The following is a 115,343-nucleotide window of genomic DNA, read 5'->3' on the forward strand; positions in this document are numbered from 1 at the left end:
AGTTTAATAGCGTGTTTGGTGCAGACGGTGCAGCAGCCGGTGATGCCGGCACGGTGTACAGCTTGGCGCTTAGCGGTGCCAATGTACCGAGTGGTTTGTTTGCGGTGGACGCGAGCGCGCCGCTGGGTAAAGGCGAGCAGATCGTCCTGAATCAAGTGGGCAACGTGGTCACTGGCAGCGCCGGTGGCGTTGCGTATTTCACCCTGACCATCAACCCGGTTACCGGCGCGGTGACCCTGGGACTGCTGGACAATATCTGGCACGCGGACACCAGCAATGCGGATGACAGCCAGTTGCTGAGCTTGGCTGAGGGCGCACTGCTGCTGACCCAGACCGTCACCGACGGTGATGGCGACAGCGACAGTGTCTCGATTGACCTGGGCGCCGCCGGTGCCTTTAGCTTTGAAGATGATGGCCCAACCGGCGGCAGTGTTGTTGCTGCGGTCGTTCTGGATGATGAAGGCCTTGCCGGCGGCATTAATGGCGGCCCAGGCGATGTCGCGGGTGCTGCGACCAGCACCAGTGGGAATTTGGCATTTAATGCCGGTGCTGATGGTCTCAAATCCATCGCGCTTAGCGGTCCGCTGAGTCTGGGGTCGGAGGCCGTGACATCCAACTGGGATGCATCAACCAATACCCTGACCATCAGTTCTGTCCGCGGTGCATTGCTGACGGTGGTGCTCACTGATCCAGCCTCTGGCGCCTACACCATCAATCTGTTGCAACCGCTGATGCATCCGGTCAGTGGCACCGAAGACGATATCACGCTGAACATCGGCTACACGGTGACTGACGGGGATAACGACTCGGCCACGGGCTCGTTGGTCGTGACGATTGATGACGATACCCCGACCATTCAGGCCGGGAATATTGGAGTGACCTCCTTTGTCACCTTCCAGGGCTCCGATGCTGGCTTCAGCAACTCCTATGGCTATTACAACAAGGCGCCAGATGGCTCACCAATAGACGGCAAAGTGATTTGGGCCAATGTGCATGCTCAATCTGTTGGCGATGTGGGTGATCTCAGTGGCCTAGACCCAGCTAATACGGGCTTCTTTATCATCCCTAACGGCGGGGCCAATGCCGGCCTGGCTAATGGCTCTGTCGTGACCTTCGAGCTTGTCGCGGGTCAGTGGCAGGCCAAGCTGGGTGGTGTGCCGTTGGTGGGGGCTGATGGCGCCAATGTGCTGTTCAGTGATGCCAGCTTGAACCCTGGTGGCTCGCACCTGCAGGACACCGGTAGCGCGGGTAATCAGAACTGGGAAGACAAAACTCTCACCTCGGACTACGACTACAACGATGTCAGCGCCAATGTCACCTGGGGTTCAGCGCTGCAGGTTGATGAGTCGGCCTTCCATATTGATGCAACGGCTAACTTCAGTGGTGTGTTCAATGTGCAACCGGGTGCCGATGGTCTGCAAAGCTTGACCTACAACCTGAGTGTGCAGAACGCCAACTCGGGCCTGGTCGATACCGAAACCAACCAGGCGGTGATCCTCAGCTTCAATGCGGGGGTTATTGAAGGCCGCACCTCTGGCACAAACCAATTGGTATTTACCCTGAGCGTCGATGCAGCAGGCACCGTTACTCTCGATCAGATTCGCTCCATCGTTCACCCTACCGGCGACCCAGACGAAGCCAAGTTCTTGGGCGCGGGGCATATCAGCTTGAATGCCGTCGTGACCGATGGGGATGGTGATCAGGCCAGCGCCAGCCTTGATATCGGTACAGTCATCAGTTTCAAAGATGACGGCCCAAGTGTGCTACCGAATGCCCTGGTGCAACTGGACGACGATGCTCTGGCCAACGGCATTCCGGGGGGCGTGGGTGACGATGCGGATTCGATCAACGCCAGCGGCACGCTGGGCCACAGCTTCGGTGCGGATGGTGCGGGTAGCCTGCAGTGGCTGACCACTGGTGCTCCAGCCGGCTTCACCTATCAAACTTCAGGCAGCTCACTGCTGGTCAAGCAGGGAGCCACCCTCGTTTTGACTGTGACGCTTAATCAATCGACCGGCGCATACACAGTTACCCAAAATGCGCCTATCCAACATGCCACGGCTGATCAGGAGAACAACCAAGCCTTTACCCTGAGCTATCAGGTGACTGATAAGGATGGAGACAGCGCCACTGGCACCTTATCGCTCAATATTGACGATGACACCCCGCAAGCCCAAGACGACACTGCCACAGTACAAGCCTCGCAAGGTAAGGACTTCAATGTAGCCTTTGTGCTGGATTTCAGTGGCAGCATTGATAACACCGAGCTGAACACCATGCTGCAGGCCGTACGTGCTGCCGGGCAGGCATTGTTCAATGGCACCACAGGCGATGTGACGATCAAGGTCGTGGCCTTCTCCGGCACGGCGACTTCCTACGCCGCTGTTACCGACTATGCCGCTTTCTCGACTCTGATTGGCAGCCTCAACCCGGCTGAGACTGGAACTCGTCCGTTCAATGGGCAAACGGACTTTACTGCAGCGATTCAGGAAACCATGGGGGCCTACACCCCGGTAGCAGGGGCAAGCAACCAGGTGTTCTTTATCAGTGACGGTAACCCCAATGAGCAAACTGGCTCGGGTGGCAACTCGCTGAGCGATGCAACGGCTACAGCTTGGAGTGCCTTCGTTAATGGCTCTGTGGGTGTGAGCGTCACCGCTATCGGTGTAGGCAATGGCATCAATACCGCTCGCTTGCAGGATGTGGATCTGGATGGCGTTGGTGCGCCTATTCTGGTTGGCGACTTCAATGGGCTGGTCGACACCCTGTTGGGCCAGATTGGCGCTCTGGTTAGCGGCAATGTGCTGCTGGGCAGTGACGGCGTTGCTGGTGGCGGTGATGACGATGCCTTTGGCGCGGACGGCCCTGGTTATATCCAGTCCATCGTGATCAACGGCATTACCTATGTATGGGATGGCGCGGGCACTATCGATCCGAGCTCCGGGCCGAATATTGCCGGTAGCCAGCTGAGCAATATCACCACAGCTGAAGGCGGTAAGCTGAGCTTCAACTTCAGTACCGGGGCGTGGACCTATCAAGCGCCCTCAAATGTCGTCGGTGATAAAACCGAGACCTTCACCTACACCATCGTCGACAAAGATGGCGATCCATCCAGCGCTAACCTAACGGTATATGTTGAAGACACCAGTCCGATCATTGCGATGGTTGATGAGGATGAGTTGCCTGGTGGTATCACTGACAACGATTCGGTTAATACCGTAGCAACTGGCAGCCTCAGTAACTTGATCGTTGGCCCAGCAGTCTCTGCGCAGTTCAGTTTGTCTGCCGACACCAGCGGGTTGAGCGGTGCGTCTTCCGGCGGTGCTCCGTTGGTGTATAGCGTGGTCGGTAATCTGCTGACAGCGAAAGCCGGTGCTGCTGGTCCTGTTGTGTTCACGCTAGAGGTGCAAAGCAATGGTGACTATACCTTCACCTTGCTAAAAGCTCTGGATCACCCGCTGGGCAATGGCGATGACAATGAACTGCTGGTCATGGACTTTGCCAGCATCATTTTGGCCAGCAACGGCAGTAACCCTCTGCCTTTGGCTGGACAGTTCTTGGTTCAAATCGAGGACGATGTTCCTACCACGGGCGTCAATGCACCTGTGCAATTGGACGACGATGCGCTGGCCAATGGCATTCCTGGAGGAGTAGGTGACGACGCAGACTCGATAAACGCCAGCGGTATCCTGAGTCACAACTTCGGTGCCGATGGTGCAGGAAGCGTGCAATGGCTAACCACAGGTGCTCCGGGCGGCTTCACTTACGAGGCGGGTCCTGGTGGCTCGCTGCTGGTCAAGCAGGGTGGCGTAACTGTACTGACGGTGTCTCTCAACAGCGCTACTGGAGCCTATGGAGTTGTCCAGAATGCGCCGATTCAACACGCCACCGGTAATCAGGAGAACAATCAGGCCTTTACCCTGAGTTATCAGGTCACTGACAAAGATGGCGACAAGGCCACAGGCACCTTATCAATCAATGTCGACGACGATACGCCGCTGGCCAAGGACGATACCGCCGATGTGGTGGAAGGCCGCGGACAGGACTTCAACGTAGCCTTTGTACTGGACTCCAGCGGCAGCATCAGTAACAGCGAGTTCAGCACCATGATGAGTGCCGTGAAAGCGGCAGGACAGGCGTTGTACGCCGGTACTGATGGTGATGTGAAAGTAACGGTCGTGGCGTTCTCGTCGACTTCGCTGGCCTATCCATCGGTCACTACGTTGGCGTCTTTCAACGCCCTGATTGACAGCATCATTGCCAGTCGGCCGTTCAGCGGGCAGACCGATTTCACGGATGCGATCGAAGAAACCATGGCGGTTTACAGTCCGATACTTGGTTGGAGCAATCAGGTATTTTTCATCAGTGACGGTAATCCAAATCAGCAAACCGGCCCAGGTGGCACCTCGCTGACCACAGCCACTGCCACGGCCTGGAACAGCTTTGTCGACAATAACGGTATCAATGTCACCACCATTGGCGTTGGTGACGGCATTAATGCAGCTCGGCTGCAGGATGTTGATGTTGATGGCAGTGGTTCCCCCATCCTGATCAGCAACTTCAATGGGTTGATTGATACCCTGCTTAGCCAGTTGGTCGGTGGCCGTGTCAGCGGCAACGTGTTGTTGGGTAGCGATAATGCAGTCGGCGGCGGTGACGACGATAGCTTCGGGGCGGATGGCCCAGGGTATATCCAATCTATTGTCATCAATGGGGCGACTTACACTTGGAATGGAGTCGGAACTATCAGCGTGAGTGCCGGCGGCACTATCGTCGGTAGCCAGCTGACGGACGTAGCCACAGGCCTGGGCGGCAAGCTGAGTTTTAATTTCGCTACTGGCGCTTGGAATTATGTGGCGCCGTCGAGTGTGGCAGCCGACACGAGCGAGAGTTTTGGCTACACCATCGTCGACAAGGATGGCGACCCTTCCAGTGCTTCTCTGACCATCAATATTGAGGATGCCTCTCCGGTTATCGGTCGGGTGGACGAGGACGAGCTACCTGGCGGCATCACCGATGGTGACAGCGTGAATACTGTTGCCACTGGCAGTCTGGTTGATTTGCTGGTGGGGACCAACAGCGGGCAGTTCAGCCTGAATACCTCGCCCGCTATCATGCCGACAATAACCTCAGGCGGTGTCGCGGTCACTTATAGCTTCTCCGGTGACACCATGACCGCCAAGGCTGGTAGTACTGATGTGTTCACCCTCAAAGTGCTGAGCGATGGTACTTATACCTTCACGCTGCTGGGGCCACTGGATCACCCTAACGCTGGCACTAACGACAACGAAATTCTCACACTGAATCTGACCAATGCAATCAAGGCCAGCAATGGTGTGAATCCGTTACCGATTGCCGGCGATCTGCTGATCCAGGTTGAGGACGATGTACCTATCGCCTTTACCCCTGTGACTGCATTGCTGGTGGATCAGGTCAGTGAAATCCGTTCCATTACTGCGGATCTGCGCTTTGAAGCTTCGGCGGGTGCGGATGGCCCGGATCAGGTTAATTTCTCCATCGTGCAAGGCGCTGCTGCGCGGGATGCCAGTGGTAATCTGCTGAGCCTCAACGGTCAACAGCTGTACCTGTTCTATGGCAGCGATCAGTCGATTATCGAAGCCAAGACCAGTGCCAGTGGAACCCTCGGTTATCGCATCGATATGGATGCATCGACCGATAGCTACACGCTGACCACCTATGGTCCGATTGCCAATGGCACAGAAGTATCTGCCACCAATCTGACCGGTGTCGGTGGCGGTAACAGCGCCTTTAAAGGATTGATTGACATGGGGGGCACAACATTTGATGCCCTGCTGTCGAGCACTGCAGGACAGAGCATCAATACCAACAGTACTGAAATCGGGATTAGTGATGGCAACAGCATCAAGAATGGCGAGCAGCTGCGTATCGATCTGGTCAACGGCCTGGCCACGGGAGGTGCCAATGGCACCGGTTTCACCTACACCAGCCACAACACCACCAATCGCTTTGCGCAGAAAGTTGCCTGGGTCAGCCCGAGCGGTGCAGGTACCGCAACCTTCGTGATCGCGGTGCTGTTGGCCGACAATGACTACAGCTTTATTGGCGATGCTTCAGGTGAAACGACTCGTAACCTGGCTACCAGCAATATCCGCATTTACGCCATTGAAGGTGGCTTAGAAGTGGACAAAACCAGTCAGGTTACCCTCACTGATCTGGGCAACTCGATTCGTGTGACGGGTATGCAGGAAGGGTGGTGGTACGAAGTCAGCTCTGCCAGTAACTTCAGTGCTGTGCAGGTTGATGGCGGTAACGGGCAAACCTTCAAGTTGGGCCTCTTCGAATATGACCAGGCAAGCACCGGGCAACCCATTAGTCTTTCTCACAACATCGTAGGTATTGATGGGGACGGAGACAGCGTAAGCAGTGTGCTGAGCGCCATGTTGATTCCTGGCTCGCTGTCGGTGGATGGTACTGCCGGTGTGGATAACCTGGTTGGTACCGCTGGCGTCGACTACCTCTTCGGCTTGGGTGGTGACGACACGCTCAGTGGTTTGGCTGGCAACGATGTGCTGTCCGGTGGCGATGGCAATGACATCCTTATCGGTGGGCTAGGGAACGATATTCTCTCTGGTGGGGCGGGTGCGGATATCTTCCGCTGGTTATCAACCGATACTACAGGTGCTGATAAAGTGCTCGACTTCAAACCCAGTGAGGGTGACAAGTTGGATCTCACTCAGTTGCTGATTGGCGAGTCGTACAATGCCGGATCGCTAGATGACTTCCTTAGCTTCTCGGTAGTTGATAACAGCACCATTATTGCGGTTAGCCCTACAGCAGGCGGCGTTGCATCCACAACCATTGAGTTGACTGGGTTTAATGTGGCTGTTGAGTATGGTGTGACTCCGGGCGGTGGCGGCATCATTTCTGGAGGTGCTGATACAGCCAGTGTCATCAATGGGCTGTTGGGAGACAACGCCTTGCAGGTCGTGTGATGCCAGATTAGAAGGCACACTAAAGCCCGCAATCCTAATCAGATTGCGGGCTTTTTCTTACTCAGCTTCTTGGAGGCTTATTCGGATGGCGGCTATGTCGCGATTACAGCTGTTGCAGATACCCCACCACATCCGGCGCACCCGCCAGGCGTAGCCCTTCGCCCAGGGCCGTGGCTTCACTGGAGTGTTTGGGCAGCAGCAGAAACTCCGGTGAGCCTGGAGCCCCCATTAAAGAGAGGCGCGAGTAGGGCAGGCCGTTATCCAGCAGCAGCGCCATAAAAGCAGGGTCACTCCAAGCAGCATTGGGCATGCCCAGTACGTGATAGTGCTGCTGCAGGTTGCTGAGGCCTTGCTCGCTCAGGCGGTAGCTGCTGAGTTCAGCCGGTAGATTGACTTCAAGCTCACGTCGACGGGCATAAGCAATGGCGCAGGCGAAAGCCTCGCTATGGTGCTCGCCGGCCCAGAACACCCGATCACCACGCCAGCTGGCTTGACGCAGGGTAATGCGTTCACCTGCGAGAAAGCGCGGTAAGGCTTGGCTAATGGATTTAACGAAGTCTTTGTAGCTGATGATGCGTACCTGGCGGCACGGCTCGCTGGCGGCGAAAGCCTCGAAGCTGGCGTGGTTGGCTTGCAGAGGGTTACAGGTCGATAGGCCATCGATCATGCGCAGGTCGAACGATGCGAGTTGTTGTTCGTGCGCCTCAATAACGCCCACGAGCATGGCATGTGCCTGCGCTTTGTCTTCTTGAACTGGGCCGGAGAGTGCGCTGCGAGGTAAGTCTATAAGACGGTGTAGCTGTGGGCCGTCTTGCCAGCAGATGCTTGCACGCAAGTGTGGCAGCGGGTTGAACGGCAGGCGAAGCTGGCTGGCGCGTTCGAGTATCTGGCGTTGCCCACGGCCAATAAGGCCTAGCCGTTGCGCTAGGGCACCGATGCGTGAGCTGAGGGTAGAGGGCTGCTCAGACAGACTCATGGCCAGGTACGAACTCCGAAATCACCATTGCCAGTTTGGCAGAGCCTGTTGGGCGCTGCACAGGCTTTATCGGCCGTATCGACAGGTTTTTTATGGCCTGTCATCCATGTCTGGCCACTCTCTGAGTCAGCACGACAGACGTTTAAAATGGCTGCTGCCCATTTTTTACCGGGCACGTGTGCGGTATATGGCAAGATTGATGCAGTCAGTTGCAAAGGTGCCTCCATGCCCAGTTTGGTGTTTGATATCGCGTTACCGGCCGAGCGTTTACATGTCGTTTATCAGGGGCGCGCTAACCGGATATTAGTGCAAAGTCGCGATGGGCGGAGTGTCAGTGTGCCGGCCCACCATTTTCGGCCATTTCTGACCCATGAAGGTGTTTATGGTTCCTTCGCGCTCGAGTTCAGCACAACTGGCGAATTACTCAGCTTGCGTCGCTTGGACTGATACCGTCACGCGCCTCGCCTATCAGGTGCGCAGCCGGCTATAATCGCGGCCTTTGTAACTTTATCGAGCTAAGCCTGCCCATGTATACCCTGGCCCGCGAGCTGCTGTTCAAACTTTCCCCTGAAGCCTCCCATGAACTGTCCATCGACCTGATCGGTGCCGGCGGTCGTTTGGGGCTTAACGGTTTACTGACTAAGAGCCCGTCTTCATTGCCAGTCAAGGTGATGGGGCTAGATTTCCCCAATCCGGTCGGGTTGGCTGCTGGGCTGGATAAGAACGGCGATGCTATCGATGGCTTTGCTCAATTGGGCTTTGGCTTTGTCGAGATTGGCACCGTGACGCCGCGTCCGCAGCCGGGTAACCCCAAGCCGCGTTTGTTCCGTCTGCCTGAGGCTGAGGCGATCATCAATCGCATGGGCTTTAACAACCACGGCGTTGATCACCTGCTGGCTCGCGTACAAGCCGCCAAATACAAGGGCGTGCTGGGTATCAACATCGGCAAAAACTTCGATACCCCGGTCGAGAATGCAGTGGATGATTATCTGCTGTGCCTGGACAAGGTCTATCAACACGCCAGCTATGTGACGGTCAACGTCAGCTCGCCAAATACTCCAGGGCTGCGCAGCCTGCAGTTTGGGGACTCGCTCAAGCAATTGCTTGAAGCCCTGCGCCAGCGTCAAGAAGACTTGGCTGCGCAGCATGGCAAGCGTGTACCGCTGGCGATCAAAATTGCGCCGGACATGAGCGATGAAGAAACCATCGAAGTCGCCAATGCGCTGGTTGAAGCCGGCATGGATGCGGTGATCGCCACCAACACCACGCTGAGCCGTGAAGGTGTGCATGGTCTGGAGTGTGCCGATGAAGCCGGTGGGTTGTCTGGCGCGCCGGTGCGTGACAAAAGCAGCCATATTGTCCAGGTACTGGCCAGCGAGCTGAAAGGCCGTTTGCCGATTATTGCGGTGGGCGGGATTACCGAAGGCAAGCATGCGGCCGAGAAGGTCGCGGCCGGTGCCAGCTTGGTGCAGATTTATTCGGGGTTTATTTACAAAGGGCCGGCGTTGATTCGCGAAGCGGTCGATGCCATCGCCGCGTTACCGCATAAAGTGCAGAGATAAAAAGGGCTCCCTGAAGGAGCCCCTGGGCTCGCGCCCGCCGCTCGGATGGAGCGTGCTTGGTGAAGTCGGTAGGTTCCTGAATCAGCCGACAGCGTGAAGTTCGTTGAGTCGATGGATACCGGCGGTGCCGGTCATGCCGTCCCAGTTGTCACCGCGTCCTTCGCGCCAGCCGTTCAACCAGGCTTGGCGGACTGAGGGGAGGGTAAATGGACAAAGCTCGCGGGATTTACCACTGATGCCGTATTGATAGCCGCGCAAAAAAGCTCTTTCTAATGGATCACGCTTAAGTCTTCTCATAGGGTGAAGCCCTCAATGTTGACTGTTATGTCCCTTAGACCTTGTCGCAAGGTCAGGCAGAAATGGTCTGCCTTGTGGAGTCCGCTGCCGGCGTCGCGAGCCTCCTTGCCAGCACCGTTGCAGTGATGGCCTGAGGTGATTTCTAACCAATGCGCGGGTGGCTGTGAATGACCGTTTTGTCATAAGCCCGTAACCTTTTTGCGGGTCAGGCCATAAGGGCCTTGGTAACCACTCAGGTTTCTTGCTGTAGCGCCTATGCTGTGGGCGTATGTACTGGGTGTGCTGGTGTTTTGCTATCGCGAATGAATTGCGATTGAGACTGTTGTTTATTCCGACGAAGGGTCGCGTTACGAGGCTTCGTCACTTATTTTGGCTGTGCGGATTTATCCATGCGGCGCTTTTTGCCTTAGGCACTGGAAACTCTCATGTCGGATCGTTACGAACTCTTCCTTACTTGTCCCAAGGGCCTGGAAGGCTTGCTGCTTGAAGAAGCCAGCAACCTCGGCCTTGAAGAGGCGCGTGAACACACCTCGGCCATTCGTGGCATGGCCGACATGGAAACTGCCTATCGCCTGTGCCTGTGGTCGCGCCTGGCCAACCGTGTGCTTTTAGTGCTCAAACGCTACAGCGTGCAGGACGCCCAGAGCCTCTACGAAGGCGTGCTGGAGGTTGACTGGTTCGAACACCTGGAATCCAACGGCAGCCTGGCCGTGGAATTCAGCGGCAACGGTTCTGGCATCGACAACACACACTTCGGCGCCTTGAAGGTCAAGGATGGCATCGTCGACAAGTTGCGTCTGAAAGACGGCACACGCCCTTCGGTCGACAAGCTCAATCCGGACATGCGCGTGCATCTGCGTCTGGATCGCGGTGAAGCAATTCTTTCCCTCGATTTGTCTGGGCACAGCTTGCACCAGCGCGGTTATCGCCTGCAGCAGGGTGCGGCGCCGCTCAAGGAAAACCTCGCAGCAGCCGTGCTGATTCGCGCGGGTTGGCCGCGCATTGCCGCTGAAGGCGGCGCGCTGGCTGACCCGATGTGCGGTGTGGGTACCTTCCTGGTAGAAGCGGCGATGATCGCCGCCGATGTGGCGCCGAACCTGACCCGCGAGCAGTGGGGTTTCAGCAAGTGGCTGGGCCATGTGCCGGCCTTATGGAACAAGCTCCAAGCTGAAGCCCAGCAGCGCGCCGAAATTGGCATGGCCAAGCCGCCGCTGTGGATTCGCGGTTACGAGGCCGATCCACGGCTGATCCAACCGGCGCGCAATAACATCGACCGTGCGGGTTTGAGTCACTGGATCAAGGTGTATCAGGGCGAAGTGGCGACCTTTGAGCCGCGCCCGGATCAGAACCAGAAGGGTTTGGTGATTTGTAACCCGCCGTACGGCGAGCGTTTGGGTGATGAAGCCAGCCTGTTGTATCTCTACCAAAACCTCGGCGAGCGTTTGCGCCAGGCGTGCATGGGCTGGGAGGCCGCGGTGTTTACCGGCGCGCCCGATCTGGGCAAACGCATGGGTATTCGCAGCCACAAGCAGTACGCCTTCTGGAACGGCGCATTGCCGTGCAAGCTGTTGCTGATCAAGGTGCAGCCCGAGCAGTTTGTCACCGGCGAGCGCCGCACCCCCGAGCAGCGTGAACGCGAGCGTGAGCAAGTAGAAGCCGACAAGGCACCACTTGAGCCGCTAGAGCGTCAGTACAACAAGAACGGCAACCCGATCAAACCAGCGCCGCCTCCAGCACCTGTTGTCGAGCTGGCACGCTTGAGCGAAGGCGGGCAGATGTTTGCCAATCGTCTGCAAAAAAATCTTAAACAGCTGGGCAAATGGGCGCGTCGTGAAGATGTGCAGTGCTACCGCCTGTATGACGCCGACATGCCGGAATATTCCATGGCGGTGGATGTGTATGGTGATTGGGTGCATGTGCAGGAATATGCCGCGCCCAAGTCAATTGATCCTGAGAAAGCCAAATCCCGCATGTTTGACGCCATCGCCGCGATTCCACAAACGCTGGGTGTCGACAAGAACAAAGTGGTACTCAAGCGCCGCGAGCGTCAGAGCGGCACTAAGCAGTACCAGCGTCAGGCAACTCAGGGTGAGTTTCTGGAAGTCAGCGAGGGCGGCGTGAAGCTGCTGGTTAACCTCACCGACTACCTGGATACCGGGCTGTTCCTCGATCACCGTCCGTTGCGACTGCGCATCCAGAAAGAGGCGGCCGGTAAACGTTTCCTCAACCTGTTCTGCTACACAGCTACAGCTACCGTGCATGCGGCCAAGGGCGGCGCTCGTACCACCACCAGTGTTGACCTGTCCAAGACCTACCTGGATTGGGCGCGGCGCAACCTATCGCTCAATGGTTATTCAGACAAAAACAAGCTGGAACAGGGCGATGTGATGACCTGGCTGGCCGATGATCGCGGTGAATACGAGTTGATCTTTATCGATCCGCCGACTTTCTCCAACTCCAAGCGTATGGAAGGTATCTTCGACATCCAGCGCGACCACGTGCAGATGCTCGACCTGGCTATGGCGCGTTTGGCTAAAGACGGTGTGCTGTACTTCTCCAACAACTTCCGCAAGTTCGTGCTCGATGAGAGCCTGGCCACGCGCTATCAGGTTGAGGACATCAGCGAGTCAACCCTCGACCCGGACTTTGCCCGTAACCAGAAAATCCACCGCGCTTGGCGCATCAGCCTGCGCGGCTAACAACGCAGTGGCTGTTGGCGCGCCTGTTCTCAGGCGCGCACGCGATGCGATGCAGTGTTAGGCCTTGTTGCGGATTAGCGTGCGCAAGGCGAAGCGGTTGGGGTGGCAGGCGTGCGCCACGTCGGCCGCGACGGGCAGCGGCTCGTCGTTGAGCCAGGCGGCGATCAACTCACCGGACAATGGTGCGGTGATCAGCCCGCGGGAGCCATGCCCGCTGTTGATGTACAAGCCTTCCAGCCAGGGGCAGGGTGTGTCTGGCACCTGGCGAGCGTCTTTGCTCAGCACCGCATAGGCTTCGGCAAAAGCGTCGCTATCGGCCAGTGGCCCGACAATCGGCAGGTAATCCGGGCTGGTGCTGCGGAACGCGGCGCGGCCTTGTAGTTGCTCGGGCTCGAGTGTCGCAGCATTAAGTGCGCAGGAAAGCTCAGGCGATATCTCGTCCAATAACAGCAAATTGCTTAGGTGGTCGGCGCCGTTCAGCGCTAGGTCGTCGCTGTTGAAGTCAAAACTCGCTCCCAGCGTGTGTTCATCCAGGCGCGCCGGGGCAACATAGCCTTCAGCGCACACCACGGTGCTTAACGCGCGGCTGGCCTCGGTGGCTGGCAGGCAACTGATCTGGCCGCGGATTCGTTTCAGGGGCAGGTCTGCACTCTGGCTGAAGTCCTTGATCCCGGCAGCGCCGGCCAAGATCACCACGCTCGCGCTGGCCAGCAGTTGCTCGCCATTCCAAGCTTGCCAGTGGTCGCCTTCACGGCGCAGTTGCAAGGCTTCCTGATGCAGTTGTAGGTGGATATTGGGCTGTTGGCTCAGTAGCTCACACAGCGCTGGCGGATGCACCCAGCCCGCCTCTGGATAGAACAAGCCACCCGCAGGCAGGGGGATGCCGGCTTTGGCTGCGGCGGCGCTTCTGTCCAAATTCGTCAGCAGATCGGCCGGGAAGGCCGCCGCAAGCTGCGTCTGGCGCTGTGCTTCTTTTGCATCGAAAGCCAGCTGCAACACGCCGCAGTTATCCCAGTCAGTCCCCCTACGCAGGCGCTCCAGCAGCCTACGCGTATGCCCAAAACCACTGACGATCAGGCGCGACAGCGTGGTGTGGTGGGCCGACAGTTTAAGGTAGAGCACGCCTTGTGGGTTGCCGGACGCTTCCTGGGCAATGGCGTGATGGCGCTCCAATAGGGTGACCTGCCAGCCGCGCTGAGCCAGGCTGGCTGCAGTCGCGCAACCGGCCAGGCCTGCGCCCACGACGAGGGCGTGGCGGGTGCCAGCAGGCTGTGGTGGCCGAATAAACCAAGGTTTTACAGTCGCTGTGGTGCTGCCGAGATACACGCCTTTAAGCACTTCCCATTTTTTCCCAAGGCCCGGCACACGCTTCATCTTGAAGCCGGCTTCGTTCAGGCGGCGACGGACATAACCGGTACTGGTAAAGGTACCCAGGGTGGTGCTGGCATGGGACAGTCTGGCCAGCTCAGTAAAGAGTTCGGGGGTCCACATATCCGGGTTTTTTGCCGGCGCGAAACCATCAAGAAACCAGGCGTCTACCTTAGCGTCCAGTTGCCCCAGTAGCTCCAGCGCATCGCCAATCAACAGGGTGAGGATGATGCGACCATTGGCAAAAACTAAGCGTTGAAAGCCTGGGTGCAGCGCCACGTATTGCGCCAGCAGCTGCTCGGCGTAAGGCTCAAGCTCTGGCCACAAGGCCAACGCACGGCGTAAGTCGGTCTGGTTTAGCGGGTATTTTTCCACGCTGACAAAGTGCAGGCGCGCGCCAGGCGCGGCGTGTTGTTCGAACAGCTGCCAGGCGCAGAGGAAGTTCAAACCGGTGCCGAAGCCGGTTTCGCCGATCACCAGCTGCTGGTCTGCCGTCAGTGCGGCGAAGCGCTCCGGTAGCTGGTTGTTGGCGAGAAACACATAACGGGTTTCGGCCAGGCCATTTTCGTTGGAGAAATACACGTCAGCGAATTGGCTGGACAGGGGTTGACCCTGTTCATCCCACTCAAGGCGGGCTTGCTGGTGTGGTGCGTCTGTGGCTGCGGGCATGTGCGGCTCGGTCACGGGTAGTCGATGGCGACGATGTACCAGGTCTTCTCGCCGGTGGGCGTGTGTACGCGTACTTCGGCGTCCAGGCTTTTGCCGATCAAGGCGCGGGCCAGAGGGGAGTCAATGCTGATCAGGTTAAGTTTCAGGTCCAGTTCATCCGGGCCGATGATGCGGTAGCGCGCCTCGACGCCGTCTTCATCTTCCACGGTCACCCAGGCGCCGAAGTAGACCTTGTCCGGATCGCTAGGGCGGGTGCTGACGACTTTGAGGCTTTCCAGGCGCTTGGTTAAAAAACGTACACGACTGTCGATCTCGCGCAGCATTTTCTTGCCGTAGGTGTATTCGGCGTTCTCCGAGCGGTCGCCCTGTGCGGCAGCCTCGCTAACCGACTGAGTGACTTGCGGGCGGCGCACATGCCAGAGCTCATGCAGCTCGGCGCGCATGCGAGCCTCACCTTCGGGGGTGATCAAGGGTGTGCCGGCGGAGCGGGGTGGGCGGTAGCGACTCATAAGAACCTGTTCAACGTCTGCTATGCGACGGCCTTACTGCGTTAGCAGCAGGCTTGGGAAGCTGCTTGCTGCTAACAGTCTCTCAGACCGCTGAGAAAAATGAGGCGCGAGTCTATCAGCCCTCGCGCAGCACCGTCAGCGGGCTGATATTCAAGGCGCGACGGGTGCCGAGTACGCCTGCCGTGCCCACCAGCAGCGCGCCGATCAAGGGCAGCAAGAGCAACCAGGGATGCGGCTGCCAGGCGAGATCGAAGGCGAAACGGTACAGCAGAAAACTTATTAGCTCACAGCCAACCGCGGCCAATAGCCCGCTTGACGCACCGAGCAAGCCAAACTCAGCGCGGCGTGCTGTGATCAAAAGTCTGCGTTCGGCCCCCAGGGCACGCAGCAGAGCACCTTGACGGATGCGTTCATCCAAAGTGGATTGCAATCCGGCGAACAGCACAGCAAGACCGGCGGCCAGGACGAACAGCAGGACGAACTCGATGGCCAGGGTAACCTGGGCAAGGATGCTGCGCAGTTGTGCGAGCAGCGCTTCGACCTGCAGCAAGGTTACGGCCGGGAAGGCGCGCGACAGTTCGACCAGTTGTTTTTCGTGCTGCGGCGGCAGGTAGAAACTGGTCAGGTAGGTCACCGGCAGGTCCTGCAGGGTGCCAGGCTGGAAGATCATGTAGAAGTTGGGCTGGAAGTTGTTCCAGTCGACTTCACGCAAGCTGCTGACCACGGCGTCGCGGTTGAGACCGCCGACGCTGAAGCTCAAACGGTCGCCCAGTTTCAGTTGCAGGCTTTCGGCCAGTTCGGATTCCACCGACACGCCCGGTAATTCGCGGGTGTTAGCGTCCGTCCACCAGCTACCGGCAACGAGGGTGTTGTCGGCGGGTAAGTCGGCTGCCCAGGTTAGGCTCAGGTCGCGGCGAATCGCACGTTCACCTTGCGACTCCTTACTGACGATCTGCCGCACGGGCTCGCCATTGATCATCACCAGGCGTCCGGGCACCACGGGGAACAGCGGCGCGGGGCGCGGTGACAGCTCGCTTAGGCGAGCGCTGAAGGCATCCTTGTCCGCCGGTAGAATATTCAAGGCGAAGTGGTTGGGCGCCTGTTCGGGCAGCTGATCTTGCCAGGTGTCGAGCAGTTCGCCGCGCAGCAATGCGATCAGCGCCATGGCCAGGATGATCAGACCAAAGGCCAGGGATTGGCCGGCAGCGGCCAGCGGGTGACGCAGCAGCTGACCCAGCCCCAGCCGCCAGGGCAGGGAGGCCCCGGCCAGTAAGCGGCGTAGGCTCTGCAGGCCGAGTAACAGCAGGCCGCCCAATAGCAAAGCGGTTACCAGGCCGCCGCCGAGCAGTGCAAGGGTCAGCGGCAGATCAAGGCTTAAGCGCCACATGATCAGGCCAAGGGCCAGCAGGGCTGCGCCATACACCAGCCAGGAACTGGCTGGCACTGGCAGTAGATCACGGCGCAGTACCCGTAGCGGCGGCACGCGACCCAGTGCGGCCAGTGGCGGCAAGGCGAAACCGGCAAGGGCAACCAGCCCGGTGGCCATGCCCGCCAGGGCTGGCCATAGACCGCCCGGTGGGATTTGCGCCGGCAACAGCTCTTGCAGCAGGTTGAACAGGGCGAGCTGCGCCAACCAGCCCAGTAGCGCGCCGGTCAGGCTGGCCGTGATGCCCAGTAGGGCCAGTTGCAAGCTAAATAAGCCCAGTGCCTGCCGGCGTGACAGGCCCAGGCAGCGCAGCAGGGCGCTGGCGTCAAAACGTTTGGCCGCGAAACGTGCGGCTGAGAGGGCTACGGCAACCCCGGCCAACAGGACGGCTGCCAGGCTGGCGAGGTTCAGGTAGCGCTCGGCCCGGCCTAAGGCGTTGCCGACCTGACGATTGCCATCTTTGGCATCCTCTAGGCGCTGGTTGGGGGCGAGGCTTGGGGTGATGTTCTGGCGGTACTGCGCCAAGGCATCACTGTTGCCACGCCACAGCTCCTGATAGCGCACGCGGCTGCCGGGCTGCACCACACCGGTGGCGGGCAAATCATCCAGATGCATCAACAGGTGAGGCGTCAGGCTGTAGAAGTCCCCAGCCTCATCCGGCAGAAAGGTCAGTACGCGGGTCAGGCGCAGGATTTTCGCCCCGACTTCGATTTCATCACCCGGCTTGAGGTCGAGTGCGACGAACAAGCGAGCTTCGGCCCAGGCTTCACCAGGCTGAGGCCCAGGGCCGGTTGTTTCTGTGTCGTACAGTGCGGCGGCGCTCTTCAATTCGCCGCGCAGAGGATAGGCACTGTCCGCCGCTTTAACACTGGCCAGCTGGATGCCGGCATCGCTGGCCACCACGCTGGAGAACTCGACCAGCTGCGCGTGTTGCAGGCCCAGCTGCTTACCCTGCTTGATCTGTTCTGGGGTATTGGGCGAGCTGCCAGTCAAGCGCAAGTCAGCGGCGAGAAATTCGGTGGCGCGTAGCAGCATGCCGTCGTTCAGGCGTGCGCTGAAATAACCAATAGCGGTGCTGGCGGCTACCGCGATCAGCAAGGCGAAGAACAGCACGCGCAATTCGCCGGCGCGCGCGTCGCGTAATAATTGGCGGCTGGCCAGTGACAGCAAGCGGGCAAACGGCAGATGGTTCATCAGGGTTCCACATGGTCGACCAGGTGGCCGCCTTCCAAACGGATCAAGCGATGGCAGCGGTGCGCGAGGCGCTCGTCATGGGTGACCAATACCAAGGTTGTGCCGCGCTCTTTGTTCAGCTCGAACAACAGGTCGCTGATGCGCTCACCGGTGTGGCTGTCGAGGTTGCCGGTGGGTTCGTCGGCAAACAGCACGGCAGGCTCGGCGGCAAAGGCGCGGGCAATGGCAACGCGTTGCTGTTCGCCGCCCGAGAGTTGGCGCGGGTAATGGGTTAGGCGTTGGCCCAGGCCGACACGCTCCAGCAGGGTGCGGGCGCGCTGGCGGGCATCAGCATGGCCTTCAAGTTCTAAAGGCAACATGACGTTTTCCAGGGCGTTCAAGCTGTCGAGCAGTTGGAATGATTGGAAGACGAAGCCGACGTGCTCGGCACGCACTCTGGCGCGTTGATCTTCGTCGAGAGCAGCCAGATCATTACCGGCTAACACCACGCTGCCGCTGCTGGGTAGGTCGAGCCCTGCAAGCAGGCCAAGTAAGGTGGACTTACCCGAGCCGGAGCGGCCGACGATTGCCAAGCTGTCACCGCAAACAAGCTCCAGCGACAGATCATGCAGTATGGTTAGCTCACCTTCCGTGCTGGGCACCACTTTGCTAAGGTTTCGCGCGGTGAGAATACTTGAGCTCATGGAGAATCCAATGCGTACGTGGTTGATCGGTACTGCCCTGAGCCTGCTGCTGTGGGGGCCGGCGGCGTTTGCGGGTACCGTACTGGTAGTCGGCGATAGTATCAGCGCGGCTTTTGGCCTGGATACCCGCCAGGGGTGGGTCGCCTTGCTGGAAAAACGCATGGTTGAGCAGGGTTTTGACCAGCAAGTGGTCAATGCCTCAATCAGTGGTGATACCAGCGCAGGCGGTGCCGCGCGGCTGCCTGCGCTACTTACAGAGCATCAACCGGAGCTGGTGATTATCGAGTTGGGCGGCAACGATGGCCTGCGTGGTCAGCCGCCTATGCAATTGCAACAAAACCTTGCGGCCATGGTGCAAGCATCGCAGCAAAAGGGTGCCAAGGTGCTGATTCTCGGTATGCAGTTACCGCCTAACTACGGTGTGCGTTACACCACGGCGTTCGCTGCTGTGTTTCCTCAGGTGGCGCAGGAGCATGATGCTGCCCTGGTGCCATTCGTGCTGGAAGGCATAGGCGGCGTGCCTTCCATGATGCAGCGTGATGGAATTCACCCCACAGCCCAGGCGCAACCCAAGCTGCTGGATAACGTCTGGCCGACCCTAAAACCTTTGCTCTGATAGGCTTTTCTGTAACGAGCCTTTCGGCTAATGTGGCGCCCCCGCACTGGAGCCCTCAATGCCGCGTCCTGCCTGGTCCTTACACGCTTATCAACTGATCGAACCCGACGAGCAGCTTGACCTGTTCGCCTGCCGTGAAGTGCGTGTGCACCTGTTAGCTCGCCAGCTTGAGTTGGGGCAGTTTGCCGATCGCACATTGTGCGGTGGTTTGTTGCCTGCGCAGCCGGTGTGGCGCGACTTGGACAAGATGATGCTGCGTGACAAGCGTTTGTGCCCGGCTTGCCGGGCGACGCTTGAGGCGCAAAAGCACGGTGAGCGGCCAGCATTGCCGGGCCGTTGAGCTTTCCAAGCGACTGATCAATCGGTGTACAATCGCCCGTACTCTTATACCAACCATTTTTGTCAGGAATTTCCGGATGTTGTCGCGTGCCTTTGCCGTCACCCGCTGCCTGCCACTGGCTGCTGTTTTCGCAGTAGCTTCTGCCAGCGCGCTTGAGTTCCCCTTGCCGCCGCCAGGTGAAGATATTGTGGGCGAGGTGCAGGTGATCCAAGCCAAGTATGAAGACACCTTTGCTGACCTTGGGGTGGCCAATGATCTGGGTTACCTGGAGATGGTGGTGGCCAATCCAGGTGTTGATCCTTGGTTGCCGGGTGCTGGTAACGAGATCATTCTGCCGACGCGTTACATCCTGCCAGCGGGGCCGCGCGAAGGCATTGTGATCAACCTTGCTGAGTACCGTCTCTACTATTACCCCAAAGGCCGGAACGTGGTTTACACCTACCCGCTGGGTATTGGCCGTGAGGGCTGGAGTTCGCCGGTTGCCAATGCGCGCATTACCGCCAAAACGCCTAATCCGGGCTGGACGCCACCCGAATCGATTCGTGCAGAGCATGCGGCTGACGGTGATCCACTGCCGGCCTATGTGCCGCCAGGTCCGGACAACCCATTGGGGCCTTACAAGCTTGGCTTGTCAGTGCCGGGTTACCTGATACACGGCTCGAACAAGAAATTCGGTATTGGTATGCGTGTGAGCCATGGTTGTTTCCGCATGCTTAACCACAATGTCTTGAAACTGGCTTCGATGGTTGCGGTGGGTACACCCGTGCGCATCATCAATGAGCCCTACAAGTTTGGTCGCAGCGGCGGCAAGGTCTATTTGGAGGCGCATGCGCCGTTAGACGATACCGGCGATGCGTCGGTCGTCGACAAGCACACCGCGGTGATCAATGCCTTGCTGAATAATGATGAGTTTGCTGATCTGCGTTTGGATTGGGAAATGCTGCGTGAGGTCGTCGCCGCCGAAGATGGCTTGCCGATTGAAATCGCTCAACCTGATCAGGCTATGGTGGTTAACGAGCCTGCTGCTATCTGAGTTGAGTTGTATTTAATAAGCCCGTTATGCGTAACCGCTGACGGGCTTTTTAGTGCCTGCCGAACACTCATGCCCACGTTTTTTAGGCAATAAAAAAGCCGACCCAGAAACTGGGTCGGCTTTCCATAGCCTTGTGAGCTATTACTTGCGGCTGGCTTTTTCCAGCATACGCAGAGCGCGCTCATTGGCTTCGTCAGCAGTTTGCTGAGCCTTCTGAGCAGCAGCCATAGCGTCATCAGCCTTACGGTAGGCTTCGTCGGCACGGGCTTGAGCGCGAGCTGCTGCATCTTCAGTTGCAGTCAGACGGGCTTCAGTTTCTTTGGACATGCTGCTGCAACCGGTAGCCAGAACTGCGGCCAATGCCAGAGCAGAGAATTTCAGAACGTTGTTCATCGTGTTCCCCTTGAGGTGGAGGTTTTCCATAAGAGCAATCTCCTGAATATAGGAAATTAGCCGGCGTACATACTACCTGTAACTTGTAGTAAGTAAACGCAGGCAAGGCAAGGCGCACAGGTTTTTTTCTGTTTATTGTGTTGTTGACCATCTATTGGTCAGTTTTTGGTTAAAAAACAATCAGTTCGAGATAGGTGGGCCGTTCTTTGCGCAGCTCTTATGCCGGTGCGAACGTTACCGTGATTGTTGCAAGTGGTGCCCCTTCGCTCGGCCTTCTTATGTGTTTGTGCCGTTTACGTGATCGGGTTCTAATCGTGCAACCGGTAGATACCGTGGTGAGGATGTGGCGGTGTTGAAATGCTCCTGTGTGTGATCTAAGTCATTGATTCACGTGACCTCGTAGGTTTTGGCCTGATAAGCTCGCGATTATTGCCTACAACTTAATAGGTACGAGCAGCTGCAATCCGACTTGCGCAGAAGCTAAAGCGGGTTGCACGCGTTAACAGAGGAATTGTAATGAGCGAGGCGTTGTCCATTCACCATGACCTGGTAGGCCATCAATTCGAGACCACAGTGGATGGTGATCGGGCCTACTTGGCTTATATGGATCTTGGCAAGCAAACCTTGGATATCTACCGTACCTTTGTGCCCAACTCGTTGCGCGGTCGCGGCATTGCCGCCGCTCTGACTGAGCATGCGCTGCAGTATGCCGAGAGCCTGGGCTATACGGTGATCCCATCGTGCTCCTATGTAGAGCGCTATATGGTCCGGCGTCAGCGGCAGCCAGATAAAAGCTGAGTGATGTGGGTAATAAAAAAGGCCAGTCGACGACTGGCCTTTTTTATAGCTGTCTTTACGTTTTTGCGATCAGGCCTTGGTAATCAAATTGCCGGCGTGTAGCCCGCATTCTTTTTGCGTGGCCTCTTCCCACCACCAGCGGCCCTCACGCTCGTGCTGGTTAGGCAGTACCGGTCGCGTGCAGGGCTCACAGCCGATGCTGATAAAGCCGCGTTCATGCAGGCTGTTGTAGGGCAGCTCCAGCATGCGGATATAGGCCCAGATGTCTTCGCTGCTCATTTGTGCCAGCGGATTAAATTTGTACAGGGCGTTATCTGCGGTGGAGAAGGCCGTGTCGAGTTCAACGACCGCAACCTGGCTGCGTGTGCCGGGGCTCTGGTCGCGGCGCTGGCCGGTGGCCCAGGCCTTGACGGTGGCGAGCTTACGACGCAGCGGAGCGGTTTTGCGGATGCCGCAGCATTCGCCGTGACCATCTTTGTAGAAGCTGTACAGGCCCTTTGCTTTGACGAAGGGTTCCAGTGCGGCTGCATCAGGGGAGAGTAGGTCGATGCTGATGCCGTAGTGCTCGCGCACTTGATCGATAAATCGATAGGTTTCTGGGTGCAAGCGGCCAGTGTCGAGGCTGAACACCTTGACGTTTTTGTTGAGCTTCCATGCCATGTCGACCAGCACAACATCTTCCGCGCCGCTGAAGGACAGCCACAATTCATCGCCAAAGTGTTCGAAGGCGAGTTTGAGGATGTCTTGTGGCGACTTGTTGGCATAGCTCGCCGCCAGTTCGGCTGCGTCGAAGGGGTGGCTCATCGGGCTGAATTCCTAGTTATGGTGACGTCGTGCGCCTTGTGCAGCGATGGTAGCAAAAGCAGCTTATGCGGCTAAATAACGAAGTACCGCAGTTGGCCTTTGTTTTGGGTATAAGTCTTGCGTTGCGCAGCCTGGGACGAGTCGCTAGAGTGCCGCCTTCTCACATAAATCCAAGCTAGGAGTGTCCTGTGGAAATCGCGTGTCTCGACCTGGAAGGCGTGTTGGTCCCGGAAATCTGGATCGCCTTCGCGGAAAAAACTGGCATCGAATCGCTGAAAGCGACCACCCGGGATATTCCGGACTATGACGTGCTGATGAAACAGCGCCTGCGTATTCTCGATGAGCACGGCCTGAAACTGGCCGACATCCAAGAAGTGATTGCTACCCTCAAGCCGCTGGAGGGGGCGGTGGAGTTTGTGAACTGGTTGCGCGAGCGCTTTCAGGTTGTCATTTTGTCCGACACTTTCTATGAGTTCTCTCAGCCGCTGATGCGTCAGCTGGGTTTCCCCACGCTGTTGTGCCACAAACTCATCACCGATGAGAATGATCGCGTTGTGGACTACCAGTTGCGCCAGAAAGACCCTAAGCGTCAGTCGGTTCTCGCCTTCAAGAGTCTGTACTACCGGGTTATTGCGGCGGGCGACTCTTATAACGATACGACCATGCTCAGCGAAGCCCATGCGGGCATCCTGTTCCATGCGCCGGATAATGTGATCCGTGAGTTTCCGCAGTTTCCGGCGGTACACACCTTTGATGCGCTCAAGCGCGAATTCATCAAGGCGTCTAACCGTGAGCTGAGTCTGTAATCAGCTCGCAGTGAAAAAGCCCGCATTTGCGGGCTTTTTTGTCAGTCGCAGAATTGCTCCAAGGTGTCGAGCAGGACTTTGACCTTGGTGATTGACTCTTGATACTCGGCCTCTGCGTTTGAGTCGGCCACGATGCCGCCGCCGCCCCAGCAGCTGATTTGCCCCTCTTTGGCCAGTAAACTGCGAATGGCGATCGAACTGTCCATTTCTCCGCGTACATCCAAATACAACAGCGAGCCGCAATACAGCGCCCGGCGAGTCGGTTCCAGTTCGTCGATGATCTGCATGGCGCGAATTTTCGGGGCGCCGGTAATTGAGCCACCGGGGAAGCTGCCGGCAAGCAAATCCAGCGCATCTTTATCAGCAGAAAGTTCGCCGGTTACTGCACTGACCAAGTGATGCACGTTGGGGTAGCTCTCCAGGGCAAACAGCTCAGGGACCTTAACCGAGCCCACGCGGCAGCTGCGGCCGAGGTCATTGCGCAGCAGATCAACAATCATCAGGTTTTCTGCGCGGTCCTTGTTGCTCTCAAGCAGGGCGTTGGCCTGGGCTTGATCTTGTTCGGGATCGGCATGGCGCGGGCGGGTGCCCTTGATCGGGCGGGTCTCCACTTGGCCTTTGCTGATGCGCAAGAAGCGCTCGGGTGACAGGCTGATGATCGCACCGCCACCTGGCAATGTTTGATAACCCGAGAACGGCGTTGGGCAGGCGGCGCGCAACGCCTGGTAAGCGGTCCAGGGTGAGCCCTGATAGCGCGCGCGAAAGCGCTGGGCAAAGTTCACCTGGTAGCAGTCGCCTGCCTGGATGTAGGCCTGAATACGTGCAAAACCGCGTTGGTAGTCGGCTTGCGTAATATCAGCGTGAAATCGCCCCAGTAGTTTGAACGGTTGCGTTACAGGCACCTCTGCCGCGGTGAACAGCGCGGCCAAACGTTGGCGTTCGGCAAGGGCCAGGCTGGGGTGAAATATCAGCTGGCTGCATTGTTGCTGGTGATCGGTGATCAGCGCCCAGGCGTATAGGCCAAAGTGAGCGTCGGCCAGATTAAGGTCATCAATGGCTTGAGCTGGAAGCTTTTCTAGCCTGCGGCCAAAGTCGTAACCCAGGTAGCCAATCAGCCCACCGACGAACGGAAGCGGATTTTCGCCGGGTGCTTCAGCTTCACCCAGGGCGCTGAGGCTCTGGCGCAGGCGTTGCAGGAAAGCGTTGGCCGTTTCGTCAGGCGTCGGTGACAGCTCTGCCAATGGCCACGCGCTCAGAAGGTCATAGCGTCCACGCTGTGCGGTCGGTCGCCCTGCATCCAGCAGGACTGCGCCAGGTGCATGCACCACACGGCTGAAATAACGTGAAGGGTCTGCATGGTAGGGCAGGGCCAGTACAAGGCAAGTAGACATATGACCGGTTCAAGGTGCGCGGATGCCGATTGTAGAACGTCGCCAACATTCATCCTAGAGCTTGCGCACGGGTTTACTCGGGATGCGTGGGCTCATTAGTATGAGCCGCTACCCGGATGTTCGATTTGACTCATAAAACAATAATTATTACGGGATCAAGGCCATGGATGAAGTAATGAATCCTGCCGCAGGAAGCCTTTTGCGTGCCAAGCGAATGCCACCCCAGGCCTCTATGGATTACCTGGTCAGGCCGCAGCTTGAAGCGGCCCTGTGCGCCAATCCCCATGCACGGGTGCTGCTGTTGGCCGCGCCTGCAGGCTTTGGCAAAACCAGTGCGCTGGTCGCCCTGGCCCAGGCGCGCGAGCAGGGTGGTCAGGCTGTGGCCTGGCTATCGCTGGGGCTGGGTGATGACGAGCCTTCGCGCTTTCTGTTGCAGCTGGTCGACGCCCTTTCTAACGTGTTGCCGGGGTTTGGTACGGAAGCCCTGGCCTATTTGCAGAACACCATGCGGGTGCCGGTTTCCGCCGTGATGGAAAGCCTACTGGTGGACCTGGCGCAGCTGGATAGCCCTTTATTGTTGGTGCTTGATGACGTGCACCTGATTCAGGACGCCGAGTTGATTAGCGCGCTGAACCGCCTAATCAAATTCGCCCCTGAAGCCTTCACCTTGGCGATTGGCAGTCGTTCGCAACCGGCGCTGAACCTCGCCACCTTGCGCGCCAAAGACCTGCTGGTTGAGATCGGTGAGCAGGAGTTGCGCTTGAGCAAAGCCGAAACCCGCGATTATCTGCAGCGCTATGGTTTGCAACTGGATGCCGTGGCGTTTTCCGCGCTGTACAGCCAGACAGAAGGCTGGATGGTCGGCGTGCACTTGGCCAGTTTGTGGTTACGCCATCAACCCCAGGCGGCAGCGCAAATTGCCGACATGGGCACCGATCAGGCGGCCGTAGGGGCCTACTTGCTGCGTAGCGTGTTCGAACAGTTACCGGCCGACAAGCAGGAGTTACTGCTGGCACTGGCTGTGGCTCAGCAGTTAAGTGGTGACTTGGCCAGTGCCCTGACTGGACGGCAAGACGGCCAGTTGCTGCTCGAAGAGCTTGAAGCCATGCAGCTGTTCCTTCTGCCATTGGATAGTGAGCGTCAGTGGTATCGCTTTCATAACCTGTTTGCCGAATTCCTGCGCTGCCGGCTGAAAGAGCGGGACCCGGAGCGTTTCAAACAGCTGCATTTCAATGCCAGCCTGTGGTTCACCAACCATCACATGCAAAACCTGGCCATTGAGCATGCCTGTTTGGCTGAGGACCCGGAAATGCTCGCCGCCTTGGTTGATGGCTGCGGCCTGATGTTGATCAACCGGGGTCAGCTCAACCTGATCTACAAATGGCGCCAGCATGTGCCAGACGAGATTGCTGAGCGCTTTCCCATGCTGGTGCTGGCCGATGTGTGGACCCGTGCTGCCGAGCTGGGCCTGGTGGAAGCCAACCGCATGCTCGATGAGCAGCTCGAACGCTGGGGTGAAACTAAGGTTAGCGGGGCGCTGAGTGACAAGCTGCTGGCGACCTTGGCGATCAAATCGGTTATCGCCTTGCAGAAGGACGATTTACAGACCTGCATCGCCCTGGCGCGGCGGGTCGAGGTGCAGTTGGGCCAGCACACCGCCTTTCTTGAGGTGGCGATGCTGATCATTGGGGCACTGGCCAATGTGATGATCGGCCAACCAGACCAAGCCAAACGGTTATTGGCGTTGGCGCAGCAACGTAATCACTTCCTCGAAGGGCGTTACCTGGATATGCAGTTGTCCAACGTCGAAGTACTGCTGAGCTTGGAGCAAGGGCAGATTCGCCAAGCCGAGTTGTTATTCGCGCAACTGCGTGCGCGAGTGATCCCCTGGTTTTCCGACAGGTCGCGCGCGCTGGCATTGCCGACCATCACCGAGGCATTGATCGCCTATAACCAAGGGCGGCTGGAGGGTATCGAGGAGCGGTTGCGCTGGGCCCTGGCGACTGTCGATGTGATCAACCCGATCGATCTATATGCCCAAGGCATGCTGTGCATGGCGCATGTGCAGCGTATGCAGGACAACGGCAAAGATGCCTATGCCAGTTTGGTGCTGATGCAGAACCTGGCGGCCCGCAACCAGTCCTGGCGGTTTTATGCCCAGGCGGTGGCCGATGAGGTGGCGCAGATTCTTCAAGACCCGGCAGCGGACCGACTGAAGCGAGCTGAGCAGCGTCTTAAGACCGTTGACTGGAACAAGCTGGCGGAGCATTACCAGCACATGCGCTTCAACCCGGTGCTGTGGGTGCGCGGCCTGACGCGTATTCGCTTGCAGCAGGCGCGGGGTCATTACAGTGAAGCGCTGCATGAAATTACCCAGCTGCGCGGCCTGTTATTGGACAACTGGCATGGCTTGCAGCGTTTGCGCCTGGACCTGCTGGCCGCCCTCAGTTATCAGCGCCTGGGTTATCAGGAGCGTGCACAAAGCCTTTTAGTGCAGTGCTTGATCGGTGCTGAGCGCGAAGGCGTGCGCAGCCTGTTTGTTGAAGAAGGCGAGGCCGTTCGCCTGCTGCTGCAACAGCTTGAGGCCGCCGAACGCCAGCCGGCCTTGCAAGGGTTTATCCGCAGCTTGCTGGCGATTTGGCCCGGCAACAGTGCGCGGCAATCGCTTGAGGTGCTTGAAGAGGGGTTGACCGAACGCGAGCGCGAAGTGGTCTGCCTAGCAGCGCAGGGCATGTCGAATGCGGATATCGGCCAACAACTGTCACTGGCGCTGGGTACCGTCAAATGGCACCTGCACAACATTTACGAAAAACTCAAGGTGCGTAACCGCACGCAAGCCATACGGCGCGCCCGCGAACTGAGTCTTCTAGACCTATGAATAACCAATCATTACCCCGCTTGGGCAAGTTGCCGTTATTGCGTACCAAGCTGTTTCCCGCCGAATCGGCAGGTCGACCTTTGCTGGCGCGCTCAGCCCTGCTTGATCGCTTGTTCAATGCTCGTCAACAGCGCCTGATACTGCTCAGTGCGCCGGCCGGCTTTGGCAAAAGCACGGTGCTTAGCCAGTTTCGCTTACGCTTACTGGACACCGGAGCGCAGGTGGCCTGGCTGTCTTGCGATGAAGCCGACAGCGAACCACAGCGTTTGCTGCACTACTTAATCGCGGCAATAGAGGCGCAGCTGCCGGGCTTTGGTGCCAGCACCGCGCGCCTGCTGCGCGATGACTTGAGCGTACCCAATGAAGTGTTGCTGGACTCGTTTATTGCTGATCTGAAGAAGGTTCAGGGCGACCTTTTCCTGATTTTCGATGACTTTCACCGCGTGCGGCATGCCGATCTGGGGCCACTGGTAAATTATTTTGTCAAACAGGTGCCCGCCAATGTGCGGATGATTGGCAGCACGCGGCACCAGCCACGCTTTTTGGATGATGCACTCGGCAGTTCGCCATGGGCGCTCTGGGTTAAGGCGGATGAGCTGCGCTTGACCCGTGCCGAAACCGAACTCTATTTTCGCGAACTCAAGCAGCTGCAGCTGGGCACCGCTGAGTTGGATTTACTGCATCGGCGCACCGAGGGCTGGGTGACGGCATTGCACCTGGTAGCCCTGGCGCTTGCCCGGCACCCCGAGCGCAGTACCTTCCTGAGCAAGCTGTCCGGAACGGAGCGCAATATTGCCGATTACCTGGCCGAGGATGTGCTGGATCATTTACCACAGGAGCAGCAGCTGTTTCTGGATCAGACCTCGGTACTTGATGAGTTCAACGCCGAGCTGTGCAATGCCCTGACGGGTCGCAGCGATGGCGCGCAGATGCTGCAGCGGTTGCAGGCTTCACAGCTGTTCATCATCGCGCTGGATGAGCAGGGCGAATGGTTTCGCTACCATCATTTGTTCGCCGAGTTTTTACAGGGACGTTTGAGCCGTAGCGGTGATCCGACCCACCTGCTGCATGCCGCTGCACGCTGGTGTGAAAGCCATGATATGGCGGATAAATCGGTGAAATATGCGTTGCGTGCGCGTGATTACGCATTCGCCGCCGAACTCCTGGAGCGTCAGGGCGCCAGTTTGATTGCCAGCAACCAGGTGTACGGCATTCTCGCGGTGCTCAAGGATGTGCCGGCCGAGGTGATTTGCGAACACCCGGTGTTCCAGATTTTCTATGCCTGGCAGTTGGCGTTTGAGCAGAAATACGCCGAAGCCGAAGCACTCATTGAGGAAGTCAGCACGCGGTTGATGCAAGGGCGTGGCAAGCCGCTGCATTTTGCCCTGGCGATGTTGTTGGCCGTTGCCCAGGTCCTCAAGGCGCTGGTGTTGCTGTATCAGGACAAGCTCGAAGCGGCCCTGAAAGTGGCGCGTCATTGGCTGGCCTTAGTGCCTGATAACCAGCCGATTTTCCGCGCGAGCATGTCCTGCATTCAAGCGGCGGCTTATTCGCTATTGGGTGAGTTTGGTGATGCGGGAAAAGCCATTGCCGTGGCGCGCGACAACCTGCAACAGGCCGATAGTGAATACCTGCATGCAGTGGTCAGCCTGATTGAAGCCTTGATCTGCAAAGAAATAGGCCAGCCCGAGCGCGGTCGCGTACTGGCGGAAAGCGCACGGGCGCGGGTCGAGCAGGTATTCGGCCGGCGTAGCCGGGTCGGTGGGCCGCTGGCGCTGGCGTATGCGGACCTGCTGTATGAGCAGGATCGGCATGCGGCCATTCTTACAGAATTACCACTGGCCACCACGTGGCGTGATGTGGCGACGCCGATTGAGCTGATTAGCCGCGGCAAGCTGGTGATGGCCAAGGCGCGTTTTTTTGCCGGGGAGGGCGAATCTGCCCTGGCGGAGCTGGATGAGTGGCTGGCTGGTCTGCATGGGCCCGGCTATGAACGGGTTTACGCCTTGGGTATGAGTTGCAAGGTGCAGTTTCTTCTGTGGCTGCGTAAACCCAATGAGGCTGAACGTACGTGCCTGCAGTTGCAGCGCCACCTGGCGGTGCTACCACCAGGGCGCTATGCCGATGCGGAAACTGCCCAGGCGCTCTGCGAGGCGCGATTAGCCTTGACCGAGCGGCGCGCGGATAAGGCGCAGGCGGTGCTTGAGGCCAGCCTGGCCAAACAAACGGCGCAGCACCAACGTGACCGGCGCTTGCGCCTGGCCTTGTTACTTTCTGTGGCGTATTGGCGCAAAGGTAACAGCGACAAAGCCTTCACATTGTTCAAGGAAACCCTGGAAGACGCTTGGGGCAGCGGCTACCGGCGTATTTTTCTGGACGATGCGCTTTGGCTGCTACCGCTCTGGGATGCCTGGTACGCCGCTGAAGCCAAGCGTGCTGGCGCCTGGCAGGGTCTGGCTGAACAGCTGCGCGAGCAATGCCGGCGGCTGTCCGTAGATATTGATAATTTTGATGAAAATCAAGATGTTAGCCATAGAGAGCGAGAGATTTTACGGTTTGTAGCGGCGGGGTTGTCGAATCGCGATATCGCCCAGGCCGTGCATCTGTCGGAGGCCACCATTAAGTGGCACCTGCATAACCTGTTCGCCAAGTTGGGGGTGCGCAGCCGTACCCAGGCTGTGCTCAAGGGCAAGAGCCTGGGTTTGCTAAGTGAGGCCTAATACGTTGAGGGTTGTTTATTGATGCTCCATCCCTTGGATGGGCTGGCAGGCAGGGCATGCGCCAGTAGTTTTAGCGTCAGGACGAGAAGCATGTTGCTTCACGATTCCAAGCCTGGCGCGATTAGGAAAGCAGCGTCAGACCTGGTAAGCGGCGAGAGCCGCTGTAGCTGAGACGGACAGGAGTCCAGAGCAGCCTACCGGGACAACCCATACGTGAACTGTGGAGACAATAACAATGAAAATGTTCAAGCAACTGGCTCTGGCCACCGCTGTTCTGGCTGTTCCTTTCATGGCCCAGGCTGAACTCAAGGCCATGGACGACACCGCTCTGGCCACCGTAACCGGTCAGGACGGCATCAGCATCTCCGGTAGCTTCAACGGCACCATCGGCAGCTTGGTTTACACCGACAACGACAGCAACGGTGGTTCGCTGCGCATGGAAACTGTTGCTTTCACCGGTTTTAACATCGATGACAACGCCCCGGTCATGGTTGACGTGGTCACCAATGGCAGCGGCACTCAGCAACTGCAAATCAGCCTGCCGACCATCACCGGTCAGCTGAGCGTAGGTGCCATCAAAGTGGGCGACACCAGCGCTGCCAGCATTGGCTCGTTGGCCATCAACGACATGAACATGGCCGGCACCACGGTAAAAATCTGGGGCCACTAAGTTCGCTTAGTCATTGCATGTGCTGAAAAGTCTTACCGGTTTAACCGGTAAGACTTTTCTCTTGATGGGCAGGGGTGCAGTTGGCCGATGATCGAGATTTTGTTAGGCAGCCTTATCGGGGTGTGGGGCTTTACCGAAGCGGTGGATACCAAGCCGCCAGCACCGGGTACCGTGTATATCAATCAACATCTATTACCCAACGGTCCTCTGCGCGAGACGGTGACGCTTGAACCGATGAGTCAATTGCAGTTTCGCAATGTGATTCGCCAAGCGTATGACTACAGCTGCGGCTCGGCGGCATTGACCTCGTTATTGGATTATTTCCTGGGACGCAACCTGCAGGAACGCCAAGTAATGGAGGGTTTGCTGCAGTTTGGTGAGGCCGACAAGATCGTTGAACGCCGCGGTTTTTCCTTGCTTGATATGAAGCGCTTTGTCACGGCGCTGGGTTACAAAAGCGGCGGTTTTCGGGCCGGTTTTGCGGACCTCGACGCGCTGGAGCACCCGGCCATCGTGCCCATTGAATATGCGGGCTTCAAACACTTCGTGGTGGTTCGTGATGTCTACAACGACCATGTGTTTGTGGCTGATCCAGCCTTAGGCAATATCAGTTTTACCCGCACACGCTTTGAGGAAATCTGGGATCAGAACGTGCTGTTCGTGATTTTCCCCAGCGGTAATGAGCCTCCTAATGCCTTGGCGTTGAGTGAGCAAGACTTGCGCATCATTGATGACCGCACCATCAGCCTGCTGGCATTTCGTGAGTTTCCACAAATGACTCCGTTCACCGAGAAGCAAGCCACAGAGCTTGGGTCCGGGGGCGATATTCGCTATATCCGCCGCAAATAAAACGCCCGGCATAACAATAAATATTTGGGGGCTGCGCCATGAGAGTTTTGCATTATGTATGGCTGGCCATACTGGCAGGTGCTGCCAGTTCAGCGGTTTATGCCGATCCGACATCCGTCGATCAGGCACGTGACGCACTGAGTAAGCAGGACGACGATGCCGACAGCGCCAAGGCGCTGGAGGAAGTGTTTCAGGCGGCAGAGAAAAGCTACACCCTGCTGAAAAAAGGCGAGCGAACCCTGACCTACGGTTTCGATTACGCCTTGCTGCGCGATACGGTGGTTGAAACGGTGCGCACGGGCAACAACGTGTTCAGCGTGATCGCTCAGGGCGAGGCGCAGCATACCTTCACCAACTCGTTCACCTTTGATTATGGTGTGTGGGACAACCTGACGTTCAGCATGCGCCTGCCGTTGGTTGCCAAATACGACACCGAGCGCGACCTGGATGCCTACAGTCTGGGCGATATCTCCGCCAGTTTGCGTTGGCAGCCGTGGACCTCCTTGCGCGGTAAGCCGGTCACCACCCTCTATGCCACCCTGGGTTTGCCAACAGGCAACAGCCCTTATGACATCAATGCCCAGAGTGACCTGTCCACGGGTAGCGGCGCTTATAGCCTGGGTGTTGGCGCTAATCTGTCGTATGTCATTGACCCTGTGGTGCTGTTTGGCTCTGTTGGTTACACCTACAACATGCCCATCACCAACATTAGCCAGGTACGCGGCGGCCGATTGCTCGAAGAAGTCGATCCAGGCTCGTCCTTCTCCCTGAGCATGGGCTTTGCCTACGCGTTGTCTTATGACGTATCGCTGGCGACCTCCTATCAGATGTCGCACTCATTGAAACCGACCTTCACCTTCGCCGATGGCGAGGTTGAGGGCCGTGGGCAGACTAGCGCGGTGATGAACTTCTCGCTGGGCCTGCGTACCTCACCGGACCGCATCGTCAACGTTAACGCCGGTTTCGGCATGACCGAGGACTCGCCAGATGTGCTGTTAGGCATCTCCATGCCTTTGGATATCAAAGGCCTGAAGGCCCAATAGACGCGAGCGATCCTTCCTATGAACACGCGAATTTCGCTGCTGACGCAGACGATTTTTTGGACGCTCTCGCTCTGCTCTGGGGTTGTCCAAGCACAACTGGCGCAAAACCTGACCATCGGCAGCCCAAAAGCCATGGCCCTTGGCAATGCGGTCACCGCTGACTCCACCGGCATTGATGGGGTGCATTACAACCCAGCCACCTTGAGTAAGCTCAAAGGCCGGCAGACGACGGTCAAGTTCATCACCGGGATGATGGACATTCGTGCCGACTTTGATGCCCCGCAAGACTACGGCAACAACTTTATGGGGCTGGACACTGACTCCGTGGCCAATTCATCCAGCCGCTCAAGCGCCGCGATGATGTACTTGCCTGGGGTGGGGGGCGCAACTGAGTTACCGATGCTGTTTGCGCCTCTGGCTGGGTTGTCGATCACTCCGCCGGGCTCAAAATTTACCTTTGCCACCAATATGTACACGCCCCAGGCGCTTGGCTTTGCCCGTGACGATGACGATCCAGGGCGCTATCAAGGCAAAGAGTTGGTGATTCAGCGGTTGACGTATTTTTCGCCCTCATTGGCTTATCAGGTCAATGATGAGTTCTCCGTCGGCCTGTCGATTGGTTTTTCGCACCAGGCCATGGCGCTTAACCAGGACTTCCGCGCGCCCGGCATTCTTACCGGTTTTGTTGGCGTGGCTCAGGATGCGTTATGCCTGGTCGACAACAATCCGTTTGAGGTTTTCCTCAACATCTGCGGCGGCGAGCTGGGGCCGTTTACCGATATCGCCAATATCGATATTGATATGCAGCAGACCCTTTCACCTACCTGGAACGTGGGTTTTCTTTGGGAGCCCAATGACTGGTTTGCGCTGGGTGCGGTTTATCAGAGCGAAGCCAAGATGCGCCTAAAAGGGCAGTACGTGGTCGATTACTCGGAAAACTGGCAAGGCTTTTGGCAGGGACTGGACAGCTCGTTTATTGGCGCGGTGTTCAATACGCTGACACCCGATGGGGCGTTCAGTGAAGAGCGTGGCAACGTGTCAATGAATATGACCTACCCTGCGCACTTCGCCACGGGTATCAAGTTAAAGCCCCATGACCGCTGGCAGATCAACCTGGATGTGAAGTGGACCGATTACGCCGCCTGGGACAAGTTCGAGCTGGAGTTCGACCGGCAGCTGGATATTCTGACCATTGCCAGCCTGTTCTCACCGGAGAACGCCACCTCGACCAGTATCATTCTGGATCGTGGCTATGAGTCGGTCTGGAGTTGGGCCATCGGTGTCGAGTATCAGGTCAACGATCGGCTGAGTTTGCGCATGGGCTATGAACCACGGCCATCGGCGATTCCCGGTAATAAAGCTGACGTACTGGCGCCGTTGGGTGATGCCAAGTTGTATGGTCTGGGCCTGGGCTATCAGTGGGATAAAGACACAGTGATCGACCTTGGCTTCAACTACCTGGTGAGTAAGCAAGACATCCCTGCGCGTTCTAGTTGCAACCTCAATTGCTCATCAATCGACAGCATGGTGTACAACCCCTATGCCGACCTTGATGTGAAAACCAGTGTTAAGGCCTATGTCCTGGCCCTGACGTATCGCACCGCTTTCTAGGTTTTTGACATGCCTGCTTTGTGGATACTGTTTGGACTGTTGCTAAGCCTGCATGCAGGCGCGAATGGTCGCTACCTGACCTGGGTTGATGATCAGGGTCGGGTGCATAACACCTTTGTCGATGATCGTTATAACGCCCACCAGCGGGCAGCAGCGAATACGATCCAGCGCAGCGATCAAGCGCGTATGCATGAGGGTGAGTCGGCGAACTGGCCGGGCAGCAAGAACAGTGGCGAAAGCAAGCGGCGCTATTTCACCTGGGTAGATGCCCGCGGCAATCTGCAGAACAGCTTTTATGCCGGCCAGCAGGTGCAGGCCGGTGGCCATGAAACGCTATTGGGTACTGGGGAGCGTTCCAGCGTCTATATCAACTCGGATGTACTCGAAGGGCGTGATTTTGCCCAGGATGAGCAGGATGGGCGTTATTTCACCTGGGTCGATGAGCAAGGCCGCATGCGTAACTCCAACGTGCCAGCCAAAGGAGCCAAACCCCCAGTCGCGCCGTTGCAGAGCGCTGCGCTGACCCAGGGGCGGGAAATTACTTTTGAGGCAAAGCCTCAGGCATTGCCCGGTCTGAACGGACAGCCCACTGCAGCCATGCAAGCGTTATTGGCCGGTACAGAAGCGAAGACTGGTGGGCGTTATCAGGAATTGCTTGAGCGTTGTTGTGGGCAATTGAGCGAAGATGATTTCACCTCGCTCAGTGCCGATGAGCCGCGCTATGAAGAGCTCAATCGGTTTTCTCCCAGCCTGGATTTCCCCATGGGCAAAAGCTATTACGCCGCCCTGAAGTTACCTCGCTCGCAGCATGACTTCGGTTTGCGTATTCGCAGTTTTGCCAACAAGCAGGTGGCTTATCCTTCGCTGCTTTTTCTGGATAGGCTTAAGCAGCCGACTCGTTTGGTCAGTGATGCGGTCTATCAGCTGCATGCGGAAACCTGGTACCGCTATGCCTTTATCGAAGGTACCGTGCCGGTAAGAGCGGCAGCGGGCGAGCACTATGTGTTGCTGCTGACAACCGATGAAGACCGTAGCCTACAAACCCTGGACAACAAACCATACAAGCGCCCATTGCAGGCATTGGCGTTGGATGAGGCGGGTATGCAAGCGCATGCTCACAGTGATGAGGGCGCTTTCGAGTTGGCAATCGTGCGCTGATTGACGGTTGTGCAGGCATAAAAAAGCCCGGGTAACCCCGGGCTTCTTCTGTGCGCTCAGTTAGTCCTGAGCGCTGGGCACATGACCGAACAAGCCCTGTGAGAAGCGCATACGCTCTTCGGCGGTTTCGACAATGCCTTGCTTGGTCAGCTCGGCGATGCGCGCCTCAACAGCATGAGCACGGTGGGTAAGGCCGCAGTCATTGGCGATCTGAATATTCAGGCCAGGGCGCGCGTTGAGTTCGAGAATCAGCGGGCCTTTTTCCTGATCTAGCACCATGTCCACGCCGATATAGCCCAAGCCGCACAGCTCATAACAGCCGGCGGCGAGCTTCATAAAGCCATCCCAGTTCGGCAGTTGTACGCCGTCTACCGCGTTGGTGGTGTCCGGGTGTTTGCTGATCTTGTTGTTCAGCCAGGTACCGCGCAGGGTTACCCCGGTCGCCAAATCCACACCCACACCGATAGCGCCCTGGTGCAGGTTTGCCTTACCACCGGATTGGCGGGTAGGCAGGCGCAGCATGGCCATCACTGGGTAGCCCATCAGCACAATGATGCGGATGTCTGGCACGCCTTCGTAGCTGATGCTTTTGAAGATCTGATCCGGGGTCACACGGTATTCGATCAGTGCGCGATCTCGGTGGCCGCCGAGGGAGTAGAGACCAGTCAGAATGCTGGAAATCTGATGCTCGATTTCTTCATGACTGATGATCTTGCCCGAGACCGTTCGATATTTGTCCTCGAAGCGATCAGCGATTACCAGAATGCCGTCACCGCCGGCACCTTGCGCCGGCTTGACCACGAAGTCTGGGCGGTCGCCGATGATTTCGCGCAGTTTATCGATGCCTTTTTCAGTATCGATTACGCCATACATTTCTGGCACATCGATGCCCGCTTCGATCGCGCGCAGCTTGGTGATGATCTTGTCATCGACGATCGGGTACAGGTGCCGTTTGTTGTACTTCAGCACGTAGTCCGCGTTGCGTCGGTTGATGCCCATGATGCCTTTGGCTTCAAGGGCTTTCCACGTCTTGATCAGACCGAACATGGCATTAGTCCTTGAGGAAGGCTTTAAAGCGGAACAACTCGGTCAGGCGGTAACCGCGGTAGCGACCCATCGCCAACATAAAGCCGACCATGATCATCAGCACCGCAGGGAAGGTGAAGATGAAGTAGTTGAGTTCCTGCACGCTCATCAGCAAGTGCGCCAGGGTGGCGGCGAACAGCGTGCCGATGGCTACTTTAAAGGCATGGCCACCACCACGTTCTTCCCAGGTGATGGACAGACGTTCGATGGTCATGGTCAGAATCACCATTGGGAACAGCGCTACCGATAGACCGCGCTCAAGTCCGAGTTTGTGGCTGAACAGGCTGATGGCCGCGATCAGCACCACAACGAAGGTCAGTACCACGGACAGGCGCGGTAGCATCTGCAGTTTCAAGTGCTCAAGGTAGGAGCGCAGCGATAAACCTAGTGCTGTGATGATGGTGAAGAACACAATCCCGTAGCCCAGCTGCATCTCGCGGAAGGCGAGGGCAATCAGAACTGGGGTAAAGGTCCCCAGTGTTTGCAGGCCGCCGAGGTTACGCAGAATCAGGATGACCAGCACGCCGATCGGGATCATCACCATGATCATGAAGGTTTGCTGGGTCTGCAGCGGCAGGCCATACAGGGTGTATTCGAGGAAGTCGGCGTCGGTGTTTTCGTCGGTCAATTTGGCCAAACGAATGGCGTTCATTTCGCTGTTGTCCAGGCTGAAGCTAACTTGCGCCTGTTTACCGCCTTCAAGGCTGACCAGCTCGTCATCACCAGTCCACCACACTAAGCGATCAGCCGGCAGGCCTTGCTCGCCGGTTTCCGGGCTGAAGTACAGCCAGTTTTCACCGTTGAAACTGCGCAGCCAGAGTTCCGGGCTTTGCTGGATGTCGGCGGCCAGGCGGATGGTGTGCACGCGCTGCATAGGGACGTGGGCAATCGACAAGAGCAGCTCGATGACCTTGGCTTTTTTCGACGTTGATGCATCGCCGCCGAGCAGTAATTTGACGTTGTCGTCATTGCGGTTATTAACCCGCTTAATGGTCTCGCTGATAAACGTCTCAACATCCGCCGAGTGCTGACGAATCGGCGCCAATAGCGCTTCTGCGGCAATCTTCTCAGCCCCTTCAACCGGGATGCTGTCGCGGAAGATAGGGCCCTTGGCCTTGGCTTGCTCGCCGCTGTAGCGCTTGGTCAACACCAGGCGGTAATACAGTGTTTGCTTGCCATTGGCGCGCCGCGCAGACCAGGTCACTTTGCGGTTGCCGTCGGCGCGGTTGATGCTCACACCGTAATTGTTGGAGATAAAACTCTCATTAAGGCTGACAAAATCTTGTGCCAGCGGGGGCACAAACATTTGCAGCTTGACCGGCTCGCGTGGGCTGGCCAGGAACTCGACTTTGGCGTCGATATTCCACAGGTCATCAGTCTCGTCTTCGGTCATAGGGATGCCGAGAATAAAGATCTGATAAGCCGTAATCAGAATGCCCAGGCTCACAAGGAGTATGACCAGGACTTTCAGATGGAGGGTAAGAGAGCGCATGGGAATTACTCGCCAGGGTTTGCGTCAGGGGTGCAGGCAGGTTTGCCTGCGGCGTATTTAAGACTTGGGTCGACCAGGGCCGAAAAACGCTTGAGCGCCTCGGAGCCTATCAACAACGGGTATTGGAAAGCACTACGGTCAGTCAAGTTCACTTCAATTGTGCGCAGGGCTTGGCCCATACAAATATCCATTTCAATCACTGGGCGTGCTGTGTAGGTTTTTTCTTCCTCTGGATCATAGTCGCCTGCGCGGCGTTTGATCTTGCTGATACGCGCTAAAGGTCGTTCGATCGGGCTGCTGTGCGCCTCGTCGATTGCCAAGTAGAAGCGTACCCAGGTTTCGCCATCGCGCTTGAAGCGTTTGATGTCGCGCGCACTGAGTGATGCAGTTTTAGCCCCGGTGTCGAGTTTGGCGGCTAATTTCAGGTCGAGGTCGAATAAGCGGACGTATTCATTAAGCCCATAGACTGTCTTCTCCGCGGCGAGACTCAGGCCGGGAGTAAGTAGCAGGCATAGCAGCAAGAGGAAGGGCTTTAGTGTCATAAGTCCTGGGGCATGGTGTTAAGGGTGAGCCGAGCACATGACGGATAGCGCGTGTTGCAGTTGGCGTACCCGGGGTTGGAGTCTAGCAGGCAGCCTGGAAATCCTTTGCAAACGATAAGCAGGCGGCATTCTACCATGGGCTTTTTCAGTCAGGACAGGCGCTTATGCGCGTTTATGCAAGTAAGGTCGCGGTTGGAGCTGGGTAGTGCGGCTTGCATACTGTCAACAATATGGTCTGCGTGTTTGACATTTATAGCCTCTAAGCGTAGTTTTTCAGTCACATATTTTAACTAGTGTCGACAATATGCTTGATGCGATTGAGCTGCCTGAACCCGGTCAAGAAGACCCTGAAACCCTTTCTGAGCAGGTTTTTAGGCGTATACAGGCCGCCATCGTCAAGGGCGATATTGCTCCCGGTAGCAAGATTTCCGAGCCGGAGCTGGCGCGCACCTATGGTATTAGCCGTGGTCCGCTGCGTGAGGCCATTCACCGCCTGGAAGGCCAGCGTTTGCTGGTGCGCATACCGCACATCGGGGCGCGGGTCGTCTCGCTCAGTCACGCCGAGCTGATTGAACTCTATGAGATTCGTGAGTCGTTGGAAGGCATGGCCTGTCGCCTGGCGGCGGAGCGCATGACTGCCGCAGAAATCGACGAGCTGCGTGCGGTGCTTGATCTGCATGAGCAGGATGCGGCGTTCAAGGCTGGCGTTGGTTACTACCAACAGGAAGGCGACTTTGATTTTCATTACCGAATTATTCAGGGCAGTGGCAATAAAACCCTGACCCAGATGCTCTGCGGCGAGCTGTATCAGCTAGTGCGCATGTATCGCCTGCAGTTTTCTGCCACGCCAAACCGGCCGCGCCAAGCATTCGCTGAGCATCACCGCATTCTTGATGCCATCGCCGAGCGTGACGGCGAGCTGGCCGAATTATTGATGCGCCGGCATATCGGCGCCTCCAAACGCAATATTGAGCGTCACTTCGCCATCAGTATGGGGCAGGGCGCATCCAGCAAAACAGCCAAAACCCGAGGTGAGTCATGAGCGTGAAAAGTCCTGGCCAGCGTTTCCGTGATGCGGTTGCCGAAGAGCACCCGTTGCAAGTTATCGGCGCGATTAACGCCAACCATGCGCTGCTGGCCAAGCGCGCCGGTTTCAAGGCTATTTATCTGTCCGGTGGCGGTGTGGCGGCGGGTTCGCTCGGCTTGCCAGATTTGGGTATTACCGGCCTGGATGACGTACTCACCGATGTGCGCCGCATCACCGATGTCTGCGACTTGCCGCTGCTGGTGGATGTCGACACCGGGTTTGGCAGCTCGGCCTTTAACGTTGCGCGCACGGTCAAGTCGATGATCAAGTTCGGTGCGGCGGCGATTCATATTGAAGATCAGGTGGGGGCCAAGCGCTGCGGCCATCGCCCGAACAAAGAGATCGTTTCCCAGCAGGAGATGGTTGACCGCATCAAGGCCGCCGTTGACGCCCGAACCGATGACAGCTTCGTGATCATGGCGCGCACCGATGCCTTGGCGGTTGAAGGTTTGAATTCAGCCTTGGATCGCGCCGCAGCTTGTGTCGAGGCGGGTGCTGACATGATCTTCCCCGAGGCGATCACCGAACTGGCGATGTACAAAACCTTCGCCGATCGCGTCAAAGCGCCGATTCTGGCCAATATCACCGAATTCGGTGCGACGCCGCTGTACACCACTGAAGAGCTGGCCTCGGTGGATGTCGGCCTTGTGCTGTACCCGCTGTCGGCCTTCCGCGCCATGAACAAGGCCGCTGAAAACGTCTACATGGCCGTGCGCCGCGACGGTACGCAGAAGAATGTCATCGACACCATGCAAACCCGTATGGAGTTGTATGAGCGCATCAATTATCACGCCTTTGAGCAGAGCCTCGACGCGCTGTTTGCCGCCAAAAAATAACCGGAGCGCGGGTCTTAGCCGCCTGCGCATAACAAGAACAGCCCGACCGGATCGGATCAGGAGAGTTGAGTCATGAGTGCGACCCCAGAAACCACCACCCCAGGCTTTAAGCCAAAAAAATCCGTGGCCCTGAGCGGCACCGCCGCCGGCAACACCGCCCTGTGCACCGTCGGCCGAACCGGTAACGACCTGCACTACCGTGGCTATGACGTGCTCGATTTCGCCAATCGCTGCGAGTTCGAGGAAATTGCTCACCTGCTGGTCCACGGTAAGCTGCCGAATGTTGCCGAGTTGGCGGGTTATAAAGCCAAGCTCAAGGCTCTGCGTGGCCTGCCGGCGAGTCTCAAGGTCAGCCTTGAGCAGCTGCCGCCGTCGGCGCATCCGATGGACGTGATGCGTACTGCCGTGTCCGTATTGGGTTGTGTGTCGCCGGAGAAGGGCGATCACAACCATCCGGGCGCCCGTGATATCGCCGACAAGCTGATGGCGTCCCTGGGCGGCGCACTGCTGTACTGGTACCACTTCAGCCACAACGGCAAGCGCATTGAGGTGCAAACCGACGATGATTCCATTGGCGGTCACTTTCTCCATCTGCTGCACGGCGAAAAGCCACGCGAGTCGTGGGTACGTGCCATGCACACCTCGCTCAACCTGTACGCCGAGCACGAATTCAACGCCTCCACCTTCACCTCGCGGGTCATCGCCGGCACCGGTTCGGACATGTACTCCTGCATCGCCGGCGGTATTGGTGCGTTGCGCGGGCCAAAGCACGGCGGCGCCAACGAAGTGGCCTTCGAGATTCAGAAGCGCTACGACAATCCGGACGAAGCCGAGGCTGATATCCGCGCCCGCGTTGAGCGCAAAGAAGTGGTGATTGGTTTCGGCCACCCGGTCTATACCGTCAGCGATCCGCGCAACAAGGTGATCAAGGACGTTGCGCGCGAGCTCTCTGCCGAGCAGGGCAATATGAAGATGTACGACATTGCCGAGCGCCTGGAGTCGACCATGTGGGAGATCAAGAAGATGTTCCCCAACCTCGATTGGTTCAGCGCCGTCAGCTACCACATGATGGGCATACCGACGGCCATGTTTACCCCGTTGTTCGTGATGGCGCGTACCTCGGGTTGGTCCAGCCACGTGATCGAGCAACGTATCGACGGCAAGATCATTCGCCCAAGCGCTAATTACGTTGGCCCGGAAGACGTCAAGTTCGTGCCGCTCCAGGAGCGTCCATAACCATGACCATTACCCTGAACAGCCAATACCGCAAACCGCTGCCCGGCACCGTGCTGGATTACTTCGACACCCGTGAGGCGGTTGATGCCATCGCCCCGGGAGCGTACGCCAAGCTGCCTTACGTCTCCCGCGTGCTGGCCGAGCAGTTGGTGCGTCGCTGTGACCCTGCGTTGCTCACCGATGTGCTGAAGCAGCTGATCGAGCGCAAGCGTGACTTGGATTTCCCCTGGTACCCGGCTCGCGTGGTCTGCCATGACATTCTCGGCCAGACCGCGCTGGTCGACCTGGCCGGTTTGCGCGATGCGATTGCCGAGCAAGGCGGCGACCCGTCCAAGGTCAACCCTGTGGTGCCGACCCAGCTGATTGTCGACCACTCGCTGGCTGTTGAGGCCGCAGGTTTCGATCCAGACGCCTTCGAGAAGAACCGCGCCATCGAGGACCGCCGTAACGAAGATCGCTTCCACTTTATCGAGTGGACCAAGACCGCATTCAAGAACGTCGATGTGATCCCGGCCGGCAACGGCATCATGCACCAGATCAACCTGGAGAAAATGAGCCCGGTTATCCAGGCGCGTGGCGGCGTAGCTTTTCCGGATACCTGCGTCGGCACTGACAGCCACACCCCGCACGTTGATGCCTTGGGCGTTATTGCCGTAGGCGTCGGCGGCCTGGAAGCCGAAACCGTGATGCTGGGCCGCGCCTCGATGATGCGCCTGCCCGATATCGTCGGCGTCGAGCTGACCGGCAAGCGCCAGCCGGGTATCACCGCCACGGATATCGTCCTGGCCATCACCGAGTTTCTGCGTGCCGAGCGGGTGGTCGGTGCTTGGGTTGAGTTCTTCGGTGAGGGCGCCAACAGCCTGACCATCGGCGATCGTGCAACCATCTCCAACATGTGTCCGGAATACGGTGCCACGGCCTCGATGTTCTACATCGACCAGCAAACCATCGACTACCTCAAACTCACCGGCCGCGAGCCAGAGCAAGTGGCGCTGGTCGAGCATTACGCTAAGACCACTGGTCTGTGGGCCGATGCGCTGGTCACCGCCGAATACGAGCGGGTGCTGAGCTTCGACCTATCTACCGTAGTGCGCAACATGGCCGGGCCGAGCAATCCGCATCGCCGCCTGCCGACCTCTGCTTTGAATGAGCGCGGCATTGCCGATGGAGCCAAGCTGGCATCCGGCAAGGCTGAAGAGGCTGGCGGTTTGATGCCCGATGGTGCGGTGATCATCGCCGCTATTACCAGCTGCACCAACACCTCCAACCCGCGCAACGTGGTAGCCGCTGCTCTGGTGGCGAAGAAGGCCAACGCCCTCGGCCTGCAGCGCAAGCCGTGGGTGAAGACCTCGTTCGCGCCAGGCTCCAAGGTCGCCAAGTTGTACCTGGAAGATGCCGGGCTGCTGACCGAGTTGGAGCAGCTGGGGTTCGGCATTGTGGGCTACGCCTGCACCACTTGTAACGGCATGTCCGGCGCGCTGGACCCACTGATCCAGCAGGAAATTATCGACCGCGACCTGTATGCCACTGCTGTGTTGAGCGGTAACCGCAACTTCGACGGACGTATTCATCCTTACGCCAAGCAGGCTTTCCTCGCCTCGCCACCGTTAGTGGTGGCCTATGCCATCGCCGGCACCATTCGCTTTGATATTGAGCAAGACGTGCTGGGCCATGACCAGCAGGGCAATCCGGTGACGCTGAAAGACCTGTGGCCGAGCGATGAGGAAATCGACGCCATCGTCGCCTCTAGCGTTAAGCCCGAGCAGTTCCATCAGGTGTACATCCCCATGTTCGACCTTGGCGCTGTGACTGAAGCCGAAAGCCCGCTGTATGACTGGCGTCCGATGTCTACCTACATCCGTCGTCCGCCTTACTGGGAAGGCGCGCTCGCCGGCGAGCGGACGCTCAAGGGCATGTTGCCGCTGGCGGTGCTGCCGGACAACATCACCACCGACCACCTGTCGCCGTCCAATGCGATTTTGCTTAATTCGGCTGCAGGCGAGTACCTGCACAAAATGGGTTTGCCGGAGGAGGACTTCAACTCCTACGCCACCCACCGTGGTGACCACTTGACCGCGCAGCGCGCCACCTTCGCCAACCCGCAGCTGGTTAACGAGATGGCCGTGGTTGATGGACAGGTGAAGAAAGGTTCGCTGGCCCGCATCGAGCCTGAAGGCAAGGTCGTGCGTATGTGGGAAGCCATCGAAACCTACATGGGGCGCAAGCAGAACCTGATCATCATCGCCGGCGCCGACTACGGCCAGGGCAGCTCGCGTGACTGGGCCGCAAAGGGGCCTCGTCTGGCCGGTGTTGAGGTGATTGCGGCCGAAGGCTTCGAGCGTATCCACCGTACCAACCTGATCGGCATGGGCGTGCTGCCGCTGGAGTTCAAACCCGGCACCACGCGTCTGACCTTAGGTATCGACGGTACTGAAAGCTATGACGTGATCGGTGAGCGCACCCCGCGTGCAACGATGACCCTGGTGATCAATCGCCGTAATGGCGAGCGCGTTGAAGTCCCCATGACCTGCCGACTGGACAGCGATGAAGAGGTGCTGGTGTACGAAGCCGGTGGTGTGCTGCAGCGCTTCGCCCAGGACTTCCTTGAGGCGACCAAGGGCTGACCCGTAACCGGGGCGACAATGCCCCGGTTTTTCGTAGGGTGGGTCACGCTGTATCGATCCACCCTGACCGCATGTGCGGTGGATGGAAAAACGCCATCCACCCTACGGTTTCAAAGGCCAGGTAATCACCATGTCTCAGTTACCCCAAATCAAGATTCCCGCTACCTACATGCGTGGCGGTACCAGCAAGGGCGTGTTTTTTCGCCTGAACGACCTGCCGCAAAACTGCCAAGTACCGGGCGCGGCCCGCGACCAGCTGTTTATGCGGGTGATTGGTAGTCCCGACCCTTACGCCGCACAGATCGATGGCATGGGCGGTGCTACGTCCAGTACCAGCAAATGCGTGATTCTGTCGAAAAGCAGCCAGCCGGACCACGATGTCGACTACCTCTACGGTCAAGTGTCGATCGACAAGGCGTTTGTCGATTGGAGTGGTAATTGCGGCAACCTGTCCACCGGCGCCGGCGCTTTTGCCATCCATGCTGGGCTGGTTGATTCCTCACGCATCCCGCAGAACGGAACCTGCGTGGTGCGTATCTGGCAGGCCAATATCCAGAAAACCATCATTGCCCATGTGCCGATCGCTAATGGCCAGGTACAAGAAACCGGCGACTTCGAGTTAGATGGGGTGACCTTTCCAGCAGCCGAGATCGTGTTGGAATTTCTCGATCCGTCCGATGACGGCGAGGAGGGTGGGTCGATGTTCCCCACCGGCAATCTGATCGACGATCTCGAAGTGCCGGGTATCGGCACGCTCAAAGCAACCATGATCACTGCCGGTATCCCAACGATCTTCGTCAACGCCGAGGACATCGGCTACAGCGGCACCGAGCTGCGCGAGCAAATCAATGGCGACCCTGAGCAGCTGGCACGCTTCGAGAAAATTCGCGTGGCTGGTGCGTTGCGCATGGGCTTGATCAAGACGCAGGAAGAGGCGCTTACCCGGCAGCACACGCCGAAAATCGCCTTTGTGGCCAAACCCAAGGATTACCTGACCTCCAGTGGTAAAACGGTGCCGGCAGGCGAGATCGATTTGCTGGTACGTGCGTTGTCCATGGGCAAGCTGCACCACGCCATGATGGGCACTTGTGCAGTCGCCATCGGTACGGCAGCGGCGATTCCTGGCACCCTGGTCAATCTGGCCGCCGGCGGCAGTCCGCGTGAAACGGTGTGTTTTGGTCACCCTTCCGGCACGTTGCGGGTTGGCGCTCAGGCGGCTCTGGTTGACGGTCAGTGGACGGTCACCAAGGCAATTATGTCGCGCAGTGCGCGGATTCTGATGGAAGGCTGGGTGCGTGTACCGGGTGACACGGTTTAGTTACTTGATAATGAGAAAAGGCTCGAAGTGTTCGAGCCTTTTCTTTTTAAATCAGTGGCTTGCTTGGGTTATTTAAAGCGTCGCTCAACACCTTTCTCCACCAAAATCTTGGCGGAAATCTCTTCCACCGAGAAATGCGTGGAGTTGATGTAGGCGATGTTTTCGCGACGGAACAGATTTTCCACCTCGCGCACTTCAAACTCGCACTGGGCATAGCTGGCGTAGCGGCTGTTGGGCTTGCGCTCGTTGCGAATGGCGGTGAGGCGATCCGGGTCGATGGTCAGGCCGAACAGCTTGTCTTTGTATTGTTTGAGGGCTGGCGGGAGCTGCAAGCGCTCCATATCGTCTTCGGTCAGGGGGTAGTTGGCCGCGCGAATGCCGTATTGCATGGCCATATACAGGCAGGTCGGGGTTTTGCCGCAACGTGACACGCCAACCAGAATCAGGTCGGCTTTGTCGTAGTAATGGGTGCGCGCACCGTCATCGTTGTCCAAGGCAAAGTTGACCGCCTCAATTCGCTCCATGTAGTTGGAGTTGTGACCGATGGAGTGGGACTTACCGACAGAATAGGAGGAGTGAGAGGTCAGTTCCTGCTCCAGTGGCGCGAGGAAGGACGAGAAGATATCGATCATAAAACCTTCGGATGTCGCCAGAATGTCACGAATATCCTGGTTGACGATGGTGTCGAAGATGATCGGCCTAGAGCCGTCTTTCTCGGCGGCGCTGTTGATTTGTTGTACCATTGCGCGCGCTTTTTCCACACTGTCGATGTACGGCCGCGTGAGTTTGGTGAAGTCGATGGTTTCAAACTGAGCCAGCAGACTTTGGCCCAAGGTTTCGGCAGTTATGCCGGTGCCATCCGAGATGAAAAAAGCGGTTCGTTTCATTTGCGCCATGGGCCTTAAGCTGAGGACGAATTTTGGCTATGATAGGCCCGCTTGCGCAGGGCCAATCAGGCCGGCATTGTTACTTATTTTGCAGGGCCAGGCCACAATCGTGCGGGTATCACCGCCGCCGAACTTCCTCAGCCCCTAGAGAGTCTGTTTAGGGGCTTGCGAGCAGACCCTTGAACAGGATCTGAGCTTTTCCAACAATTTAGTGGAGAGATCACCTTGGTAGAGTACGTAGTTTCCCTCGATAAGCTCGGCAATCACGATGTTGAGCACGTAGGGGGCAAGAACGCCTCCCTGGGCGAGATGATCAGTAACCTGGCCGGTGCCGGCGTATCGGTTCCCGGTGGTTTCGCCACTACTGCCCAGGCCTACCGGGACTTTCTCGAGCTGAGCGGCCTGAATGATCAGATCCATGCCGCACTGGATGCCCTTGATGTCGATGACGTCAACGCCCTGGCCAAGACCGGTGCGCAGATTCGCCAGTGGGTGATGGACGCGTCTTTCCCTGAAGAGTTGAACGCGCAAATCCGCACCGCCTTCGCTGAAATGGCCGGTGGTAATGACAACATGGCGGTTGCCGTTCGTTCTTCGGCCACCGCCGAAGACCTGCCGGATGCCTCGTTTGCTGGCCAGCAAGAGACCTTCCTGAATATCCGTGGCGTGGAAAACGTGATTCGCGCGGCCAAAGAGGTATTCGCTTCACTGTTCAACGACCGCGCTATTGCCTACCGCGTGCACCAGGGCTTCGACCATAAGCTGGTCGCCCTGTCTGCCGGCGTACAGCGCATGGTGCGTTCGGAAACCGGCACTGCGGGCGTGATGTTCACCCTCGATACCGAGTCGGGCTTTCGTGACGTGGTGTTTATCACTGGCGCCTATGGTCTCGGCGAAACCGTGGTGCAGGGTGCGGTCAACCCTGACGAATTCTATGTGCACAAGCAGACGCTGGAAGCCGGTCGCCCGGCGATTTTGCGCCGCAACCTGGGCAGCAAAGCGATCAAGATGATCTACGGCGACGAAGCCAAGGCCGGTAAGTCGGTCAAAGTCGTCGATGTAGATCGCGCCGAACGTGCGCGCTTCTGCTTGAGCGATGCTGAGGTCAGCGAGCTGGCCAAGCAGGCCATGATCATCGAGAAGCACTACGGTCGTCCGATGGACATCGAATGGGCCAAAGACGGCGATGACGGCAAGTTGTATATCGTTCAGGCGCGTCCTGAAACGGTGAAAAGCCGCACCAATGTCAATGTGATGGAGCGCTATCTGCTCAAGGAAACCGGCACCGTGCTGGTTGAAGGTCGCGCTATCGGTCAGAAGATCGGTGCGGGCCGCGTACGCGTCATCCAGGACGTTTCTGAGATGGACAAAGTCCAGCCCGGCGACGTACTGGTCTCCGACATGACCGACCCAGATTGGGAGCCGGTGATGAAGCGCGCCAGCGCCATCGTCACCAACCGTGGTGGGCGTACCTGCCACGCCGCGATCATCGCTCGTGAGCTGGGTATTCCGGCGGTAGTCGGCTGCGGCAACGCCACCCAGGTGCTGAAAGACGGCATGGGCGTGACGGTTTCCTGCGCCGAAGGCGATACCGGCTTTATTTTTGAAGGCGAGCTGGGTTTTGACATCCGCAAGAATTCGGTCGATGCCATGCCCGATCTGCCGTTCAAAATCATGATGAACGTTGGTAACCCCGATCGCGCCTTCGACTTCGCTCAGCTGCCTAATGAAGGTGTTGGTCTGGCGCGTCTGGAGTTCATCATCAACCGCATGATCGGTGTGCATCCCAAGGCGCTGCTGAACTTTGCCGGCCTGCCGCCGGATATCAAAGACAGCGTCGAGAAGCGCATCGCCGGTTACGACGATCCGGTTAATTTCTATGTCGAGAAGTTGGTCGAGGGCATCAGCACCCTGGCAGCAGCCTTCTGGCCGAAGAAAGTCATCGTGCGTTTGTCGGACTTTAAGTCCAACGAATACGCCAACCTGATCGGCGGCAAGCTGTATGAGCCGGAAGAAGAGAACCCGATGCTCGGTTTCCGTGGCGCTTCGCGTTACATCAGCGAATCGTTCCGCGATTGCTTCGAGCTGGAGTGCCGCGCGCTGAAGAAAGTGCGCAACGAGATGGGCCTGACCAACGTCGAGATCATGGTGCCGTTCGTGCGTACCCTGGGTGAAGCCAGTCAGGTAGTTGACCTGCTGGCCGCTAACGGTCTGGCCCGCGGTCAGGATGGCCTCAAGGTCATCATGATGTGCGAGCTGCCGTCCAACGCGATTCTGGCTGAAGAATTCCTCGAGTTTTTCGACGGTTTCTCCATCGGCTCCAACGACCTGACCCAGCTGACGTTGGGCCTGGATCGGGACTCCGGCATTGTCGCCCACCTGTTCGATGAGCGTAATCCGGCGGTGAAGAAGCTGCTGAGCAACGCCATCCAGGCCTGTAACAAGGCTGGCAAATACATCGGCATTTGCGGTCAGGGTCCTTCGGATCACCCAGACCTGGCGCGCTGGTTGATGGAGCAGGGCATCGAAAGCGTGTCGCTGAACCCGGACTCGGTGCTCGATACCTGGTTCTTCCTGGCCGAGGCTCAGCCGCCGGCTTGATAGCTGCCCGCGTTCTATTGAGGGCGGATTATCCGCCCTTTTTATGGTCTGCCCTACGTGGCGACCGCCCTTCGGGCCGCGTTAGGCGACGTGAAACATTGCACCCGGCACTTGGTTGTACCAGAGCGAAGATAGATGCAAAGCAGCAGTGAGTTTTTCCCCGTGGCCTTGATCAGCGCGGAGCTTCGTGGCGATTTGAGCGAGGATATTTATCGTCTCAAGCCCGGCAACAGTCCGGATAGCAGTGTTGAGTTGGCCCTGACGCGCCTGGGGCGGGCCGGGCATGAGCAAGATCGCGGCGTGCCCGTTATTTTGATTCCTGGCAGTTTCTCCAACCGGCGCTTCTGGTATTCCCCCAAATGCATTGGGTTAGGGCCTTACTTGGCGCGGGCGGGTTTTGATGTGTGGGTCGCGGAGATGCGCGGTCATGGTTTGTCTCCGCGCAACCGCGACTATACACGCAACACGGTCAGCGATTACGTGCGCTATGACCTGCCGTCGATAGCAGACTTTGTTCATGAGTTGAACCCACAGAAGGCCCATTGGCTGGGGCATTCGCTCGGCGGGATCATTCTTGCCGGCGCGCTGGGTGGGCGTTATCTGGATGAGTCGCGGGTCGCTTCCACTGTGCTGTTTGGCAGCCAGGTCAGCCGCGTTTACTGGCCGCTGAAGGTGCCGCCGCTGGAGTGGGGCAGCCGCTTTCTACTCAAGCGTTTCTCGGTGATTTCCGGCTCACGTCTCAAGCGTGGCCCTGAGGATGAGCCGATTGGTCTCGCGGTCGAGAGCTTACGCTGGCATGGGTTGTTTGGCCGTTTCGGCGATGCCGAGCGGGACTGGTGGGTGGGGCTGGCCGAGGTGCGGGTGCCGGTCATGGCCGTTGCAGCGCTTGGTGATCTGCAGGACCCGGCCTGGGCCTGCGAGAAGCTGCTGAAACAGTTCGGCTCGAGCTTGAGCGAGTTCCTCTGCCTGGGCAAGAAACAGGGTTTCAGCAGCGATTTTGGCCATGTCGAAATGCTTGTCAGCAAAGAGGCGCAGCGCGAGGTGTGGCCCCTGGTGGAGCAATGGCTACGTAAGAGCCCAGAAGTGGCTGCCGAGCTTGAAAACAGCGAGATAGATGGCAATAAAACCCTTCCCGCTAAGTAGGCTAATATCGCCCAGGGCATCACGTTGGCCGTTGCCGCGTAGGCGAAAGTTGAGGCTGCTTGGCAGTTGTGTCGCCTTTTAGTTGCAGGCCCAGTAAACGGCCTATCGATGTGAGCGGGTTAGAGTCGACCTGTCAGCAGACTTACTACATCCAAGGAGTTTTGCCATGCACTACATCACCCCAGATCTTTGTGACGCCTACCCTGAGCTGGTTCAGGTGGTTGAGCCAATGTTTAGCAACTTTGGTGGCCGCGATTCCTTTGGCGGTGAGATCGTCACCATCAAGTGCTTCGAGGACAACTCGTTGGTCAAGGAGCAGGTTGATCAGCCGGGTAAGGGCAAGGTGATGGTGGTCGACGGTGGTGCTTCCATGCGCCGCGCGCTGTTGGGCGATATGCTCGCTGAGAAAGCAGCCAAGAATGGCTGGGAAGGCATTGTGGTTTACGGTTGCGTGCGTGATGTCGATGTATTGGCGCAGACCGACCTGGGTATCCAAGCGTTGGCCAGTCACCCAATGAAAACCGATAAGCGCGGTATTGGCGACCTCAATGTCGCCGTGACATTCGGTGGTGTGACGTTCCGCCCGGGTGAATTCATTTATGCCGATAACAACGGCGTAATCATTTCACCCTCTGCGCTGCAGATGCCGGAGTAGGGCGCTTGCAAGAAACTGTCATGCACGAAAGTGATAATGCGCAGTGGGGCCTGGTGCACGCGTTTGTGCTCAATGGTCAAGGCGGTGCGCGCAGTATTGCCCGCCAGGACCTGCAAGGGCTCGCGCTGAGTGAACACGAGAGCCTTTGGCTGCATTGGGATCGTAGTCACCCGCAGACGCACACCTGGTTGCGGACAGGCAGCGGTCTGAGCGCTTTTGCCTGTGATCTGCTGCTGGAGGAAAACACCCGGCCACGCCTGTTGGCTTTGCCTGAGCAGCAGTTGCTGCTGTTCCTGCGTGGCTTGAACCTCAATCCAGGAGCTGAGCCCGAAGACATGGTCTCGGTGCGTATCTTTGCGGATGCTCAGCGGGCTATATCCCTGCGTTTGCGGCCTTTGCATGCGACTGAAGCCTTGGTTGAAGATCTGTTGGCTGGCCGAGGACCGAAAACCTCAGCCGAGCTGATTTTGCGGCTGGCACATTATCTGACGGACAAGATTGAGCACCTGGTCGGTGAGTTGGCCGAGCAAGTCGACGATCAAGAAGAGCGGGCCGATGCGCTGGAGAGTCAGGCTCCTGACCATTCAACGCTGCTGCAAATCCGCCGGCGTGCCGCCAGCTTGCGGCGTTTTCTGTCTCCGCAGCGCGATATCTATGGGCAGTTAACGGCCAGTGCTCAGGCCTGGCTTGTCGGTGCGGATAGCAGCTATTGGAACGAGCTGAATAACCGGTTGACGCGCTACCTCGAAGAATTGGAGTTGAGCCGTGAGCGCGTCAATCTTCTGCTGGAAGCAGAAAATAGGCGCATGGATGAACGCATGAACCACACCATGTACCGGTTCGGCATCATCACCGGCATTTTCCTGCCCATGAGCTTTCTCACAGGTTTGCTCGGCATCAACGTTGGCGGTATTCCTGGTTCAGAAAGCCCCCATGGGTTTCTTTTGGCCTGCTCGCTGATGGCTGTTGTGGCCCTGGTGCAGTGGTTATTGTTTCGGCGCTTGCGCTGGATCTGATGTGACTTGCAGCGAATTCACCTCGTCTAGCCGTCACATCCTGTGAGGTGCGCCATGCACGATCCCTTTGAAGAGTCACTGCGCGACTTGCTCAAGTCGCCCACCTCAAGTCACGACGATGACGCGTGCTTGCATCGCGTGTTGAAAACCGCAAACCGCCAGGTGGGTGCGGGTGATTTATTTGCACTGATGGGGCATTGGGCGGGTGCGTTGATGATTGCCCTGAACAATGGCTCGGCGCATGTGGCGCCGGTCTCGCGTCGTAAAACCACCGATTCAACTGCTAATAAGGCTGACTGAGCATGGAATTTACTCAAGTTCTGGTCGACGCAATGGCCAGCGTATGGACCCCGATTGCTGCATTTATCCCGCGTCTGTTTGGCGCCATGGTGGTGGTGCTGCTGGGTTTCGTGGTGGCTAAATTTCTCGATACGCTGTTGTCCAAACTGCTCGGTAAAATCGGTCTGGATCGTTTGATGGCGGGTACTGGGCTGACCAAGATCCTAAGCCGTGCAGGCATTCAGGTCCCGGTATCGACCTTGATAGGCAAGATCGTCTACTGGTTTGTGTTGTTAATCTTCCTGGTTACTGCGGCCGAGTCCTTGGGGTTGGAGCGCGTTTCGGCGACCCTTGATGTGTTGGCCTTGTATCTGCCTAAAGTCTTTGGCGCCGCCTTGGTGTTGCTGGCTGGTGTGTTGCTGGCGCAATTGGTCAGTGGCCTGGTGCGTGGCGCGGCTGAAGGCGTAGGTCTCGATTATGCCAATGGGCTGGGACGAATTGCTCAGGGCCTGGTGATCATCATCAGTATTTCGGTGGCCATCGGGCAGCTTGAGGTCAAGACCGATCTGCTCAATAACGTGATTGCCATTGTGCTGATCTCGGTTGGTCTGGCCGTTGCTTTGGCGCTCGGCCTGGGCAGTCGCGATATCGCCAGCCAGATTCTGGCCGGCATTTATGTGCGTGAGTTGTATGAGGTTGGGCAACAAGTACAGGTTGGCGCGGTCGAAGGGCAGATCGAGGAGATCGGTACGGTCAAAACCACGCTGCTGACGGAAGCCGGCGAGCTTGTCTCAGTGGCCAACCGTACCTTGCTCGAGCAGCAGGTAAGCAGCCGCTAAAGCCAATCCCTGTTATTGTATGCGGCCAATCCGCAGCCTGATTTGCAGGCTGCGCTGGCTTTTGTCCTGACTGTCGGCCCGACTCGTTTTGAATAAAGCCCACTCTGCCTCTCTGCGTTACGACCCCCGCGAACTCTCGGACGAAGAGTTGGTGGCGCGCGCCCACGCTGAGCTATTCCACATAACCCGCGCCTATGAAGAGCTGATGCGTCGTTATCAGCGCACATTGTTCAACGTGTGCGCGCGTTATTTGGGCAACGACCGTGATGCCGACGATGTTTGTCAGGAGGTCATGCTTAAGGTTTTGTACGGTTTGAAGAACTTTGAGGGCAAATCAAAGTTCAAAACCTGGCTGTACAGCATTACTTACAACGAATGTATTACTCAATACCGAAAAGAACGGCGTAAGCGTCGTCTTATTGACGCCTTAAGTTTGGACCCGCTTGAGGAAGCATCGGAAGAAAAGACGCCAAAGCCTGAGGATAAAGCCGGGCTTGATCGTTGGTTGGTGCACGTTAATCCAATTGATCGGGAAATTCTGGTGCTACGTTTTGTCGCAGAGCTGGAGTTCCAAGAGATCGCTGACATCATGCATATGGGGCTGAGCGCCACGAAAATGCGCTATAAGCGTGCGCTTGATCGTTTGCGCGATAAATTTGCTGACAATACTGAAACTTACTTGGAATAAAGCCGTCATAGCTAACGGTTAATTCTGGTAGAATTGCCGGCTGAGTTGTCTTGTGTTTGTCAGACAACTTACTGACCATCATGAGATAGGGAACATTAGTAATGAAATTGAAAAACACTTTAGGCGTAGTCATTGGCTCGTTGTTGGCCACATCCTCCCTCAGTGCTTTGGCTCAGGGTCAAGGCGCTGTCGAAGTGGAGGGTTTTGCCAAGAAGGAAATGTTTGACAGCGCCCGTGACTTTAAAAACAACGGCAACCTGTTCGGCGGCAGCATTGGCTACTACCTGACTGATGACGTTGAACTGCGTCTGGCCTATGACGAAGTGCACAACGCCCGTGGCGAAGATGGCCGCAACATCAAAGGCTCGAACACCGCCCTGGATGCTCTGTACCACTTCAACAACGCTGGCGACGCACTGCGTCCTTACGTTTCTGCCGGTTTCTCCGATCAGAGCATCGGCCAGTCCGGTCGTAACGGTCGTAACGGTTCTACCTTCGCTAACATCGGCGGTGGTGCTAAGTACTACTTCACTGACAACTTCTATGCCCGTGCTGGCGTTGAAGCTCAGTACAACATCGACCAAGGCGACACCGAGTGGGCGCCAAGCGTCGGTATCGGTATGAACTTTGGTGGCGGCAGCGCACCTGCGCCAGTTGTAGCCGCTGTTGAGCCGACTCCTGAGCCGGTAGCAGCCGAAGAGCCGATGGAACTGGTTCGTGTTGAGCTGGACGTTAAGTTCGACTTCGACAAATCCAGCGTTAAAGAAGAAAGCTACGGCGACATCAAGAACCTGGCTGACTTCATGAAGCAGTACCCACAGACCACCACCGTGGTTGAAGGTCACACTGACTCCAAGGGCAGCGACGCTTACAACCAGAAACTGTCCGAGAACCGTGCTAACGCTGTTCGTGACGTTCTGGTCAACCAGTACGGTGTAGACGCTAACCGCGTTAATGCTGCTGGTTACGGTGAAGCTCGTCCGGTTGCTGACAACGCCACTGATTCCGGTCGCGCTGTTAACCGTCGTGTAGAAGCTGAAGTAGAAGCTCAGATCCAGCAGTAATCGATCTGGCTGTATAGAAAACCCGGCTTCGGCCGGGTTTTTTTATGCCTTATGGTTTCTGATGACCCACCGCGAGCACGTGCCGCGGAGTTAAATGTATCCAGCGTAAATTCCTCATGTCTGCAGATTTTCAAGGGCGAAAAAAAGCCCGCTTGTGGCGGGCAAGGGGAACTTCGCGGAGCGCGAAGCGGTTAGGCACTGATAGCAGCGAGCTGCATGTTGGGTTGAGCGGCGACTTCGCCAATTACTAAGATGGCTGGGCTCTTCAATTGAAAATTCTGTGCCGCTTGTTGCATGGCCCCGAGGCTGCTGCGACATTCGCGCTGATGCGGCAGCGAGGCGTTTTCGATCATGGCCACTGGCATGTCGGCGCGCATGCCGCCGGCCAACAGGCTTTCACGAATTTCGGGCAGCTTGGCCACGCCCATATACACCACCAATGTTGTGCCACTCTGCGCCAGTGCCTGCCAGTTCAGGCTGCTGTCGTCTTGAGTGTGCGCGGTGACCAGGGTTACCCCGCGTGCCACGCCGCGTAAAGTCAGAGGAATGCCGCAAGTGGTTGCTCCAGCCAGGCCTGCAGTGATGCCGTTGACCATTTCCACCGCGATACCGTGTTCGCTTAGCCAGTCGGCTTCTTCACTGCCACGGCCGAAGATGCAAGGGTCGCCACCTTTCAGGCGTACCACACACTTACCCTGGCGCGCATAGCGCAGCATCAGACGATGAATAAACGCCTGCGGCGTGGAGCGGCAGCCGCCACGTTTGCCCACTGGCATGATCCGCGCGCTGGGGCAGTGTTCCAGCACGGCCGGGTTGACTAAGTCATCAATCATCACGATATCCGCCTGATTCAGGGCTTTTACCGCCTTGAGGGTCAGCAGCTCCGGATCACCTGGGCCGGCACCTACCAGCCAGACTTTTGCGCTCATATTGATCTCCTCAGGCAATGTGCATCGCAGCAGTGATTTGATTTCGCTATGCAATAGCCGTGTTGCAGCATTTATTTAAGTTGCGGAGGTTTTGCTGAAAACTCACGCAAAACAAAAAAGGCGTCCCGCTAGTCACCTAGCGAGGACGCCTTTGTCCAAGTCCCGTTCTATCGGGAAGAGCGGTCTTCTTCGTTGAGACCGCGCTTTATTCAAGTTGCAATTAACAATGCAGAGCCTGTGCCAACTTGCTTGGGTGTCGATTTACAGGGTTTAGCAGTGGTTTGCAGGTGTTTGCTGAGAGGTTCTTGCACCTTTAGGTGGCGCTCTGCGCGGCATTGGTGCGCAGGGGGCATGGTGTTATCGCAGCAATACGATCAGCAACGCCAGATTTAACAACAACGAAAACAATGCCACGCTGCGCCACACCAGCAGCGGTTCACGCTCCAGTAGCGGGCGTGGTCGACTGCTGAGCGATTTACGTTCCGCCTGCTCAAGATTGAGCAGCCATTCTTCGGCGGTCTCATAGCGTTGTTTGGGCTCGGCGCTTAGGGCGCGGTTGAGGCTTTCGTCGACCCAGTTTGGCAAGTCGGGACGGTAGCGGCTGGCTGGGGTCGGTTGGCCAAAACGCGGGTGTTGAAAGGCCTCAATCTCGCCATAGGGATAGTGCCCCGTGAGCAGAAAATACAGCGCAACGCCTGCACTATAAAGATCCTGCTGCGGACTGGGAGCGACACCGGAAAACGCCTCAGGGGCTATATAGCTAGGTGTTCCGGGCAGCTCGCATGCTTCGTCCCGACTCAGGCCGGGGCAGTAGGCCAGGCCGAAATCCAGCACGCGCAATTCGCCGTCATCACCCCACAGTAGATTTTCCGGCTTGATGTCGCGGTGCAGGATATTGCGCCGATGCAGCATGCCCAGTGCTTTGATCAGGCGTGGGGCAATATCCAGCCATTCCGGCAGGCCGAGTGGGCCGCTTAGGCGAATGTGCTCGGCCAACGTCTGTCCGGCGTATTCGCGTTGTACGTAATACAGGTGTTGACGCTGCGGCAGCGGGTGAGCATCGGCGAAAAAACGCCCGGCCACACGGCGCAGAAACCATTCTTCGAGCAGCAGAGCGGAGCCGGCTTGCGGTTCGTCGCTGCGCCCGCGCGGTAGGGTTTTCAGCAACCAACGCCGCGCTTGAGCATCACGAACCCGGTAGACCAACGATTGGCGTGATTCGGCCAGCAAACGTTCTACCTGCCAACCTTCGAAGTGTTGCCCTTCGCGCAATTTGGGCGGCAAGGGCCAATGTTCGAGTTGCGCCAAGGTGTCGGCCAGGTCGCTTTCTGGGAGCGATTCAACGCGTAGCAACAAGGCGCTGGCGTTGTCTTGGCTACCGGCCAGGTGTGCGGCACTGACCAGTGCTCGACTGGCCGCGGGCAGATCCTGTTCATCGTGGAGGATGCGCTGAATACCCGCATCGCCGAGGGTGGCCCAGATGCCGTCGCTGACCAGCACAAAGCATTCATCCTGGCGTAGCTCGCCATCCAGATAATCCATCACCAGATGCTGATCCAGGCCCATGGCGCGCTTGAGCACATGCTGCATGCCGGGTTGCTCCCACACATGGTCTTCGCTTAAGCGTTCAAGCGTGCCGTTCAGCCAGCGATAGGCCCGGCAATCGCCGACATGCGCCAAGGTGAAGCGTCGACCGCGCAGGATCAGGGCGCTCAGTGTGGTGAGCAAGGGTTGCCCGCCACCATTGGCCTGCAACCAGCGGTTATGGGCCACCAGTACGCGGTCCAGCGATTGCGTGACGGCCCAGGTTTCCGGGGTGGAGTAATAATCCAGGGCCAGAGCTTGCAGGGTGGCACGTGCCGCCAGGCCACCGTCGGCGCATTGGCTGACACCATCAGCGAGGGCAAACAGGTAGCCCTTGCTCGCAGCCAGCGCCGGGGCCGGGGTGACCACACGGATAGCGTCCTGATTTTCACTGCGCGGGCCGGTGGCGCTGGCTTCACCAAAGGTCAGTTGCAAGGCCATGCAGAGGTTCCTGGATCTGTGACAGAAGAAGCACTGAGGCAAAGGCGAGGCTGGTGAGGCAACCGAGGAGGGCCGCTGCCGACGTCTCCCGCTTTTCCTGACCAGTGCAATAAGCGCTGCCAGTCAGCCCCGCCTTTGCCTCAGTGCTCCAAGGGGTTGGCGTAGGGTGGATCGCGCTTTACCGATCCACCGTTGCTTTGTGGTGGATGAATAAAGCGTCATCCACCCTACATTCGGAAGTTACACGCGGGCTGCGGTGACTGCTGCGCTGCCCCACGTGGTGCGCCAGCGCAGCTTAACCCCATACAGGCCGAACCAGGCCAGCACCCCAAGACTGGCGAACAGCCACAGACCTAGCTGGTAGTCGCCCGTTTGCTGCTTGATGGTCCCCAGGCCTGCGGCCAAAAGAAAGCCACCAATGCCACCGGCCATGCCGACCAGCCCGGTCATTACGCCAATTTCCTTGCGAAAGCGCTGTGGCACCAGCTGGAACACGGCGCCGTTACCGGCGCCGAGGCCGAGCATGGCGGTGACGAATAACGTCAGTGCGGCGGCCGAGCTTTGCAGGTTGAAACCCACCGCGGCAATGCTCAGTGACGCCAAGGTGTACATCATCAGCAGCGTACGGATGCCGCCGATCCGGTCGGCCAATGCGCCGCCTAAGGGGCGCATTAGGCTGCCGGCGCAGACGCAGGCAGCGGTGTAGTAGCCGGCGGTCACTGGGCTGAGACCATATTGGTCGTTGAAATAACCGGGCAAGGCGCTGGCCAAGCCAATGAAACCGCCGAAGGTCACGCTGTAGAAAAACATAAACCACCAGCTGTCACGGTCGCCCAAGGCCTTCAAATAGTCGGCCATGGCTTTTGGCTTGGGCCGCTCAGGTGCGTTCTTGGCCATCAGGGCGAAGATCAGCAGGGTTGCCAGCAGTGGAATCAATGCCCAGCCGAAGACGTTCTGCCAGCCAAATGCGGCCGCCAAAACGGGGGCGAACAGGGCGGCCAGCACCGTGCCGGAGTTACCGGCGCCAGCTATGCCCATGGCCTTGCCTTGATGCTGCGGCGGGTACCACTGTGAAGCCAGCGGCAGTGCCACGGCGAAAGCGGCCCCGGCAACGCCAAGGAACAGACCGAGCAGTAATGCCTGCTCATAGCTGTTGATGCCAATCTTCCAGGCGCAGAACAGCGCCACAATCACGATTACCTGGCCAATTATGCCGGCGGTCTTGGGTGATAGGCGATCTGCTACCAAGCCCATGACAATACGCAGTACGGCGCCTGCAAGAATCGGTGTGGCGACCATCAAACCGCGCTGCTGGGCAGTCAGATCAAGCGCTGTGGCGATCTGCACGGCCAGCGGGCCGAGTACGTACCAGACCATAAAACTCAGGTCGAAATACAGAAATGCGGCGAATAAGGTGGGGGTATGGCCGGATTTCCAGAAGCTTGTATTCATCGAATACCTCATTCAGCAATAAAGGGTCCCGGCGGGTTGCGGTACGCCATGGTCGTGGACATGGCGGCCACAACCCATCGGGGAGGTGCCGTACTTGTGGTGCGACACCCTGGGGCCGAAGCCACAGCTGGGTTGAGAGAATTACCAGTGCCGGCTCTGGATCACAAAGCGGGCACCGGCCCCACACACTGGGGCTAAAACGCAAAACGCCGCATATCCCGTGTGCTTTTGAGCGTGGGGTATGCGACGTCTTTGTCGTTTGTCGAGCAGCCGCCTTTGGCTACCTGTATCTGTGTATTAGCAAGAGCTGCGCCAACAGGAGGATTCAGCGAGATAACTAGGTTGGAAGGGCTTTAGGCGTGGCGCACTCGCTACAAAAAGAGGCGCTGGATGATTTTGCGCACTTGGATGGGGCGCTAAGGGGCTGCCTGCTCCAGCAAGCCAGGGTGCATGTCATGCAGGCATGCTTAGCTATGTGGCCCGTACTTCAACTGACGTTGCTGCAACGCAGTTCGCCCGCCTGGCTTACCGGCGTGCTTAGTACTTTGGCCTGGGTGGGAATAGGTAGGGTGAGTAACGCTAGAGCGAGTAGGTTGCTCAAAAGCCCCGCGTGGCGGACATGGCTGCGCGTGGTTGGCATAGCAATTCCCCTGCTTTTGTTGTTATGCCTAAGGCGTAGCAGAGGATCAGCCTGCTGTCACGGTCGCGACTGGAGAATTGAGCAATTTATGTTCAATTGGGCGATTTGGCTGCTGTCAGGCATGCTGTTCACGAAAATAATGAGCACCGTGACAGTCATTATGATTACTGACTTAGCCAGTTAACCCGGCTGAATTTGTCACTGAAAATGGTTGGCATCCCGACAACCTTGCCCAGTTTGTAGTTGAAGAATACAAAACCAGACTTGGCCATGGCCACCCGTGCGCCATCGGCGGGGCGGCTGATGCGGAAGGTGATATCGCCGCCATAGCGGTTGAAGTCCATCACGCCGACCTCGAACAGCAACTGGTCGCGGGCATGGGCCTCGGCGCGGTAGGTGGTGGCCAGATCGGTGACGATGATGCCGGTGCCGTCTTCCTGGGTTTCTTCAATGCCGAACTCAAACAGAAAGCGGGCGCGCGCCTCGGAAATCATCGAGATCATCGAGTCATTGCCCAGGTGGTTGGCGGCGTTAATGTCGGTAACACGCACGGTCAGATGGGTGCTGTAGCAGAACTGGTCTTCTGGGAATTCAAGGTTCAGGCGGGCCATGCTGAGTCTCGTTTGAACGGGGAAGGGCGCATCTGCGGCGTGTCATTGTACGTGGGCACACCGCCATGGGCTGCTATCTAACGAATGAGTAATGACCCGCTATTAGTTTTGAATGCTCAACGGTGCAGGGTATTGAGCCAGTAAAAGGTCACTCGACCCCCTTCATGGGTGGAGCCGTAGTTATCTTGGATGTAGGCGCCGGCTTTGAAGTAGAGCAGTTGCGTGCTCCAGTAGCCGCTCAGTTGTTGATAGAACGAGCCGTTATCACCATGGCTGCTGGTGACTTTGACCCCGAGTTTGCCGCTGGGGGTAACACGCAACTCGTAGCTGAAGCGCTGGTTCAACTGGATATTTTCTGCCAGCAGGATGTTTTGCACTTCGCTGTCACCAGGGCGCTTGCGCAACAGCAGTTCGAGACGGCCGACACCGCGTAGGTAGTGGTATTGCAGCTTGAGCAGAGGGTCATTATTGCTGCCGGGTTGGTCCTTACTGTGTATCTGGGCGATCACGATCTTGTTCTTGCTGGGCACCTGATTGACCGTAAGCACCGCGCTCAGGTAATTGTCGGCACTGGCGTGATACCAGTTGCTCAGGCTGCCGTCGGCCTGGGTTTCGCGCAGTTCGCTGCGCGGGTAACGGGCATCCTCGGTGTGTGAACCATTGACCGGCACCCAGAACGTGACGCTGTGGTCGGCGTTACGGCGGAAATACTGAGTGCTATAGCCATTGTTTAGGCGGGCAGTGCTGATAGTGGCAGGGGTTGGCTCGATGGGAACAGAGAGGTTCCAGGTGGTCAGGTCAAGCACGGCGGATCCTTAGGTTGTTCTATGGGTTGCTCGAGGTTGGCGCTCCTGTTCGGTGATGATGGGTACGCTTAGTTCAGTTGGACTGACCAATGGGGCGATGCGTTGTCAGCGGCGGAACAACCAGGTCTGCACCTGGCTGTTCAGCGCCGCCGTGAACTCAGGCCGCGGGGCGCACCTGCTTCTGGTAGAGAAACTCCAGTACCGCCGCGCGGTACTCGTGGTAGCGCGCGTCATGGGCCATGGCGATGCGCTCGCGCGGTCGTTCCAGCTTGACCTCAAGAATCTCGCCAACGCTGGCGGCCGGACCGTTGCTCATCATCACGATGCGGTCCGACAGCAGCACAGCTTCGTCGACATCGTGGGTGATCATGATCACCGTGTTGCCGAGGTCGGCGTGAATCTCCATCAGCGAGTCCTGCAAGTGCGCGCGGGTCAACGCGTCGAGGGCGCCGAAGGGCTCATCCATCAGCAGTACTTTGGGCTGCATGGCCAGGGCACGGGCAATGCCGATGCGCTGCTTCATGCCGCCGGATATCTCGCTGGGGCGTTTGTCGCGGGCGTGGGTCATGTGCACCAGAGAGAGGTTGTGTTCGATCCAGTCGCGCATTTCGCTGCGGTTTTTTTCGCCTTTGAACACCTGGCGTACCGCCAGCTCAATGTTCTCGTAGCAGGATAACCAGGGCAGCAGGCTGTGGTTCTGGAATACCACGGCGCGTTCCGGTCCGGGCGAGTTGACCTCGCGGCCGTCGAGAATAACCCCGCCGGTGGTGGCTTGATAAAGCCCGGCGACGATGTTCAGGACGGTGGATTTACCGCAGCCGGAGTGGCCGATCAAGGAGACGAATTCGCCCTTGTCGATCTTCAAGTTGACGTTCTGCAGCGCGCAATACAGGCCCTTGTCGGTGGGGAAATCGATACCGACGCCGGACAGTTCGAGGTGTGGACGGTTCATGTGAGGCTCCTCAATTCTTCGATGCGCTTAGCGCAGGTCGGCGTTTTTGTCCCAGCTGACGCGGCGTTGCAGCGCGAGCATCAGGCGGTCGAGGGCGAAACCGATCAGGCCGATAACCACTACCGCTACCATGATCCGCCCCAGGGAGTTGGAGCTGCCGTTCTGGAATTCATCCCAGATGAACTTGCCCAGGCCGGGGTTCTGCGCGAGCATTTCGGCAGCAATCAGCACCATCCAGCCGGTGGCCAGCGACAGGCGCAGGCCGGTGAAAATCATCGGGATGGCGGCCGGCAGAACGATTCGGCGCACGTGGCTGAGCGGCGACAGGCTGAGCACGCGGCTGACGTTTTGCAGGTCCTTGTCCAGGTTGGCCACGCCCACAGTGGTGTTGATCACGGTGGGCCACAGGCAGCACAGCGCCACTGTCATCGCGGAGGTGACGAAGGATTTGGCGAACAGCGGGTCACTGCTGGTGTATACGGCGCTGACCACCATGGTTACCAGGGGCAGCCAGGCCAGCGGCGACACCGGTTTGAAAATCTGGATCAACGGGTTGATCGCGGTGTAGATGGGTTTGCTCAGGCCGCAGACGATGCCCAGCGGAATGGCAATGATCGAGGCGATCAGAAAGCCAGTCATCACCGTGTACAGGCTGGTGAGGATCTGTTTGAAGAAGGTCGGTTTGCCGGTGTACGGACGAATGCTGACCTTGGCGTCGGGGTTCTTGGCCAGCTTCTCGGCATTACGCACCTCTTGACGTTCGAAGAAGGCATCGGCCTTTTTCTGTTCGCGCAGGTGTTCATTGACCAGCGCGCCGAACTGAGTGGCCACCTGGGTTGGGGCTGGGAATTTGCCGAGGCTGGTGTCAATGGTGCCGGCGACTAACTGCCAGAACAGCAGAAACGCCAGGGCGCCGATGGTCGGCATCAACAGGTTCGGCAGCCAGCGCTTGAATGCAGCTGCGCGGGCGGTTTTCAGGGTTTCTTGAATAGTCTGGGCGACGGCTGGATTACTCATCGTCATATCCTCTGGTAACGATGGGGGCGGCTGTAGCGGCCCCCGGGCGGCGTATGGCTTAGAGTGCGGAATCGGCTTTCAGACCAATTTTGAATTGTTCGATATAGGCGTTGGGCTTGCGCCCGTCGTAGCTCAGGCCATCGATAAACTCATTGGTTGGCGCACGGAAGCCTTCTTCGCTGGCCGGCGGAAAGTCCTCAGCCTTGGCCTTGCCTTCGACAATCAGCTCGTCGGCAGCGCTGCGGTACACCGCCGGCAGGTACACCTGCTTGGCAATGTCGAAGTACCAGCTATCGGGCTTGGCATCGCTGACTTGGCCCCAGCGGCGCATTTGCGTCAGGTACCAGATGGCGTCGGAGTAGTAGGGGTAGGTGGCGTTGTAGCGGAAGAACACGTTGAAGTCGGGTACGGCGCGTTTATCGCCTTTCTCGTACTCGAAGGTGCCGGTCATCGAGTTGGCGATCACCTTGGCATCGGCGCCCACGTATTCAGGGCGCGCCAGGATTTCCACGGCTTCGGCGCGGTTGGCGTTGTTGTTTTCATCCAGCCACATGCCAGCGCGGATCAGTGCCTTGACCAGGCGCTTGTGGGTTTCCGGGTTGGCATCGGCCCATTCCTTGGAGACGCCGAGAACTTTCTCCGGGTTGTTCTTCCAGATTTCGTAGTCGGTTATCACCGGTACGCCAATGCCTTTGAACACGGCGGCCTGGTTCCACGGCTCACCGACGCTGTAGCCGCTGATGGTGCCGGCTTCCAGGGTGGCGGGCATTTGCGGCGGCGGGGTGACCGAGAGTAGGGCGTCAGCGTTCAAGGTGCCGGTGATGTCACCCTTGGCTGGGGCGTAATAGCCCGGGTTGATGCCACCCGCGGCGAGCCAATAGCGCAGTTCGTAGTTATGGGTGGAGACCGGGAACACCATGCCCAGGTTGAACGGCTTGCCCTTGGCTTTGTATTGCTCAATGACCGGCTTGAGTGCATCAGCCTTGATTGGGTGCACCGGCTTGCCATTTTCCATCGGCACGTGCTTTTTCATTTCCTCCCACACGGCATTGGACATGGTGATGCCGTTGCCGTTGAGGTCCATGGAAAATGCGGTGACGATATCGGCCTTGGTGCCAAAGCCGATGGTGGCGCCCAGGGGCTGGCCAGCGAGCATGTGCGCGCCGTCGAGCTCGCCAGTGATGACCCGGTCCAGCAGCACCTTCCAGTTGGCTTGCGCTTCCAGGGTGACGTAAAGCCCTTCGTCTTCGAAGAAGCCTTTCTCGTAAGCGATAGCCAGCGGGGCCATGTCGGTGAGCTTGATAAAGCCGAGTTTGAGTTCGTCCTTTTCCAGCTCGGCAGCCAGGCTGATTTGTAGGCTTAGCGGGTTAAGCAACAGGGCAGCGACGCAGCCGAAGCCAGTCAGGGTTTTTTTCAGCAGCGAACGGCGAGTGTTGAAATGACGCATGGTGAATCCTCAAGTCTCAGAAACGAAAAAAGACGTCAACGATCAACACCGCCCAGCGAGGGCAGGTTGCCTTTGACGTCTTTGTCTATTCGTCCCGATCACCGCCGTTGGCGATCTGAAGACGGGTGTAGGTCTTGAGGAGGTTATTGCAAAGGCCTTGCCAGCTTTGTTGATGTCGGCACCTGCTTTTGCCTGCAAGAGCAGCAGAGGGCGTTCTTGCAACCCTCAAGTGGTAAGTAAAAATACTTTGAATACATGAACCTAGAGTGATGATCTAACTGAGTTTGGAGCTGCTGATGCCATGCACTAACAGGTCAGCGGTGCCTGTCTCAACGTTCTTCCAGGCACCGTTCTGAGCCATAGCCGTGCAACTATCCGTGTGGTTGAGCGCTTTTGGTTCGCTCAAGGCCTGTTTGCGCCATCGGCGTTGCATCCGCATCAATAGACGCCTGTCAGCCTAGCGTCGCCTTATCGCATCAATGTGCAATGGGGCGACGCTGGGCTTCTTCTGTGAACTCCCTGAGCCAGCGCAGCACCTCCACAGCCGCCCAGCGCGATGGATCGAACATGGCATAGGCCAACCCTTGGTAGCCGACTACATCCAATTGGCGGTGGTAGCCCGCACGCTGTAGCAAGGCTTCGATTTCGGCAAAACAGGTGTTGAAGTGCACCCGGGAAAACGGTGTTTTGCCCTCAGTGACGATGCCTTCAAGCTGTAATTCATTGACGGTGGCCCGGACTTTTTCCAAGGGCATGCGGTTTACGCTGTGTTTCAGCTGCAGTACGTCGAGCATCTGGATACTCCTGTTAACGCCTATGGTCCCGCTTGCGGGGCTGCACGGTTGGTTGGGTGGCGTGGTTAAGGGTAATCGAAAAATACTGTACAAATAAACAGTATTCGATAATAGTAAGTCCAAGTCCCTAGCCGGCACCCACTCGATCACTCCCGTCACCTGCCCTTAAAGCGAGTGGCGACAGGCACTGCAGAGGAGTCACTGACAATGCAACAGATGCTGATGACAATTGTGTTGTTGGGATTGCTGACCGGTTGTGCGCAACCGCAGCGTGATCAACCCCGCGCTAATGGCACTTATCTGGTTATTGAGAACAGCCAGGCTTGGGCTGTGCTGGTGTTCGACGGCAAGCGCATTGAGGAGCGCGGCACGGTGGTGGATGTCATCAGGCTGCCTAACGAGGGCTCTGCAGTGGCGGCGAGTTATGTAATTGAAACGGCTAACTGCGGCCGAGTGCAGTGGCTGAGCGAGCGCTCGGATGCTGCCGATGGCATGACCAACCTGATGTTGTTGCACAGCAACAACCAGCTGGAGCAGAACGGTTGCGTTATTACCGATGGCCTCAGCAGGGTCTGGACGGTACTGGATTATTCGAGCTGAAACGCTAGAGGGCACCCTAAGGTGCCCTCTAGCGTATTACTCGCTGTCGACCGTGGTCTTGTTGGCATGCAGACCATCGGCGCGGAACATCGACTTGATGCCACGAATGGCCTGACGGATTCGGTCCTGATTTTCGATCAGGGCAAAGCGCACGTGGTCATCGCCGTAATCACCGAAGCCGATGCCAGGGGAAACGCAAACCTTAGCCTCCAATAGCAGCTTTTTGGCAAATTCCAGCGAGCCAAGATGGGCGTATTGTGCAGGGATCTTGGCCCAGACATACATCGAGGCCTTCGGGTTCTCCACCATCCAGCCCAGCTCATGCAGGCCCTTGACCAGCAAGTTACGGCGTTGGCGGTATTGCTCGGCAATGTCGCGCACGCATTGCTGGTCGCCTTCCAGCGCCGCGATGGCGGCTACCTGCAGCGGGGTGAAGGTGCCGTAGTCGTGGTAGCTCTTGATCCGCGCCAGCGCGTTGACCAGTTCCTTGTTGCCGACCATAAAGCCAATGCGCCAACCGGCCATGTTGTAGCTTTTGGACAGGGTGAAGAACTCCACGGCAATATCTTTGGCGCCTGGCACCTGCATGATCGACGGGGCTTTCCAGCCGTCGTAGACGATATCGGCGTAGGCCAGGTCGTGAATCACCAGCACGTCATATTGCTTGGCCAGGGCCACCACGCGCTCGAAGAAGTCCAGCTCCACGCATTGTGCGGTGGGGTTGGAGGGGAAGCCGAGGATCATCATTTTTGGCTTGGGGATCGACTCGCGGATCGCCCGCTCCAGCTCGGCAAAGAAGTCCACGCCTGGAATCAGCGGCACCGAGCGCACTTGGGCGCCGGCAATCACCGCGCCGTAGATATGGATGGGGTAGCTGGGGTTGGGCACAAGCACGGTGTCGCCATGGTCCAGGGTGGCCAGCATCAGGTGTGCCAGGCCTTCTTTGGAGCCGATGGTGACAATGGCTTCGTTTTCCGGATCGATCTCGACTTCGTAGCGGTCTTTGTACCAGCGCGAAATAGCCCTGCGCAGGCGCGGAATGCCGCGCGACGTTGAGTAACCGTGAGTGTCTTCACGCTGGGCGACTTGCACCAGTTTTTCGACAATATGCGGCGGCGTGGGGCCATCCGGGTTACCCATGCTGAAGTCGATGATGTCTTCACCGCGGCGACGCGCGGCCATCTTCAGCTCGGCAGTAATGTTGAAAACATAAGGGGGGAGTCGATCGATGCGCGCAAAGCGGCGCGGCGGACGTGAGTCAGTCATGTCTATCTCGCAAACGTAAGCGCCCGGAACCGTCCGAGCGACGTTGGCCAGTGTGCTGGCCAGGCGGCGAAGATAAGACGGCCGGGGTGCGGCTGTCCAGAGCAGTTGCCGTCAAACTCAGAGGTACAGCCATAGAAGCGGTTGGCGCAGCGCCAAAGCGGCAGGGTGCTGTATTGCACCGCTTTAGCTGCCCATAGGGTGAGGGAGATGGATGTCCTTCACGATACCCATCGTGGTTAATCAAGATTTATCGACGCTACGCGCCTTATCCCATCCTGCGCAAATTACCCCTTTAACCGCCGAGCATGTCGTGCATGGCGATGATTTGCTCAGCCACTTGCGAGAGCTTTTGCTGGCGGCTCATGGCTTGGCGGCGCATTAGGGTGTAGGCCTGCTCCTCGTCGCAGCTTTTCATCTTCATCAGCAGTCCCTTGGCCAGCTCGATGCGTTTGCGTTCGGCTAACTGAGCATCGCGTGCCTGTAGCTGCGCGCGGAGCGCCTGATCGCTCTCAAAGCGCGCCATGGCGACATCAAGGATCGGCTGTAGGCGCTGGGCATGGATGCCCTCAACGATGTACGCGCTGACGCCGCTTTGGATCGCCTGACGCATGACGCCAGGGTCGTGTTCGTCGGTGAACATGACGATAGGTCGCGGTTGGTCGCGGCTGACCAGTACCACCTGCTCCATCACATCGCGGCTGGGCGACTCGGTGTCGATCAGAATCACGTCAGGGCGAACCGCTTCGACGCGCTCGGGCAAGTCGATAGTCAGGCCGGACTCATCAATCACCTCAAAGCCGGCCTCAATCAGTGCCGCTTTGAGGCGTCCAACTTTTTTGGGTGTGTCATTGATCAGCAGAATGCGCAGCATATTAGCGACTCTCCTGCTGGGCGCTGATCGGGCCATCAGCCAGCGCGTGCAGGGCAAAGCTGCGGGCATAGCCGGCCGGGTCGTTGCCGTCCCATACCTGGCCATCGAGCAATTGGCTGCTGCGCATCTCGCTTGGTACGTCGATGCCGAGAGCCTCGGCAGCCTGTCGATAAAGCTCGAGTTGTTGCACTTGGCGGGCAACGGCCAGGTAGTCCGGGTCGTCGCGCAGCAAGCCCCAGCGGCGAAACTGGGTCATAAACCACATGCCGTCGGACAGATAGGGTTGGTTAACCGCTCCACCTGCGTGAAAACGTAATGGATGGACGTCTTGCCAGGCATGACCGAGGCCGTCCTGGTACTGGCCGAGAAAGCGCGGCTGGATGGCCGAGAGTGGGGCGTCGACATACTCGCTGCCACTGAGCAGTTGCGCGGTGCTACGTTGGTTCTCTTCACTCTCATCAATAAACCGACTGGCTTCCAGTACGGCCATGATCAGTGCGCGGGCGCTGTTAGGGTGCTGTGCGGCAAATTCGCGGGTGCAGCCCAAGACTTTTTCCGGATGATCCGGCCAGATCGCTTGGCTGGTGGTTAGGGTGCAGCCCATCTGTTCATCCACCGCCTGAGCACTCCAGGGCTCGCCCACACAAAAACCATCGATGCGCCGAGCCTTGAGGTGAGCGAGCATCTGCGGTGGCGGTACGACGACGCTGTCGACATCGGTAAGCGGGTGAATGCCCTGACTGGCCAACCAGTAGTTCAACCACATGGCATGGGTGCCGGTGGGGAAGGTTTGGGCGAAGGTTAATTTTGCACCTGATTGGTGCGCGCGCTGCGCCAGTGCGCTGCCAGTGTTCACGCCAGCGGTTTGTAGCGCGGGCGAGAGGTTGATGCTCTGGCCATTCTGGTTAAGGCCCATGAGTACGGCCATATCCGTGCTGGGCGCACCACCGAGTCCCAGTTGCACACCATAGATCAGTCCGTAGAGGCTATGAGCTGCATCCAGCTCACCGCTCAGCAATTTGTCACGCAAGGTGGCCCAGGAGGCCTGACGCTGCAGGTTGAGGGTCAGGCCATGCTTTTCAGCGAAGCCCTGGGTGGCGGCTACGATAACGGAGGCAGCGTCGGTGAGGGCCATAAAGCCGATATTCAGTACCGGTTTTTCCGGGGCAGTGCTGCGGCTGATGTCGTGCTCATTCATGGTGCTTTACCTGTGGCCACACAAAAAGGTGCCGTACCGCTCGCGGCTACTGTTTGCGAGTGATACGACACCGTTGTCTAGTTGAACCGTTTCCGCCGTTGGAAAGGCTTTGAGCTAAACAAAGCAATGCATGTGCCAGCGCAGATGGCAGGCCTCAGATACAACGAACCCCGCAGTGGCGGGGTTCGTTGTAGGGCTGGGCAGGCTTAGCGTTCTAGCATCTGCTTGACCGAACTTTGTGGGATTTGTTGTTTACGGCCCTCGCTGTCGGTGAACTCGATCATGCCAGTGCCTTTGTCCAGTTTCGGCTTGCCATCACTGGTCAGTAACTGCCCGTCGGTGGTGCTGATGATGTATTCACTGCTGCAGCCGGCCAGGCTGAATACGCAGAGTGCGGCAATAATCCAGTGCTTCATGAGTCTTTCCTGATGGTCTTTGCTGTGTTGCTGCGCCCATATAAACGGGAACTCTTGGCCTTTATGCGCGACAAGCCAGGCACAAAGAAAAGCCCCGCACGAGGCGGGGCTTTCTTTATACATGCAGCGTGATGCGTTGTTTCGTTAGGCTTGAACGACCGGGATGTTGGCGTTCGCAGCGGCTTCACGGAACTCGGCGATCTGATCGAAGCTCAGGTAGCGGTAAACGTCCGCTGCCATGGTGTCGATTTCCTTCGCGTAGACCATGTATTCCTCAACGGTCGGCAGCTTGCCAGTAATGGCTGCTACCGAAGCCAACTCGGCCGAAGCCAGGTAGACGTTGGCACCATCGCCCAGACGGTTAGGGAAGTTACGGGTCGAGGTCGATACCACAGTGGAGTTGGCCTCAACGCGCGCCTGGTTACCCATGCACAGCGAGCAACCTGGCATTTCCAAACGTGCGCCAGCTTTGCCGTAGATGCCGTAGTAGCCTTCCTCGGTCAGCTGATGCTGGTCCATTTTGGTCGGCGGCGACAGCCACAGGCGAGTCGGCAGGGAGCCTTCGACTTTTTCCAACAGCTTACCGGCAGCGCGGAAGTGACCGATGTTGGTCATGCACGAACCGATAAACACTTCGTCGATCTTCTCTCCGGCAACGCTCGACAGCAGACGCGCATCGTCTGGGTCGTTCGGTGCGCAGAGGACCGGCTCGTTGATGTCGGCCAGATCGATTTCGATGATCTCGGCGTACTCAGCGTCCTTGTCAGCTTCCATCAGCTTAGGATCAGCCAACCAGGCTTCCATCGCTTGGGCGCGACGTTCCATGGTGCGTGCATCGCCGTAGCCTTCGCTGATCATCCAGCGCAGCAGGGTGATGTTCGAACGCAGGTACTCGGCGATGGCTTTTTCCGGCAGCTTGATGGTGCAACCAGCAGCCGAGCGCTCGGCCGAGGCGTCGGACAACTCGAACGCTTGCTCGACAGTCAGCTCGTCCAGGCCTTCGATCTCAAGGATGCGACCCGAGAAGGCGTTGATCTTGCCTTTCTTCTCGACAGTCAGCAGGCCTTTCTGAATGGCCACATAAGGGATGGCATGCACCAGGTCACGCAGGGTGATGCCGGGCTGCAGCGTGCCTTTGAAGCGCACCAGGATGGACTCTGGCATGTCCAGTGGCATAACACCGGTAGCCGCAGCGAACGCGACCAGGCCGGAGCCGGCTGGGAAGGAGATGCCCATCGGGAAGCGGGTGTGCGAGTCACCACCGGTACCGACGGTGTCCGGCAGCAGCATACGGTTCAGCCAGCTGTGGATGATGCCGTCGCCTGGACGCAGGGATACGCCACCACGGGTGCGGATGAAATCCGGCAGGGTGTGGTGAGTGGTCACGTCGATTGGCTTTGGATACGCCGCGGTGTGGCAGAACGACTGCATGACCAGGTCGGCGGAGAAGCCCAGGCAAGCCAGGTCTTTCAGCTCATCACGGGTCATCGGGCCAGTAGTGTCCTGGGAGCCGACGGTGGTCATCTTCGGTTCGCAGTAAGTGCCAGGGCGTACGCCTTGACCTTCAGCCAGACCGCACGCCTTGCCGACCATCTTCTGCGCCAGGGTGAAACCCTTGGTGCTGGTGGCTGGTGGCTCAGGCAGCTTGAACAGGTTGGTTGGGCCCAGGCCCAGCTCGGCACGGGCTTTCTCGGTCAAACCGCGGCCGATGATCAGTGGGATACGGCCGCCAGCGCGCACTTCGTCGAGCAGGACCGGGGTCTTCATTTCGAAGGTGGTCAGGACTTCATCAGTACCGTGCTTGCAGACTTTGCCAGCATGCGGGTACAGGTCGATCACGTCGCCCATGTGCATGTTCGACACGTCGAATTCGATCGGCAGAGCGCCGGCGTCTTCCATGGTGTTGTAGAAGATCGGTGCGATCTTGCTGCCGAAGCAGAAGCCGCCAGCGCGCTTGTTCGGCACGTTCGGGATGTCGTCGCCGAAGAACCACAGCACCGAGTTGGTGGCGGATTTACGCGAAGAACCAGTACCGACCACGTCACCCACGTAAGCGATAGGGAAACCTTCGCCGCGCATGGTTTCGATTTGCTTCATCGGGCCGGTTACGCCTTGCTCGTCCGGCACGATGCCGTCGCGGGCCATTTTCAGCATGGCCAGGGCGTGCAGCGGGATGTCCGGGCGCGACCAGGCGTCTGGAGCCGGGGACAGGTCGTCGGTGTTGGTTTCGCCGGTGACCTTGAACACGCGCAGGCTGATCTTGTCGGCCAGGGTTGGGCGGTTCTTGAACCACTCGCCGTCAGCCCAGGACTGCAGCACGCCTTTGGCGTGAGCGTTACCATTTTTGGCTTTCTCGGCGACGTCGTGGAAGGCGTCGAACATCAGCAGGGTGTGCTTCAGTTGCTCGGCAGTCACGCCAGCCAGTTCGCTGTCATCAAGCAGCTCAACCATGGTGGCGATGTTGTAACCGCCTTGCATGGTGCCCAGCAGCTCAACAGCGTGTTGCTTGCTGATCAGCGGGGAGGTGGCTTCGCCTTTGGCAATGGCAGAGAGAAAACCGGCTTTGACGTAGGCGGCTTCGTCGACGCCTGGTGGTACGCGGTTGGTGATCAGGTCGAGCAGAAAGGCTTCTTCGCCGGCTGGCGGAGTTTTCAGCAGCTCGATCAGGCCTGCGGTTTGTTCGGCGTTCAGCGGCTGGGGCACGATACCCTGAGCGGCACGCTCTGCTACATGTTTGCGATAGGCTTCAAGCACAGTTATTACCCTCATCAGTGGTCCCTTAGGCTGTCCGGGACGCGATCCAGAAAACAACGAACCAGGCGCTTCATGGCTTTATGGGCCGTTTAGCCGAGGTTTCATCGTTCTCTTGCAGAAGCTGTTTTCAAAGTTTTACGCCGGCAGGACGGGTTGGATGAGGGCTGGTGACGACACTTGAAGGGTGGCTCAAGGGTCGGCACCAACATCGAACCTGCAGGATTGACTGTGCTCGTGACGCTTTGAAAACAGCTTCCAACGGACGTTGCTGCCTTTAAAAGGCCGGCCGATTCTACTGGAAAGCTTTGATAAAGTTAAGCGAAAGGCCCCGCTTATATAGGGGTGATCTGCCTTAGACAAAGGGCTAAGATGCCAGCCTATTCGCCAGTGTCAGCGTCATTTGTTATGTCCAACCAACGCATCAAAACCCCTTGTGTCGGCCTGTGCTCCACTGTTTACGGCGATTTGGTCTGCCGTGGCTGCAAGCGTTTCCATCATGAAGTGATTAATTGGAACGGCTATAACGAGGAAGAGAAACACGCGGTCTGGCTGCGTTTGGAAGTCCTGCTGGTGCAGGTGATGGCCGGGAAAATCGAGATTTTTGATACGCAGCGCCTGCGTAGTCAGTTGGAGCAGCGCAAGATTCGCTTTGTGCCGCAGCAATCGCCGTATTGCTGGGCCTATCAGTTGATTGCCCGAGGTGCACGGGTGATCAGTCAGTTGGATGCTTATGGCATGGTGCTGTTGCCGGAGTTTCGTGAGTGGAACCTGCCAGAGCTGCGCGATGCGATTGATCGCGAATTCTTTCTGTTATCCGAAGCGCATTACGAGCGCTATATCGCGCCGCGTTTTTTGCGTGAAGGGTTGGACGTCAGGGTTTAACTCGAGATTTGAAACAACAAAGCCGCCTTTAGAGGCGGCTTTGTTGTTTCAGGGCTGGTGGTCAGCGCTGGGCGACCAGTTCTTCCAGGTGAGCGATGATGTCGTCTGGTTTGAGCACCAGAATGTCGCTTTCTAGCGAGTCGAGAATCACTTCAGCAGTATTGCCGATCAGGGCCCCGGAGATCCCGGTGCGCGCCACTGTGCCAATCACTGTGACACCGGCCTTGAGTTGGTGCGCCATATGCGGAATCAGTGCATCAGCGGGGCCTTCGGCGATATGCAGGTGCTCATCGCGGATCTCATACTCGGTTTGAAAGGCTTTGCACTGTTGGCGGTAGCGCGCCTCGATGGTTTCCTTAAGCTGGAATGTCGGGTCGGCAGCCGAAAGCATGGGCGTAGGGTGGGCGCTGATCACGTGCAGTTCGGCTTTGGCCAGGGCCGCGATATCGAAGCCATGACTGACGATGCTGGTGTGTAGGGAGCGGTGTTCGCCATCGGCATTACCCACATCAACCGCGGCCAGAATGACGCTACCTGCCCAGGGCTTGTCTGTTTTGACCATCAGCACGGGGGCCGGGCAGTAGCGCAACAGCTTCCAGTCATCAGGGGTGAGCAAGGCCTTTTTCAGCGGGTTGTCAGGGAAGTGCTGTTTGATCACCAAGCCGCAGCCTTCGGCCTGCTGCACGCTGATAATGGTTTGGTGCAGGTTCTCATGCCAGGCTTGTTGGCTGGAGGTTTTGAAACCTTCGCTGTCGAGCAAGCCAGTCAGGTCGCGCAGGTAATCACTGTGGTCACCCTTTTTGTCGCACACCAACAAATGCAAGTGCGATTGAGTAACGCCGGCAATCAGTTTGGCGCGCTTTAGGGCGAGACCTTCTGCGTGATTTGGCTCCATCACCACCAAAATGCTGCGAATAGCTTGCATGATCATCTCCATGTGCAGTCGGTTGAACTGGCTTCACTATAGAACGCCGCCACCTGCTTGGTAGTTGATCGGTATCAATCGAGTGGCTGTTCGTACGCTCATTCGTATAATGGCCGCCCTGCAACCCCCATCACTCCCGCCTGCCTATTTTTGTGAATTTATGTATCTGTTAGCTGAAAACGATTACTCGCCGCGCTGTTTTGCTTTCATGCCCGGATGCTTACTGGTGAAGCCACAGTCCTTGGCTATGGACGTGTGCCCATGAGCTTGCCGGAGATTCATGAGTTTCTCGGTTGCCGCACCCCCGATGGCTGGATCGCTGCCGCCTTGGCTGATCAGCAGACGCTGTTGATTGACCATAAGAACTGCGAATTCAAGGCCGCTAGCACGGCGCTGAGCCTGATGGCTAAGTACAGCACCTACGCGGATCTGCTCAATGCCATGTCGCGCTTGGCGCGCGAAGAGTTGGTGCACCACGAACAGGTGCTGCGCATCATGAAACGCCGCAAAATTGGCCTGCGCCCAGTCTCGGCGGCGCGCTACGCTTCAGGTCTGCGCAAGGTGGTGCGCAGTCATGAGCCGGTCAAGCTGGTGGATACCCTGGTGGTAGGTGCATTTATCGAGGCGCGCAGTTGTGAGCGCTTTGAGGCATTGGTGCCACATCTGGATGAAGAGCTAGGCAAGTTTTACTTTGGTTTGCTGAAAAGCGAGGCGCGGCATTTTCAGGGATACCTGAAGCTGGCTTATCAGTACGGTGATGAGCGTGACGTCAATCAGGCCATTGAGCGGGTGAGGGTGGCTGAGCAGGAATTGATCGAGTCGCCGGATACAGAAATGCGCTTTCACAGCGGGATTCCGTCTCTCTAAAACAGCGATACCCCAAGTGCGTAGCTTTGCTGCTTGGGGTTTGCGGCCTTAGCGCTGTGTTCTCAAAATCGCGGCAAGGTCACTGCCGCGCAGTGATCGCTCGCATCACTGTCGTTTGAGCGGTTTGCCGCACTTGCCGGTAGTTAGCTGGGCTCAAGAGGCTCCAGTTCGAATGCGCTTTGTTGAAAGCCTTGGCGGTCGACCTGCAGTGCCCAGCCTTGTTTGTCCCAGTCACCCAGCACAATGCGTTGCGCCGCTTCGCCGTTGACCTGAAGCGAGTGCGTGGCCGGGCGATGGGTATGGCCGTGAATCAGGGTGCGTACGCCGTGCTCGACCATAATGCGCGGCACTTCGTCCGGCGTGACGTCGACAATCTCGCTGGCTTTCATCCGCGTTTGCGTGCGGCTTTCATTGCGCAGCTTGCGTGCCAATTTCTGTCGAGTACTCAGCGGCAGGTTGCGCAAAATAAACAGCGAAATCGGGTTGCGTAGCCAGCGGCGCAGTTTCATGTAGCCGATGTCCAGGGTGCACAGGCTGTCGCCGTGCATCAGCAGCACGCGTTCGCCGTTCAGTTCAATCACGCATGGGTCTGGCAACAGGGTGCAGCCAGCAGCCTGGCAAAACTTCTTGCCGAGGAGGAAGTCACGATTGCCATGCATCAGATAGAGGCGTGTACCGCGCTCGCTAAGGTGGCGCAGGGCCTGGGCAATCGAGTGTTGAAAGGGGCTCATGGCGTCGTCGCCAATCCACACTTCAAAGAAGTCGCCGAGGATATACAGGGCGTCAGCATGAATCGCGCGGGTTTCGAGGAAATGCAGGAGCGCCCGGCTGATGTCCGGGCGCTCCTCTTCTAGGTGCAGATCAGAGATCAGTAGGATCACTCAACGATCTCAGCACGCTCGATGATGACGTCTTCTACAGGTACATCTTGATGGCCGGATTTGCTGGTGGTGGCAACGGCCTTGATGGCGTTTACCACGTCCATGCCTTCAACCACTTCACCGAATACCGCGTAGCCCCAGCCTTGCACGGTCGGTGCGCTGTGGTTGAGGAAGCTGTTGTCGCCGACGTTGATAAAGAACTGCGCGCTCGCTGAGTGCGGCTCCATGGTGCGGGCCATGGCCACGGTGCCGATTTTGTTGGCTACACCGTTGTTGGCTTCGTTTTTGATGGTGGCGCGGGTGGTTTTCTGCTTCATGCCCGGCTCAAAACCACCGCCCTGGATCATGAAGTTGCTGATCACGCGGTGGAATACGGTGTTGTCGTAGTGGCCTTCAGATACGTACTGCTTGAAGTTGGCCACGGTTTCCGGGGCTTTGTCTTCGAACAGGTTTAGGGTGATAACGCCGTGGTTGGTGTGCAGCTTGATCATGTAGGTAATCGCTCTGTCGATAAATCCGTGAGCCGAATCAATTTCGTTTGTTTACACGTATTGGCGGTAAGCAAAGGCGCTTGAAGCGGTTCTTGGGCCTGTCAGGGGGTTGACAGCTTCGGCTATGATAAGCGCTTTGTATAAGCCGGCCTACCCTGAGAGCCTATCCACAACCTGCTGCGCGTTGGCTGAACGGCGTTGAAAACCACCTAGAAATGCTCATTTACATTCGTAAACTCCGCTTTCTCGGCTATTTCCGTCACCGTTTAGCTCTAGCTCGAAAGGTTGTGAACAGGCTCTGAATCGTGCCACGCACTCGCCAAGGACCTCATGAGCAAGCCAGAAACTGTCGCCGCCGCTAACTTTCTTCGCCCCATCGTCCAGGCTGATCTGGATACCGGTAAGCACGCGAAAATCATCACTCGCTTTCCGCCGGAGCCTAACGGTTACCTGCACATCGGCCACGCTAAGTCGATTTGCCTGAACTTCGGCTTGGCCCAGGAGCTGGGCGGTGAGTGCAACCTGCGCTTCGACGACACCAACCCGGCCAAGGAAGACCAGGAATACATCGACGCGATCAAAAGTGATGTGCAATGGCTGGGTTTTGAGTGGGCTGGGGAGGCGCGCTATGCCTCCAACTATTTCGACCAGCTACATGATTGGGCCGTTGAGTTGATCAAAGCGGGCAACGCCTATGTCTGTGACCTGTCGCCCGAGCAGGCCCGCGAGTACCGCGGCAACCTCACCGAACCAGGTAAGAACAGTCCGTTCCGTGAGCGCAGCGTTGAAGAGAACCTCGACCTGTTCGCCCGTATGAAGGCGGGTGAGTACCCTGACGGCGCTCGTGCTCTGCGTGCGAAGATCGACATGGCCTCGCCGAACATGAACCTGCGCGACCCGATTCTTTACCGCATTCGCCACGCGCATCACCATCAGACCGGCGACAAGTGGTGTATTTACCCAAGCTACGACTTCACTCATGGGCAGTCGGACGCTATTGAAGGCGTTACCCATTCGATCTGCACGCTTGAGTTCGAAGACCACCGCCCACTGTATGAGTGGTTTTTGGCCCAGCTGCCGGTTCCGGCGCAGCCGCGTCAGTATGAATTTGCTCGCCTTAACCTGAATTACACCATCACCAGCAAGCGCAAGCTCAAGCAGCTGGTCGATGAGAAGCACGTTAATGGCTGGGACGACCCGCGCATGTCGACCCTCTCGGGTTTCCGTCGTCGTGGCTACACCCCGGCCTCGATCCGTACTTTCTGCGACATGATTGGTGTTAACCGCGCGGGCGGCGTGGTGGATGTGGGCATGCTTGAATTCGCCATCCGTGATGACCTCGACGCCAACGCCGCTCGCGCCATGTGCGTGCTCAAACCGCTGAAAGTAGTGATCACCAACTACCCAGAAGGTCAGGTCGAGAACCTGGAGTTGGCGCGCCATCCCAAGCAGGATATGGGCGTACGGGTGCTGCCGTTTGGCCGCGAGATCTATATCGATGCCAGCGACTTCGAAGAAGTCCCGCCGGCCGGCTTCAAGCGCCTGATCCCCGGTGGCGAAGCCCGTTTGCGCGGCAGCTACGTGATTCGTGCCGACGAGGCGATCAAGGATGCCGAGGGCAATATTGTTGAGCTGCGCTGCAGTTACGACGAAAACACCCTGGGTAAGAATCCTGAAGGCCGCAAGGTCAAGGGCGTGATTCATTGGGTGCCGGCTGCAGAAAGTGTTGAGTGTGAAGTGCGCCTGTACGACCGTCTGTTCCGCTCCGCGAACCCGGAGAAGGACGAAGACGGCGGCAGCTTCCTCGACAACATCAACCCCGAGTCTCTGGTGGTGCTAAAAGGCTGTCGCGCCGAGCCCTCGCTGGGCAATGCTGCCCCGGAAGAGCGTTTCCAGTTCGAACGTGAAGGCTACTTCTGTGCCGACATCAAGGACAGCAAGCCGGGCGCGCCCGTCTTCAACCGTACCGTGACCCTGCGCGACTCTTGGGCTTAAGGCTCAAACGCTCTGATTTGACGCGGGCCGGCAGGCTGGCCCGTGGTTTTCCAAGGAATGCCGATGCTCTCGATCTACAACACGCTGACCAAAAGCAAACAAGCCTTCAAACCGCTGGATGGCAACAAGGTGCGCATGTACGTGTGCGGCATGACCGTCTACGACTACTGCCACATTGGCCACGGTCGCAGCATGGTGGCCTTTGACCTGGTCACCCGCTGGTTGCGCTTTAGCGGATATGAACTGACCTACGTACGCAATATCACCGACATCGACGACAAGATCATCAACCGCGCCAATGAAAACGGTGAGTCGTTCGACGCACTCACCGAACGCATGATTGCGGCGATGCATGAGGACGAAGCACGGCTCAATATCCTCAAGCCCGACATGGAACCGCGTGCCACGGACCATATTCCGGGCATGCTGAGTATGATCCAGACTCTGATTGACAAGGGTTACGCCTACGCCCCCGGCAATGGTGATGTGTACTACCGCGTCGCCAAGTTCATGGGCTACGGCAAACTGTCGCGCAAGAAGATCGAAGACCTGCGCATCGGCGCGCGTATTGAAGTCGATGAGGCTAAACAAGACCCGCTGGACTTCGTTTTGTGGAAAGGCGTCAAACCCGGCGAGCCGAGCTGGCAGTCGCCATGGGGCGCGGGCCGTCCGGGCTGGCATATCGAGTGCTCGGTGATGTCGACCTGCTGCCTGGGTGAGACCTTCGATATTCATGGTGGCGGCAGCGACCTGGAATTCCCGCACCACGAAAACGAGATTGCTCAGAGCGAGGCAGCCACTGGCAAGCCTTATGCGAACGCCTGGATGCATTGCGGGATGATCCGCATCAACGGCGAGAAGATGTCCAAGTCCTTGAACAACTTCTTCACCATTCGCGATGTGCTGGAGAAGTACCACCCGGAGGTGGTGCGCTACCTGCTGGTGTCGAGCCACTACCGCAGCCCGATCAACTATTCCGAAGAAAGCCTCAAGGATGCCAAGAGCGCCCTGGAGCGTTTCTACAACGCGCTTAAAGGTCTGCCGGAAGCCTTGCCGGCTGGCGGCGAAGCCTTTGTTGAGCGCTTTAGCTCAGCCATGAATGATGACTTCGGTACGCCGGAAGCCTGCGCCGTATTGTTCGAGCTGGCGCGCGAGATCAACCGCATGCGGGAAACCGATGTGCAGGCAGCCGCTGGGCTGGCGGCGCGCTTGAAGGAGCTGGCCGGGGTGTTGGGTGTGCTGCAGCTTGAGCCTGAGGCGTTTCTGCAGGCCGGTGCCGCCGGCAAGGTTGATGCTGCCGAAGTTGATGCGTTGATTGCTGCGCGCCTGCAAGCCCGCGCCGAGAAGAACTGGGCTGAATCCGATCGTATTCGCGACCAGATTACGGCCATGGGGGTGGTGCTCGAAGACGGCAAAGGCGCGACAACCTGGCGTTTGGCTGACTAGTTTTGCTGTTGGATTGAGAAGGCCGCTCTTGAGCGGCCTTTTTATTGCGCGTTGCTTGTTAGTTCCAAATCCAATTCCACAGCCCCGGTAGGCGGGCGTACTGCTGTGGGTCGCCCAGAGCGCGCCTGAGGGCAGCGCGTTGCAGGGCGTCACGGTTGTCATAAAACGGCTGTTTATCGGTGGCCAGGCCAACATCTTCAGCCACATCCATAAGGATTTGCAGGTATTCCTGCATATGTCGCGCGGTATAGGGGTTGAGGTCATGGAAGGTCACCACCACCGGAATCACCCCGTCTACCGCAGGTAAGGCGCCTACGTTGATCTGCTGCGCAGCCCGCGCCAGTTGGTCGCGTAGATTGCTCCGCCGGCGTAGGCTGCCATTGATTCCCCAGGTTTTGCCATCGTTGGCGCTCAGGTCAGTCAACAGTAAGCGCAAGCCATGCGCTTGATAGGCTTCGAAGGTACGCTCGTCGTAGTTCCAAAAGGGGGGGCGGACCAGTCGCGGCGCGATGCCGCTGATGGCGGTCAGGTCGCTCACGCCATCTTTCAACGATTGTTCCAGTGCAGCAGGGCTGAGAAAGCGGTGGTTAGCGTGCCCAGGGGTGGCGGTGTGAAAACCCAACAGGTGCCCCTCGCGTTGCTGGCGTTGCAGCAATGCCTGGCCTTGCACGCTGCCACCGGCTGCGGCGGCGCGGGTCTGGACAAAGAACAGTGCCTTGATCTCTGGCTGGACTGGGTTGTTCATCAGGGTGTCGAGGATTTGTGCGGTTGGATTGCTGGAGGTGCTGGCGCTGGGGCCGTCATCGAAACTCAGGAGAAAGCGGATCGGCTCAATTTCAGGGTTTGGTTGGGGCGGCGCAACGCTGCTGCAGGCGCTCAAGAGCACCATGCTGATCAAGGCGTAGACCAGTTGGGTGGTTCGCGAAAGAGCACTGGTTGGAGTTGCGGGGTATCGCATTAGGCTTTGGCTCGCGAGGGGACAAGGGTTGGCAGGGCGGGGCGCTGGAGGTCGAGGTGGGCGCGGAGTCTATGTGGCTGTGGACGCAGCGCAAACCTGTAATTGGCTATTACCGGTTTTTGACCCTGTCAGGCTCGTATAAGTCCCTGGGAGGTTAAAAAGGCTGAGCAAGCCAAGTGCAGCAGGCGCTACGGCCTGTGCTAGCGCGCCGTCAGGCCCGTTTCCCGTAACCGTTTATACAGCGTGTTGCGGCTAACCCCGAGGCTGCGCGCCAGCTGCGAGATATTACCGCCGCAGGCCTGGTATTGGCTGGCCAGATCATCCGTGCTGGTGCTGGCCAGAGGTGGCGGTGGTGGATGTGGGGCGAGTGTTTGTACTGTTGGCGGCTGCAAATCTGCAAAAAAATCATCTGGAAGGTGTTCGGCGCGGATCTGCTGGTCCTCGGCCATGGCCAGGGCAATCTGCAAGACGCTGCTCAGCTGACGCAGGTTACCGGGCCAAGGGTGACGCTCAAACAGACTCAGTACTTCCTGGCTTAGCCCGGCCCACTGCTGCGGCTCGCGGTGGTAATCCCAAATGCGTTGAACCATGGCCGCTTTATCCGTGCGCTCGCGCAGCGCAGGCAGCTCTAAATTGAGGCCGCTGATGCGGTAGTAAAGGTCCTGGCGAAAGAGCCCCGTCTCCACATCTTGGCGCAGCGGCCGGTTGGTGGCAGAGATCAAACGGATATTCACTGGATACAGTTCACTGCTTCCCAGCGGCTGTACGCAGCGCTCTTGCAGCACGCGTAGCAAACGCGCCTGAACGCGCAGCGGCATATCGCCGACTTCGTCGAGAAACAACGTGCCTTTGTCGGCCTTGCGAATCAGGCCAATGCTGCCCTTTTGGTTGGCACCGGTAAACGCGCCTTTTTCATAGCCAAACAGTTCGGACTCGACCAGCTCGGCTGGAATGGCCGCGCAGTTCACCGCAATAAATGCTTGGCTGGCACGCGAACTGGCGTGGTGTAGGGCTTTGACGAAGACTTCCTTACCCACCCCGGTTTCGCCATGCACCAGAATCGGGATGTCTTTCTCCAGCAGGCGTTCCGCTTGGCGAATGGCTTTGTCGACGCGGGGGTCGCCAAGGTTGAGCGAGGCCAGAGTTAAAGGTTTGGCACTGTCACTGACGTTGTCCGGCGGTTGTTGAGCCTGGCGAAAGTCGCGAGCCTGAATCGCCAAGGGTTGCTGCGGTCGTTTGAGCTGCGCATGAAAGCGAAAGCGCCCACTGGCGCGCAGGTTGAACGGTAATGCCTCTGGCTGGTTGAGCAATTGTTGCAGCGGTACGTCGAACACACTCTCGATATTGGTCTGGGCCAGTCTTACGCCGAGCAGACTGTCGGCGCGGCGGTTGGCGGAGACCACTTTGCCTTGCTCATCGAAAATCAGCAGCCCGGCCCAGGGGCTGCTCAAGTTATCCAGGCTGGTATTGAAACTCAGCTGAAAGTAACGCTGCTGGAACAGGTTGAGGATCAGGCGGTTTTCCACCGACTGGCTCATCATCTTGACCATGCCCAGGGTATGCGAGGGCGGCAGGTAGCTGTCGCTGGAGACGTCCAGTACCGCGATCATTTTTCGCTGTTCGTCAAAAATCGGCGAGGCCGAGCCCGTCATAAAACGGTTGGCCTTAAGAAAATGCTCATCGTGTTGAATGTGCACCGCCTGGCCGCAGCTCAGTGCGGTGCCAATCGCGTTGGTGCCAGTATAGCGTTCCAGCCACGTAGCCCCGGCGACAAAGCCGGCGGCGCGACTGGGCTCGATAAAGCGTTGATCACCCCACGATTGCAGGACCTGGCCCTGATGGTCGGCCAGCATGATCAGGCAATTGGAGTTGCTCAGAATGGTGCCGTAGTAGGGCAGTACTTCTTTGTGGGTGGTGTGCACCAAGGCGTGCTGGCTTTCCAGCAGGGCACTGACCGCACTGCGTTCGGGCTGAGAAAAGATCGGCGTGCTCTGGTGAGTCAGGCCGTAGTCACGGCAGCGGGTCCAGGAGTCCTGGATGATGGTGTCGTGGGGCAGGGCAGCAGCAGTTTCAGCCATGACAGAGGTTCACCTGGATCTTGTTGTTATGAGCCCAGGTCTGCGCCAGGGTCTTTGCAGTGTCGCCAAAGGCTGTTCAATGTCAACGCTGTGACTGTTCAGTTGTTCACTGTGCACTGTTCAAAATTGTTCAGTTCCTTTGCTCTGGATGGTCGTATTTTTAGTTTTAATGTTTTAAATCAATGATTTAAATGTGATCTGCTGGGTTGGCACGGAACTCGCCTTGTAACGGGGTAGATAACAAGAAAAAGGACGGCCCATGTCACTTACCCTGGAGCATGTCACGCGGATCGTCGATCACCAGCTGTATATCGACGATGCCTGCCTGAGCTTCGAACCCGGCTCTTTCAATGTGTTGCTGGGGCGTACGCTGTCCGGTAAGACCAGCCTAATGCGCTTGATGGCAGGGTTGGACAAGCCCAGCAGCGGGCGCATTTTGATGAATGGCGCAGACATGACCCAAGTACCGGTGCGCCAGCGCAACGTGTCCATGGTTTATCAGCAGTTCATCAATTACCCGACCCTGACGGTATTCGAAAACATCGCCTCGCCATTGCGTCAGGCGAAGATGAGCCAGGCCGACATTCTGGAAAAGGTGCACGCCACCGCCAAGATGTTGCGTATCGACGGTTTGCTCAAACGCTATCCCTTGGAGCTGTCCGGTGGGCAACAGCAGCGCACGGCCATGGCTCGGGCGTTGGTTAAAGACGCTTCGCTGATTCTGTTTGATGAGCCACTGGTCAACCTTGACTACAAGTTGCGCGAGGAACTGCGTCAGGAGATGCGTGAGCTGTTTCAGGCGCGCCATACCATCGCCATTTACGCCACCACCGAACCCAATGAGGCGCTGGCCTTGGGTGGCACCACCACCGTGCTGCATGAAGGGCGAGTGATCCAGAGCGGCAAGACAGCCGACGTCTATCACCGGCCGCAGCAAGTGCTGGCGGCTGAGCTTTTTTCTGAGCCTGCCATCAACCTGATGCCGGGGCGCGTCAGCGGTACCGAAGTCAGTTTTGCCGATACCGTGCATTTCCCGCTCAACCCGGACTTACAAGACATTGCCGAGGGCGAGTACCGCTTTGGTGTGCGGCCCAGTCATATTGGTTTGGTGCCGTCCAATGACGACGACCTGGAACTGGCGGTGACCGTCGAGCTGGCTGAAATCAGTGGCTCAGAAACCTTCCTGCACGTGAGCAATGAGCAGTTCGTGTTGGTGCTGCACTTGCCCGGTGTGCATGAGTACGCGGTCGATAGCTCAATTCTTATCTATATCCCTACGCATAAGTTGTTTGTGTTCAGTGCTGATGGGCAGTTAATTCAGGCGCCCAGTCGTCGTTTGGGGAGGGTTGCCTGATGGCTGAAATTCGCCTGCGTAACCTCGCTCATAGCTACAGCCGCAGCCCGAGCGGCCCGGCTGATTATGCAATTCGTGAGATGGACCATGTTTGGGAGCAGGGTGGCGCCTATGCGCTGCTGGGGCCTTCGGGCTGCGGTAAATCGACGCTGCTGAATATTATTTCCGGCTTGCTTAGCCCCTCCCATGGCGAGGTGCAGTTTGATGGCAAGGTGGTCAATGCCCTGCCGCCCGAGCAGCGCAATATTGCTCAGGTTTTCCAGTTTCCGGTGGTCTACGACACCATGACGGTGTTCGATAACTTGGCATTCCCGCTGCGCAACCAAGGCATGACTGAGGCGAAGGTTCTTGCCAAGGTCAACGAGATTGCCGAGGTGCTGGAGTTGCATCCACTTCTGCGTAAACGTGCCAGCAACCTGACTGCTGATGAGAAGCAGAAGGTCTCCATGGGGCGCGGCCTGGTGCGTGACGACGTGTCGGCGATTCTCTTTGATGAACCACTGACCGTGATCGACCCGCATTTGAAATGGAAGCTGCGACGCAAGCTCAAGCAGATTCATGAGCAGTTCAATATCACCATGGTCTACGTCACCCATGATCAGCTGGAGGCCTCGACCTTTGCCGACAAGATTGCGGTGATGTACGGCGGCCAGATTGTTCAATTTGGTACCCCGCGTGAGTTGTTCGAACGGCCCAGCCACACCTTTGTCGGTTACTTCATCGGCAGCCCTGGAATGAACCTGATTGAGGTGCTGCCTTATGGCGGCGGGGTGCGCTTCAACGAAACGATGTTGCCCTTGTCACCCGCACTCAATCGGCGTGTTGCCGAGATGCCAGGTGCCAAGTTGAAAGTCGGTATTCGCCCGGAGTTCATTCATGTCTGGGACGGCCCAAACGAAGATGCTTTCTGCGCGGATGTCGTGCACGTCGAGGACCTGGGCACCTACAAGATCCTCACCCTCAAGCTCGATGGCCAGTTACTTAAAGTGCGCTTGCAGGAGGATCAACCGGTACCGCAGCAGCAGGCTTACCTGAGCTTCCCCGCCCAGTGGCTGATGCTCTATGCCGATGACATTCTGGTTGAGCCCAGGCCTATGGAGGTGCAGCCATGAAGGTGCATAACAACAAGGCCTGGTGGCTGGTCTTGCCGGTTTTTTTACTGGTGGCGTTCAGCGCCATCGTGCCGATGATGACGGTGGTCAACTATTCGGTGCAGGATATTTTCGATCACTCCACGCGCTACTTCGTCGGTGTCGACTGGTACAAGCAGGTGCTGCAAGACACCCGTCTGCATGACTCGCTGCTGCGTCAGTTCATCTTCTCCGCGTGCGTGCTGCTGATCGAGATTCCCTTAGGAATCGCCATCGCCCTGTGCATGCCTACCAAAGGGCGCATGGCCTCGCTGGTGCTGATAGTTCTGGCCATTCCGCTGCTGATTCCGTGGAACGTGGTCGGCACCATCTGGCAGATATTCGGTCGCGCCGACATTGGCTTGCTTGGCTGGAGCCTTAATAGCCTGGGCATCAGCTACAACTACGCCTCCAACACCAGTGATGCCTGGGTCACAGTGCTGATCATGGACGTGTGGCACTGGACCTCGCTGGTCGCGCTGCTGTGCTACTCAGGGCTGCGCGCCATTCCTGATGTGTATTACCAGGCGGCGCGTATTGACCGCGCTTCAGACTGGGCGGTGTTTCGCCATATCCAGCTGCCCAAGTTGAAAAGCGTGCTGCTGATTGGGGTGATGCTGCGCTTTATGGACAGCTTCATGATCTACACCGAACCCTTTGTGCTGACGGGGGGCGGGCCGGGAAACGCCACCACCTTCCTTAGTCAGACCCTGACGCAAATGGCTATTGGCCAATTCGATTTGGGGCCGGCTGCAGCCTTCTCGTTGGTGTACTTCCTGATCATCCTGTTGGTGTCCTGGCTGTTCTACACCGCCATGACGCACAACGATAAGACGCGCTGAGGCTGACCATGACCCTACGTAAGAAGGTGGTATTGGGGCTGTATGTCCTGTTTCTGCTGGTGCCGATCTACTGGTTGCTGAACATGTCGTTCAAGAGCAACACGGAGATACTCGGTGGCCTGACGCTGTGGCCGCACGGCTTCACCCTGGACAACTACAAGGTAATTTTCACTGACCCGAGCTGGTATGAGGGCTATCTCAATTCGCTGTATTACGTGTGCCTGAACACCGTGATTTCGTTGACGGTGGCATTGCCGGCGGCCTATGCGTTCTCGCGCTATCGTTTTCTCGGTGATAAGCACCTGTTCTTCTGGTTGTTGACCAACCGCATGGCGCCTCCGGCAGTGTTTCTGCTGCCGTTCTTCCAGCTGTATTCCTCTATTGGTTTGTTTGATACGCATATTGCCGTGGCATTGGCTCATTGCTTGTTCAACGTGCCGTTGGCGGTGTGGATTCTCGAAGGCTTTATGTCCGGGGTACCCAAGGAAATCGACGAAACGGCCTATATCGACGGCTACAGTTTCCCGAAGTTTTTCGCGAAGATTTTTATCCCTCTGATCGGTTCGGGAATCGGCGTCACCGCATTCTTTTGCTTTATGTTCTCGTGGGTCGAGTTGCTGTTGGCGCGCACCCTGACCTCGGTAGATGCCAAGCCAATTGCCGCCGTGATGACCCGCACCGTGTCTGCATCGGGGATCGACTGGGGGGTGCTGGCGGCGGCGGGGGTACTGACCATTCTGCCAGGCATGCTGGTGATCTGGTTTGTGCGTAACCATGTGGCCAAGGGCTTTGCCCTCGGTCGGGTATAGGAGCAACGACTATGGATTGGATGGCCTGGACCTTACCCACTGCTTTGTTCTTCGGCTTTATCGGCACGCTGTTGGTTGGCATGACGATCTGGGAGCTGCGCTCGCCGTGTATCGAGCGCAAGGGCTTGTTGCCGATCAGCACCACCCGTGGTGATCGGCTGTTTATCGGTCTGCTTGGAAGTGCCTACCTGCATCTGCTGGTGGTAGGTGTGACCGATTGGAGTGTCTGGATAGCCTCGGTGCTGTCCCTGTTCTGGTTAATTGCAGTGATGCGTTGGGGTTAAGCAGCCTGCCTCGTGGGCGCCTGTTGCTTGGGCGTGTTCGTTAGCGGCTTGCCCCGTTCAAAACCCTGAGATGGAGGTCTCTATGTTCGACAATAACAACAAAACTCGACATAGCATGGCGCTGGCTGCCTTGCTGACGTTGTCCGGCTTGAGCGGCGCAGCTTGGGCCGATGCGTATGAAGAAGCAGCGAAGAAGTGGATCGGCGAGGAGTTCAATCCATCCACCTTGACGCCTGAGCAACAGCTGGCTGAGTTGCAGTGGTTTATTAAAGCCGCTGAGCCGTTCCGTGGCATGAGCATCAGCGTGGCCTCGGAAACCATTGCCACTCACGAGTATGAATCCAAGGTGTTGGCCAAGGCCTTTAGCGAAATCACCGGGATCAACCTCAAGCATGACCTGATGCAGGAAGGCGATGTCGTCGAGAAACTGCAAACCCAGATGCAGTCAGACAAGAATATCTACGACGGCTATATCAACGACTCGGACCTGATTGGCACGCACTTTCGCTACGGCAAGGCGGTGGCGATCAGCGACATGATGGAAGGTGAAGGCAAGGCGGTAACATCGCCGACGCTGGATCTAGAAGACTTTATCGGTCTTTCGTTTACCACGGGTCCCGACGGCAAGCTGTACCAGCTGCCTGACCAGCAGTTCGCCAACCTTTACTGGTTCCGCGCCGACTGGTTCGAGCGCCCAGAACTTAAGGCCAAGTTCAAGGAAATCTACGGCTACGAGCTGGGCGTGCCGGTCAACTGGTCCGCCTATGAGGACATCGCCGAGTTCTTCTCCGAGAAGGTCAAGGAAATCGATGGCCAACGCATTTATGGCCACATGGATTACGGCAAGAAGGATCCTTCGCTGGGCTGGCGCTTCACCGACGCCTGGTTCTCCATGGCCGGCGGCGGCGACAAGGGCCTGCCGAATGGCTTGCCAGTGGATGAGTGGGGTATTCGTGTCGATGGTTGCCGGCCTGTAGGTTCCAGCGTTGCCCGTGGCGGTGATACCAACGGCCCGGCAGCGGTGTATGCGACTACCAAGTATGTCGACTGGATGCGCAAATACGCGCCGCCAGAAGCGCAGGGCATGACCTTCTCCGAGTCCGGGCCGGTACCGGCGCAGGGCAGCATTGCGCAGCAGATTTTCTGGTACACAGCGTTTACCGCGGACATGACCAAGGCCGGGTTACCAGTAGTTAATGAAGACGGCACGCCAAAATGGCGGATGGCGCCGTCGCCTAAAGGCCCTTACTGGGAAGAAGGCATGAAGCTGGGTTATCAGGACACTGGCTCCTGGACCTTCCTCAAGTCCACCCCAGAAAAGCAGCGCTTGGCCGCCTGGCTGTATGCGCAGTTTGTGACCTCGAAAACCGTGTCGTTGAAGAAGACGCTGGTTGGTCTGACGCCTATTCGTGAGTCGGATATCAATTCGCAAGCCATGACCGACGTTGCGCCAAAACTCGGCGGCCTGGTTGAGTTCTACCGCAGTCCTGCACGTGTGCAATGGACGCCGACCGGTACGAACGTGCCGGACTACCCGCGTTTAGCGCAGCTGTGGTGGCAGTTTATTGCTGAGGCAGCCAGTGGCGATAAAACGCCACAAGAAGCGCTGGATGGCCTGGCCGCTGCGCAGGACACCATGATGGGTCGTCTGGAGCGTTCCGGTGTGCTGGGTGAATGTGGTCCGAAACTGAACGAGCCGCGTGACCCGCAGTACTGGTTGGATCAACCGGGGGCGCCGAAGCCCAAGTTGGCCAATGAAAAGCCACAGGGCGAGACCATCAACTACAACGAGTTGTTGAAGTCGTGGGAGCAAGCTCGCGAGTGACCGAGCGGGTTTTACTCTGCATAAAGAAACGGCACCTCTAAGGTGCCGTTTTCTATTTCAACCTATGCGTGGCTAGTCGTGCAGATGCTCGGCGGCATGCAGGGTATTTTCCAACAAGCCGGCGCGGGTCATTGGCCCTACGCCACCCGGCACTGGGGTGATCCAGCCGGCGCGGGGCAGGGCTGTTTCATACACTACATCGCCAATCAGCTTGCCATCTTCCTGACGATTGATGCCGACGTCGACGACAATAGCCCCCTGCTTGATCCACTCGCCGTGCACCAGGCCAGGCTTGCCGGCGGCCACCACGACAATATCGGCCATGCCCACATGCATGGGCAGGTCTTTGGTGAAGCGGTGCGTCACTGTGACCGTGCAACCCGCCAGCAGTAACTCCATCGCCATAGGTCGGCCGACAATATTCGATGCGCCCACGACAACGGCATGCATGCCGTAAAGGTCAGCGCCTGTGCTTTGCAGTAGCGTCATGATGCCTTTCGGGGTGCATGGGCGCAGCAATGGCATGCGCTGAGCCAGACGTCCTATGTTGTAGGGGTGAAAACCATCCACATCCTTATCTGGGCGAATGCGTTCCAGCAATAAAGAGGCATCCAGATGTTCAGGTAGTGGTAGTTGCACCAAAATGCCATCGATGGTTGGTTCGTCATTAAGCCGGTCAATCAGCGCCATTAGATCAGCTTGGCTGGTCGTAGTGGGCAGGTCATAGGCCTGCGAAACGAAACCGACTTCTTCGCAATCTTTACGCTTGTGCGAAACATAGACCTGGGAGGCTGGGTCGCTACCGACCAGAATCACTGCCAGCCCAGGTGCCCGTAAGCCTTGCTCGCGGCGCTCGGCAACACGTTTGGCGATCTGCTGGCGCAGGCTGGCGGCAATTGCTTTGCCATCGATCAGTTGTGCGGTCATTGCGCTTGGTTAACCATAAAGAAAGGATGGAAAAAGGACGCGCATTCTCGCATGACCATGCTGTGGGGCAAAGGCGCATGCCACGGTTTTCGCGTAACTCCTTTAAATAGCTGATTTTTTTTGACTTTCCCTGTTGACGACCTGAAATCGTGTCTATAACATTCGCCCCGCTTGTCGAGCACAGCCAGTCGCTGGGTAAGACGGCAAAGGTAGAAGCTGCAAAGTTTTTTCCGAAGCCGAAAGCTTTAAGTCTGCATCAGCAGGTGAATAAGTGCCCGTAGCTCAGCTGGATAGAGCATCCGCCTTCTAAGCGGATGGTCGCAGGTTCGAGTCCTGCCGGGTGCGCCATTTGGCGGTCTTGGCTCAAGCAAATGCAATATGGTGGGCGTAGCTCAGTTGGTAGAGCGCAGGATTGTGACTCCTGTTGTCGTGGGTTCGATCCCCATCGTCCACCCCATATTCCAAAGCGCCAGGTTAAACCTGGCGTTTTTGTATAAAGCTTTACCATGCGGATGTGGTGGAATTGGTAGACACACTGGATTTAGGTTCCAGCGCCGAAAGGTGTGAGAGTTCGAGTCTCTCCGTCCGCACCATCTTTTAGAACTCCCTCCCGTTTGCCGCCTGCATCTAGGGTGACTTCTGCAAATTGACCCTCTAGAATGCATGCCCTTGATTTGGGGCCGGTAAACGGCCGGCTTATGTCTGTGCAACGAGGAATATCCATGCAAGTTTCTGTTGAAAGTACTTCTGCTCTCGAACGCCGTATGACCGTTGGCGTTTCTGTTGAGCGCATCGAGACTGAAGTCAACAAGCGTCTGCAGCAGACTGCCCGTCGTGCCAAGGTTCCAGGCTTCCGTCCTGGTAAAGTCCCAATGAGCGTGATCCGTCAGCGTTATGAAGATGCTGCGCGTCAAGAAGCGCTGGGCGACCTGATCCAGTCCACCTTTTACGAAGCCGTTGTTGAGCAGAAGCTCAATCCAGCTGGCGCTCCGGCCGTAGAGCCGAAGTCGTTCGAGAAAGGCAAGGACCTGGAATACGTTGCAACCTTCGAAGTATTCCCGGAGTTCACCGTTGGCGGCTTCGAGGCCATCGCTATCGAGCGCCTGCAGGCTGACGTAGCTGACGCTGATGTCGACAACATGCTGGAAATCCTGCGCAAGCAGAACACCCGTTTCGAAGCTGCCGAGCGCGCTGCTGAAAATGGTGATCAGCTGAACATCGACTTCGTTGGTAAAATCGACGGCGAAACCTTCGCTGGTGGTTCGGCCAAAGGCACTCAGCTGGTACTCGGCTCAGGCCGCATGATCCCAGGCTTTGAAGACGCCTTAGTCGGTGCTAAAGCAGGTGAAGAGCGCGTCATCAATCCGACGTTCCCAGCTGACTATCAGAATCTCGATCTGGCTGGCAAAACTGCCGAGTTCACCGTTACCATCAATAGCATTGCCGCCCCTCAGCTGCCTGAGCTGAATGATGATTTCTTCGCCCTATTTGGTGTGAAAGAAGGTGGTTTGGACGGTTTCCGCGCTGAAGTACGGAAAAATATGGAGCGCGAGCTGCGCCAGGCCATTAAGTCCAAGATCAAGAACCAAGTGATGGATGGCCTGCTGGCTGCCAACCCGATCGAAGTGCCTAAAGCACTGATCAGCAACGAAGTGGATCGTCTGCGCGTTCAAGCTGTGCAGCAGTTTGGTGGCAACCTGAAGCCCGATCAGCTGCCAGCTGAGCTGTTCGAAGAGCAAGCTAAGCGCCGTGTAGTGCTGGGTCTGGTTGTGGCTGAAGTGGTTAAGCAGTGCGAGCTGAAGCCGGACGATGCCCGTGTGCGTGAAATGATTCAGGAAATGGCTTCTGCTTACCAAGAGCCTGAGCAGGTTGTGGCCTGGTACTACAAAAACGACCAGCAAATGAACGAAGTGCGTTCGGTTGTACTGGAAGAGCAAGTTGTAGATACTGTTTTGCAGAAGGCCAACGTGACCGATAAAGCGGTCTCGTACGAAGAAGCTGTCAAGCCGGTTGAAGCACCACAAGCCGCCTGATTTCTTCACCTCGTTCGAACGCGCCATAAGCCAGCCTCCGTGCTGGCTTATGCGTATTTGTGACATGACTATTTAGGGAGCGAGTGCACGCATGTCCCGCAATCCTTTTATGCAACAAATGCCTGAAATCCAAGCCGCTGGTGGCTTGGTACCTATGGTTGTCGAGCAATCGGCTCGTGGAGAGCGCGCCTATGACATCTATTCGCGCCTGCTCAAGGAGCGAGTGATCTTTCTGGTCGGCCCTGTAGAGGACTACATGGCCAACCTGATCTGTGCGCAACTGCTGTTCCTTGAAGCGGAAAATCCGGACAAGGACATCCATCTGTACATCAACTCCCCAGGCGGTTCGGTTACAGCGGGTATGTCGATCTACGACACCATGCAGTTCATCAAACCTAACGTGTCCACCACCTGTATTGGTCAGGCATGCAGCATGGGCGCATTCCTGCTGACCGCTGGTGCCGAGGGCAAGCGTTACTGCCTGCCAAACTCACGCGTGATGATTCACCAGCCACTGGGCGGCTTCCAGGGCCAGGCGTCGGATATCGAAATCCACGCCAAGGAAATCCTCTTTATCCGCGAGCGTCTCAATACGTTGATGGCCAAGCACAGTGGGCACACCCTGGAAGAAATCGAGCGCGATACCAATCGTGATAACTTCATGAGCGCCGAAGCCGCTCGTGAATACGGGTTGATCGACGCAGTGATTGAAAAACGCCCCGCTTAATATAAGAAACTCAAAATAGGGTGGGTCGGCTTGTCCGGCCACCGGCGGGCTTGAAAAAGCCCGCATAAGCCTTCATCTTGTGTTTCAAGCCTACCGGATTGGATTGATCGAATGACTGACACCCGCAACGGCGAGGACAACGGCAAGCTGCTTTATTGCTCCTTCTGCGGCAAAAGCCAGCATGAAGTGCGCAAATTGATTGCCGGCCCCTCGGTCTTTATCTGTGACGAGTGCGTCGACCTGTGCAACGACATCATCCGCGAGGAGGTGCAAGAAGCCCAGGCCGAAAGCAGCGCGCACAAATTACCTGCCCCCAAGGAAATCAGCGGCATCCTCGATCAGTATGTGATCGGTCAGGAGCGTGCGAAGAAGATTTTGGCGGTAGCGGTCTATAACCACTACAAGCGTCTCAACCAGCGCGATAAAAAAGACGACATCGAACTGGGTAAAAGCAACATCCTGCTCATCGGTCCTACGGGGTCGGGCAAGACATTGTTGGCGGAAACACTGGCACGTTTGCTGAACGTCCCCTTCACTATTGCTGACGCCACCACCCTGACCGAAGCCGGTTATGTAGGGGAGGACGTCGAGAACATCATTCAAAAGCTGTTGCAGAAGTGCGATTACGATGTGGAAAAAGCCCAGATGGGTATTGTCTACATCGACGAAATCGACAAGATCTCCCGTAAGTCCGATAACCCGTCGATCACACGTGACGTGTCGGGTGAGGGCGTGCAGCAAGCACTGCTGAAGTTGATTGAGGGTACTGTTGCCTCGGTTCCGCCACAGGGTGGTCGTAAGCACCCTCAGCAAGAGTTTCTGCAGGTAGATACGCGCAATATTCTGTTTATTTGTGGCGGTGCTTTCTCTGGTTTAGAGAAGGTTATTCAGGGTCGCTCGACCAAGGGCGGCATCGGCTTCAATGCCGAGGTTCGCAGCAAGGAAGAGGGCAAAAAAGTGGGCGAGTCATTGCGCGCTGTTGAGCCGGATGACCTGGTGAAATTTGGCTTGATTCCAGAGTTTGTAGGCCGCTTGCCGGTTATTGCGACGCTGGATGAGCTGGATGAAGCTGCGCTGATACAGATTCTGACCGAGCCGAAGAATGCGCTGACTAAACAGTACGGCAAGCTCTTCGAGATGGAAGGTGTTGAGTTGGAGTTCCGTCCTGATGCGCTGAAGTCGGTTGCGCACAAGGCGCTTGAACGCAAAACCGGTGCCCGTGGTCTGCGCTCGATTCTCGAAGGCGTCTTGCTTGACACCATGTACGAGATTCCATCGCAGTCGGACGTCAGCAAGGTTGTTATCGATGAGAGTGTCATCGAGGGCACCTCCAAGCCGTTGCTCATTTACGAGAACAGCGAGCTACCAGCCAAGGCTGCGCCTGACGCGTAATAGCTTTGTAACATGTTGAAAGCAAGGGGCCTTTGGGCCCCTTTGCTTTTCCTACTGCAATGCTTGTTTTTTGTTTGGGCTGCCCCCATCTTAGGGTTAAGGGTCATCCCAACTGTTTACGGCCGTATGGCCGCTGTAGAGCCGAAATCATGAAGACAACCATCGAATTGCCTCTCCTGCCGCTGCGCGATGTTGTGGTCTATCCGCACATGGTCATTCCGTTATTCGTCGGGCGTGAGAAATCCATTGAGGCCCTTGAGGCTGCGATGACGGGTGAGAAGCAGATTCTGCTCCTTGCCCAGAAAAATCCTGCAGACGACGACCCTGATGAGGCCGGTCTCTATCGTGTCGGTACGGTCGCCACTGTATTGCAGTTACTGAAATTACCGGACGGTACGGTAAAGGTGCTGGTCGAGGGCGAGCAGCGCGGCGAGATTGAGCAGTTTATTGAGGCTGACGGTCATTACCGGGCTGAAGTGCAACTGATCGATGATGTTGAAGCGGCTGAGCGTGAGTCTGAGGTCTTTACGCGTAGCTTGCTCAGCCAGTTCGAGCAGTATGTGCAGCTGGGTAAAAAGGTCCCCGCGGAGGTGCTTGCATCTCTCAACGGCATCGATGAGCCGAGTCGACTGGTCGACACCATGGCAGCGCACATGGTGCTGAAAATCGAGCAGAAGCAGGAAATTCTTGAGCTCACCGACCTTACTGCTCGCGTTGAACATGTGCTCGCGCTACTTGATGCCGAAATCGATCTGCTGCAGGTCGAGAAGCGCATCCGTGGCAGGGTCAAGAAGCAAATGGAGCGCAGTCAGCGCGAGTACTATCTGAATGAGCAGATGAAGGCCATTCAGAAGGAACTGGGTGACAGTGAGGAAGGGCATAACGAACTCGATGAGCTGAGAAAGCGCATCGACAATGCAGGCCTAACAGCTGAAGCGCTAACCAAAGCCAACGCCGAGTTGAATAAGCTCAAGCAAATGTCACCGATGTCAGCCGAAGCCACTGTGGTGCGCTCCTACATCGATTGGTTGGTTAATGTGCCGTGGAAAGCCCAGAGCAAAGTACGCCTCGATCTGGCGCGTGCCGAAGCGATCCTCGATGCAGATCATTACGGCTTGGATGAGGTCAAGGAACGTATCCTTGAGTACCTCGCCGTGCAAAAGCGCGTGAAGAAAATCAAGGGGCCAGTACTCTGCCTGGTCGGCCCCCCAGGGGTCGGTAAAACCTCACTGGCTGAGTCGATTGCCAGTGCCACTAACCGCAAATTCGTGCGTATGGCCCTCGGTGGCGTGCGTGATGAGGCCGAAATTCGTGGTCACCGGCGTACTTATATTGGCTCGATGCCCGGTCGCCTGATCCAGAAAATGACCAAGGTTGGCGTGCGCAACCCGCTTTTTCTGCTCGATGAAATCGACAAAATGGGTCAGGACATGCGTGGTGACCCTGCGTCGGCGTTGCTTGAGGTGTTGGATCCGGAGCAGAACCACAACTTCAACGATCACTATCTGGAGGTCGATTACGACCTGTCCGATGTGATGTTCCTCTGCACGGCCAACTCGATGAATATTCCAGGTCCGCTGCTGGACCGTATGGAAGTGATTCGTCTGCCGGGTTACACCGAAGCTGAGAAGATCAATATCGCGATCAAATATTTGGCGCCCAAGCAGGTTCAGGCTAATGGCCTGAAGAAAACCGAGCTGGTGTTTGAAGAGGCTGCGATACGCGACATTATTCGCTATTACACCCGCGAGGCTGGCGTGCGTGGTCTCGAGCGGCAGCTTGCCAAGGTGTGCCGCAAGGTCGTCAAAGAGCACACCACCGAGAAGCGTTTTCAGGTCACGGCTACGGCCGATTCGCTAGAGCATTTTCTCGGTGTGCGTAAGCACCGCTATGGTTTGGCTGAGCAGCAGGATCAAATTGGCCAAGTTACAGGTCTTGCCTGGACCCAGGTCGGTGGTGAGTTGTTGACCATCGAAGCCGTCGTGGTGCCTGGTAAGGGGCAGCTGATAAAAACCGGCTCTCTGGGTGATGTGATGCTGGAGTCGATCACTGCTGCGCAGACGGTTGTGCGCAGTCGGGCTAAGAGTCTGGGCGTGCCTGTCGACTTCTATGAGAAGCAAGACATTCATATCCATATGCCGGAGGGGGCGACGCCCAAAGATGGCCCCAGCGCGGGCGTTGGCATGTGCACGGCGCTGGTTTCAGCCCTGACACAGATACCTGTGCGAGCGGATGTGGCAATGACCGGCGAAATTACCCTGCGCGGCCAAGTATTGGCTATTGGTGGTTTGAAAGAAAAACTACTGGCCGCTCACCGTGGTGGCATCAAGACGGTGATCATTCCAGAAGAGAATGTGCGCGATTTAAAAGAGATTCCGGAGAACATTAAGCAAGACCTGCAGATTAAACCGGTTAAATGGATTGACGAGGTCCTGCAAATTGCGCTGCAATACGCCCCGGAGCCCTTGCCTGATGCGGCTCCCATGGTTGCAAAGGATGAAAAACGCGAGACTGATTCCAAGGAGCGAATTAGCACGCATTAGCCGGAGGGGTTTCTTGACACATTTTTAGAGCCCTTGTTATAAAGCGGCTCTTATCGTGTCGGTAGGCTCTCCAGCACCGCTTCGCTTACATTTAAAAGCAAGAAATAAACTCAACAGAAATTAAGGGGACTTAAGAGTGAACAAGTCGGAACTGATCGATGCCATCGCTGCATCTGCTGATATCCCAAAAGCTGTCGCTGGCCGTGCGCTGGACGCAGTAATTGAATCCGTTACTGGCGCTCTGAAGGCTGGTGATTCTGTAGTGCTGGTTGGTTTCGGCACCTTCGCTGTTAAAGAGCGTGCTGCTCGTACTGGCCGTAACCCACAAACTGGTAATCCGATCAGCATCGCTGCTGCCAAGATTCCAGGCTTCAAAGCCGGTAAAGCTCTGAAAGACGCTGTTAACTAAGTCTTTTCGGTTTTGCCTAACAGACCGGCTGAATGGCTTGTCTGAGGTGAGGCGGGAAGTTCAGCCGATTTGGTATGGCTGAACACGACAAAGCAGCTGCTTGAGTTCGTCCGCTTCGCCAGTTACGAGAAGGCGCATCCACTGATGCGCCTTTCTTCTATCCGGATTTTACCCACACTGCGCGGCTGCGTTTTTTGTACAGCCGTTCTGGGGGACGCATGCTGCAAAACATCAGGGACAATTCACAAGGTTGGATTGCCAAAACCATTATCGGCATCATCGTCGCGCTGCTGGCGTTGACCGGTGTTGACGCCATTTTTACCAGCACCAGTAACAGCCAAAATGCAGCCGAAGTGAATGGTGAGAAAATCACCTCTGCTGAGCTTAACCAGGCTGTCGAAATGCAACGTCGACAGTTACTGCAGCAATTGGGGCAAGATTTTGATGCGTCCCTGCTGGACGAGAAGTTGCTGCGTGAAGCTGCTCTGAATGGTCTTGTCGAGCGCACCTTGCTGCTTGATAGCGCCAAAGAAGCCAAGTTCGCCTTTTCGTCACAAGCGCTGGATCAGCTCATTCTTAAAACACCTGAATTTCTGGTCGACGGCCAGTTCAACGCCGAGCGTTTTGATCAGGTTATCCGTCAGTTGGGTTACAGCCGTTTGCAGTTCCGCCAGATGCTTGAGCAGGAAATGCTGATCGGTCAGCTACGCGCTGGCTTGGCTAACAGCGGCTTTGTCACCGATGCCCAGGTGCAAGCATTTGCCGCACTGGAAAAGCAGACGCGTGACTTCGCGACCCTCACCCTCAAAGCTGACCTGGATGCGGTCACGCTCAGCGATGACGACATCAAGGCCTACTACGAAGCTCAAGCCAGCGAGTTTATGAGCCCTGAGCAGGTGGTGCTGGAGTACGCCGAGCTGAAAAAAGATGCGTTCTTCGATCAGGTTGAAGTCACTGACGAAGCGCTGCAAAGCGCTTATCAGAATGAAATCGCCAACCTCGCCGAACAGCGCCGCGCCGCGCATATTCTGGTTGAAGTGAGCGACAAGCTGGATGACGAACAAGCCAAAGCCAAGCTGGTTGCGGTGCAAAAGCGTCTGGAGCAAGGCGAGGATTTCGCCGTGCTGGCCAAAGAGCTCTCCGATGATTCGGGCTCGGCAGGTGAAGGCGGCGATCTGGGCTTTGCCGGCCCAGGCGTATATGACCCAGCTTTTGAGGAAGCGCTCTACGCGCTGGATGAAAATGCTGTATCGGCGCCAGTGCGCAGTGAGTTTGGTTGGCACTTGATCAAGCTGTTAGGTGTTCAGGCGCCTGAAGTGCCGAGCTTTGCCAGCCTCGAAGAAAAACTGCAACGCGACCTCAAGGCACGTCAGGTCGAGCAGCGTTTTGTTGAAGTCTCCAAAGACCTTGAAGATGCTGCATTTGAAGCGTCGGATCTGGCTCAGCCTGCTCAAGAGTTAGGTTTGCAGGTCAAGACCACTGAGGCCTTTGGCCGCCAGGGTGGTACTGAAGGGTTGAGCGCTAATCGTCAGGTCATCCAGGCTGCATTCAGCGATGAAGTACTGGAAGACGGTAGTAACAGCAGTGTGATCGAGCTTGATCCAAACACCGTGGTGGTGGTGCGCGTCAAAGAGCACAACAAGCCTGAGCAATTACCGCTTGAGCAAGTTGCTGACAGTATTCGCGCTCAGTTGACCAAGGTTCGTGCAAGCGAGGCTGTCAAAGCCAAAGCTGAAGAGCAGCTGGCTGCTCTGCGTGAAGGTCAAACGCCGGTTGCACAGGCTGATGCTAAGCAGGGCTGGAATGTTGTCGAAGCCGCAACGCGCAGCCATGAGGGTGTTGAGCCTGCCGTGCTGCAAGCACTGTTCCGTATGCCCAAGCCTGAAGCTGCCGACAAGCCAAGCTTCGCCGGTATTAGCTTGAGCAATGGTGATTTTGTGATCATTCGCCTCAATGGCGTGAGCCAACCTGAGCAAGCGCTGTCGGACGAGGATAAGGCCATGTACAGCCGCTTCCTCGCCTCACGCGTCGGTCAGCAGGACTTCGCCGCGTTCCGTAAGCAGCTGGAAGAGAAGGCGGATATCGAGCGCTTCTGATCGATACCGCTAACAAAAAGGCCGCTTAATTAAGCGGCCTTTTTGTTGCTGCAAGGTAAAGACTTACTCTTCCATCGCGCCCATGGCGGTGGTGTTGAAGCCGCCGTCGACGTACATGATCTCACCGCTGACGCCCGAGGCCAGGTCGGAGCAGAGGAAGGCACCGGCGTTGCCGACTTCATCGATGGTCACGTTGCGACGCAGTGGGGTTTGCTTCTCGTTGGCTGCGAGCATTTTGCGGAAGCTCTTGATACCAGACGCTGCCAGTGTGCGGATCGGGCCGGCGGAGATGGCGTTAACACGAGTGCCTTCTGGGCCGAGGCTGCCGGCCAGGTAACGTACACCCGCTTCCAGGCTGGCTTTGGCCATGCCCATGACGTTGTAGTTAGGCATGGTGCGCTCGGCACCCAGGTAGGAGAGGGTGAGCAGGCTGCCGTTGCGGCCTTTCATCATCTCGCGGCCGGCTTTGGCCAGGGCAACAAAGCTGTAGGCGCTGATGTCGTGAGCGATGCGGAAGCCTTCACGGGTGGTGACGTCGGTGAAGTCGCCGTCCAGTTGATCGCCTGGGGCGAAACCTACGGAGTGAACGATGCAATCCAGACCGTCCCACTTCTTGCTCAGGGCTTCGAATACCGAGGCGATCTCGTCATCGCTGGCCACATCACACGGGAAGCACAGCTCAGCGTTTGAGCCCCAGTCAGCAGCAAAGCCTTCAACGCGGCCCTTGAGCTTTTCGTTCTGGTAGGTGAAGGCCAGTTCGGCCCCTTCACGGTGCATGGCTGCCGCGATGCCGGAGGCGATGGACAGTTTGCTGGCGACGCCAACGATCAGTACGCGCTTGCCGCTTAGAAAACCCATGGGTGTGATTCCTCTTCCTGTTTTCAAGAATTAATCAGCTGGGACCATAAAGGCCGCTTCCAGCAACTGCTGTGTATAGATGTCCTGTGGTGCGTTAAAGACACGTGCTGCCGGGCCTTGTTCCACCACTTTGCCTTCCTTGACCACCATGATTTGATGGCTGAGGGCCCTGACGACGGCAAGGTCATGGCTGATAAACAGATAGGTCAGGTTGTATTTAGCTTGCAGCGAGCGTAGCAGTTCGACTACCTGGCGCTGCACGGTGCGGTCGAGGGCAGAGGTCGGTTCATCGAGCAGAATCAGCGCCGGTTTCAGCACGAGGGCACGGGCGATGGCAATGCGTTGACGCTGGCCGCCGGAGAATTCATGGGGGTAGCGATGGCGGGTTTCAGGGTCAAGGTCGACCTCAATCAGCGCGTCGATAATGGCCTGCTCCTGTTCGGCTTCGCTGCCCATGCGGTGGATCTGCAAGCCTTCACCGACAATTTGAGCGACCGACATGCGCGGGCTGAGGCTACCGAAGGGGTCCTGGAAGACCACCTGCATCTGCCGGCGCAGTGGGCGTACATCTTCATGTGAAAGCGCGTCGATGGCCTGGCCCTGGAAGCGGATGCCGCCTTGACTGCCGAGCAGGCGCAAAATCGCTAAACCCAGGGTGGATTTCCCGGAACCGCTTTCCCCGACGATACCCAGGGTATGCCCCTGTGGCAGGCTGAAGTTGATGCCGTCCACGGCTTTGACATGGTCAACCGTGCGCCGTAGCAGGCCCTTTTTGATTGGGAACCACACGCGCAGGTTGTCGATTTCCAGCATGGGTTTGCCGGGCGGCTGGTCGACTGGGTCACCAGTGGGTTCGGCCCCAAGCAATTCGCGCGTGTAGGGGTGTTGTGGGGCGTTGAACAATGTCTCGCAAGCGGCCTCTTCGACGATATGCCCGCGCTGCATGACGCAGACCCGGTGAGCAATTCGCCGCACCAGATTGAGATCGTGGCTGATCAGTAGAATGGCCATGCCCAAGCGTGCCTGCAGATCCTTAAGCAGCTCTAGGATCTTCAACTGCACGGTGACGTCCAACGCGGTAGTCGGCTCGTCAGCAATCAGCAGTTCGGGCTCGTTGGCCAGTGCCATGGCGATCACCACGCGCTGGCGTTGGCCGCCCGACAACTCATGCGGATAAGCTTTTAGCCGCTTGTGTGGCTCGGGAATGCCGACCAGGTCGAGCAACTCCAGGGTGCGCGCCGTTGCGGCTTTGCCCCGCAGACCTTTGTGCAAGGCCAGCACTTCATTGATCTGCTTTTCGATGCTGTGCAGCGGGTTCAGCGACGTCATGGGTTCTTGAAAGACCATGGCGATACGGTTACCGCGGATACCGCGCAGCTTGTTCTCATTGAGTTTGAGTAAATCCTGCCCGGCATAGTGAATGCTGCCGCTGGGATGCTGGGCCAGTGGGTAGGGCAGTAGACGCAGAATCGAGTGCGCCGTGACCGATTTACCGGAGCCGCTTTCGCCCACCAGGGCCAGGGTTTCGCCGCGCTTGATGTCGAAGCTGATGTTTTCCAGCACACGCTGTTTGCGGCTGCCAGTAACGAACTCGACCGCCAGGTCGCGCACTTCGATGAGGGTGTTGGAATCGGTCATGTTATTTCCTCGGGTCGAAGGCATCGCGCGACGCTTCGCCGATAAACACCAGCAAGCTGAGCATCAGGGCCAATACGGCAAAGGCGCTGATACCCAGCCAGGGCGCTTGCAAATTGGACTTGCCCTGGGCCACCAGTTCACCCAGCGACGGAGCGCCGGGCGGCAGGCCGAACCCAAGGAAATCCAGCGCGGTGAGGGTGCCAATCGCGCCGGTGAGGATGAACGGCATAAAGGTCATGGTTGAAATCATGGCGTTAGGCAGGATGTGGCGGAACATGATCGAGCCGTTCTGCATGCCCAGCGCCCGAGCGGCGCGTACGTACTCAAGGTTACGCCCACGCAGAAACTCGGCACGCACCACATCCACCAGGCTCATCCAGGAGAACAGCAGCATGATGCCCAGAAGCCACCAGAAGTTAGGCTGCACAAAGCTGGCCAGGATAATCAGCAAATAGAGCACCGGTAATCCCGACCAAATCTCCAGAAAGCGTTGGCCAACCAGGTCGACCCAGCCGCCATAGAAGCCTTGCAAGGCGCCGGCAAATACACCGATCACCGAGCTGGCTAGGGTGAGAATAAGGGCGAACAGCACAGAAATACGGAAGCCGTAGATCACCCGTGCCAGTACATCGCGCCCCTGGTCATCGGTACCTAACCAATTCTCGGCGGAGGGTGGTGCCGGGGCCGGTACTTGCAGGTCGTAGTTGATGCTGGAGTAGCTGTAGCGGATCAGCGGCCAAATCATCCAGCCATCTTTCTCTTTGATCAGTTCCTGGATATAGGGGCTTTTGTAGTTGGCCTGCAGCGGGAATTCACCGCCGAAGGTGGTTTCCGGGTAGCGCTTGAGTACTGGGAAATACAGTTCGCTGTCGTAACTCACCACCAGCGGTTTGTCGTTGGCGATCAGCTCGGCACCCAGGGTGACGAAAAACAATACGAGGAAAATCCACAGCGACCACCAGCCGCGCTTGTGTGCCTTGAATAACTGGAAGCGGCGTTGATTGATTGGGGACAGTTTCATCTCAACCCTCCCGGCTTTCGAAGTCGATGCGCGGATCGACCAGGGTGTAGGTAATGTCGCCGATCAATTTCACCACCAAGCCCAGCAGCGTGAAGATAAACAGGGTGCCGAATACCACCGGGTAGTCGCGGTTGATCGCGGCCTCGAAACTCATCAGGCCCAGGCCGTCGAGGGAAAAGATCACCTCGATCAACAAGGACCCGGTAAAGAAAATACCGATAAACGCAGCGGGGAAGCCGGCGATGATGATCAGCATGGCGTTGCGGAACACATGGCCATACAGCACGCGGGTATTGCTCAGGCCCTTGGCGCGAGCGGTGACCACGTACTGCTTGTTGATTTCATCGAGGAAGCTGTTTTTGGTCAGCAGCGTCAGGGTCGCGAAGTTACCGATTACCAGCGCGGTAACAGGCAAGGCGAGGTGCCAGAAGTAGTCGAATAATTTGCCGCCAAAGCTCAGTTCGTCGAAGTTGTTTGAGGTCAATCCGCGCAACGGGAACCAGTCCCAGTAGCTGCCGCCGGCAAACAGCACGATCAGCAGAATGGCGAAGAGGAAGGCCGGGATGGCGTAACCGACGATGATCATTGAGCTGGTCCACACATCGAAGGCGCTGCCGTGGCGGGTGGCTTTGGCGATGCCCAGTGGGATCGACACCAGGTACATGATCAGCGTGCTCCACAATCCCAGCGAGATCGACACCGGCATTTTCTCGATGATCAGGTCGATAACCTCCGCATCGCGGAAGAAGCTGGAGCCGAAGTCAAGCTGGGCATAGCTCTTGAGCATCAGCCAGAAACGTTCCGGGGCGGATTTGTCGAAGCCGTACATCTTTTCGATCTCGGCGACCAGGTCAGGGTCGAGGCCTTGGGCGCCACGATAGTTGGAGCCCGCCACCGAGACTTCGGCGCCGCCACCGGCGATCCGGCTGGTGGCGCCGTCGAAGCCTTCTAGCTTGGCGATCATCTGCTCAACCGGACCGCCGGGCGCGGCCTGAATGATGATGAAGTTGATCAGCAAAATGCCGAACAGCGTGGGAATAATCAGTAAGAGGCGACGGAAGATATACGCCAGCATCTTATTGCTCCGTGTTCAACGGGGCGCTAGCGGCCGCCGCTTCAGGTGATTTCTCGCGGGCCCACCAGGTGTGCAGGCCAATATCGTATTGCGGCGTCACTTTTGGATGCTCAAAGCGGTTCCAGTAGGCCACGCGCCAGGTTTTGATATGCCAGTTGGGCACCACGTAATGACTCCACAGCAATACGCGGTCGAGGGCGCGGGTATGGGTGATCAGGCTTTGCCGTGAATCGGCCTTGATCAATCCCTCAACCAAGTTGTCCACTGCCGGGTCTTTCAGGCCAATGTAATTGCGGCTGCCAGGCTTGTCGGCGCTGCTCGAATGCCAGTATTCGCGTTGCTCATTACCGGGCGAGTTGGATTGGCCGAAACCACCGACGATCAGATCAAAGTCGCGCGAACGCAGACGATTGATGTACTGAGACACATCAACGCGGCGGATCACCAGCTCGATGCCCAGGTCCGCCAGGTTGCGCTTGAACGGCAGCAGGACGCGTTCGAACTCGGTTTGCGCCAGGAGGAATTCAAAACTTACCGGTTGGCCAGTGCTGTCGAGCATCTGGTCACCATCGACGCGCCAGCCAGCTTCTTGCAGCAACTGATAAGCACGGCGCTGCTGTTCACGAATAATGCCGCTGCCATCGGTACTTGATGGTTGGTACTCGTCGGTAAACACCTTAGGTGGGATCTGTTCGCGCAAGGGCTCCAGCAGCTTCAACTCGTCAGCGGAGGGCAGGCCTGTGGAGGCCAGTTCGGAGTTGTCGAAATAACTGCGGGTACGGGTGTACGCGCCATTGAACAGCTGGCGATTAGCCCATTCGAAGTCAAATAGCAGGCTCAGGGCTTCCCGCACGCGACGATCGCTGAACAAGGGGCGGCGAGAATTGAAGATAAAGCCCTGCATGCCGGTGGGGTTATGATTGGCGATTTCTTCTTTGATCAGCTGGCCGTTGGCGACGGCCTCGGTGTTGTAAGCGGTGGCCCAGTTTTTTGCACTCATTTCCAACCAGTAATCAAACTGCCCGGCTTTGAGTGCTTCCAGAGCGACAGTGTTATCACGGTAATAGTCAGTTTGCAGGCTGTCGAAGTTGTAAAAGCCACGATTGACTGGCAAGTCTTTACCCCACCAATCCTTGACCCGCTCATAGCGGATCGAACGGCCAGCCTGAACGTCGGCCACCTTGTAGGGGCCGCTGCCCAGCGGTATATCCAGATTGCCCTTGCTGAAATCACGCTCGGCCCACCAATGCTTGGGTAGCACGGGCAGTTGGCCAACGATCAAGGGCAGCTCACGGTTGCCTGCATGCTTAAAGACAAACCGAACGCGAAGAGGGCTTTCAACCTCAACCGTTTCGACATCGGCGTAGTAGCCGCGGTACATCGGTGCGCCTTTGCTCATCAGCGTTTCGAAGCTGAATTTGACATCTTCGGCAGTGACCGGTTGGCCGTCATGGAAGCGCGCTTCGGCGCGCAGGTAGAAGCGCACCCAGGAACTGTCCGCCGCCTTCTCGATTTTCTCGGCAAGCAGGCCGTATTCAGTAAAGGGTTCGTCTAGGCCATGGCGGGTCAAGGTGTCGTAGATCATGCCGATGTCGTCAGCGGCAACGCCCTTGTTGATAAAGGGGTTGAGGCTGTCAAAGCTGCCAAAACCGGCTTGGCGCAAGGTGCCGCCCTTGGGGGCGTCGGGGTTTGCATACTCAAAATGCTTAAAGCCTGCCGGGTACTTAGGCGGCTCGTCGTACAGCGTCACGGCGTGTTGTGGGGCTGCCCACGACAGGCTGGCCATGCTGAGCAGGGCCAGGCCGCTGGCGTGAATCAAGAGGGCGCGCAAGGCATGGGTCATTTAGCTTTCTCCATGGATTTCAGCCACCAGGTGCGCAGCCCGAGGGTGAAGGGCGGCGTGGCAGCGAAGGCAAATCGGTTGCGGTAAGCCAGGCGGTGGTAGTCGATATACCAGTTTGGGATGCTGTAGTGCTGCCATAACAGTACCCGGTCAAGGGCGCGGGTGGCGGTGATTTGTTCATCACGGCTTTGTGCCGACAGCAGCTTTTCAATCATCGCATCGACCACCGGATGGGTAATCCCGGCATAGTTTCTGCCGCCTTTGACCTTTGCTTGCGCAGAGTGGAAATACTGCGACTGCTCCAGGCCAGGGCTAAGGGTTTGCGGCAGGGTCAGCAGAATCATGTCGAAGTCGTATTGATCGAGGCGCTGTTTGTATTGGGCGCGGTCGACGGTACGCAGCCTGGCCTGGATGCCGATGCTGGCGAGGTTTTCAGTAAAGGGCTGAAGAATGCGTTCAAGGTTGGGATTGACCAGCAGTATTTCGAAACTCAGCGGCTGGCCCTGACTGTTCAGCAAACGCTGGCCAGAGGGCTTCCAGCCTGCACTGGCTAATAGACCAAGAGCTTTGCGCAGGGTTTCCCGTGGGATGCCACGCCCTTCGGTTTGCGGCATCGTGAACGGCTCGCTGAACAGGCGCGACTGCAACTGTTTACGGTACGGCGACAGCAGCAGCCACTCGGCACCTTTCGGTTTGCCCGTGGCGGCAAATTCGCTGTTGGGGTAGTAGCTTTTGGCGCGGGTGTAAGAGCTGTTGAACAGCGCGCGGTTGGCCCACTCGAAATCGAACATCAAGCCCATGGCTTCGCGCACCTGGCGATCGGCGAACACCTCGCGCCGGGTGTTCATAAACAAGGCTTGAGTCTGGGTAGGGATCTGGTGCGGTATTTCCGCCTTTATGACTTCGCCACGTCTCAACGCCGGGAAGTGATAGCCGTTGGCCCAGTTCTTTGCTTGCTGTTCGATATAAATATCAAATTCGCCTGCTTTGAACGCCTCAAACGCCACATGGCTGTCGCGGTAAAACTCTACGTCTACCCGGTCAAAGTTGTACTTGCCACGATTGACCGGCAGTTTTGCACCCCACCAGTCCTTAACCCGCTCGAACCTCAGGCTGCGCCCAGGGCTGACCTGGGTGATGCGGTACGGCCCGCTGCCCAGAGGGGGCTCGTACGTGGTGGCCTTGAAGTCGCGGTCTTTCCAGTAGTGCTGTGGCAGCACCGGCAACTCGCCCAGACGCAAAATTAGCAAGGAGTTACCGGCACGCTTGAGGACAAAACGGATGCTGTGACGATTGAGAATATCGACCCGTTTTACTTCTTGCAGGTTGGTGCGGTATTGCGGATGGCCTTGTTTGAGCAACAAGCGGTAGGAGAAGGCCACGTCATAGGCGGTGATTGGCTTGCCGTCATGGAAGCGCGCTTCGGGGCGCAAGTTGAACACCACCCAACTACGGTCATCACTGTATTCCACCGATTCGGCGATCAGGCCATAGCTCGATGAGGGTTCATCGCCTGAGGGGTCATACGCGCCGGTTCCCACCATCAGGGGAGCATTGAGTTCATTGACCCCGTATTGCAGGAAATTGGCGGTGCTGATCGGGCTGCTGCCCTTGAGGGTGTAGGGGTTAAGCGTGTCAAACGTGCCGTTGGCCATCATCCGCAGCGTGCCGCCTTTGGGGGCTTCTGGGTTGATCCAGGCGAAATGGGTGAAGCTGGCAGGGTACTTCAGTTCGCCAAACTGGGCGTAACCATGGCTCTTATACAATGTGGCCCAGGCAGAAGAGCTGATGGCCAGGCAGAGGAACAGCGAGAGGAGGGGACGTATCAAGTGAAATATCCGATCCGTGGCGTCTAAGGGCTGCTGATCAGGCACATTAACAGCTTGTATCGGCAGGAAAAAGGTTAGGGTCTGATGATCTGGGTTCGCGAGCCTACGTGCCGTGATTAAATATGCCCAAATGGCAATAGACCTGATGCTCGCGCCAAGCAATACCGGCACCTTGACTACACTGAATTAACGAACTGCGAGGACCTTATTTTGGTAACAACTTGCCATGGTTTGCAGTCATGGATTGATCGCTTCAACCAAGCCGAACTCCCCGCCCTGGCTACGGTGGTGCAGGATTTACACCGTCTTACGCAGGGTGACAAATCATCTGTGCAGCAATTGGCCGATGTGTTGCTACGCGATGCGGCGCTGACCACCAAGGTGCTGCGTATCGGTAATAGCGTTTACTACAACCCTTCCCAAGAACCTATCCGCACCATCTCCCGCGCCATTGTGTTGATCGGCTTCGATAACGTGCGCCAGATCGGTTTGTCGGTCAGTTTGATTGACGGCCTGTTGGCGCGTAGCTCCCGCGATCAGCTTGCGGAACTGTTGGCACGCTCGTTTCACGCCGCCGTGCAGGCGCGCAACATCGCGGGTTATGTCCTGAGCAAGAACGATGAGGAAGTGTTTATCGCCGCCTTGCTGCATAACGTTGGCGAACTGGCATTCTGGGGATGCGCGGGGGATGCAGCCGATGATCTGGCCAGTGCGTTGGCGCAACCAGGGATCGATGAGGATGAAGTGGTGATGCAGCAGCTGGGCACCAGTTTCCGCCAGCTGAGCTTGGCATTGGTGAAAAGCTGGAACCTAGGCGATACCGTCAGCCTGGCGCATCAGTCAACCAGCCAAAATGATCCGGCAGTCAAAGCGGTGACCTTAGGTGCCAAAATCAGCCGGGCGGCGCTGGATGGTTGGGATACGCCAGCCATGGAAGCGTTGGTCGGCCAGTTGGCCGGCTTTATTGGGGTAACCCCGCAGGAGGCCATGCAACAGGTGCTGGCCAGTGCTGAAGAAACGGTCAAGCTGGCCGCGACGTTCGGTGCCAGCCAACTGTGCAAGTTGATCCCCAATACTGACCCAGAACAAATCCGCTTGCAGCAGGAGCAGCGTAAGGCGCGTTTACTGCAGCCCAATCTACTGACCCTGCAACAAGCCTTGCAGGACCTTGGGTTGATGGTTTCGCGCCGCAGCGATATTGGCCTGGTACTCGACACCCTGTTTAAGGGGCTGCACCAAGGCGCTGGGTTGGAGCGCGTCATGTTGGTGGTGCTGGCGGACGGGCACAGCTGTTTCCGTGCCAAGCGGGTGATGGGTGAGGGCACCGAAAGTTGGAGTAAGGACTTTGTGCTTCCTGCAGAGCAGCCTGAGCAGCCCCATATTTTCAGTTATGCACTGCGCAATAAGGAAGCCCTTTGGATGGGCGTTCCGGCCAGTTACAACCTTAATGAGTTGGTCACCCAGCCGATTCGTCAACGGCTTGGACAGGGTATGTTTTTTATTGCGCCGTTGCTGGCCGGTACGCGGGAAATTGGCTTGCTGTATGCCGATAGCCGGGTATCCGGGCGGGCGTTGAAGCATGAACAGTTTGTCGCGTTTCAGCGGTTTACCCAGCTGACTGCGCGCTGCCTGGAAGCAATGACTAAGAAGGCCTGAGCGTTGGCCTATGGCCTGGGGGCACTTAGTTAGCGCTGTAGAGGGTCAGAGTCTGCCCTGGCTTGAGGGCTTTGCCGGCCCTCGGATTCCAGCTTTGCAGGTTTTTCATCGGGACCTTGAAACGCTTAGCAATCAGGTAAAGCGAATCACCCTGGCGCACCTTGTAATAGGTTGCGCTCTGGCGCGACGAGTTGCCCTTACTGCCGCTCGCGCCACTGCTGGGGGTGCCCGCACGTAAGGTCAGTACCTGGCCGACTCGCAGGCTATTGCCTGACAGCTTGTTCCAGCGCTGTACATCCTTGACGGCGACTTTGTGGTTTCTGGCGATCTGCCAGAGGTTGTCGCCATTTTTTACTCGGTAGGTGCGGCTTGGCTCGCTATGGGCAACCGTGCGTTGGAATACCGGTTCACGCTCAGGTATACCGGGTTGAGCGGGAATACTGAGCATCTGGCCAATGCTCAGGTTGTTGCCGGAGAGCTTGTTGATGTCTTTCAGGGTGCTAACCGTCAGTTGGTGGCGATTAGCGATGCTGTGCAGGCTATCGCCTGAGCGCACGCGGTACTGCTGCCAGTCCACCCGCTCCTGAGGTTTCATCAAGGACAAGTTGGCGGTCAGCAATTCGGCCTTGTCAGTTGGGATCAACAGGTGTTGTGGGCCATCCAGGGTCACCCCTTTTTTGAACGCAGGGTTGAGCAGGTACAGCTCGTCCTCATCCAGGTCAGCCATAGCGGCGACGCGAGCCAAGTCCATGTGCTGTTTAAAAACAACTTTCTCGAAATACGGTTCATTGGCAATTGGATTGAGGCTGACGCCATAGGCTTGCGGTGTCATCACCACTTGCGACAAGGCCAGCAGCTTGGGTACGTAATTCTGAGTTTCGGTGGGCAGCGAGAGGTTCCAGTAGTCAGTCGGCAGACCGAGCTTCTGATTGCGTTCAATCGCGCGGCTGACTCGACCTTCGCCGGCGTTGTAAGCCGCCAACGCTAATAGCCAATCACCGTTGAACATTTCTTTGAGTCGCGTCAGGTAGCTGATGGCCGCATCGGTTGAGGCCATCACATCGCGCCGGCCGTCATACCAGTTGGTTTGGCGCAGGTTGAAGTTGCGCCCGGTCGACGGGATGAATTGCCACAGACCCACCGCGTTGGCGTGGGAATACGCCAGCGGGTTGTACGAGCTTTCGATCATCGGCAATAGGGCCAACTCCATCGGCATATTGCGCTGTTCCAAGCGCTCAACGATAAAGTGGATATAAGGGCTGCTGCGCTCGCCGGCTTTTTCAATAAACGATGGGTTGCTGACGAACCACAGTCGCTGCTGTTCGATACGCGGATTGAGGGTGATGGTGTCTTGTAACTGATAGCCGTTGCGCACCCGTTCCCAGATGTCTGTTGGTGCTTCGGGAGCCGGTACAACGCTGCTATCGAGCCATTCTGGCTCCTGTTCAAGACCGACCGCGCGGTCGGTGTCGCGACTCTTGTCGGCGCGGTGCTGATTGCCGGTCTGGCAGCCGGCGAGGGTTACGCACATGATCACCACAAGCGCCTGAGCGCTTCGTGTCAATGCCTTTAAATTCAAGGTCTTGCGTGGTGATAAAGGCATTGGCGGCGATGTACTTCCCGGCGAAAAGGTCGGGCGATTCTAGGAATCAGTATGCCTTTGGTCAAGTTTTAACCAGTCTTTTGTGCGGTTGTCGAGATTCAGAAGGTGTCTTTCCAGGCGCGCAATGCCGCAAATATTTCAACATCCGAGCGCTCTTTAGCCCCATCGCGCGCGGCGATTGTGGCGCTGACTGTGGCCTGTGCACTGCGTAAAAAGGGATTGGTGGCACGCTCCACTTTTATGTTGGACGGCAAGCTGATTCGTCCAGCCTCACGCCATTGACGTACTTCCTCCAAGCGTTGGGCCACGTTGGTATTGTGTGGCTCAACGGCTGCGGCAAAACGCAGATTGCTCAGGGTGTATTCATGGGTGCAGTACACCTCGGTTTGCTCAGGCAGTGCGGCCAGCCGGCTAAGCGAGGTATGCATCTGCGCGGGTGTACCTTCGAACAGACGACCGCAGCCACCGGCGAACAGCGTGTCGCCACAAAATAACCAGTGTTGCTCGCCCTGGTGGTAGGCGATATGCCCCAGGGTATGGCCGGGCACTTCAAAAACTTGAAAACTGTGGCCGAGCACTGTGACGTGATCGCCTTCGCTGAGCGCCAAGTCACGCCCTGGGATTTTCTCGTTGGCCGGGCCGATGACGCGTGCGCCGCTGGCTGCTTTCAGCTGTTCGATACCGCCGACATGGTCGAAATGGTGGTGGGTCACCAAAATGTCGCTCAGCTGCCAACCCGGGTGGGCCGCCAGCCAAGCCTCGACCGGCGCCGCATCGCCAGGGTCAACCACCGCGCAGCGACGTTGCGTTGGGTCTTGTAGCAACCATATGTAGTTGTCAGAGAAGGCAGGCAGTGCGTCGATTTTTATCATGAGCGGGTCGCTAAGCAGGGCACAAAGGTGCATCTTAGGTGGCAATGGCGGTGCTGGCTACGCAGCACGATCGGCTGTGCGTCGGCCCTGCTGAGTCGTGCATGACTCTAGCTCGCGAGAGCGTGGGTAGGTTCTAGCCCCAGCTCGGTCGTGAATATTACGGGAGTAGCCTTTTATGTCCGATCCCCCTTTTGCCCTCGCTGACAGTGAATGGCTCGAGCTTCTTAGCGAGGCGCGCAGCTGGCTGAGTGGCCCGCTCGGGCAGTTACTGCTGGAGCAGGAGCGGCAGATGCTTGAAGAAGAGCTGACGCGTTTTTTCGGTGGCTATCTGGTGCATTACGGGCCCGCCGCTGAAGCCCCGCCGGATGCTCAGCAAATTCAACGCTGCGTGCGCCTGGGGCCGCCATTCAAGGGCGTGGAAATTGTCTGTGAGGAACAATCCTGGCCATTGACCGAGCATGCCGCTGATGTGGTGGTCTTACAGCATGGGTTGGATTTCAGCTTGTCACCCCATGGTTTGCTGCGTGAAGCCGCGCGCAGTGTGCGGCCCGGCGGTCATTTGCTGATTGTGGGTATCAACCCGATGAGCAGTTGGGGCGTGCGCCATTTATTTACCCGCGATGCGTTGCGTCAGGCACGCTGCATCGCGCCGAGTCGGGTGAGCGACTGGTTGCACCTACTGGGTTTCGCGCTGGAGAAACGCCGCTTCGGGTGCTATCGTCCGCCGCTTTCTTCGCCGGCCTGGCAGGCACGATTGGCCTCGCTTGAGCGCTTAGGTGCTGCCTGGCAGTTGCCGGGGGGCGGTGTTTACGTGCTGGTGGCACGCAAACTGGTGGTCGGCCTGCGCCCGCTGCGCCAGCCCAATCGTCAATCAGTTGGCAAGTTGCTGCCAATGCCCGTAGCTAAAGTCAGTCGCCGTGAAACACCGCAGAAGTAAATGGCATAAATAGAACTGACCGATCAATTGAGTGAGAGATTGCAGATACATGAGTGAACAGGTCGAGATCTACACCGACGGCGCCTGCAAGGGTAATCCTGGCGTGGGTGGATGGGGCGCGTTGATGATTTTCCAAGGCGTGGAAAAAGAATTGTGGGGTGGCGAAGCCGATACCACTAACAATCGCATGGAAATGACTGCAGCTATCCGCGCTCTGGCCGAGTTGAAGCGTTCCTGCGAGGTACGCTTGGTGACCGACTCACAGTATGTAATGCAGGGCATTCAGGATTGGATGCCTAACTGGAAGAAGCGTGGCTGGAAAACTGCCGCCAAGCAGCCGGTGAAAAATGCCGACCTCTGGCAGCAGCTGGATGAGCAGGTCAACCGGCATACCGTTACCTGGCAGTGGGTGCGTGGCCATACCGGCCATCCGGGCAATGAACGCGCAGACCAATTGGCCAATCGCGGCGTTGATGAGGTAAGAGGGTTGAAGCATGCGTAGTGTGGTGCTGGATACTGAAACCACCGGTATGCCGGTGGCTGACGGTCACCGAATTATCGAAATCGGTTGTGTTGAGCTGATCGGTCGTCGCCTGACGGGCCGGCACTTTCATGTGTACCTGCAGCCGGATCGTGAAAGCGACGAGGGTGCGATTGCGGTTCACGGTATTACCGATGAATTCCTCAAAGATAAGCCGCGCTTTAAAGAAGTCGCCGATGAATTCTTCGAGTTCATCAAGGGCGCGCAGCTGATCATCCATAACGCGGCGTTCGATATCGGCTTTATTGCCAACGAATTTAATTTGCTGGGGCAGGGTGATCGTGCCGAGGTCAGCGATTATTGCTCGATCCTCGATACGCTGATGATGGCCCGCGAACGCCATCCGGGGCAGCGCAACAACCTCGATGCCCTGTGCAAACGCTATGGTGTCGACAACTCCGGCCGTGACCTGCACGGCGCTTTGCTCGATGCCGAGATTCTGGCTGACGTTTACCTAACCATGACCGGTGGGCAGACTAATCTGTCCCTGGCCGGTGACGGTTCCGAAGGCGACAGCAATGGTCGCCAGCAGCCCAGTGCGATTCGTCGTTTGCCTGCCGAGCGTGCGCGTACGCGGGTGATTCAGGCCACTGATGCCGAGCTGGCCGAGCATGCGGCGCGCCTGGCAATTATCGAGAAATCTGCCGGGGCTTTGCCGCTTTGGTTGCAGATGGAACAGCCCAAAATCGAAGCCTGATGGTGTCGTGAGTTATTCACTCGCGACCTTTTCGTACAGCGTCACGTAGAGGGGTTACGCCAGTCCGTGCGAGCCTCTAATCTGAAGTGATAGGCAGGCCTGCACCTGCCGCTCTTCAGGGACGCCACAATGTATAAAGACCTCAAGTTCCCCGTCCTGATTGTGCACCGTGACATCAAGGCCGATACCGTGGCCGGTGACCGGGTGCGCGCCATCGCTCAAGAACTGGAGCAGGACGGCTTCAGTATTCTGTCCACCGCCAGCTCCGCTGAAGGGCGCATTGTTGCTTCGACGCACCACGGTTTGGCCTGCATTCTGGTGGCTGCCGAAGGCGCGGGGGAAAACAAGAACCTGCTGCAGGACATGGTCGAGCTGATTCGCATTGCCCGGCGCCGTGCGCCGCAACTGCCGATCTTTGCCCTTGGCGAGCAGGTGACCATCGAGAACGCGCCTGCCGAGGCCATGGTTGATCTCAATCAGTTGCGCGGCATTCTTTATTTGTTTGAAGACACGGTGCCGTTTCTCGCGCGGCAGGTAGCCCGCGCAGCCCATAATTATCTGGATTGCCTGTTGCCGCCGTTCTTTAAAGCGCTGGTGCAGCACACTGCACAGTCCAACTATTCTTGGCACACGCCCGGCCATGGCGGCGGCGTGGCCTATCGCAAGAGCCCGGTGGGGCAGGCGTTTCACCAGTTCTTTGGCGAGAACACTTTGCGTTCTGACCTCTCGGTGTCGGTGCCGGAGCTGGGCTCGTTGCTTGATCACACCGGCCCGTTGGCCGAAGCCGAGGCCCGTGCGGCGCGCAACTTCGGTGCGGACCACACCTATTTCGTGATCAATGGCACCTCAACCGCCAACAAGATCGTCTGGCACAGCATGGTCGGGCGCGATGACCTGGTCTTGGTTGATCGCAACTGCCATAAGTCGATTCTGCATTCGATCATCATGACCGGCGCGATTCCGCTGTACCTGTGCCCCGAGCGCAATGAGCTGGGCATCATCGGGCCTATTCCGCTGAGTGAATTCAGCCGCGAATCGATTCAGGCGAAAATCGATGCCAGCCCACTGGCGCGCGGTCGTGTGCCAAGCAGCAGCGGGGCGATGGTCAAGCTGGTGGTGGTGACCAACTCGACCTACGACGGCCTCTGCTACAACGCCGAGCTGATCAAGCAGAGCCTGGGTAACAGTGTCGAGGTGCTGCATTTCGACGAGGCCTGGTACGCCTACGCAGCGTTTCACGA

At 57.5% G+C, this 115,343-nt stretch carries 92 protein-coding genes and 3 tRNA genes (1 of these 95 running past the window's edge); 54 read left to right on the top strand and 41 right to left on the bottom strand.

Features of this window, described 5'->3' with window-relative positions; all coding sequences use genetic code 11:
* The first annotated feature begins 11 nt into the window (after positions 1–11).
* Positions 12–6,974, top strand: coding sequence for a DUF5801 repeats-in-toxin domain-containing protein (locus D8779_RS10720; protein ID WP_205895814.1), 6,963 nt, complete (start codon positions 12–14; stop codon positions 6,972–6,974).
* Positions 6,975–7,077: 103 nt separating this feature from the next.
* On the opposite strand, the gene D8779_RS10725 is transcribed toward D8779_RS10720, so the two are convergent.
* On the bottom strand, positions 7,078–7,950 hold the full coding sequence (locus D8779_RS10725; protein ID WP_136664483.1) for a DUF6685 family protein: 873 nt from the start codon (positions 7,948–7,950) through the stop codon (positions 7,078–7,080).
* 225 nt (positions 7,951–8,175) lie between these two features.
* On the opposite strand from D8779_RS10725, the gene D8779_RS10730 reads away from it, so the two are divergent.
* Both D8779_RS10730 and D8779_RS10735 read left to right on the top strand, forming a co-directional pair.
* A complete protein-coding gene (locus tag D8779_RS10730; protein WP_136664484.1) occupies positions 8,176–8,397 on the top strand; it encodes a DUF2835 domain-containing protein in 222 nt (73 codons plus the stop codon).
* A gap of 80 nt (positions 8,398–8,477) precedes the next feature.
* Positions 8,478–9,512: a quinone-dependent dihydroorotate dehydrogenase gene (locus tag D8779_RS10735; RefSeq protein WP_136664485.1), complete on the top strand. Its 1,035-nt coding sequence runs from the start codon at positions 8,478–8,480 to the stop codon at positions 9,510–9,512.
* 81 nt (positions 9,513–9,593) lie between these two features.
* Here the strand turns inward: D8779_RS10735 and rmf are convergent, their stop codons facing one another.
* A complete protein-coding gene (gene rmf, locus D8779_RS10740; RefSeq protein ID WP_090255928.1) occupies positions 9,594–9,809 on the bottom strand; it encodes a ribosome modulation factor in 216 nt (71 codons plus the stop codon).
* A gap of 425 nt (positions 9,810–10,234) precedes the next feature.
* On the opposite strand from rmf, the gene rlmKL reads away from it, so the two are divergent.
* A complete protein-coding gene (gene rlmKL / locus D8779_RS10745) occupies positions 10,235–12,508 on the top strand; it encodes a bifunctional 23S rRNA (guanine(2069)-N(7))-methyltransferase RlmK/23S rRNA (guanine(2445)-N(2))-methyltransferase RlmL (protein ID WP_136664486.1) in 2,274 nt (757 codons plus the stop codon).
* A 57-nt stretch (positions 12,509–12,565) separates the two neighbouring features.
* Here rlmKL and mnmC read toward each other — a convergent pair whose 3' ends face one another.
* The 4 genes from mnmC to D8779_RS10765 form a co-directional block, all read right to left on the bottom strand.
* Entirely contained in the window at positions 12,566–14,545 is a 1,980-nt protein-coding gene (gene mnmC / locus D8779_RS10750) for a bifunctional tRNA (5-methylaminomethyl-2-thiouridine)(34)-methyltransferase MnmC2/FAD-dependent 5-carboxymethylaminomethyl-2-thiouridine(34) oxidoreductase MnmC1 (protein ID WP_136664487.1), read from the bottom strand.
* A gap of 11 nt (positions 14,546–14,556) precedes the next feature.
* A complete protein-coding gene (greB, locus tag D8779_RS10755; RefSeq protein ID WP_136664488.1) occupies positions 14,557–15,054 on the bottom strand; it encodes a transcription elongation factor GreB in 498 nt (165 codons plus the stop codon).
* Positions 15,055–15,169: 115 nt separating this feature from the next.
* Positions 15,170–17,674 (bottom strand): ABC transporter permease, encoded by a 2,505-nt coding sequence (locus D8779_RS10760; RefSeq protein ID WP_136664489.1) that lies wholly within the window; start codon positions 17,672–17,674, stop codon positions 15,170–15,172.
* A complete protein-coding gene (locus D8779_RS10765; RefSeq protein ID WP_136664490.1) occupies positions 17,674–18,357 on the bottom strand; it encodes an ABC transporter ATP-binding protein in 684 nt (227 codons plus the stop codon). The genes D8779_RS10760 and D8779_RS10765 overlap by 1 nt, the downstream gene beginning before the upstream one ends.
* A gap of 10 nt (positions 18,358–18,367) precedes the next feature.
* Between D8779_RS10765 and D8779_RS10770 the strand changes: the two genes are divergently transcribed.
* The 3 genes from D8779_RS10770 to D8779_RS10780 all read left to right on the top strand — a co-directional run bounded on the left by D8779_RS10770 (position 18,368) and on the right by D8779_RS10780 (position 20,346).
* Entirely contained in the window at positions 18,368–18,973 is a 606-nt protein-coding gene (locus D8779_RS10770) for an arylesterase (RefSeq protein WP_136664491.1), read from the top strand.
* A 58-nt stretch (positions 18,974–19,031) separates the two neighbouring features.
* Positions 19,032–19,313, top strand: a complete 282-nt coding sequence (locus D8779_RS10775; RefSeq protein ID WP_136664492.1) for a hypothetical protein — start codon at positions 19,032–19,034, stop codon at positions 19,311–19,313.
* 76 nt (positions 19,314–19,389) lie between these two features.
* Complete coding sequence (locus D8779_RS10780) at positions 19,390–20,346, top strand: L,D-transpeptidase family protein (RefSeq protein WP_136664493.1); 957 nt, start codon at positions 19,390–19,392, stop codon at positions 20,344–20,346.
* 141 nt (positions 20,347–20,487) lie between these two features.
* Here the strand turns inward: D8779_RS10780 and oprI are convergent, their stop codons facing one another.
* Positions 20,488–20,739 carry an outer membrane lipoprotei OprI gene (gene oprI / locus D8779_RS10785; protein ID WP_090242095.1) on the bottom strand — a complete coding sequence of 84 codons (252 nt, stop codon included), beginning with the start codon at positions 20,737–20,739 and terminating at the stop codon, positions 20,488–20,490.
* 516 nt (positions 20,740–21,255) lie between these two features.
* Between oprI and D8779_RS10790 the strand changes: the two genes are divergently transcribed.
* Positions 21,256–21,537, top strand: coding sequence for a GNAT family N-acetyltransferase (locus D8779_RS10790; protein WP_136664494.1), 282 nt, complete (start codon positions 21,256–21,258; stop codon positions 21,535–21,537).
* 69 nt (positions 21,538–21,606) lie between these two features.
* Here D8779_RS10790 and D8779_RS10795 read toward each other — a convergent pair whose 3' ends face one another.
* On the bottom strand, positions 21,607–22,341 hold the full coding sequence (locus D8779_RS10795; protein WP_136664495.1) for a phosphoadenylyl-sulfate reductase: 735 nt from the start codon (positions 22,339–22,341) through the stop codon (positions 21,607–21,609).
* 188 nt (positions 22,342–22,529) lie between these two features.
* Between D8779_RS10795 and thrH the strand changes: the two genes are divergently transcribed.
* Positions 22,530–23,147: a bifunctional phosphoserine phosphatase/homoserine phosphotransferase ThrH gene (gene thrH / locus D8779_RS10800; protein WP_136664496.1), complete on the top strand. Its 618-nt coding sequence runs from the start codon at positions 22,530–22,532 to the stop codon at positions 23,145–23,147.
* Between the two features lie 41 nt (positions 23,148–23,188).
* Here thrH and pabB read toward each other — a convergent pair whose 3' ends face one another.
* Positions 23,189–24,538 carry an aminodeoxychorismate synthase component I gene (pabB, locus tag D8779_RS10805; RefSeq protein WP_136664497.1) on the bottom strand — a complete coding sequence of 450 codons (1,350 nt, stop codon included), beginning with the start codon at positions 24,536–24,538 and terminating at the stop codon, positions 23,189–23,191.
* A gap of 163 nt (positions 24,539–24,701) precedes the next feature.
* On the opposite strand from pabB, the gene D8779_RS10810 reads away from it, so the two are divergent.
* The 7 genes from D8779_RS10810 to D8779_RS10840 all read left to right on the top strand — a co-directional run bounded on the left by D8779_RS10810 (position 24,702) and on the right by D8779_RS10840 (position 35,467).
* The gene (locus D8779_RS10810; protein ID WP_205895815.1) at positions 24,702–27,416 is read left to right on the top strand and encodes a winged helix-turn-helix domain-containing protein; all 2,715 of its coding nucleotides are present in this window, start codon (positions 24,702–24,704) and stop codon (positions 27,414–27,416) included.
* Positions 27,413–30,136: a winged helix-turn-helix domain-containing protein gene (locus tag D8779_RS10815; protein ID WP_136664498.1), complete on the top strand. Its 2,724-nt coding sequence runs from the start codon at positions 27,413–27,415 to the stop codon at positions 30,134–30,136. The genes D8779_RS10810 and D8779_RS10815 overlap by 4 nt, the downstream gene beginning before the upstream one ends.
* Before the next feature lie 241 nt (positions 30,137–30,377).
* Positions 30,378–30,806, top strand: coding sequence for a DUF6160 family protein (locus D8779_RS10820; protein WP_240789737.1), 429 nt, complete (start codon positions 30,378–30,380; stop codon positions 30,804–30,806).
* 87 nt (positions 30,807–30,893) lie between these two features.
* Positions 30,894–31,655, top strand: a complete 762-nt coding sequence (locus tag D8779_RS10825; protein ID WP_136664500.1) for a C39 family peptidase — start codon at positions 30,894–30,896, stop codon at positions 31,653–31,655.
* A gap of 38 nt (positions 31,656–31,693) precedes the next feature.
* Positions 31,694–32,698, top strand: a complete 1,005-nt coding sequence (locus tag D8779_RS10830) for a transporter (RefSeq protein WP_136664501.1) — start codon at positions 31,694–31,696, stop codon at positions 32,696–32,698.
* Positions 32,699–32,716: 18 nt separating this feature from the next.
* A complete protein-coding gene (locus D8779_RS10835; RefSeq protein WP_136664502.1) occupies positions 32,717–34,309 on the top strand; it encodes an outer membrane protein transport protein in 1,593 nt (530 codons plus the stop codon).
* 9 nt (positions 34,310–34,318) lie between these two features.
* Positions 34,319–35,467, top strand: coding sequence for a MalM family protein (locus D8779_RS10840; protein WP_136664503.1), 1,149 nt, complete (start codon positions 34,319–34,321; stop codon positions 35,465–35,467).
* Positions 35,468–35,527: 60 nt separating this feature from the next.
* Here D8779_RS10840 and D8779_RS10845 read toward each other — a convergent pair whose 3' ends face one another.
* From D8779_RS10845 to rloA, 3 genes are read right to left on the bottom strand one after another with little or no spacing between them, the layout of a single operon-like run.
* Positions 35,528–36,514 (bottom strand): alpha-L-glutamate ligase-like protein, encoded by a 987-nt coding sequence (locus D8779_RS10845; RefSeq protein WP_136664504.1) that lies wholly within the window; start codon positions 36,512–36,514, stop codon positions 35,528–35,530.
* 4 nt (positions 36,515–36,518) lie between these two features.
* Positions 36,519–38,045, bottom strand: coding sequence for an osmotic stress tolerance membrane protein RloB (gene rloB, locus D8779_RS10850; RefSeq protein WP_136664505.1), 1,527 nt, complete (start codon positions 38,043–38,045; stop codon positions 36,519–36,521).
* 5 nt (positions 38,046–38,050) lie between these two features.
* Positions 38,051–38,587: a retropepsin-like aspartic peptidase RloA gene (gene rloA, locus D8779_RS10855; protein WP_136664506.1), complete on the bottom strand. Its 537-nt coding sequence runs from the start codon at positions 38,585–38,587 to the stop codon at positions 38,051–38,053.
* Positions 38,588–38,891: 304 nt separating this feature from the next.
* Here rloA and D8779_RS10860 point away from each other — a divergent pair, with 304 nt between their 5' ends.
* The 5 genes from D8779_RS10860 to prpF all read left to right on the top strand — a co-directional run bounded on the left by D8779_RS10860 (position 38,892) and on the right by prpF (position 45,688).
* Complete coding sequence (locus tag D8779_RS10860) at positions 38,892–39,629, top strand: GntR family transcriptional regulator (RefSeq protein ID WP_136664507.1); 738 nt, start codon at positions 38,892–38,894, stop codon at positions 39,627–39,629.
* The gene (prpB, locus tag D8779_RS10865; RefSeq protein ID WP_136664508.1) at positions 39,626–40,510 is read left to right on the top strand and encodes a methylisocitrate lyase; all 885 of its coding nucleotides are present in this window, start codon (positions 39,626–39,628) and stop codon (positions 40,508–40,510) included. Before D8779_RS10860 ends, prpB begins: the two co-directional genes overlap by 4 nt.
* 72 nt (positions 40,511–40,582) lie before the next feature.
* Positions 40,583–41,746 carry a bifunctional 2-methylcitrate synthase/citrate synthase gene (gene prpC, locus D8779_RS10870; protein WP_136664509.1) on the top strand — a complete coding sequence of 388 codons (1,164 nt, stop codon included), beginning with the start codon at positions 40,583–40,585 and terminating at the stop codon, positions 41,744–41,746.
* A gap of 14 nt (positions 41,747–41,760) precedes the next feature.
* A complete protein-coding gene (gene acnD / locus D8779_RS10875) occupies positions 41,761–44,370 on the top strand; it encodes a Fe/S-dependent 2-methylisocitrate dehydratase AcnD (protein ID WP_136665143.1) in 2,610 nt (869 codons plus the stop codon).
* A gap of 130 nt (positions 44,371–44,500) precedes the next feature.
* Entirely contained in the window at positions 44,501–45,688 is a 1,188-nt protein-coding gene (prpF, locus tag D8779_RS10880) for a 2-methylaconitate cis-trans isomerase PrpF (protein ID WP_136664510.1), read from the top strand.
* A 68-nt stretch (positions 45,689–45,756) separates the two neighbouring features.
* Here prpF and ppsR read toward each other — a convergent pair whose 3' ends face one another.
* A complete protein-coding gene (gene ppsR, locus D8779_RS10885; RefSeq protein ID WP_136664511.1) occupies positions 45,757–46,575 on the bottom strand; it encodes a posphoenolpyruvate synthetase regulatory kinase/phosphorylase PpsR in 819 nt (272 codons plus the stop codon).
* A 225-nt stretch (positions 46,576–46,800) separates the two neighbouring features.
* Between ppsR and ppsA the strand changes: the two genes are divergently transcribed.
* The 8 genes from ppsA (at position 46,801) to D8779_RS10925 (ending at position 54,860) form a co-directional block, all read left to right on the top strand.
* The gene (gene ppsA / locus D8779_RS10890) at positions 46,801–49,176 is read left to right on the top strand and encodes a phosphoenolpyruvate synthase (RefSeq protein WP_136664512.1); all 2,376 of its coding nucleotides are present in this window, start codon (positions 46,801–46,803) and stop codon (positions 49,174–49,176) included.
* Between the two features lie 135 nt (positions 49,177–49,311).
* The gene (locus D8779_RS10895) at positions 49,312–50,319 is read left to right on the top strand and encodes an alpha/beta fold hydrolase (RefSeq protein WP_136664513.1); all 1,008 of its coding nucleotides are present in this window, start codon (positions 49,312–49,314) and stop codon (positions 50,317–50,319) included.
* 166 nt (positions 50,320–50,485) lie between these two features.
* Entirely contained in the window at positions 50,486–50,974 is a 489-nt protein-coding gene (gene rraA / locus D8779_RS10900; protein ID WP_136664514.1) for a ribonuclease E activity regulator RraA, read from the top strand.
* 20 nt (positions 50,975–50,994) lie between these two features.
* On the top strand, positions 50,995–51,990 hold the full coding sequence (locus D8779_RS10905; protein ID WP_136664515.1) for a zinc transporter ZntB: 996 nt from the start codon (positions 50,995–50,997) through the stop codon (positions 51,988–51,990).
* 54 nt (positions 51,991–52,044) lie between these two features.
* Entirely contained in the window at positions 52,045–52,290 is a 246-nt protein-coding gene (locus D8779_RS10910) for a CrfX protein (protein ID WP_136664516.1), read from the top strand.
* 2 nt (positions 52,291–52,292) lie between these two features.
* On the top strand, positions 52,293–53,108 hold the full coding sequence (locus D8779_RS10915; protein WP_136664517.1) for a mechanosensitive ion channel family protein: 816 nt from the start codon (positions 52,293–52,295) through the stop codon (positions 53,106–53,108).
* A gap of 88 nt (positions 53,109–53,196) precedes the next feature.
* The gene (gene sigX, locus D8779_RS10920) at positions 53,197–53,796 is read left to right on the top strand and encodes an RNA polymerase sigma factor SigX (RefSeq protein WP_136664518.1); all 600 of its coding nucleotides are present in this window, start codon (positions 53,197–53,199) and stop codon (positions 53,794–53,796) included.
* 101 nt (positions 53,797–53,897) lie between these two features.
* Positions 53,898–54,860, top strand: a complete 963-nt coding sequence (locus tag D8779_RS10925) for an OmpA family protein (RefSeq protein ID WP_136664519.1) — start codon at positions 53,898–53,900, stop codon at positions 54,858–54,860.
* A 191-nt stretch (positions 54,861–55,051) separates the two neighbouring features.
* On the opposite strand, the gene cobA is transcribed toward D8779_RS10925, so the two are convergent.
* The 9 genes from cobA to D8779_RS10970 form a co-directional block, all read right to left on the bottom strand.
* A complete protein-coding gene (gene cobA, locus D8779_RS10930; RefSeq protein ID WP_136664520.1) occupies positions 55,052–55,789 on the bottom strand; it encodes a uroporphyrinogen-III C-methyltransferase in 738 nt (245 codons plus the stop codon).
* Positions 55,790–56,146: 357 nt separating this feature from the next.
* Positions 56,147–57,814 carry a bifunctional protein-serine/threonine kinase/phosphatase gene (locus D8779_RS10935; RefSeq protein WP_136664521.1) on the bottom strand — a complete coding sequence of 556 codons (1,668 nt, stop codon included), beginning with the start codon at positions 57,812–57,814 and terminating at the stop codon, positions 56,147–56,149.
* A gap of 240 nt (positions 57,815–58,054) precedes the next feature.
* Positions 58,055–59,266, bottom strand: a complete 1,212-nt coding sequence (locus D8779_RS10940) for a nitrate/nitrite transporter (RefSeq protein WP_136664522.1) — start codon at positions 59,264–59,266, stop codon at positions 58,055–58,057.
* 804 nt (positions 59,267–60,070) lie between these two features.
* A complete protein-coding gene (locus tag D8779_RS10945; protein ID WP_136664523.1) occupies positions 60,071–60,517 on the bottom strand; it encodes a thioesterase family protein in 447 nt (148 codons plus the stop codon).
* A gap of 116 nt (positions 60,518–60,633) precedes the next feature.
* Complete coding sequence (locus tag D8779_RS10950) at positions 60,634–61,323, bottom strand: polysaccharide lyase family 7 protein (RefSeq protein ID WP_136664524.1); 690 nt, start codon at positions 61,321–61,323, stop codon at positions 60,634–60,636.
* 157 nt (positions 61,324–61,480) lie between these two features.
* Positions 61,481–62,275 carry an ABC transporter ATP-binding protein gene (locus D8779_RS10955; protein ID WP_136664525.1) on the bottom strand — a complete coding sequence of 265 codons (795 nt, stop codon included), beginning with the start codon at positions 62,273–62,275 and terminating at the stop codon, positions 61,481–61,483.
* 27 nt (positions 62,276–62,302) lie between these two features.
* Complete coding sequence (locus D8779_RS10960; RefSeq protein WP_136664526.1) at positions 62,303–63,292, bottom strand: ABC transporter permease; 990 nt, start codon at positions 63,290–63,292, stop codon at positions 62,303–62,305.
* A 58-nt stretch (positions 63,293–63,350) separates the two neighbouring features.
* Positions 63,351–64,739: a CmpA/NrtA family ABC transporter substrate-binding protein gene (locus tag D8779_RS10965; protein ID WP_136664527.1), complete on the bottom strand. Its 1,389-nt coding sequence runs from the start codon at positions 64,737–64,739 to the stop codon at positions 63,351–63,353.
* Between the two features lie 476 nt (positions 64,740–65,215).
* Positions 65,216–65,533 carry a transcriptional regulator gene (locus tag D8779_RS10970; RefSeq protein ID WP_136664528.1) on the bottom strand — a complete coding sequence of 106 codons (318 nt, stop codon included), beginning with the start codon at positions 65,531–65,533 and terminating at the stop codon, positions 65,216–65,218.
* A 207-nt stretch (positions 65,534–65,740) separates the two neighbouring features.
* Between D8779_RS10970 and D8779_RS10975 the strand changes: the two genes are divergently transcribed.
* Positions 65,741–66,133, top strand: a complete 393-nt coding sequence (locus D8779_RS10975; RefSeq protein WP_136664529.1) for a hypothetical protein — start codon at positions 65,741–65,743, stop codon at positions 66,131–66,133.
* 36 nt (positions 66,134–66,169) lie between these two features.
* Here D8779_RS10975 and alaC read toward each other — a convergent pair whose 3' ends face one another.
* The 5 genes from alaC to acnB all read right to left on the bottom strand — a co-directional run bounded on the left by alaC (position 66,170) and on the right by acnB (position 72,638).
* The gene (alaC, locus tag D8779_RS10980; protein ID WP_136664530.1) at positions 66,170–67,399 is read right to left on the bottom strand and encodes an alanine transaminase; all 1,230 of its coding nucleotides are present in this window, start codon (positions 67,397–67,399) and stop codon (positions 66,170–66,172) included.
* A gap of 292 nt (positions 67,400–67,691) precedes the next feature.
* Positions 67,692–68,270, bottom strand: coding sequence for an ANTAR domain-containing response regulator (locus tag D8779_RS10985; RefSeq protein ID WP_136664531.1), 579 nt, complete (start codon positions 68,268–68,270; stop codon positions 67,692–67,694).
* A gap of 1 nt (position 68,271) precedes the next feature.
* Complete coding sequence (locus tag D8779_RS10990) at positions 68,272–69,468, bottom strand: CmpA/NrtA family ABC transporter substrate-binding protein (protein ID WP_136664532.1); 1,197 nt, start codon at positions 69,466–69,468, stop codon at positions 68,272–68,274.
* 206 nt (positions 69,469–69,674) lie between these two features.
* Entirely contained in the window at positions 69,675–69,884 is a 210-nt protein-coding gene (locus D8779_RS10995) for a YgdI/YgdR family lipoprotein (RefSeq protein WP_136664533.1), read from the bottom strand.
* Between the two features lie 144 nt (positions 69,885–70,028).
* Positions 70,029–72,638, bottom strand: a complete 2,610-nt coding sequence (acnB, locus tag D8779_RS11000) for a bifunctional aconitate hydratase 2/2-methylisocitrate dehydratase (protein ID WP_136665144.1) — start codon at positions 72,636–72,638, stop codon at positions 70,029–70,031.
* A gap of 405 nt (positions 72,639–73,043) precedes the next feature.
* On the opposite strand from acnB, the gene D8779_RS11005 reads away from it, so the two are divergent.
* Complete coding sequence (locus D8779_RS11005; RefSeq protein ID WP_136664534.1) at positions 73,044–73,520, top strand: DUF1289 domain-containing protein; 477 nt, start codon at positions 73,044–73,046, stop codon at positions 73,518–73,520.
* A gap of 61 nt (positions 73,521–73,581) precedes the next feature.
* Here the strand turns inward: D8779_RS11005 and D8779_RS11010 are convergent, their stop codons facing one another.
* A complete protein-coding gene (locus D8779_RS11010) occupies positions 73,582–74,445 on the bottom strand; it encodes a universal stress protein (RefSeq protein ID WP_136664535.1) in 864 nt (287 codons plus the stop codon).
* Between the two features lie 261 nt (positions 74,446–74,706).
* On the opposite strand from D8779_RS11010, the gene D8779_RS11015 reads away from it, so the two are divergent.
* On the top strand, positions 74,707–75,312 hold the full coding sequence (locus D8779_RS11015) for a MiaE family protein (protein WP_136664536.1): 606 nt from the start codon (positions 74,707–74,709) through the stop codon (positions 75,310–75,312).
* Between the two features lie 143 nt (positions 75,313–75,455).
* Here D8779_RS11015 and D8779_RS11020 read toward each other — a convergent pair whose 3' ends face one another.
* Positions 75,456–76,193 (bottom strand): UDP-2,3-diacylglucosamine diphosphatase, encoded by a 738-nt coding sequence (locus D8779_RS11020; protein WP_136664537.1) that lies wholly within the window; start codon positions 76,191–76,193, stop codon positions 75,456–75,458.
* Entirely contained in the window at positions 76,190–76,684 is a 495-nt protein-coding gene (locus D8779_RS11025; RefSeq protein ID WP_136664538.1) for a peptidylprolyl isomerase, read from the bottom strand. The genes D8779_RS11020 and D8779_RS11025 overlap by 4 nt, the downstream gene beginning before the upstream one ends.
* A 330-nt stretch (positions 76,685–77,014) precedes the next feature.
* On the opposite strand from D8779_RS11025, the gene D8779_RS11030 reads away from it, so the two are divergent.
* Positions 77,015–78,679, top strand: coding sequence for a glutamine--tRNA ligase/YqeY domain fusion protein (locus tag D8779_RS11030; RefSeq protein ID WP_136664539.1), 1,665 nt, complete (start codon positions 77,015–77,017; stop codon positions 78,677–78,679).
* A 63-nt stretch (positions 78,680–78,742) separates the two neighbouring features.
* Positions 78,743–80,125, top strand: a complete 1,383-nt coding sequence (cysS, locus tag D8779_RS11035) for a cysteine--tRNA ligase (protein ID WP_136664540.1) — start codon at positions 78,743–78,745, stop codon at positions 80,123–80,125.
* Positions 80,126–80,183: 58 nt separating this feature from the next.
* On the opposite strand, the gene D8779_RS11040 is transcribed toward cysS, so the two are convergent.
* Together D8779_RS11040 and D8779_RS11045 are read right to left on the bottom strand one after the other, a co-directional pair.
* A complete protein-coding gene (locus D8779_RS11040) occupies positions 80,184–81,014 on the bottom strand; it encodes a polysaccharide deacetylase family protein (protein ID WP_136665145.1) in 831 nt (276 codons plus the stop codon).
* Positions 81,015–81,283: 269 nt separating this feature from the next.
* Positions 81,284–83,161 carry a sigma-54-dependent Fis family transcriptional regulator gene (locus D8779_RS11045; protein ID WP_136664541.1) on the bottom strand — a complete coding sequence of 626 codons (1,878 nt, stop codon included), beginning with the start codon at positions 83,159–83,161 and terminating at the stop codon, positions 81,284–81,286.
* A gap of 259 nt (positions 83,162–83,420) precedes the next feature.
* Between D8779_RS11045 and D8779_RS11050 the strand changes: the two genes are divergently transcribed.
* From D8779_RS11050 to D8779_RS11075, 6 genes are all read left to right on the top strand, one after another.
* Positions 83,421–84,515, top strand: a complete 1,095-nt coding sequence (locus D8779_RS11050) for an ABC transporter ATP-binding protein (RefSeq protein WP_136664542.1) — start codon at positions 83,421–83,423, stop codon at positions 84,513–84,515.
* Positions 84,515–85,627 (top strand): ABC transporter ATP-binding protein, encoded by a 1,113-nt coding sequence (locus tag D8779_RS11055; RefSeq protein WP_136664543.1) that lies wholly within the window; start codon positions 84,515–84,517, stop codon positions 85,625–85,627. The genes D8779_RS11050 and D8779_RS11055 overlap by 1 nt, the downstream gene beginning before the upstream one ends.
* A complete protein-coding gene (locus tag D8779_RS11060) occupies positions 85,624–86,487 on the top strand; it encodes a carbohydrate ABC transporter permease (protein WP_136664544.1) in 864 nt (287 codons plus the stop codon). The genes D8779_RS11055 and D8779_RS11060 overlap by 4 nt, the downstream gene beginning before the upstream one ends.
* 8 nt (positions 86,488–86,495) lie before the next feature.
* Entirely contained in the window at positions 86,496–87,296 is an 801-nt protein-coding gene (locus tag D8779_RS11065) for a carbohydrate ABC transporter permease (RefSeq protein WP_136664545.1), read from the top strand.
* 11 nt (positions 87,297–87,307) lie between these two features.
* Positions 87,308–87,580 carry a DUF2160 domain-containing protein gene (locus D8779_RS11070; protein ID WP_136664546.1) on the top strand — a complete coding sequence of 91 codons (273 nt, stop codon included), beginning with the start codon at positions 87,308–87,310 and terminating at the stop codon, positions 87,578–87,580.
* Between the two features lie 82 nt (positions 87,581–87,662).
* Entirely contained in the window at positions 87,663–89,405 is a 1,743-nt protein-coding gene (locus D8779_RS11075) for an ABC transporter substrate-binding protein (RefSeq protein WP_136664547.1), read from the top strand.
* Between the two features lie 72 nt (positions 89,406–89,477).
* On the opposite strand, the gene folD is transcribed toward D8779_RS11075, so the two are convergent.
* Positions 89,478–90,332: a bifunctional methylenetetrahydrofolate dehydrogenase/methenyltetrahydrofolate cyclohydrolase FolD gene (folD, locus tag D8779_RS11080; protein ID WP_136664548.1), complete on the bottom strand. Its 855-nt coding sequence runs from the start codon at positions 90,330–90,332 to the stop codon at positions 89,478–89,480.
* A gap of 271 nt (positions 90,333–90,603) precedes the next feature.
* Between folD and D8779_RS11085 the strand changes: the two genes are divergently transcribed.
* From D8779_RS11085 to D8779_RS11125, 9 genes are all read left to right on the top strand, one after another.
* Positions 90,604–90,680 (top strand) — tRNA-Arg (locus D8779_RS11085).
* A 33-nt stretch (positions 90,681–90,713) separates the two neighbouring features.
* A tRNA-His gene (locus tag D8779_RS11090) sits at positions 90,714–90,789 on the top strand.
* 51 nt (positions 90,790–90,840) lie between these two features.
* Positions 90,841–90,925, top strand: a tRNA-Leu gene (locus D8779_RS11095).
* Between the two features lie 129 nt (positions 90,926–91,054).
* On the top strand, positions 91,055–92,365 hold the full coding sequence (gene tig / locus D8779_RS11100; RefSeq protein ID WP_136664549.1) for a trigger factor: 1,311 nt from the start codon (positions 91,055–91,057) through the stop codon (positions 92,363–92,365).
* A 91-nt stretch (positions 92,366–92,456) separates the two neighbouring features.
* Positions 92,457–93,092 carry an ATP-dependent Clp endopeptidase proteolytic subunit ClpP gene (clpP, locus tag D8779_RS11105; protein ID WP_136664550.1) on the top strand — a complete coding sequence of 212 codons (636 nt, stop codon included), beginning with the start codon at positions 92,457–92,459 and terminating at the stop codon, positions 93,090–93,092.
* Between the two features lie 111 nt (positions 93,093–93,203).
* Complete coding sequence (clpX, locus tag D8779_RS11110; RefSeq protein WP_136664551.1) at positions 93,204–94,484, top strand: ATP-dependent Clp protease ATP-binding subunit ClpX; 1,281 nt, start codon at positions 93,204–93,206, stop codon at positions 94,482–94,484.
* A 149-nt stretch (positions 94,485–94,633) separates the two neighbouring features.
* Positions 94,634–97,027 carry an endopeptidase La gene (lon, locus tag D8779_RS11115; RefSeq protein WP_136664552.1) on the top strand — a complete coding sequence of 798 codons (2,394 nt, stop codon included), beginning with the start codon at positions 94,634–94,636 and terminating at the stop codon, positions 97,025–97,027.
* A 136-nt stretch (positions 97,028–97,163) separates the two neighbouring features.
* A complete protein-coding gene (gene hupB / locus D8779_RS11120) occupies positions 97,164–97,436 on the top strand; it encodes a nucleoid-associated protein HU-beta (RefSeq protein WP_010490206.1) in 273 nt (90 codons plus the stop codon).
* A gap of 218 nt (positions 97,437–97,654) precedes the next feature.
* Entirely contained in the window at positions 97,655–99,532 is a 1,878-nt protein-coding gene (locus D8779_RS11125; protein WP_136664553.1) for a SurA N-terminal domain-containing protein, read from the top strand.
* A gap of 63 nt (positions 99,533–99,595) precedes the next feature.
* On the opposite strand, the gene fabI is transcribed toward D8779_RS11125, so the two are convergent.
* The 6 genes from fabI to D8779_RS11155 are packed head-to-tail and all read right to left on the bottom strand — an operon-like array spanning position 99,596 to position 107,793.
* Positions 99,596–100,390 (bottom strand): enoyl-ACP reductase FabI, encoded by a 795-nt coding sequence (gene fabI / locus D8779_RS11130; RefSeq protein WP_136664554.1) that lies wholly within the window; start codon positions 100,388–100,390, stop codon positions 99,596–99,598.
* A 30-nt stretch (positions 100,391–100,420) separates the two neighbouring features.
* Positions 100,421–102,028, bottom strand: coding sequence for an ABC transporter ATP-binding protein (locus D8779_RS11135; RefSeq protein WP_136664555.1), 1,608 nt, complete (start codon positions 102,026–102,028; stop codon positions 100,421–100,423).
* Between the two features lies 1 nt (position 102,029).
* Positions 102,030–103,049, bottom strand: a complete 1,020-nt coding sequence (locus D8779_RS11140; RefSeq protein ID WP_136664556.1) for an ABC transporter permease — start codon at positions 103,047–103,049, stop codon at positions 102,030–102,032.
* Position 103,050: 1 nt separating this feature from the next.
* Positions 103,051–104,124, bottom strand: coding sequence for a microcin C ABC transporter permease YejB (locus tag D8779_RS11145; protein WP_136664557.1), 1,074 nt, complete (start codon positions 104,122–104,124; stop codon positions 103,051–103,053).
* 1 nt (position 104,125) lies between these two features.
* Positions 104,126–105,967: an extracellular solute-binding protein gene (locus D8779_RS11150; RefSeq protein ID WP_136664558.1), complete on the bottom strand. Its 1,842-nt coding sequence runs from the start codon at positions 105,965–105,967 to the stop codon at positions 104,126–104,128.
* The gene (locus D8779_RS11155) at positions 105,964–107,793 is read right to left on the bottom strand and encodes an extracellular solute-binding protein (RefSeq protein ID WP_167492578.1); all 1,830 of its coding nucleotides are present in this window, start codon (positions 107,791–107,793) and stop codon (positions 105,964–105,966) included. The genes D8779_RS11150 and D8779_RS11155 overlap by 4 nt, the downstream gene beginning before the upstream one ends.
* A gap of 213 nt (positions 107,794–108,006) precedes the next feature.
* On the opposite strand from D8779_RS11155, the gene D8779_RS11160 reads away from it, so the two are divergent.
* Positions 108,007–109,452 (top strand): HDOD domain-containing protein, encoded by a 1,446-nt coding sequence (locus D8779_RS11160; RefSeq protein ID WP_420875601.1) that lies wholly within the window; start codon positions 108,007–108,009, stop codon positions 109,450–109,452.
* Between the two features lie 25 nt (positions 109,453–109,477).
* Here the strand turns inward: D8779_RS11160 and D8779_RS11165 are convergent, their stop codons facing one another.
* Positions 109,478–111,055: a lytic transglycosylase domain-containing protein gene (locus D8779_RS11165; RefSeq protein WP_136664560.1), complete on the bottom strand. Its 1,578-nt coding sequence runs from the start codon at positions 111,053–111,055 to the stop codon at positions 109,478–109,480.
* A gap of 98 nt (positions 111,056–111,153) precedes the next feature.
* Positions 111,154–111,927 carry a hydroxyacylglutathione hydrolase gene (gene gloB / locus D8779_RS11170; RefSeq protein WP_136664561.1) on the bottom strand — a complete coding sequence of 258 codons (774 nt, stop codon included), beginning with the start codon at positions 111,925–111,927 and terminating at the stop codon, positions 111,154–111,156.
* Positions 111,928–112,102: 175 nt separating this feature from the next.
* Here gloB and D8779_RS11175 point away from each other — a divergent pair, with 175 nt between their 5' ends.
* From D8779_RS11175 to D8779_RS11190, 4 genes are all read left to right on the top strand, one after another.
* The gene (locus tag D8779_RS11175) at positions 112,103–112,864 is read left to right on the top strand and encodes a class I SAM-dependent methyltransferase (protein ID WP_136664562.1); all 762 of its coding nucleotides are present in this window, start codon (positions 112,103–112,105) and stop codon (positions 112,862–112,864) included.
* Positions 112,865–112,913: 49 nt separating this feature from the next.
* Positions 112,914–113,366: a ribonuclease HI gene (gene rnhA / locus D8779_RS11180; RefSeq protein WP_136664563.1), complete on the top strand. Its 453-nt coding sequence runs from the start codon at positions 112,914–112,916 to the stop codon at positions 113,364–113,366.
* Positions 113,359–114,102, top strand: a complete 744-nt coding sequence (gene dnaQ, locus D8779_RS11185; protein ID WP_136664564.1) for a DNA polymerase III subunit epsilon — start codon at positions 113,359–113,361, stop codon at positions 114,100–114,102. Before rnhA ends, dnaQ begins: the two co-directional genes overlap by 8 nt.
* 129 nt (positions 114,103–114,231) lie before the next feature.
* A protein-coding gene (locus D8779_RS11190; RefSeq protein WP_136664565.1) for an Orn/Lys/Arg family decarboxylase crosses the window boundary here: on the top strand, positions 114,232–115,343 show its 5' end (the start). It continues 1,147 nt past the right edge of the window; 1,112 of the gene's 2,259 nt are visible here — the first part of the coding sequence; its start codon is at positions 114,232–114,234; its stop codon lies beyond the right edge, outside the window.

The sequence above is a fragment of the Pseudomonas leptonychotis genome, from assembly GCF_004920405.1.
GTDB classification, from domain to species: Bacteria; Pseudomonadota; Gammaproteobacteria; order Pseudomonadales; family Pseudomonadaceae; genus Aquipseudomonas; species Aquipseudomonas leptonychotis.

Excerpts from the sequence above, each read along its gene's own strand:
- D8779_RS10725 (WP_136664483.1), bottom strand. The coding sequence starts at position 7,950 with ATGAGTCTGTCTGAGCAGCCCTCTACCCTCAGCTCACGCATCGGTGCC.
- D8779_RS10730 (WP_136664484.1), top strand. The coding sequence starts at position 8,176 with ATGCCCAGTTTGGTGTTTGATATCGCGTTACCGGCCGAGCGTTTACAT.
- D8779_RS10735 (WP_136664485.1), top strand. The coding sequence starts at position 8,478 with ATGTATACCCTGGCCCGCGAGCTGCTGTTCAAACTTTCCCCTGAAGCC.
- rmf (WP_090255928.1), bottom strand. The coding sequence starts at position 9,809 with ATGAGAAGACTTAAGCGTGATCCATTAGAAAGAGCTTTTTTGCGCGGC.
- rlmKL (WP_136664486.1), top strand. The coding sequence starts at position 10,235 with ATGTCGGATCGTTACGAACTCTTCCTTACTTGTCCCAAGGGCCTGGAA.
- mnmC (WP_136664487.1), bottom strand. The coding sequence starts at position 14,545 with ATGCCCGCAGCCACAGACGCACCACACCAGCAAGCCCGCCTTGAGTGG.
- greB (WP_136664488.1), bottom strand. The coding sequence starts at position 15,054 with ATGAGTCGCTACCGCCCACCCCGCTCCGCCGGCACACCCTTGATCACC.
- D8779_RS10760 (WP_136664489.1), bottom strand. The coding sequence starts at position 17,674 with ATGAACCATCTGCCGTTTGCCCGCTTGCTGTCACTGGCCAGCCGCCAA.
- D8779_RS10765 (WP_136664490.1), bottom strand. The coding sequence starts at position 18,357 with ATGAGCTCAAGTATTCTCACCGCGCGAAACCTTAGCAAAGTGGTGCCC.
- D8779_RS10770 (WP_136664491.1), top strand. The coding sequence starts at position 18,368 with ATGCGTACGTGGTTGATCGGTACTGCCCTGAGCCTGCTGCTGTGGGGG.
- D8779_RS10775 (WP_136664492.1), top strand. The coding sequence starts at position 19,032 with ATGCCGCGTCCTGCCTGGTCCTTACACGCTTATCAACTGATCGAACCC.
- D8779_RS10780 (WP_136664493.1), top strand. The coding sequence starts at position 19,390 with ATGTTGTCGCGTGCCTTTGCCGTCACCCGCTGCCTGCCACTGGCTGCT.
- oprI (WP_090242095.1), bottom strand. The coding sequence starts at position 20,739 with ATGAACAACGTTCTGAAATTCTCTGCTCTGGCATTGGCCGCAGTTCTG.
- D8779_RS10790 (WP_136664494.1), top strand. The coding sequence starts at position 21,256 with ATGAGCGAGGCGTTGTCCATTCACCATGACCTGGTAGGCCATCAATTC.
- D8779_RS10795 (WP_136664495.1), bottom strand. The coding sequence starts at position 22,341 with ATGAGCCACCCCTTCGACGCAGCCGAACTGGCGGCGAGCTATGCCAAC.
- pabB (WP_136664497.1), bottom strand. The coding sequence starts at position 24,538 with ATGTCTACTTGCCTTGTACTGGCCCTGCCCTACCATGCAGACCCTTCA.
- D8779_RS10810 (WP_205895815.1), top strand. The coding sequence starts at position 24,702 with ATGGATGAAGTAATGAATCCTGCCGCAGGAAGCCTTTTGCGTGCCAAG.
- D8779_RS10815 (WP_136664498.1), top strand. The coding sequence starts at position 27,413 with ATGAATAACCAATCATTACCCCGCTTGGGCAAGTTGCCGTTATTGCGT.
- D8779_RS10820 (WP_240789737.1), top strand. The coding sequence starts at position 30,378 with ATGTTCAAGCAACTGGCTCTGGCCACCGCTGTTCTGGCTGTTCCTTTC.
- D8779_RS10825 (WP_136664500.1), top strand. The coding sequence starts at position 30,894 with ATGATCGAGATTTTGTTAGGCAGCCTTATCGGGGTGTGGGGCTTTACC.
- D8779_RS10830 (WP_136664501.1), top strand. The coding sequence starts at position 31,694 with ATGAGAGTTTTGCATTATGTATGGCTGGCCATACTGGCAGGTGCTGCC.
- D8779_RS10835 (WP_136664502.1), top strand. The coding sequence starts at position 32,717 with ATGAACACGCGAATTTCGCTGCTGACGCAGACGATTTTTTGGACGCTC.
- D8779_RS10840 (WP_136664503.1), top strand. The coding sequence starts at position 34,319 with ATGCCTGCTTTGTGGATACTGTTTGGACTGTTGCTAAGCCTGCATGCA.
- D8779_RS10845 (WP_136664504.1), bottom strand. The coding sequence starts at position 36,514 with ATGTTCGGTCTGATCAAGACGTGGAAAGCCCTTGAAGCCAAAGGCATC.
- rloB (WP_136664505.1), bottom strand. The coding sequence starts at position 38,045 with ATGCGCTCTCTTACCCTCCATCTGAAAGTCCTGGTCATACTCCTTGTG.
- rloA (WP_136664506.1), bottom strand. The coding sequence starts at position 38,587 with ATGACACTAAAGCCCTTCCTCTTGCTGCTATGCCTGCTACTTACTCCC.
- D8779_RS10860 (WP_136664507.1), top strand. The coding sequence starts at position 38,892 with ATGCTTGATGCGATTGAGCTGCCTGAACCCGGTCAAGAAGACCCTGAA.
- prpB (WP_136664508.1), top strand. The coding sequence starts at position 39,626 with ATGAGCGTGAAAAGTCCTGGCCAGCGTTTCCGTGATGCGGTTGCCGAA.
- prpC (WP_136664509.1), top strand. The coding sequence starts at position 40,583 with ATGAGTGCGACCCCAGAAACCACCACCCCAGGCTTTAAGCCAAAAAAA.
- prpF (WP_136664510.1), top strand. The coding sequence starts at position 44,501 with ATGTCTCAGTTACCCCAAATCAAGATTCCCGCTACCTACATGCGTGGC.
- ppsR (WP_136664511.1), bottom strand. The coding sequence starts at position 46,575 with ATGAAACGAACCGCTTTTTTCATCTCGGATGGCACCGGCATAACTGCC.
- D8779_RS10895 (WP_136664513.1), top strand. The coding sequence starts at position 49,312 with ATGCAAAGCAGCAGTGAGTTTTTCCCCGTGGCCTTGATCAGCGCGGAG.
- rraA (WP_136664514.1), top strand. The coding sequence starts at position 50,486 with ATGCACTACATCACCCCAGATCTTTGTGACGCCTACCCTGAGCTGGTT.
- D8779_RS10905 (WP_136664515.1), top strand. The coding sequence starts at position 50,995 with ATGCACGAAAGTGATAATGCGCAGTGGGGCCTGGTGCACGCGTTTGTG.
- D8779_RS10910 (WP_136664516.1), top strand. The coding sequence starts at position 52,045 with ATGCACGATCCCTTTGAAGAGTCACTGCGCGACTTGCTCAAGTCGCCC.
- D8779_RS10915 (WP_136664517.1), top strand. The coding sequence starts at position 52,293 with ATGGAATTTACTCAAGTTCTGGTCGACGCAATGGCCAGCGTATGGACC.
- D8779_RS10925 (WP_136664519.1), top strand. The coding sequence starts at position 53,898 with ATGAAATTGAAAAACACTTTAGGCGTAGTCATTGGCTCGTTGTTGGCC.
- cobA (WP_136664520.1), bottom strand. The coding sequence starts at position 55,789 with ATGAGCGCAAAAGTCTGGCTGGTAGGTGCCGGCCCAGGTGATCCGGAG.
- D8779_RS10935 (WP_136664521.1), bottom strand. The coding sequence starts at position 57,814 with ATGGCCTTGCAACTGACCTTTGGTGAAGCCAGCGCCACCGGCCCGCGC.
- D8779_RS10940 (WP_136664522.1), bottom strand. The coding sequence starts at position 59,266 with ATGAATACAAGCTTCTGGAAATCCGGCCATACCCCCACCTTATTCGCC.
- D8779_RS10945 (WP_136664523.1), bottom strand. The coding sequence starts at position 60,517 with ATGGCCCGCCTGAACCTTGAATTCCCAGAAGACCAGTTCTGCTACAGC.
- D8779_RS10955 (WP_136664525.1), bottom strand. The coding sequence starts at position 62,275 with ATGAACCGTCCACACCTCGAACTGTCCGGCGTCGGTATCGATTTCCCC.
- D8779_RS10960 (WP_136664526.1), bottom strand. The coding sequence starts at position 63,292 with ATGAGTAATCCAGCCGTCGCCCAGACTATTCAAGAAACCCTGAAAACC.
- D8779_RS10965 (WP_136664527.1), bottom strand. The coding sequence starts at position 64,739 with ATGCGTCATTTCAACACTCGCCGTTCGCTGCTGAAAAAAACCCTGACT.
- D8779_RS10970 (WP_136664528.1), bottom strand. The coding sequence starts at position 65,533 with ATGCTCGACGTACTGCAGCTGAAACACAGCGTAAACCGCATGCCCTTG.
- D8779_RS10975 (WP_136664529.1), top strand. The coding sequence starts at position 65,741 with ATGCAACAGATGCTGATGACAATTGTGTTGTTGGGATTGCTGACCGGT.
- alaC (WP_136664530.1), bottom strand. The coding sequence starts at position 67,399 with ATGACTGACTCACGTCCGCCGCGCCGCTTTGCGCGCATCGATCGACTC.
- D8779_RS10985 (WP_136664531.1), bottom strand. The coding sequence starts at position 68,270 with ATGCTGCGCATTCTGCTGATCAATGACACACCCAAAAAAGTTGGACGC.
- D8779_RS10990 (WP_136664532.1), bottom strand. The coding sequence starts at position 69,468 with ATGAATGAGCACGACATCAGCCGCAGCACTGCCCCGGAAAAACCGGTA.
- D8779_RS10995 (WP_136664533.1), bottom strand. The coding sequence starts at position 69,884 with ATGAAGCACTGGATTATTGCCGCACTCTGCGTATTCAGCCTGGCCGGC.
- D8779_RS11005 (WP_136664534.1), top strand. The coding sequence starts at position 73,044 with ATGTCCAACCAACGCATCAAAACCCCTTGTGTCGGCCTGTGCTCCACT.
- D8779_RS11010 (WP_136664535.1), bottom strand. The coding sequence starts at position 74,445 with ATGCAAGCTATTCGCAGCATTTTGGTGGTGATGGAGCCAAATCACGCA.
- D8779_RS11015 (WP_136664536.1), top strand. The coding sequence starts at position 74,707 with ATGAGCTTGCCGGAGATTCATGAGTTTCTCGGTTGCCGCACCCCCGAT.
- D8779_RS11025 (WP_136664538.1), bottom strand. The coding sequence starts at position 76,684 with ATGATCAAGCTGCACACCAACCACGGCGTTATCACCCTAAACCTGTTC.
- D8779_RS11030 (WP_136664539.1), top strand. The coding sequence starts at position 77,015 with ATGAGCAAGCCAGAAACTGTCGCCGCCGCTAACTTTCTTCGCCCCATC.
- cysS (WP_136664540.1), top strand. The coding sequence starts at position 78,743 with ATGCTCTCGATCTACAACACGCTGACCAAAAGCAAACAAGCCTTCAAA.
- D8779_RS11040 (WP_136665145.1), bottom strand. The coding sequence starts at position 81,014 with ATGGTGCTCTTGAGCGCCTGCAGCAGCGTTGCGCCGCCCCAACCAAAC.
- D8779_RS11045 (WP_136664541.1), bottom strand. The coding sequence starts at position 83,161 with ATGGCTGAAACTGCTGCTGCCCTGCCCCACGACACCATCATCCAGGAC.
- D8779_RS11050 (WP_136664542.1), top strand. The coding sequence starts at position 83,421 with ATGTCACTTACCCTGGAGCATGTCACGCGGATCGTCGATCACCAGCTG.
- D8779_RS11055 (WP_136664543.1), top strand. The coding sequence starts at position 84,515 with ATGGCTGAAATTCGCCTGCGTAACCTCGCTCATAGCTACAGCCGCAGC.
- D8779_RS11060 (WP_136664544.1), top strand. The coding sequence starts at position 85,624 with ATGAAGGTGCATAACAACAAGGCCTGGTGGCTGGTCTTGCCGGTTTTT.
- D8779_RS11065 (WP_136664545.1), top strand. The coding sequence starts at position 86,496 with ATGACCCTACGTAAGAAGGTGGTATTGGGGCTGTATGTCCTGTTTCTG.
- D8779_RS11070 (WP_136664546.1), top strand. The coding sequence starts at position 87,308 with ATGGATTGGATGGCCTGGACCTTACCCACTGCTTTGTTCTTCGGCTTT.
- D8779_RS11075 (WP_136664547.1), top strand. The coding sequence starts at position 87,663 with ATGTTCGACAATAACAACAAAACTCGACATAGCATGGCGCTGGCTGCC.
- folD (WP_136664548.1), bottom strand. The coding sequence starts at position 90,332 with ATGACCGCACAACTGATCGATGGCAAAGCAATTGCCGCCAGCCTGCGC.
- tig (WP_136664549.1), top strand. The coding sequence starts at position 91,055 with ATGCAAGTTTCTGTTGAAAGTACTTCTGCTCTCGAACGCCGTATGACC.
- clpP (WP_136664550.1), top strand. The coding sequence starts at position 92,457 with ATGTCCCGCAATCCTTTTATGCAACAAATGCCTGAAATCCAAGCCGCT.
- clpX (WP_136664551.1), top strand. The coding sequence starts at position 93,204 with ATGACTGACACCCGCAACGGCGAGGACAACGGCAAGCTGCTTTATTGC.
- lon (WP_136664552.1), top strand. The coding sequence starts at position 94,634 with ATGAAGACAACCATCGAATTGCCTCTCCTGCCGCTGCGCGATGTTGTG.
- D8779_RS11125 (WP_136664553.1), top strand. The coding sequence starts at position 97,655 with ATGCTGCAAAACATCAGGGACAATTCACAAGGTTGGATTGCCAAAACC.
- fabI (WP_136664554.1), bottom strand. The coding sequence starts at position 100,390 with ATGGGTTTTCTAAGCGGCAAGCGCGTACTGATCGTTGGCGTCGCCAGC.
- D8779_RS11135 (WP_136664555.1), bottom strand. The coding sequence starts at position 102,028 with ATGACCGATTCCAACACCCTCATCGAAGTGCGCGACCTGGCGGTCGAG.
- D8779_RS11140 (WP_136664556.1), bottom strand. The coding sequence starts at position 103,049 with ATGAAACTGTCCCCAATCAATCAACGCCGCTTCCAGTTATTCAAGGCA.
- D8779_RS11145 (WP_136664557.1), bottom strand. The coding sequence starts at position 104,124 with ATGCTGGCGTATATCTTCCGTCGCCTCTTACTGATTATTCCCACGCTG.
- D8779_RS11150 (WP_136664558.1), bottom strand. The coding sequence starts at position 105,967 with ATGACCCATGCCTTGCGCGCCCTCTTGATTCACGCCAGCGGCCTGGCC.
- D8779_RS11165 (WP_136664560.1), bottom strand. The coding sequence starts at position 111,055 with ATGCCTTTATCACCACGCAAGACCTTGAATTTAAAGGCATTGACACGA.
- gloB (WP_136664561.1), bottom strand. The coding sequence starts at position 111,927 with ATGATAAAAATCGACGCACTGCCTGCCTTCTCTGACAACTACATATGG.
- D8779_RS11175 (WP_136664562.1), top strand. The coding sequence starts at position 112,103 with ATGTCCGATCCCCCTTTTGCCCTCGCTGACAGTGAATGGCTCGAGCTT.
- rnhA (WP_136664563.1), top strand. The coding sequence starts at position 112,914 with ATGAGTGAACAGGTCGAGATCTACACCGACGGCGCCTGCAAGGGTAAT.
- dnaQ (WP_136664564.1), top strand. The coding sequence starts at position 113,359 with ATGCGTAGTGTGGTGCTGGATACTGAAACCACCGGTATGCCGGTGGCT.